Below are 113694 nucleotides of genomic sequence, written 5' to 3'. Positions count from 1 at the left end.
AGGGTTCGGGACCGCTGAGCGTGGTGGCCCCGATCACCGAGGCATCTGCCGAATACCAGGCCATCTCGTACGCGCTGGAGACCCCGGGCGTCGAGCTGGTGCTGGTCGACCGCTCGTCGGACCACGTCTTCCAGTGGCTGCCGCAGGAGCGGGAGGAGCCGGCGAAACCGGGGGAGGAGGCCGGCCTGCACGGCGACGCCGTCGGCGTGGAGATCGGCGACCTGCGCCCCCGCTTCGCGGAGCTGGAGGAGCACCTGCTCCACCACGGCAAGGTGCGTCACTGGTCGGAATGGTGGGACCAGTACGTCGAGCAGCCGCTCTCCGGCGCCGACTACGACACCTACCGCCAGGTCATGGTCCTCATCGGCAGCCTGTTCCGCCGGTTGCGCCCCGACGACGACCGGCTGGCCGGCGACGAGGAGCGCGAGCGCTACATGTGGACCAGGATGCGCGAGCACCTGTCCACCTCGGGCGCCGACCCGGCCGACTGCCTGTACGTCTGCGGAGCCTTCCACGCCGCCAGCCGCGTCGAGCAGTTCGGCCTGGCCGCCACGGCCCCGTACGAGATCGGCCCGCGTACCGCGACCCGCTGGCTGTACGGGCTGATCCCCTCCAGCCACTCGGCCATCGAGGCGCAGTTCGGGCTGGCCTCGGGGTCGGTCTCGATCGCCGCCGCGACCTGGGCCAAGGCGGTGACGCGGAGCAAGCTGACCCCGTTCCAGCTCAGCGGGCAGAAGGGGGCCAGGAAACGGCCGGTCAAGCTGCCCGCGCCCACCGCGCCGGCGCAGGTCACCGACCGGCTGACCGGGTTCCTGTCCAGGCCGCCCGCGCTCGACGCGCTCGACGAGGCCGAGCTGCTGGGCTGGAGCGTGGACATCGTCCGGCTGGCCCGGCGCAACGGCTACCTCGCCAGCACCGCCGACGCCATCGCGGTGTTCGAGACGTCGATCCTGCTCGCCGGCATGCGCAACCGGGCCAGGCCGACGCCGTACGACTTCCAGGACGCGGCGGTCACCTGCATCGAGAAGGACGTCGTGCCGGGTCGGCGCGACGTGCGGCGCCTGTGCGAGATCCTGCTCGGCGGCGACCGCATCGGCTCGGTCGGCTACGACGCGCTGCCGCCGCTGGCCCAGAACGTCTACGACCGGCTGCGGCCGCTCGGCGTCGACTTCGACAAGCGCACGATCCAGCGGGCGCTGCTCGACCTGCACTCCGATCCGGAGCTGCGGCCCTGCTCCGACCTGCTGTGGATGCTGCGCTTCCTGCTGCCGGGCGACGCGGCACGGCCGATCATGGGCGAGCGCCGGCTCGGCGAGCGGTCGATCCAGGAGAGCTGGGACCTCGCGCTCGGGCGCAACCAGCGGGCCATCATCGAGCTCGGCTACGAGGGCGTCACCATCGAGCAGGTGGTCGAACAGCGGCTGCGGCGCATGGTCTGGGAGCCGGACGCCACCGCCGCCGTGGCGCTGGCCGCCGTCGAGGACGCCATCCTCTACCTGGGCGGCGGGCGCATCGCCGACGAGCTGGGCGCGCGGGCGGTCGAGCTGCTCGCCGCCGAGCGCGGCGTCGACGACGCGCCCGACGTGCTGCGGCGCATCCGCCGCCTGCTGGCCTACTACCGCACCGCCGAGCCCACGCTGCCGGCGTGGTGCGAGGCGTTCGTGACCGAGGGGTACGCGCACTACTGCACCCTGCTCCCGACCGCGTTCGTCGAGGACGACACCGGCGTGCGGCAGGTGTCGGCGATGCTCGGGTTCCTGTTCACGATGGAGGGGCTGGCGCTGGCGCTGGGCTGCGACCGGGCGCAGCTGGAGATCGCGGTGCGGCAGTCGCATCCGGAGGCGCCGGCCAAGGTGGCGCTGCTGTGGGCCGCCCAGCACCTGCTGGGGCTGCTGCCGCTGGCCGAGCTGCGGTCGCGGTGCGACGAACTGCTGGGCAACCCGCTGGTCATCCCGTCGTTCCCGCAGTACATCACCGGGTTCGTCCAGGCGATGGAGCCCGCACCGGCGCTGTCCGGGTTCGTGGTGGAGGTGATCTCCAAGGCGTTCGGACGGCTGCCCGACCACGTGTTGCTGCCGTGGCTGCCCAAGTTGATCACGACGCTGCGGGATCAGGCGGGGGAGCTGATGCCGGTCCTCGTCCGGGAGGCCGGGCGCACGTTCCCGGGCAGCCTGACGGCGGTGGACGCCTGGACGCCGCCCTGGGCCCGTACGGCGGCGCCCGCGCCGAAGGCGGTCCCGGCGGTCGCGTCGGGGCCGGTCGCGGAGCTGCTGGCGGGGCACCCGGTGGCCTGCGACGCGGTGGCCGGGCTGCTGGGCTGCGAGGGCGGCTGGCAGGCTGCCACCCCCGCCACCGGCTCCCAGCACCGAGAGGTGGAAACCCTGCTCACCGACCACCCCACCACGGTCACCGCCCTGGCAGCACTGCTGGTGTGAGCGAGCCACCCTGCCCCGAGCCGCTGCCGCTCCGGGCAGGTCACCCCCGCCCTGGGCGCGACCGCGCCCGCGGACGCTCAGGGCGGGGTGGGTGTTCTTCGGTCGGGATCAGTGGTTGAAGGGGATGGTGCGGCCGGGGTGGACGGCGTCGGGTTTGTAGGTGGCCCGGTCGATGGTGAGGCCCTTCGGGTCCACCAGGAGGATCGTGTCGCCCTGGTTCCGAAGCTGCCCGCGCCCGCCCACCACGACCTGCACCACGCCCCCGCCCGCGACCGTCCCCGTCAGCTCCTCGCGCCCGCCCCCCGAGTCCGCCAGCGCCCATCCGGCCAGGTCCACGGCCCGGCTGGTGACGTTGAGCAGGGTGACGGTCTCGTGCCCCCGGTCGCCGCCCAGCGGGTCGGGCAGCGCGGCCACGATGAGCACGTCCCCGGTGGACGGCGGGTGCGGTTCGACGGTGGCGCCGGGCGGCGCCGGGTCGGGGCTGATGACGAAGTCCTCCGGCCAGGCCGTGAGCTGGATCCGGGTGCCCGAGGCCCGGATCACGTCGTGCAGGTTGCCGTGTTCGAGCCGGTCCAGCAGGAAGACCGCGTCGTCCCGGTTGACGGGGTCGGCCCGGAGCCAGGCGTCGAAGCCGTCGAGATCGGCCGCCCCGGTCGCGAGGTAGGGCACCAGCCTGCGGAACAGCTTGGGCCACATGACCAGTCCGGTGAGCGCGTCCAGGGAGCCGACCTCGGCGGGCCCGTCGGGGTCGGCGGCCGAGCGCGGCCAGATGCCGGTGGGCGACGCCTGCGCCCTGGCCGCACGCGACACCCCGGCCAGGTGCGCGCGCAGCGTCGCGGGCAGCGTGGCGTAGAAGGCCGGGTACGTCAGCCCGGCGGCCAGCAGCCTGGCGTTCGCGGACGTGTCCACCAGCGCCTCGTCGAGGAACACGGCCAGCCCGTCGGGCCCTGGGTGCTCGCCGGGGAACGCGAAGCCGATCAACCGTCCGTTGGCGTCGATGCCGTTGCTGAGGACGTGCCCGCGCAGCTCGTCCTGGTCGGCGGAGCGGACCTTGTTGGGCAGGTCGTCGAAGAAGCGCACGTTCGTGAAGCCGAGCAGGCGCAGCAGCTCGTCGCGGGCGGCGTTCGCGCCGGTCAGCTCCTGGTGGGTGTCCTGGAAGTGGGTCTCCAGCGCGTCGATGGCCTCCAGACGGACGGAGATGCCGCGCGCGCTGAGCCCCGGCGGCCGTCCGGACGGCCGGGCCAGCCCTTCGACCAGGGCGGGCGTGTCCGGCCTGAACTTGATCGTGTCGCCGTCGGGCTCGGGGCCCTGCCGGGGAAGGTCCGGGTAACGAATCACGAAGCTGCCGCGCAAAAGTGTGTAGCTCATTGGGTTCCCCCCAAAGATGGCCATCACCGCCGTATCGGCCACCGGGAGCGTAACTCCGCGCACTTCTCGGCGTCCACGTCCCACGCCGGGCCGGGATCGGCCCGGCGGGAACGTGCCGGATCAGGCGGCGCCGAACCGGGGGATCGGCAGGTCCTCGGTGGCGACGTGCACGATGTGCGACTCGGTGTAGACGTCGATGCTGTGCCTGCCGCCCTCACGGCCCACGCCGCTGGCCTTCACCCCGCCGAACGGCGTACGCAGGTCGCGCACGTTCTGGGAGTTGACCCAGACCATGCCCGCCTCGATCGACTGGGCCAGCCGGTGCGTCCGGCGCAGGTCGTTGGTCCACAGGTACGCCGCCAGGCCGTACCGGGTCGCGTTGGCCAGCTCCACCGCCTCCGTCTCGGTGGAGAAGGGCGTCACGCAGACGACCGGTCCGAAGATCTCCTCCTGGAAGATCCGCATGTGCGGGGCCACGTCGGCGAACACCGTCGCGGACAGGAAGTTGCCCGACGTCAGGTGCTCGGGCCGGGAACCGCCGGCCACCAGGCGGGCGCCCTCGCCCGAGCCGATCGCGACGTACTCCATGACGCGCTCGTAGTGCTCGGGGTGGATGAGCGCGCCCAGCTCGGTGGCCGGGTCGTCGGGCGCGCCCACGCGCACCCGCGCGGCCCGCTCGGCCAGCCGCGTCACGAACTCCTCGTAGACGGTGTCCTGGACGAGCACCCGCGAGCTGGCCGTGCAACGCTCGCCGTTCAGCGAGAACACGCCGAAAACGGCCGCGTCGAGCGCCCGCTCCAGGTCGGCGTCCTCGAAGACGAGCAGCGGCGACTTGCCGCCCAGCTCCATCGACAACGTCTTCAGCGACGACGCGGCGTTGCGCATGATGGTCTGCCCGGTGCCGCTCTCGCCGGTGAAGGAGATCACCGGGACGTCGGGGTGGGCGACCAGCGCCGCGCCGGCGTCCTCGCCGATGCCGTGGACCAGGTTGAACACGCCCTCGGGCAGCCCGGCCTCCTCCATGATCTGCGGCAGCAGGCTCGCCGAGGCCGGGGACCATTCGGCGGGCTTGAGCACGACCGGGCATCCGGCGGCCAGCGCGGGGGCCAGCTTCCAGGTCTCCAGCATGAACGGCGTGTTCCACGGCGTGATCAGCCCGGCCACGCCGACCGGCTTGCGCACGACGTAGTTGAGCTGCGCGGAGCCGACGCGGTAGACGTCCTCGCCCATCGTGGTGATCACGTCGGCGAAGAAGCGGAAGTTGTGCGCGGCGCGCCGGGCCTGGCCGCGGGCCTGGGTGATCGGCAGGCCGGTGTCCCGGCACTCCAGGGCGGCGATCTCGTCGTCCCTGGACTCGATGGCCGCCGCGACCGCGCGCAGGGTCCCGGCCCGCTGCTCGGCGGGCATCGTGCTCCACGGGCCGTCGGTGAACGCCTTCTGGGCGGCGGCCACGGCCGCGTCCACGTCGGCCGCGCCGCCCGCGGACACCTCCAGGTACGGCTCGTTCGTGGTCGGGTCGAGCGCGGTGAAGGTCGCACCGGACTGGCTCGGGACGTGCCGGCCGCCGATGTAGTGCTCCAGTTTCATCAGGCGACTCCCTCGCTCTGTGCCAGTAGTTCGTTGATCCGGGCGATGCCGGGTTCGGTGGGGGTGATCAGGGGCGCCCGTACGTGACCGGAGGCGATCAGGCCGCGCTGCTCCAGCACCCACTTGGCGGGGGCCGGGTTCGTCTCCACGAACAGCAGCTCGACCAGCGGGTGCAGCGAGTAGTGCAGGTCCAGCGCGGTCGCGTGGTCGCCGGACGTGTACGCCTCGTACATGCGGGCCACGGTCTTCGGCGCGAGGTTGGCCGCCGCGCTGACGAAGCCGACGCCGCCGATGGCCAGCAGCGGCAGGCAGAGCAGCTCGATGCCGGACCACATGAGGAAGTCGCGCCCGCACAGGTTGAGCACGTGCGAGAAGTGCTCGAAGTCCTTGGTGGTCTCCTTGATGCCGACGATGTTGTCGTGGTCGCGGCGCAGCCTGGCCACGGTGGCGGGGGCGATGTCGACGGCGGTGCGGGAGGGCACGTTGTAGATGACGATCGGCAGCGCGGGGAACTCGGCGGCGACCGTGGCGTACCAGCGGTAGAGGGCTTCCTGGGTGGGACGGGCGTAGTAGGGCGTGATGACCAGGGCGGCGTCGGCGCCCAGGCGCTCGGCCTCGGCGGTCAGCCGCAGGGTCTCGTCGAGCTTGGCCGACCCGGTGCCGGGCAGGAACGGCACCCGGTCGGCGGTCTCCTCGGCCACCACGGCCATCGCCGCGACGCGCTCCTCGACGGACTGGGCGCCGGGCTCGCCGGTGGACCCGCCGGTCGAGATGCCGTGCGAGCCCTGGTCGAGCTGCCAGCGCACCAGCGAGCGCAGCGAGTCGAGATCCAGCGACCCGTCGGCGGCGAACGGCGTCACCACGGGTGCGATGGATCCGCGGACGGTCGACGGATCGGAGCGGAACTTCATGGGGTTCTCCTTCTCGGGGGGTCAGCGCTGCTGCTCGTACGCCTCGCGCCAGGCGCCCTTCAGCGGGTAGAGGCCGTCGACCGAGGCTCCCTCGGAGACGCGATCGAGGATGAAGCGCTCCTCGTCCTCCTGCCGGGCGGCGTCCCCGGCGACCTCGGCGACCAGCGCGGGCGGAATGACGACGACGCCCTCGGCGTCGCCCACCAGCACGTCGCCGGGGCACACCAGCACGCCGCCGCAGTCCACCGGCACCTGGGAGTCCATCGGGACGTGGCGGCGGCCGAGCACGGCGGCGTGCGCGGCGCCGTAGTAGGAGGGCAGGTCGAGGGAGGCGAAGGAGGGGCTGTCGCGCAGCCCGCCGTCGGTGACGACGCCGGCGGCGCCGCGGCGCAGGGCGCGCATGGCCAGGATGTCGCCCAGCGTGCCGGCGCCGTGCTCGCCCCGTGCGGAGATGACCAGCACCTCGCCGGGCTGGAGCTCCTCGACGGTGCGCTTCTGGGCGTTCATGCCGCCGCCGCGCTCGGCGAAGACGTCCTCGCGCAGCGGCAGGTAGCGCAGGGTGCGTGCGACGCCGACCATGCGCAGGTCGGGGCGGGCGGGGCGGACGCCCTCGATGAAGTGGTGGTCGATGCCGCGTGAACGGAGCTGGGAGGAGAGTGTCGCGGTCGAGACCGACCGCAGCGCGGCGACGATCTCCGGGGTCAGGGGGCCGGGCGCGGGGTGCGCGGCGCCGTACGCGGCGGCCCGGGTCGCGTCGGTGACCTTGGGCTGGACGCCGTACGCCGCCGGTGGTCCCTGGCCCGCGACGACCTCGTTGCGCAGCCGGGCCGTGCCCTCCAGCTCGACCTCCACCACGTCCCCGGGTTGCACGACGGTCGAGCCCGCCGGGGTGCCGGCCAGGATCAGGTCGCCGGGTTCCAGCGTCATGTACCGGGACAGGTCGGCGATCAGCAGGTCGAAGCCGAACAGCAGCTCGTCGGTGCACGCCTCCTGGGCCGGCTCGCCGTTGACGTACGTGCGCAGCCACAACCGCCCCGGGTCGGCGCCGGTGAGCAGTTCCGAGCCGACCGGGGTGAACCCGTCCTGGCCCTTGGCCCGCAGGTTGGAGCCGAGGTCAGCGTGCTTGAAGTCGTAGACGCCGAAGTCGTTCGCCGCCACGTACCCGGCCACGTGCTCCAGCGCGTGCTCGGGGGAGACGCGGTGGGCGCGGCTGCCGATCAGCACGCCGATCTCGCCCTCGAACGCCAGCAGCTCGCACCCGTCCGGACGCACCACGGGCCGGCCGGACCAGGACAGGGACGTCGGCGGCTTGAGGAAGTAGGAGGGGACGGCAGGGACGCGACCGCGCTCGGCGGCCCGGCCGCGGTAGTTCAGATGGACCGCGATGATCTTCCCCGGTGACAGGCCAAGAGGGTGTCCCACCTCGTCTCCTTCCAAATCATATACGACATCGTTTATGTTATGACATGTGGAACAATATCGACAAACCCCCTCAGATGCCTACATGATGCTCATCACGTCATCAGTGGAGAGGAGAGTGCGGATGATGGTTCAGACCGCCCAAGCGGGCCGGCGGGTGGCGTGATGGGCGAGATCGTGCTCGCCGCGAAGATCACGCACGTGCCGTCGATCTGGCTGTCGATCCAGCCCGGCAAACACTTCGGCATCCGCAGGCCCGCCGAGCTCGCCCTCGCCGAGGTCGGCAGGCGGGCACGCGAGCGCGGCGCGGACACGTTCCTGATCGCCGACACCCACTGGATGAACAGCATCGGCTTCCACCTCAACGGCAAGCCGCGCCACCGGGCCACGTACGTCAGCCATGAGTTGCCGCACTTCATCCACGACCTCGCCTACGACTACGCGGGCGACCCGGAGCTGGCCGAGCTGATCCGCGAGGAGATCGTCGCGGGCGGCCAGAAGGCCCGCGTGCACACCTACCAGGACCTGGGCCTGGAGTACGCCACGCTGGTGCCGATGTACTTCATGAACCAGGACGCCGGCATCCGGGTCCTGCCCATCGGCTGCAACATCTACTCGACCGTCGAGGAGAACCGGCGGATCGGCGAGGCCCTGCTGCGCGCCGTGCGGCGCAGTGACCGGAAGGTCGCCTTCCTGGCCAGCGGGTCGCTCTCGCACGCCTTCCCGCCCAACGAGATCGCCGAGTCGCTGCTCGACGACGTGAGCAGCGAGCTGAACCGCAACGTCGACCACGCTGTGCTGGAGATGTGGGGCGAAGGGCGCATCCCGGAGTTCCTCGACATGCTGCCCGACTACAACGAGCGTTGCACCGGCGAAGGGGCCATGGCCGACACCGCCATGCTGTTCGGGCTGCTGGGCTGGCGCGAGTACACCGGGCGGGGCGAGCAGCTCTGCCCGTACTTCGGCAGCAGCGGCACCGGCCAGGTGGTCGTCGACTTCCCCGTGCCCGCCCACCACACGACATGAAGGAATCAGCGCAGATGACGGCCGTACAGACGTTCACGCCCGACAGGCCCGGCGGGGCGCCGCCCGTGCTGCTGCTGCACGGGTTCGCCTCCAGCGGGCGGCAGGACTGGGTGGAGACCGGGATCGCGGCGGAACTGGCCGCGGCCGGGCGCGTGGTCGTCGTGCCCGACCTGCCCGGTCACGGCGAGAGCCGGGTTCCGGCCGGGCCGGTGGGCGCGTCAGAGGTCGCGGCGGCGCTGCTCGCCCTGACCGGCGACGGGCCGCTCGACGTGGTGGGCTACTCCCTCGGCGCCCGGCTCGCCTGGGAGCTGCCGGAGCTGGCCCCCGACCGGGTGCGCGCGGTCGTGCTGGGCGGGCTCAGCCCGTTCGAGCCGTTCGCCGCGCTCGACGTGGCGGCGCTGCGCTCGGCCGTCGCGGGCGGCGAGCCGGGCGACCCGATGACCGGCATGATCGCGTCGATGATCGCGGGCGCCTCGGGCGGCGACCCCGAGCGCGCCGCCGGGCTGGTACGGCTGGTCGAGGGGCTGCGCGGCACGCCGTTCGAGCCCAAGGGCTGGGCCGGGCGCACGCCGCCGGTGTTCGTGGCGGGCTCGCAGGACATGATGACCTCGGGCATCGAGAACGTCGTCGCGCTGGTCCCCGGCGCCCGGCTGGTCACCGTCCCCGGCGACCACCGCGCCGCGCTGGCCGGCCCCGAGTTCCGCGCCGCGATCGCCGCAGCGCTCGGTACGGCGTCCGATACGGCGTCCGATACGGTGCTCGGCACGTGACCAGCACCGACGGAGTCGCGTCGAAGGCGGAGCTCAGCTACGAGATCCTGCGTTCGCGCATCCTGGACGGCACGTACGGCCCCGGCTACCAGCTCGTCATGGACCGCCTCGCGCGGGAGATCGGCGTGAGCACGATCCCCCTGCGCGAGGCGCTGCGCCGCCTGCAGTCCGACGGGCTGGTGGAGGTCGTGCGCAACGTCGGCGCCCGCGTCGCGGTCTTCGACGCGGCGCAGGTGCGTCACACGCTGGAGGTGCTGGCCCGTCTGGAGGGGTACGCCACCGCCGTCGCCGCCCCGCGCATGGGCCCGGCGGACGTGGCCCGTTCCCGCGACATCAACGCCCGGCTGTTCCAGGCACTCGACTCCTTCGACCCCGCCGCGTTCACCGCGCTCAACCGGGCCTTCCACTTCTCGGTCTACGAGCACTGCGACGACGAGCACCTGAACTTCCTGCTGGAGGCCGAATGGACCAGGCTGGACCACATGCGGCGCTCGGTGTTCGGCTACCTGCCGGGCCGGGCCCGCCGTTCGGTCGAGGAGCACGAGCACCTGCTCGACCTCATCGCCGGGGGAGCCGACCCCGCGGAGATCGAACGGCTCGCCTGCGCGCACAAGACGAACACCGCCGGCGCCCTCTATGACGTCCGGGTCACCCGCGGCTAACGATCGGGTCATACCCTCCTGGCAGTTTGTCCTACACTGGTAGACGAAACGCCGTACGGAGGGGTGCCGCATGCCCAAGATCATTGACCACGACCAGCGTCGTAGCGACATCATCGACGTCACGTGGGAGCTGATCACGAAAGGGGGCATCGAGGCGGCCACCATGCGCGAGATCGCGAACGCGGCCGGCTTCGCCAACGGCGCGCTCAAGCACTACTTCCCCGGCAAGGAAGACATCATCGAGGCGACGTACGAGCGCGCCCTGGCCATCGTGACCAGCTACGTCAAGCTCGACGGCCGTCGCGGGCTGGGCGCGCTGCGGGAGATGTGCGAGGCGGCGATGCCGATCGACGAGGAGCGCATCACGGCCGGCCGGGTGCTGCTGATCTTCTGGCAGACCTCGCTGACCAACCCCAAGATGTACGACAAGTACCTGGAGCACCTGCGCGCCTGGCGCGGGATGCTCCACCGGCTCATCGGGGAGGGCCGCGCCGACGGCGACATCCGCACCTCGATCCCCGACGAGCAACTCGTGGACGAGCTCGTGCTGCTCAACGCGGGGGCCAACGTGATGAGCCTGGTCGGTCCGCAGTTCTCCACGGTCGAGCTGCAGAAGCGGCACCTGGAGTCGTTCTTCGACCGCATCTCCCAGCCCTGACCGGCCCTGGCCCGGCTCTGACCCGGCCCTGATCCCGCCCGTTCCGGCCCGCGTCGCGCGTCCGCGGCGCGGGCCGGCGCGTGCTCAGACCGCTTCGGCCACGATGACCCGCGGGCTGCCCGGCAGGGCCAGCTTGTCCACCGGCTTCCAGGCCGCCTCGTCGAGCCAGCCGCGCACCTCCGACTCCTCGTAGACGACGGTCCCGTCGATCACCAGGTACTCCCCGGCGTGCAGCGCGTCGATGGCGCGCTGCTCGGCGTCGTCGTCGAGGAAGAAGTCGAGCAGCAGCAGCCGCGCCCCGGGCGCCGCCGCCGCGCGGGCGTTGCGCAGGATGGCCCGGTTCTGCTCGACGCCGAACCGGTGGATGACGTGGTTGACCATGACCAGGTCGTACGGGCCGGACGGCGTGGCCGTGTCGGTCGGGACGCCGGTCACCTCGGCCCGGTCGGCGAACCCGGCCTGCGCCACCTGCTCGGCGATCGAGTCGGAGAAGGTCGGGTCGTACACGAAGGACGCCCGCAGCCCCGGGGTGGCGCGCAGGGCCTCGAAGGCGAAGGCGCTGGACAGGCCGCCCAGGTCCAGCAGGCTGCGGAAGCCGGAGAAGTCGAACGCGCCGCCCAGCATCCTGGCGTGCAGGCTGTTGTAGGTCATCACCCCGGCCATGAACGTGCCCCACCGCTCGCCCGAGGTGTCCAGGACGCCCGGCTCGGTGGTGTCCACGGTCTTGTCGAACTGCAGCCAGTGCCCGTAGCTGACCTCGTTGAGGAAGGTCAGGAACGGGCCGAGGTCGAGCTCGGACGACTTCTGCCCGGCCAGGTAGCCGGCCGCGTCGGCGCCGAGGGCGTACCGGCCGCCGGTCCTGGTCAGCAGGCCGAGCCCGGCCATGCTGTCGGCCAGGATGCGGGCCATGCGGGGGGTGACGCCGGTGGCCGCCGCGATCTCCCCGGCGCTGCGCTCGCCGTCCGCGAGCGCAGCGAAGAGCCCGATGCGGCTGGCCGCGAAGAGCTGCTTGGCGCCCATGTAACCGGTGGCGATGGCGACGATCGGATCCGGCGTGGGGGAAGGCGTGGACATGGTCAAGGCCCTGCCCTTTCTGTATTGTCTACGAATGTAGACGTTCACCATAGACCCTCTGTCTACGAACGTGGAATAACCGTTGACAGTAGGGGGACCCTCTGTCAACCTTTGTAGAACTATCTGGCTCGAACATGGCTTTTCGGCAGCTCAGTGTGGGTTTGCGTGCCCCACTTCGAGCACGGGACCGGTGCCTGGAATGGAGCTCTCGCGCATGTCGCTGCTCAACCTGACGGACCTCACCATCGGCGTCACCCGGGAGGACGCCGAGCCCCAGGAACTCGTCCATCGGCTCACCCTCGACGTCGCCTCCGGGCAGACGCTCTGCGTGGTGGGGGAGTCGGGCAGCGGCAAGACCGTGACGGCGTTGTCGATCATCCGCCTGCTGGAGTTCGTGGCGCCGGCCTACACCGAGGGGACGATCGAGATCGGCGGCGTGGACGTCACGCGGCTGAGCGTCGAGCAGATGCGCGCCTACCGGGGCGCCCGGATCGGCATGATCTTCCAGGAGGCCCTGGACTCGCTCAACCCCGCCCAGCGCGTCGGCGCGCAGCTCATCGAGGGCTACCGGCCCGAGGGCGCGCTGCCCCGGCAGGCGCTGCGCCGGGGGAGCCGGTTGCGCCGCGAGGCCGAGGCCAAGGCCAGGAGCCTGCTCACCGAGGTCGGGCTGGACGACACCGACCGGATCATGGCGCTCTATCCGCACCAGATGTCCGGCGGCATGCAGCAGCGCGTGATGATCGCCATGGCGCTGATGTCCGACCCCGACATCCTCATCGCCGACGAGCCCACCACCGCGCTCGACGTGACGACGCAGGCCGAGATCCTGGCGCTGTTCCGCCGCGTGCAGCGTGAGCATCGGACCGCCTGCGTGTTCATCACCCATGACATGGGCGTCGCCGCCGAGATCGCCGACCGGATCGCCGTCATGTACCGGGGCAGGCTGGTGGAGATCGGCGACAAGATGGACATCCTTCTTAAGCCTACGCATCCGTACACCAAGGCGCTGCTGGAATGCGTGCCGCGGCTCGGCGTCAGCCGCCGTACGGGATTCCCGACGATCTCGGAGGCCAAGCTGCGGGCCGCCACGGAAGGCTCCGGTGGGACCGTGACCGAGACGCCGGCGCTCGGCGACGAGCCGACGCCGGTGACCGGCACCCCGCCCCTGGTCGTCGAGAACGTCACCAAGGTCTACCGGACCGGCCGCCGGGCGAGCGTGTGCGCGGTCGACGACGTCTCGCTGGAGATCGCGCCCGGCGAGTTCTTCGGCCTGGTCGGCGAGTCCGGCTCCGGCAAGACGACGCTCGGCCGCATGGTCAGCGCACTGGAACGGCCCACCTCGGGCAGCATCGCCTTCGGCGAGCACCGCATCACCGAGTCGGGGCTGCGCGGCGACGAGCGCGCCTTCCGCCGGGCCACCCAACTGATCTTCCAGGACCCGCAGAGCTCGCTCGACCCCCGGCACACCGTGGCCCGCATCATCACCGAGCCGCTGCGCGAGCTGACCCCGCTGCGCGGTGCCGACCTCGACCGGCGGGTGGCCGAGCTGATCGACGAGGTCGGCCTGCCCGCCGACTGCGCCGGCAAGCTGCCCTCGCAACTGTCCGGCGGCATGCGCCAGCGCGTGTCCATCGCGCGCGCGGTCGCCGCCGAGCCGAAGCTCATCGTCGCCGACGAGCCCACCTCCGCCCTCGACGTCTCCGTCCAGGGCCAGGTCATGAACCTCCTCCTGCAACTGCGCCGCTCGCACGGCATCAGCTTCCTGTTCATCACGCACAACCTCAGCCTGGTGCTGTCGGTGGCCGACCGCGTCGGCGTGATGTACAAGGGCGATCTCATCGAGGTCGGCGCCCCGGAAACCATCGCCTCCTCCTCCACCCACGAGTACACGCGACGGCTCCTCGCCGCGAACCCCGACTTGTCGGCATACGTGGGATAGCCCCGGGCCGACCTTCTCCTTCTGTCCCCCCTTTTAGAGCAAGAGCGAGAACCCACCATGAACGTGCTCAAGAGCCTGAGGGCCGGGCTCGTCTCCGCCGCCGCGGCGAGCGCCCTGCTGCTCTCCGGCTGCGCGGGCGGCGCGACGTCGTCCCCCTCCTCCGCCGACGCCGGCACCCCCGTACGCGGCGGCGACCTCGTGGTCGCGGTGCCGACCGACCCGCAGTCGCTGGACATGGTCGCCAACCCCGGCCAGGTCACCGCCCACATCGGCAACATGCTGTACGAGAAGCTCTTCGAGGTCGACAAGACCTTCACGGCCAGGCCGATGCTGGTCGACACCTACAAGCGCAGCGACGACCGGCTCACCTACACCTTCGAGCTGCGCGCCGGTGTCACGTTCCAGGACGGCGCCCCGCTCACCGCCGCCGACGTGGTCGCCAGCCTGGAGCGCTGGCTGAAGAGCCACGTCACCGGCCAGCAGGTCGCCGCCGACGTCAAGAGCCTCAAGGCCACCGACGACACCACGGTCACGCTGGAGCTGAAGAAGCCGCGGTACCCGCTGATCGACGAGCTGGCCAGCCCCGGCGCGGAGGTCTACGAGGCGAAGAACCTCAAGGGCGTGCCGGCCACCGGCTTCGCCAAGGAGGGCGCGGTCGGCACCGGGCCGTACAAGCTGAAGAGCTGGGACATCGGGCAGCAGGTCGTGCTGGAGCGCTACGACGGCTACAAGTCACGCACCGAGGAGGACTGGGGCGGCCAGGCCGGCGCCAAGCACGCCTACCTCGACACGGTCACCTACAAGGTCGTCGCCGACCAGGACGCCGTGGTCAACGGCCTCCAGACCGGCCAGTGGGCGCACGCCATGCCGGGCGACGACCAGTACACCCCGCTCAAGAACAATCCCGCCGTGGTCGTGTCGAACCTGGCCGGGGCCAACCAGAACGTGCTGATCCCCAACTTCAATCAGGGCTCCAAGTTCTCCGACGTACGGGCCCGGCAGGCGCTCAACCTGCTGATGGACAAGCCCGCGCTGAACGCCGCCACCGGCGGCGGCCCCGACCTCACCGCCGAGGTGGGCGCGCTGGTCTCGCAGGACAACAAGGGCCTGTACTCCACCGCCGGCGACGACGTCTACAAGCAGCACGACCCGAACAAGGCCAAGGAGCTGTTCGCGCAGGCCGGCGTCAACGCCGGTGACACCGTGCGCATCCTGACCTCCAGCAGCTACCCGCAGTTCAGCCAGTGGGCGGTGCTGCTGCAGGACCAGCTCTCCAAGATCGGCATCAAGACGAAGATCGACACCTACGACTTCCCGACGATGCTCGGCACGATCACCAAGGACCCCGGCGGCTGGGACATCACCACCCTGTTCTTCAACGCCGCGCTCACCTCGCCCTCGCAGATGCCCGCGCTGACCCTAGGGGCGTTCAACGGCTCGGGCTCGCCCGAGATGGCCAAGCTCATCGAGGACTACAACGCCGCGACCTCCCCGGAGACGGCCAGGACGCTGATGGACCAGCTCCAGGCGTTCGTGTGGCAGCAGTTCCCGGTCATCACGATCAGCCAGTCGAAGCTGTACGCCGCCTACTCGCCCAAGCTCAAGGGGTACGACACGTTCTACCGCGTGTTCTGGAACTCCTGGCTCCAGAAGTGAGGGGGGAACATGGCGGGACTGCTGCTCCGGCGACTGCGTGACCTGGTCGTCATCCTGCTGATCGTGGGCACGATGATGTTCTTCGTCATCCGCCTGATCCCGGGCGACCCGGCCATCGCGATCCTCGGCCCGACGGCCAGACCCGAGGACGTCGAGGCGCTCAGGCAGAGCATGGGCCTGTCCGGCTCGCTGTGGGAGCAGTACCTGAGCTGGCTCGGCAACGTGGCGGGCGGCGACTTCGGCTCGTCGATCACCTACCACGCGCCGGTGGTGGGGGTCGTGGCCGAGCACTTCGTCCCGACGCTGACCCTGGCGGTGATCAGCACCGTCGTCAGCTTCTTCGTCGCGGTGCTGGTCACCTCGTGGAACGCGGTCTCGCCGCGCAACCCCGTGGCCCGCGCGCTCAACCTGCTGTCCTCGCTCGGCATGGCGATCCCCGACTTCTGGATCGCGCTGATCCTGGTGCTGGTGTTCGCCGTGTCGCTGCGCTGGTTCCCCTCCAGCGGGTACGCCGACCTCTTCACCGATCCGGTCGCCGGGGTGCCGATGCTGGTGCTCCCGGTGGTGTGCCTGGTGATCGGGCAGTCGGCGCTGTTCACGTTGACGCTGCGGGAGAGCGTGCTCGGCGAGCTGCCGCACACGTACCTGCGCACCGCGCGGGTCAAGGGCCTGTCGGAGCGGCAGGTCATGCTCAGGCACGTGCTGCCGAACGCGCTCATGCCGCTGATCACCCAGCTCGGCAGCAACTTCGCGATGATGGTCGGCGGCATCGTGATCATCGAGTCGATCTTCGTCATCCCCGGGCTGGGGTCGCTGCTCATGGGCGCGGTCTCGACCCGGGACTTCCCGCTCGTCCAGGGCGTGACGTTGTTCGTCGCGCTGATGTTCGTGGTCGTCAACCTGATCGTCGACCTGTCCTATGCCCTCCTCGACCCCAAGGTGCGTGTTTCGTGACTACCGAGGCCGTCGCGGGGCGCGTCGGGACGGCCGGGCGGCCCTCCGCCGCCTCCCGTGCCTGGCGCCGCAACCGGGTGCTGATCACCGCCACCGCGCTGCTCGTCCTGGTCGTGCTGGCCGTCGTCCTGCTGCCGGTGTTCCTGCCGGACGCGAACGCGACCGACCCGGTGCACCGGCTGCTGCCGCCCTCGGCCGACCACCTGCTCGGCACCGACTCCTACGGCCGGGACGTGCTGAGCCGCCTGGTCTCCGGCGGCCGGGCCTCGCTCGGCCTGTCGGCGCTCATCACGCTCTGCGCGGCGTTCACCGGCATGGTGATCGGCCTGGTCAGCGGCTTCTACCGGACCGTGGACGCGATCGTCATGCGGATCATGGACGCCTGGATGTCGTTCCCCGCGATCATCCTGGCCATGGCGCTGGCCATCGGGCTCGGCGCCAGCATCTGGACCGAGCTGATCGCGCTGACGGTCATCTTCACGCCGTTCACGGCCCGGGTGATCCGCAGCCGGGTGCTCGGCGTGGCGGCGCGGCAGTACATCGGGGCGGCGCGGGTGTCGGGCATGCGACCGGCGAAGATCCTGTTCGTGCACGTGCTGCCCAACGTGCTGCCGCTGGCGCTGGTGCAGGTCGTGATCCTGTCGGCCTCGGCGATGCTGGTCGACGGGGCGATGAGCTTCCTCGGGCTGGGCATCGCGCCGCCGACGCCGACATGGGGCAACATGATCGCCGAGGGGCGGTCGTACCTGACGCAGGCGCCGTGGCTGATCGTGCTGCCGGGTGCGGCGATCATGTTCTGCGTGCTGCTGCTGAACCTCATCGGGTCGAGCATGCGCAACGTCGTGGACGCGCGCGCCCGGTCGATGAGCGAGCTGCAGAAGCTGCGCACCCGCCGTCCGGCACGGTGACGGCGGGCGCGCGCGGGGACGCCCGGCGATCATCGCCGGGCGCCCCCGCGTCCGCGTCAGGGGGTCCAGACGCCGTCCGGGCTGACCTCGCGGTCCAGCCACAGGTCGGCCAGGGCCGCGCGGACCTGCGGCCCGTGCTCGCGCCAGAGCCGCAGCGCGCCCAGGTTGTCCTCCAGCTGCGCCGGCCTGCTCACCCCGAACAGCACGTTGGCCACCGCCGGATGCTCCAGGCAGAACACGATCGCGACCTGGCCGGGCGTCGCGCCGAACTCGTCCGCCACCCGCGCCACCACGTCCGCGGCCTCCCTGATCGCCTCCCGGATGCCGCCCGGGTCCGCGCCGATCTTCCGCTCGGGGAACTTCCTGCCGACCAGGATGCCGCCCTCGAAGACGTCGCTGGCCTGCAACGCCAGCGCCCCGGACGCGAAGTGCCGGCCGTAGAAGTCGCCCTCGGCCATCGAACGCCGCGCGATGCTGTACTTGAGCTGGGCGAAGCTCGGTGGCGTCAGGCCCTCCTCGGCGGCGAAGCGCAGCGCGAGGTCGACGTCCTCGGCGATCCAGTTGTTGACGCCCCAGCTCGCGAACCGGCCGGCCGCGATCTGCTCGGCGACGTCCGTCACGATCTGCCGGATGTCGGGCCGCTGCATGTAGTCGCCGACCACGACGGTCTCGGCGCTCTCGACGCCGACGCGCTCGAAGCTGACGTCGAGCTGCTCGCGGAAGCCCGTGCGCGGGTACTCCCACAGCCACAGCTTGCCGCAGAGCTGCCAGTCGTCCCGCTTCGCGCCCGCCTCGCGCACCGCCCGGCCGAAGATGAGGTCCGTACGGGCCTGCTCGGCGTGCGGGCCCATGTTGTAGTGGGCGACGTCGAAGAGGGTCACGCCGGCGTCGAGCGCCGCCCTGATCAGGGCCACCGCGTCGCCGAACTCCATGCGGTCCCAGGTGTTCCAGGATCCCAGCCCGAACAGGGACGTCGTGGGGCCGCCCGGTCCGAGGCGTCGTACCGGAACCCGCTCTGTGTCGCTCACGTCGATCCACTCCCTGCCGGACGAGGTCTTTTTTGTCTACGCTTGTATAATAATAAACCCCGGACGCCCCCGCAGCCCCGTCTGTGAAGGGCCCTCACCGAACAGGAACCCCCACATGAGCGAACCTGTCGTTCCCAGGACCGTCCTCGTCACCGGCGGCGCGAGCGGCATCGGCCGCGGCGTCGCCGAGGCCTTCGCCGCGGCGGGCGATCGGGTCGTCGTCGCCGACCTCGACGAGGCGCGGGCGCGGGCCGTCGCCCAGGAGATCGGCGCCCACCACGTCCAGGTGGACGTCGGGGACGCCGCCTCCGTCGAGTCCGCCGTCGCGGCCGTCGTCGCCGAGCACGGCTCCATCGACGTGCTGGTGAACAACGCCGGGCACACCGCGGGCGGCGGCCTCCTCATCGGGCTCGACGTGGACGTCTTCGACGCCTGCGCCCGGGTGAACTTCCGCGGCACGTTCCTGATGACCAGAGCCGTCGGCGCGCACATGGTGGAGCGCGGCGTACGCGGCTGCATGGTCAACATCTCCTCCATCGGCGCCCGCCAGCCCACGCCCGGCCTCGGCCACTACGAGGCCACCAAGGCCGCCATCGACGCCCTGACCCGCTCGGCCGGCATCGAGCTGGCCCCGCACGGCATCCGCGTGAACGGCGTCGCCCCCGGGCCGGTGCTCACCCCGATGACGGCCATGTTCGCCACGGACGACGCGGCCAGGAAGGCGTGGGAGGCCCGGATCCCGCTGGGCTCGATCGCCCAGGTGGCCGACATCGTGCCGGCCGTGCTCTTCCTGGCCTCCGACGGCGCCCGCCACATCACGGGCGTCAGCCTCCAGGTGGACGGCGGCCAACTCCTGGCCTGACCCGCCACCGCCGGGACCGGGCCGCCACCCGGCCCCGGCGGTCACGCGGGCGCGACGATCCCGCCGGTCCGCCAGCGGGTGTAAGTCGTGGTGAACGTCGAGGTGAGCACGCGGTACCGCCAGGTCAGGACGAACGCCTTGGGACGGTTGCGCTGGTCGAGATCGAGGTGCCAGAGGATCGTGGTCTCCTTGAGCCGGCTCTCCTCCCATTGGGCCAGGTCCAGTAACTCGCTCTTGAGGGCGTCGGGGGCGTCGGGCGTCCGGAGAGCGCCGGAGTAGCGGCGGCCCGACCTGCTCACCTGCCCGGTGGCGGACACCAGATTCAGGACGACGCCGACGCCGCCCGTGGCGACGATCATCCTGAGGTAGTCGACGACGACGCGCTTGGAATCGGTGGCCACGCGTTTCCGGCCGACGTAGACCGCGCCGTCGGCGAGGTACGTCACGTCCGGGCTCTGTCCGCCCAGGTCCGCCCCGGTGATCCGGAGGGGCGAACCGCCGGACGCCCCCGGACTCGCCGTCCCCCCATGCGCCGGGCTCGTCGCCCCCTCGGACGCCGGGCTGCCCGTGTCTCCTGGGCCGCCGGCAGGCGGCAGTCGCCACCACAAGACCCCACCGGCCAGCGCGGTTCCCGCCAGCGCCGCCCCCGCACCCAACAACCCACGCCGCGAAATCCCCCCGGCGCCCTCGCCACCGGCGCCGGCGTTCTCGTCACGGGGGCCGGTGCTCTCGTCGCCGGGCTCGGGGCTTCCGGCACCGGAGGGGGGAGCGGTGGTTCCGGCGGCCTTGCCGGTGGCGGGTATGGCGGCGTCTCCGGTGGTGGCGTCCTTGCCGCCGGTGGGAGCGTCGGCTCGGGCGCCCGCGCCGAGGGCTTCCAGCTCGCCGGGCGCCACCTCACCGCCCTCCGCTGCGTCTGTCGCCACGGGCCGGCCTCCCGCTGCGCCCGTCCCCGCGGGCCCGCGATCGGCCGCGTCCGGCGCCACGGGGGCGGGTGGGGAGGGGGTGGGGTCGCCGAGGAGGTGGAGGAGGAGGGAGCGGGCGGTGGGGCGGGCGTCGGGGGGCTTGGCGAGGCAGTGGGCGACGATGGAGCGGAGCGGGTCCGGCAGGTCGCCGAGGTCCGGTTGCTCGTGCAGGATGCGGTACGCCACCGCCGCGAAGGGGGCCGTCCCGAACGGGGGACGCCCGGTGCCCGCGTACGTGATCGTCGCCCCCCACGCGAACACGTCCGAGGCCGGGCCGGCCGTCTCCCCGGAGAACTGCTCGGGCGACATGTACGGCGGCGTGCCCACCGCGCCGCCCCGGGTGGCGGTGGCGTCCGTGAGCCGGGCGATGCCGAAGTCGATCACGCGTGGCCCGTCCGGCCCGAGCAGCACGTTGCCCGGCTTGAAGTCCCGGTGGACGACCCCCGCCCGGTGGATGGCGGCCAGCGCGGTGGCGGTGCCGATGGCCAGCCGGGTCAGCGCGGCCCCGCGCAGCGGCCCGGCCGCTCCCACCGCCCCGTGCAGCGTCGGGCCCTCGATGTACTCGCTCGCCACGTACGGTGGGTCGTGGTCGAGGTCGGCCACCAGCACCCGCGCCGTGCAGAACTCGTCGACCTTGCGCGCGGCGGCCAGCTCCCGGGCGAAGGACCTGTCGATCTCCCCGGTCATGACCTTGACCGCGGCGCGCCCGCCCTCGGCGTCCTCGCCGAGGTAGACCACTCCCTGGCCGCCCTGCCCCAGCCGGCCGGCCAGGTGGAAGGAACCCATCTGCCGGGGATCTCCCGGACGAAGCGGACCGACAGCCACGTAAGCCTCGCAAGATCGGGTGTGAGCCGAGAGTAACCCACGGGCCGGGCCGGTGGTGTGCGGGCCGCGTCACGACCGGGGATCAGTCCAGGGCCACCCCCTCGCGGAGGTGGACGATCCGGCCTCCGGTGACGGTGGCGTCGACCGCGACCTCGGGCAGGTCCGCCGGGGCGACCTCCAGCGGGTCGCGTTCCAGGACGCAGAAGTCGGCGACCTTGCCCGCCTCCAGCGACCCCTTCCACGCCTCCGCGCCGTCCTGCACGGCGGGCGCGGTGGTGTAGCAGCGCAGCAGGCGGCCCATCAGCCGGGGACGGGGGGCCCGTTCGCCCAGCAGCGCGCACGCCGCCGCCACCTGCGCCCGCCAGTCGGGCGTGGTCACCGGCCCGTCGCTGCTCAGGGTGAACGTCACCCCGCTCGCCAGCAGCTCCTGCAGCGGCCAGGCCGCGCCCGCGACCTCAGGGCCGAGCGCGCCCGCCACCCAGTCCGCCGTGGCGACCGCGATCACGGGCTGCGTGGTCAGGCCCATGCCGAGCAGGCCCATGCGGGCGATCTGGGCGGGGTTCACCAGGTCGCCGTGGATGACGTAGTGCCGTCCCGCGGCCCCCTGTTCCAGCTCGGCCACCGTGTCCACGAACGCGTCGATGGACCGGTCGCCCGTGGCGTGCACGCCGACCTGGAGGCCCGCCCGGTGCGCCAGCCGGATCATCGTGCGGAGGTTGTGCTCGCGCCCGGCGTCGTCCGCCCCCGCCACCAGCAGCGATCCGTGGCCGCCCGCAGTGTAGGGGTGGCAGGTCCAGGCCGACCCCATGGGCGGGATGCCGTCGGCGAAGATCTTGAGCCCGGCCACGTTCAGCCAGGCGGGGTCGGACCGGGGGAGCGGCGCGTTCAGGCCGGCGGCCACGTCCTCCAGGGTGCTGGGGCCGTCGAGGGTGCCGAACAGCCGCAACGCGGTCACCCGCGCCCGCAGCTCGCCCTCCTCGGCCAGCCTCGCGTAGGTGTCCAGGACGGCCTGGGAGAAGCAGCCGGTCTCGCCGTCGTCCTCGCCGGGGCCGAGGCCGGGCTCGGTGTAGCTGGTGATGCCGAGCGAGGCGCAGATCCGTCCGGCGCGCAGGATGGCCGCCCGCCTGGACTCCTCGTCGGTCAGCAGCAGACCCTGATGGGCGGACAGGCCGTGCTCGCTGATCAGGGTGTCCGGCCAGACCGCGCCCAGCCAGGCGGCGTGCAGGTGCGAGTCGTTGATGCCCGGCAGGACCGTGCGTCCGGCCAGGGAGAGCACCCGCGTGCCCGGCCCGGCGTGCGCCAGGGCCTCCTCGTCCGTCCCGACCGCCACCAGGCGTCCGGCGCGCACCGCCAGGGCGCTCGCCCGCCCGTCGCGGGCGTCGAAGGTGAGCACGTTGCCGCCGACCGCCACGAGGTCCGCGTACTCGTCCGCTGACACCGGGTTCCTCCTGAGGGGCTGTAATTGTTTGTCAACGAGTGTAGATTAACCACACTTAACGGTCGAAAGCCACGAAGGTGACCATGCCTACGAGAACCGCCGCCGCCGTCCTCACCGAGCACGGCAAGCCCCTCAGCCTTCAGGACGTGCCGCTGCCCGACGCCGTCGAACCCGGCGCCGCCCTGGTCCGCATCACGTGCACCACCTTGTGCGGCACCGACGTGCACCTGTGGGCCGGGCAGATGACGTTCCCCGGGATGCTCCCGATGATCCTCGGTCACGAGATGGTCGGCGAGGTCGTGGAGGCCGGGCCGGGCACCACGGACGCCCTCGGCCGCCCGATCGGCGCGGGCGACCGCATCGGCTGGTCGGAGTCCACCTGCGGCCACTGCTACGGCTGCGCCGTGCTGCGCCAGCCGGTCGCCTGCGCCAACCGCGGGTACGGCTTCACCCAGCGCGCCGACCGCCCCCCGTACGCCACGGGCGGCCTGGTCGAGTACTGCTACGTGACCCCGGGCGCGGCCAAGCTGCTGCTGCCCGCCGACGTCAAGGACACCTGGGCCTCGATGTCGGGCTGCGCGGCCAAGACAGTGCTGCGCGCCGTGGACCGGGCCGGCGGCATCAGGACCGGCTCGACCGTGGTGGTGCAGGGCGCGGGCGCGCTCGGCATCTTCGCCACGGCCGTCGCCAGGATCGCCGGCGCGGGCCGGGTCATCACCGTGGGCGGCCCGGACGACCGGCTGGCCGCCGCTACGCGCTTCGGCGCCGACGCGACCGTCTCGACCGACCTGGGCAAGGACGAGCGCGTCGCCCGGATCAGGGAGCTGGCCGGGGAGCGCGGCGCGGACTACGTGTTCGACCTGGCCGGGGCGCCGACCGTGGCCGAGGAGGCCGTCGCGGTGGCCGCCCAGCGCGGGACCGTGGTGATCGTCGGCTCCACCGGGTTCGAGCTCGCGCCCGTGCCGCTCGGCGCGGTCATGGGCAAGGAGCTGACCGTGGTCGGCTCGCTCAACGGCGACATCGCCGACTACCACCGTTCGATCGAGTTCTTCCAGACGTTCGCCGGCCGCATGCCGTGGGACGAGCTGTTCAGCGAGCCCGTCGGCCTGGCCCGGGCCACCGCCTGCGTCGAGTCGATGTCCAGGCTCGGCCAGATCAAGGCCGTCGTCGACCCCCGCCTGCCCTAGGAGCCCCACCGTGCAGACCATCCCGCGCCGCCGCATCGGGCGCAACGGACCGGAGACGGGCGTGCTCGCGCTCGGCTCCTGGCACACCTACGACCGTATGGACTTCCACGACGCGGTCGCCATGATCCGCGAGGCCGTGGACCGCGGCATCGACCTCTTCGACGTCGGCGTGTACGGCTTCCCCGGCATGCCGCCCGTCTTCACCGACGTGATCTTCTCGGCCCTGGTGCGCGCGGCCGGCCTGCGCCGCGAGGACTACCTGCTCTCCTCCAAGCTGTGGCTGGAGGGCTACCCCGAGCACAGCCTGCGCGACCAGCTCCACAACGCCTTGTTCCGCGCCGGCGCCGACCACGCCGACCTCGTGGTGCTGGGCGACCTGCGGCACGACGGCGTGGACCTGCACCGGCTCGTCCTCGACCTGGACGGCCTGGCCAAGGAGGGGCTGATCCGGAGCTGGGGCGTCAACAACTGGTCGGCGACGAACGTGCAGACGCTCATCGACGCCGCCGCCGGGGAGGGCGTCGAGGGCCCGGCCATCGCGCAGCTCAAGTACAGCGTCTCGCGCCGGTCGATCCCCGACGGGGCGCCGTTCGCCCGGATCTTCGCCCAGGGCGTCACGTTGCAGTCCTCCGACGTGCTGGAGGGCGGCGTGCTGCTGGGCAAGGGCGTGGACCGGCAGGTCGGCCGCGATCCCGGCGGCATCAGGGAGCGCATCGCGGCCTCGGCGGCCGAGCTGGCCCGCCTGGCCGCCGAGCTGGACGCCACCCCGGCGCAGGTGTGCGTGGCCTTCACCCTCACCCACCCGGCCAACACCACCACGCTGTTCGGCGCGACCGGCCTGGAGCAGTTGCGCGACAACCTGGCGGCCGTGGAGCTGGTCGAGCGGGTCGGCGCCGAGGAGCTGCGGGCCCGGGTGGCGCCGCTGTGGGCCGACAAGGACGCCGTCGATCCGGAGGGCCCGTGAGCACCCCGCCGAGCAGGGGTTACGAGGGCTTCGGCGGCACGGTCCGCGAGCTGGCCTCGCAGTCCACGCCCTGGTGGCCGCCGCGACGGCGGGCCCGTCGCGGCGCGCCCAACGTGGTGGTCGTGCTGGTGGACGACCTGGGCTTCAGCGACCTGTCGCCGTTCGGGTCGGAGATCGACACGCCGCACGTGCAGGCGCTGGCCGAGTCGGGCTACCGGTTCACCAACTACCACAGCACGCCGCTCTGCTCGCCCTCCAGGGCCGCCCTGATGACCGGGCTCAACCCTCACCGGGCCGGGTTCGCGATGGTGGCCCACGTGGACCCCGGCTATCCCGGCTACCGGATGGAGATCGCGCCTGAGGTGCCCACGCTGGCCGAGTCGTTCCGGGCCGGCGGGTACGCGACGTTCATGGTCGGCAAGTGGCACCTGACGATCGAGTCCAAGCTGCACGACGGGGCCGACAAGAGCTCCTGGCCGCTCCAGCGCGGCTTCGACCGCTACTACGGCTCCATGGACGGCTTCACGTCCCTGTTCCACCCGCACCGCCTGATCAGCGACAACGGCCCGGTCCCCGACGAAGGCTTCCCGGACGACTTCTACCTGACCGACGCCCTCACCGACCGCGCCATCGGCATGATCGACGGGTTGCGCGCCAACGACGCGGACAAGCCGTTCTTCCTCTACTTCGCCCACCAGGCCGTGCACGGCCCGGTACAGGGCAAGCCGGCCGACGTCGCGAAGTACCGCGGCCGCTACGACGCGGGCTGGGCGCGGACCCGCGAGGAGCGCTTCGCCCGCCAGCTCCGCGACGGCCTCTTCCCCGAGGGCACCAGGCCGTCTGACCCGGACCTGCCGCCGTGGGAGGAGAACACCGAGCTGTACGCCCGCCACATGGAGGTCTACGCCGCCGCCGTGGACGCCGTGGACCAGAGCCTCGGCCGGCTGGTCGAGCACCTGAAGCGCATCGGCGAGTACGACAACACCGTCATCGTCGTCACCAGCGACAACGGCGCGACCGCCGAGGGCGGCCCCGAGGGCACGCGCAGCTACTTCAGCCGCTTCGTGCGCCTGGCCGGCCTGCCCGACGACTGGTGCCCCGACGTGCCGCGCGACCTCGACCTCGTCGGCGGCCCCCAGGTCCACGGCCACTACCCGCGCGGCTGGGCGAACGTCTCCAACACCCCGTTCCGCCTCTACAAGGGCCACGCCCACGCGGGCGGCATCCATGTGCCGTTCGTGCTGTCGTGGCCGGCCGGCCTGCCCAGGGGAGCCGGCGACCCGGGCGTGCGCGACCAGTACGCCTACGTCACCGACGTCGCCCCCACCCTCCTCGCGCTGGCCGGCCTGGACCGCCCGCAGGACGTGGACGGCGTGCCGTTCGACCATTTCCTGCGCGAGCGCGACCGGCCGAGCCTGCACCGCTCGCAGTACGTCGAGTGCGGCGGACAGCGCGGCTACTTCGAGGACGACTACAAGATCATCGCCCCGTCGCTCGGCCACGACTGGGAGCTGTACGACATCGCCCGCGACCCGGCCGAGACCGCCGACCTGGCCGCCGAGCAGCCGGAACGGGTCGCCGACCTGGCCGCGAAGTGGCGGGCGGCGGCCTGGCTGAACACGGTCTTCCCGCTGGCCGACACGCCCGACATGCTGGAGACCCGGCCGCCGACCGAGCTGCCGCTGTCGGAGCCGGTCACCATCCGCCCGGGCACGCCGGTGCTGGAACGGTTCCGGTCGAGCAGGCTCACCTCGATGCGCTCGTTCACGATCGAGGCGTGGCTGGAACGGCGGCCGGGCGACGAGGGCGTGATCGTGGCCCACGGCGACCAGGGCGGCGGCTACGTCCTGTACGTCGAGGACGGCGAGCTGCGGCTGACGTACAACGCCTACGGGGTGCCGGTGCGGGCGGGCGGCCCGCTCCCGGCGGAGGGGCCGGTGACCGTCACGGCCCGCTTCACGGCGCTGCCGGAGATGCGCTGGGACATCGAGGTGCTGGTGGAGGAGAAGCCCGTGCTGGCGGTCGAGGGGGTCCCGCAGCTGCTGGGCATGGCCCCCTTCACCGGCATCAGCGTCGGCTTCGACTACGGCGGCCCGGTGGACTGGGAGCTGCACGAGCGCCGCGGCGTGTTCCGCTACCGGCGCGGCCTGGACCGGGTGCGGTACGTGCCCGGCGAGAAGGCGCCCTACAACCCGGAGATCATCGCGCTGGCCGAGGACCTGGCGCAGCGCGCGATCGAATGACGGGTCACAGATGGTAGGCGTACTCGCCGAACTCCCAGTCGGTGACGTGCCGCTGGAAGCGGGCGACCTCGTCGCGCTTGTAGGCCAGGAAGGCGGCGGTGAAGTCCTTGCCGAGCAGCTCGGTGAGCTCGCCGTCGGCCTCCAGGGCGTCCAGGGCGTCGGGCAGGGTCATCGGCAGCACGGGGGCCTTGGAGGCGTCGTAGCCGTAGCCGACGAGCGGCGCGGGGGGCTCCTCGGCCGCCCGCACGCCCAGCAGCGCGGCGGCCGCCGCCCCGGCGACCAGCAGGTACGGGTTGGCGCTGGCGTCCCCGAGCCGCAGCTCGAACCGGGTGCCCGCGCCGCGCTCCGGCGGGATCCGGAGCATCGCGCTGCGGTTGTCGAGCCCCCAGTCGACGAGCCAGGGGGCCAGCGTGTCGGGGCCGAACCGCTTGTAGGAGTTGACCGTCGGGTTGGCCAGCGCCGCCAGCGCGGGGGCGTGGGCCAGCACGCCCGCGATCGCGTGCCGCGCGGTCGCCGACAGCCCGTACGGCGCGGCCGGGTCGTCGAAGGCGTTGCCGCCGTCCTCGCCCAGGCACGACAGGTGCAGGTGGAACCCCGACCCGCCCTCGTCGTTGAACGGCTTGGCCATGAACGTCGCCAGCCTGCCCTCCACCCGCGCCAGCTCCTTGACCGCCGCCTTGAACCAGAAGGCCCGGTCGGCCGCGTCGAGCGCCTCGGAGTGCCGCAGGTTGATCTCGAACTGGCCGCTGCTGAACTCGTGGTTGCCCGCCGTCACGCCGAGGCCGAGGTCGCGCAGGTGCCGCAGCGTGCGGGTGAGGTGGCCGTCGGGGTCGCCGCGGCGGCCGGCGGTGTAGACGTTGCCGGTGGCCTCGGCGTAGCGCTGCCAGCCGCCCGCGGGGGCCGGGTCGCACAGGAAGTACTCCAGCTCGGGCCCGACGACCGGGCGCAGGCCCTGCTCGGCGCACCGGGCCAGCACGGCGCGCAGCAGGTCGCGGGGCGACTCGGGGGCCGGGGCGCCGGTGGCGGGGTCGACGACGTCGCCGTGGCACCAGGCGACGCCGGGCTCCCACGGCAGCGGGGCGAGCGTCGCCAGATCGGGTATGACGGCGATGTCGGGCAGCCCCGCGTCCAGGCCGCCGCTGATGTCGGCGGTGCCGCCGCGCGGGGTGGAGTGGTAGACCGCCCGGCAGAAGGCGAGACCGTGATCGACGGCGTCGGGCAGCGACTCCAGCAGGACGTCGCGGGCGCGGTCGGTCCCGGTCAGGTCGGGGTAGGTCACGCGGACCACGTCGACGCCCCGCTCGGTCAGGCGGTCGATGTGCTGCTGCACCGGTCTCTCCTAGGGTCGTTTGACGCCAAACGTAACGGGCGCGTATTGGCCGCCGCAAGACCTGTTGACCGATCGGCCCAGATGTTCCTATTTTATTTGGAACCAAACGAGTTTCCAGGAGGACCATCTTGGCCGGCGTCCGCGGCTACTTCCACCCCAAGACGGCCACGGGCCGCTCGTCCCTCGTCCCGGAGCCGCCGTGGCACTACTCCGGCGACCTGCTCACGATCGAGTACCGCACCGACCCCGGCCGGGTGCGCGAGCTGCTGCCCGAACCGCTGGAGCTCGCCGAGGAGGACCCGGGCGCGGTCGCGCTCATCTGGGCCGACTGGCAGTCCTGCGCCGGCTCCCGCGAGGAGCTGCTGGACCCGGTGCGCTCGCAGTACAAGGAGGCGTTCGCGGTCGTCCGCTGCTCCTACCGGGGGCGGACGTACTCCAGGTGCGTCTACATCTGGGTGGACAAGGACTTCGCCGTCGCCAGGGGGCTGCACCAGGGCTACCCGAAGAAGCTGGGGTCGATCCACCAGACCAGGCCGCACCCGTACGGGCCCGCGCCCCGGATCGAGGCGGGCGCCCGGTTCGGCGCGACGCTGGCCGCCGCCGACCGCCGCCTGGCCCAGGCCGTGGTGACCCTGCGCGAGCCGTCACCGCACAACGGGTTCGTCAACGGCCACCCGATGGCCCACCACCGCTGGCTGCCCGCCATCGGCAAGGGCGGCGGGCTGGCGCTCGACGAGCTGGTCGAGTCCGGCGCCGCCGCCTTCGAGGCCGGCCAGGCATGGGCGGGCGACGCCGAGCTGGAGCTGTTCGACGCCCCGACCGAAGAGCTGTCCCGGCTGGCGGTCCGCGAGCCCATCGGCGCCTACTTCCGCCAGGTCGGCGTGGTGTGGGACGGCGGCACACTCCTGGAATCCGGCACGTCCGGCGCGCACTAGCCCCGTGAGAAGGGAAGCACCTGACATGTCCGAACACATCACCGTCGCCGGGGTCACCGTCGACACCCGCCACTGGATCGGCGGCCGGCGCGTCGCCTCCGAGCGCACGTTCACCGACCTCTCGCCCATCGACGGCGCCGCGCTCGGGGAGATCGCCCGCGGCGGCCCCGCCGAGGTGGACGCCGCCGTCACCGCCGCCCAGGACGCCTTCCCCGGCTGGGCCGCCACCCCGCGCGCCGGACGGGCCGCCGTGCTGCGGGCGATCGCCGACGGCGTGGAGAAGCGGCTGGAGGAACTGGCCGCCGTCGAGACCCGCGACAACGGCGCCCTGCTGCGCTCGCACCGCCGCGGCGTCATGCCCCGCGTGGCGCACAACTTCCGCTTCTTCGCCGACTGGCTGGAGGGCCTCGGCCACGACGACTTCGACACCCGCGGCCACGCCAACCACGTCTCCTGGGACCCGGCCGGCCCCTGTGCGCTGATCACGCCGTGGAACGCGCCCCTCATGCTGGCCACCTGGAAGATCGCCCCCGCGCTCGCCGCCGGGAACACGGTGGTGCTCAAGCCCGCCGAGTGGTCGCCGCTCACCGCCTCCCTGCTGGCCGACGTCGCCGCCGCGGCCGGGCTGCCGGACGGCGTGCTCAACGTCGTCCAGGGGTTCGGCGACGAGGCCGGGCAGGCCCTGGTCGAGCACCACGGCGTGCGCCGCGTCAGCTTCACCGGCTCGGTGCCGACCGCGCGGCGCATCGCCCGCTCGGCCGCCGCCAACCTCACCCCGCTCAGCCTGGAGCTGGGCGGCAAGTCGCCGCTGCTCGTCTTCGCCGACGCCGACCTCGACCTGGCCGTCGACCTGGCCGTCGAGCAGTACGACAACGCCGGCCAGGTGTGCCTGGCCGCCACCCGCCTGCTGGTCGAGTCGCCGATCGCCGAGGAGTTCACCCGGCGCTTCACCGAGCGGGCCGCGGCCCTGGTCCAGGGCGACCCGCGCGACGAGGCCACCGACATCGGCCCCAACATCCACCCGCGCCAGGTCGAGAAGATCGACGCATTCGTCCGCCGGGCCCTGGCCGCCGGGGCCCGCGCCGTCCTCGGCGGCGAGCGCGGGGACGGCCTGTACTACCGGCCCACCCTGCTCACCGACGTGGCCCAGGACAGCGAGATCGTCCAGGAGGAGGTCTTCGGCCCGGTGCTCACGTTGCAGACGTTCGACACCGAGGAGGAGGCCGTCCGGCTGGCGAACGACACCCGCTTCGGCCTGGCCGCCACCGTCGCGACCGGCGACCGCGAGCGCGCCCGCCGGGTCACCGAGCGGCTGGTCGCGGGCACGGTCTGGGTCAACTGCTTCTTCGTGCGCGACCTGCGCGCGCCCTTCGGCGGCTCCCGCGAGTCCGGCGTCGGCCGCGAGGGCGGCACCTGGAGCTTCGACTTCTACTGCGACCTGAAGAACACCGTCACCGCGCCGAAGGGCTGGAACGACCATGGGTGAGATCGTCGGGGCGGGCCTGCTCGCGCACGTCCCCACCATCGTGCTGCCCGAGCGGGTCCGGCTGGAGCTGAACGGGGGCAAGGAGATCACCCTGGTCACCGGCCTGCGCGAGCTGCGCCGGGACGTCTTCGAGCGCGACGACTACGACACCGTCGTGGTGCTGGACTCCCACTGGGCCACCACGGTCGAGTTCGTGGTCACCGCCCAGCCGCGCCGCGCCGGGCTGTTCACCTCCGAGGAGCTGCCGCGCGGCATGTGCCGGATGCCGTATGACTTCCCCGGCGACCCCGAGCTGGCCCGCAACGTGGCCTCCTTCGCCGACCGGCACGGCACCTGGATCACCCCGATCGACGACGAGTACCTGCCGATCTACTACGCCACCACCAACCTGTGGAAGTACCTCGGCGAGGGCCTGCCCGGCAAGCGCTGGGTGAGCATCGGCGTGTGCCAGACCGGCGACATGGAGGACCACCTGCGGCTCGGCCGCGCGCTGGCCGACGGCGTCGCGGCCACCGACCGCCGGGTGCTGGTGATCGCCTCCGGCGCGCTGTCGCACACGTTCTGGCCGCTGCGCGAGCTGCGCGACCACGAGGCCAGCGACCCGCGCCACATCTTCACCCCCGAGGCCCGCGCCGCCGACCTCCAGCGCATCGAGTGGTTCAGGCACGGCCGCCACGACGAGGTCCTGCGCACGATGCCGGAGTTCTGGACGTACAAGCCCGAGGCCCGCTTCCACCACTACGCCATGCTGGCCGGCGCCCTCGGCGAGGAACGCTGCACCGCCCCCGCCCGCCAGTACGGCGAGTACGAGAACTCGGTCGGCACCGGCCAGGCGCTGCTCTGGTTCGACCGCCCGTCCGGCGGCTGGACCGCACCCCGACAGGAGAACGCCCATGCCTGAGTACCGCCGCGTCCTGCTCGACGGCGCCGTCACCGAGACCGTCCGCGACGGGGACGACCTCGTCGCCGGGGACGGCCGCCGGATCAGGGCCGAGGAGGCCGCGCACCTGCCGCCGGTCGTCCCCACGAAGATCATCGCGGTGCACCTCAACCACCGCAGCCGGGTCGAGGAGTTCCGGACCCGGCTGCCGGACGCGCCGACCTACTTCCACAAGCCCACCTCCGCGCTCAACTCCCACCGGGGCGCGGTCGTGCGGCCCGAGGGCTGCAAGTGGCTCAACTACGAGGGCGAGATCGCCATCGTCATCGGCCGGACCTGCCGCAACATCGCCCCCTCCGAGGCCGCCGAGCACATCGCGGGCTACACCGTGGCCAACGACTTCGGGCTGCACGACTTCCGCGACACCGACGCCGGCTCGATGCTGCGCGTCAAGGGCTCCGACACGCTCTGCCCGCTCGGCCCCGGCCTGGTGACCGGCTGGGACTTCCGCGGCAAGCGGCTGCGGACGTACGTCAACGGCGAGGTCGTCCAGGACGGCAACACCGACGAGATGACGTGGGACATGCACTACCTGGTCGCCGACATCGCCCGGACGATCACCCTCTTCCCCGGCGACGTGCTGCTGTCGGGCACCCCGGCGGGCTCGCGGCCCGTCCGGCCGGGGGACGTGGTCGAGGTCGAGGCCGAAGGGCTGGGCCGGCTGACCAACCACGTCGTGACCGGGCCGGTGCCGATCCGGTCCGACGTGGGCGCGCAGCCGACGGAGTCGGAGGAGGTGCGCTCGACCGCGCTCGGCGGCGACTGGGAGTTCAGGGGCGTGCGTGCGCCGCGCCGCCCGTGAGGCTCACAGGGGCCGGCTGAGGATGCGGCGGCCCTCGTCGCGGAAGCCGCGCTTGCCGTAGTAGGCGAACAGGTGGCCGACGTCGGCGCCGTTCGGGGCGATCACGATCTCCAGGGTCGTGCAGCCCCGGGCGGCGGCCCAGTGGCGGCTGTCCTCGATCAGCCGCTCCGCCTCGCCGCGCCGCCGCGCCCCCGGCGTGACGAACAGGTCCTCCAGCTCGGCGTAGAGACCCTGCTCCAGCCCGAACGCGGTCGTGGTGATGCCGAACGCGACCAGCGCGCCGTCGCTCTCGCTGACCGCGACCCGGGCCTCCGGCGAGGCGATCAGCCTGGTGAGGTTGGCCTTCAGCGTGTGCGCCGGGGTGGTGAAGCCGTCCTCGGCGTAGAAGGCGACGGCGAGGTCGTGCAGTGCGGGCAGGTCCTCAGGGACGGCGGCGCGGATCATGGCAGCCATGATGCCCCGATTCGCGGACGAGCGCGTAGAACAGGGCCTGCTGGGCCGGGTCGCGACGGGCGGTGTCCTCCGGATGCCACTGGACGGCGGTGAACCAGCCGGGCAGGCCGTCGTGCTCCAGGGCCTCCACCGTGCCGTCGGCGGCGTGGGCGGCGGGGGACAGGCCGTCGCCGAGGCGTTCGACGCGCTGGTGGTGGAAGCAGGACGCCTCGACCTTCCGCGTCCCGGCCGCGCGTTCCAGCAGGGTGCCCGGGAGCAGCGACACCGGGTGCACGACGTGCCGGTGCCCGCCCTCGGGGCCGCCCATGTCCTGCTCCAGGGTGCCGCCGAGGGCCACGTTGACGACCTGGAGCCCGCGGCAGACGGCCAGGGTGGGCAGCCCGGCGGCCAGCGCGTGGCGGGCCAGGGCCAGGTCGAAGGCGTCCTGCTCGTCGTCCACGTCGTAGACGTCCTGGTGGGTGTCGGGGGCGCCGTACCGGTGGGGGGCCACGTCGCCGCCGCCGGGCAGGAGCAGGCCGTCGAACCTGGCCATCCGGCCCGCCACGTCGTGCTCGTCCGCCGGATGGATCGTCGCCGGCTCGCCGCCCGCCCGCCACACGGCCTCCACCAGGGCGCGGGCGCTCACCTCGGCGGCGTACCGCAGGGCCGAGGCGGTGGCGGAGAAGCGGGCGGGGATCGCGATCAGGGGTCTCACAGCTGGATCCAGGTGGTCTTGAGCTCGGTGTACTTCTCCAGCGCGTGCGCCGACTTGTCGCGGCCGTTGCCCGACTGCCGCATGCCGCCGAAGGGCACGGTCAGGTCGCCCTCCTCGTAGCAGTTGACCCAGACGGTGCCCGCCCTCAGCGCGCGAGCGACGCGGTGCGCGGTGCCCAGGTCCGACGTCCACAGGCCGGCCGCGAGGCCGTACTCGGTGTCGTTGGCCAGGCGGACGGCCTCCTCCACGTCGTCGAAGGCCAGCACGGACAGCACCGGCCCGAAGATCTCCTCCCTGGCCAGCCGGGAGCCGGGGTCCACCCGGTCGAAGACGGTCGGTTCGAGGTACGTGCCGCCGCTGCCGGTCAGGATCCGGCCGCCGCCCGTACGCAGCCGCGCGCCGTCGGCGAGCCCGGCCTCGACGTGGCCGCGTACCCGTGCCAGGTGGGCCTCGCCGACCAGCGCGCCCATCTCCGTGGCCGGGTCGAGCGGGTCGCCGACCCGCAGCGTACGGGCGCGGGCGACCACGGCCTCCGTCACCCGGTCGGCGACCGACCGGTGGACCAGCAGGCGGGAGGGCGCGGTGCACATCTCGCCCTGGTTGAAGAAGATGCCCCAGGCGGCGGTGGCGGCGGCGGCCTCCAGGTCGGGGGCGTCGGGAAGGATGATGTTGGGCGATTTGCCGCCCAGCTCCAGCCATACGCGCTTGAGGTTGGAGTCGGCCGAGTAGCGCAGGAAGTGCCGCCCGACGGCGGTGGAGCCGGTGAAGGCCAGCACGTCCACGCCGGGGTGCAGGCCGAGCGCCCGCCCGGCGGTGGGGCCGTCGCCGGCGACGACGTTCAGCACGCCCGGCGGCAGCCCGGCCCGGGTGGCCAGCCGGCCCAGCTCCAGGGCCGACAGCGGCGACAGCTCCGACGGCTTCAGCACGACCGTGCACCCCGCGGCCAGGGCGGGGGCCACCTTCCACGAGGCGAGCGTGAGCGGGAAGTTCCACGGCACGACCGCGCCGACGACCCCGGCGGGCTCGCGGGTGACCAGGGCGAGGGCGTCGGCGGGCACGTGCGGGGCCTCGTCGGCCAGCTTGCCGGCCAGTTCGCCGTACCAGCGGAAGGTGGTGATCGCGGCGCGCAGCTCGATGTCGTGCGCGTCGATGATCGGCTTGCCCATCTCCAGGCTGACGAGCAGCGCCAGGTGCTCGCGCCGCTCCTCGATCAGGGACGCCAGCCGCACCAGCGCCCGCCCGCGCTCGGCGGGCGCCATCCGCGGCCACGGCCCGGAGTCGAACGCCCGTCGCGCCGCCGACACCGCGAGCCCGACCTCCGCCTCGCCCCCGTCGGCCACCTCGGCCAGCACCCGGCCGTCGCGCGGCGAGCGCACCGGGAAGGACGCGCCGCCCGGCTCGTCGGCGCCGTCGATGTGGTGCGCGGACGGCGGCACCAGCGCCGCGGCCCGGCTCAGCCATTCCTCGTGGGTCACCGCTTGTTCGGTGGCGAACGTCTGGCCGTGAGTCCCTGCGTCCGCCGGGTTTTCCATCGTCGGCCCTTCTGTCGTGGACGGGGGTGAAACAAAAATGTATGGGCCCAAACGATCGCCAGTCAATGGCCTGCCACGACTCGCGGGATAGGCTTCCGGCGGAGGGAGGACGAGATGGACGGCAGAAACCCCGCACTCGCCCGCTTCGACGCGCTGACCGGCCGGTGGGCCCTCCAGGCCAAGGTGCCGGGGCTCGGCGCCGCCCGGTCCGAGTTCACCTGGCTGGAGGGTGGCGCCTACCTGCGCCAGCACACCGAGTCCGGCCCGGTCCCCGACACCGCGCCCCTGGAGTGGCGGCGGAACTCGCCGTTCCCCGCCACCTCCCTGATCGGCCTCGACGACGCCACCGGTGAGTGCGCGATGCTCTACGCCGACGTCCGCGGCGTTCACCGCGTCTACCGCACGACCCTCGACGGCGGTGTCTGGCGCGTCTGGCGCGAGGCGCCCGGCTTCAACCAGCGTTTCACCGGCGAGATCTGCGACGGCGGCGACCTGATCGAGGGCCGCTGGGAGATGTCGGAGGACGGCCTGGCCTGGCGCCTCGACTTCGAGCTGACCTACACCCGCGACCTCGCCTGAGCCTGGAACAGGGCTCGCCGGATCGTTGACCGGGCGTCCGGGTTCGTTCTAACATCCGCATGCCTGTATCCGAAAATTTCTCATAATATCCGAAACTTTCGGTCGGCTCCTCGCACGTCCCCGCACCCTCCCGGAGAACGTGACATGAGAAGATCCAGCCCGTTCGCGCGCTTCCTGCTCTCCGTGGCCCTCGCCGCCGCGGCCGTGCTGACCACCGGGCCGATCACAGTGCCACCCGCCCGCGCCGCCGCCGCCGCGCCGGCCGGCAAACCCGGATACATCGCCTTCACTCCGGGCCCCGGCCGGTTCCCGCTGGTCGCCGCGGGGAAGGCCGCGCCGATCGTGGTCAGCGCCGCCGACCACGAAGGCGTCGTCCGCGTCGCCGGCGATCTGCGGGACGACATCGAGCGGGTCACCGGCGTCCGGCCCGCCCTCGCCACCGACCAGGCCCCCCGGCGCGACGACGTCGTCCTCGTCGGGACGATCGGCCGCAGCCCCCTCATCGACGGCCTGATCAAGGCCGGCAAGCTCGACGTCTCCGGCATCGCGGGCAAATGGGAGACCTCGCTGGAGCAGGTGGTGCAGAACCCGCTGCCCGGCGTGCGGCGCGCGTTCGTGATCGCCGGCAGCGACCAGCGGGGCACGATCTACGGCGCGTACGACGTGTCCCGGGAGATCGGCGTCTCGCCCTGGTACTGGTGGGACGACGTGCCCGTCCGCCACCGGGACACGCTGCACGTGCTGCCCGGCCGCCACACCCAGGGCACCCCCAAGGTCCGCTACCGCGGCTTCTTCATCAACGACGAGAACCCGAACCTGGGCACCTGGGCGCCGAGGTTCTTCGGCCCAGGCAAGGCCCAGGGCTACCCGGGCGGCTTCAACGGCCAGTTCTACGCCAAGGTCTTCGAGGTCATGCTCCGGCTCAAGGCCAACTACCTGTGGCCGGCCGTCTGGGGACGCGCCTTCGCCGAGGACGACCCCGACAACCACCGGATCGCCTCCCGCTACGGCGTCGTCATGGGCACCTCGCACGAGGCCCCGATGATGCGGGGCATCGAGGAGTGGAACCGGCACGCCGTCGCCGCCGTACGCGACGCCGCCGGGAACATCGTCACCCCCGGCCACGACCCGTACGGCGGGACCGGCGAGTGGAGCTTCCGCCGCAACGGCGAGGCCATCAAGAAGTACTGGGCCGAGGGCATCCGCCGGATGCGCGAGCAGGACTTCGAGGGCGTCGTCACGCTCGGCATGCGCGGCAACGGCGACGTGAGCCTGCCCGACGGCGACGGCATCGAGCTGATGCGGAGCATCCTGGCCGCCCAGCGCGAGATCCTGGCCGAGGAGAGCGGCGAGGCCCTGGAGAGCATCCCGCAGGTGCAGACCCTCTACAAGGAGGTGCAGCGCTACTGGGACCAGGGGCTGCGCCCGCCCGACGACGTGACCGTGGTCTTCTGCGACGACAACTGGGGCAACATGCGCAAGCTCCCCGACCAGTCGCTGCCGAAGCGCGCCGGCGGCTACGGCATGTACTACCACTTCGACTACGTGGGCGGCGGACGCAACTACAAGTGGGCCGACACGATCAACCTGGCCGGCACGTGGGAGCAGCTCGACCTGACCTACCGCTACGGCGTCGACCGCCTGTGGGTGGTCAACGTCGGCGACCTGAAGAACGAGGAGCTGCCGCTGCAGTTCTTCCTCGACTACGCCTGGGACCCCGACAGCCTGCCGATCGACCGGCTGGGGGACTGGGAGCGCGCGTACGCGGCCCAGAACTTCGGCCCCGAGCACGCCGCCGAGATCGCCGCGATCCTGCACGACTACGGCACCCTCCAGGCCCGCCGCAAGCCCGAACTGCTCAACCGCCGCATCATCGTGGACCCGGCCGACCCTGCGAAGGTCACCTACGACGACCGCGACACGCCGTTCAGCCTGACCAGCTACCAGGAGATGGACCGGGTCACGGCCGAGTGGCGGCGCCTGGCAGACCGGGCCGCCCGCGTCCGGGCCGCGCTGCCGGCGGCGTACGGCGACGCGTACTACGAGCTCGTGGACTACCAGGTGCAGGCCACGGCCAACCTCTACGCCCTGCGCAACGCCCAGTTCACCAACCTGCTGTACGCCAGGCAGGGCCGGGCCGCCGCGAACGACCTGGCCGACCTGGCCCAGCGGCGCTTCGACGACGACCAGGCGCTGAACGCCCGCTACGGCACGATCGCGGGCGGGAAGTGGAAGGACTTCCAGCTCCAGCCCAAGATCGGCTACGGCGACGTCGAGCGGTACGGCCCCAACGCCCCCTGGCAGCAGCCGGAGAAGGACAACGTGGCCCTGCCCGACGCCTTCTACCCGCAGCTCGTGCGCGCCTCCGTGCCGGACGGCGCCGACATGGGCGTGGCGATCGACGGCTCCGACCAGTGGTGGCCGCAGGCGCGGGAGGAGGCGGTGCTGCCGGCGTTCAGCCCGTACCAGACCTACCCGGGGCAGTACATCGAGGTGTTCAACCGGGGCGGCACGCCCTTCGACTGGACGATCAGCGCCGCCGTGCCGTGGATCTCGGTCAGCCCCGAGGCCGGCAGCGTCGGCAAGCAGGTACGGGCCGCCGTACGCGTCGACTTCTCCCGCGCGCCCAAGGGCAGGACCGAGGTGCCCGTCACCGTCACCGGGCCGGGCGGGACGAGCGTGACCGTCAAGGCCGTCGTGGACAATCCGGCAGGGCCGGTCAAGGGGTTCGTCGAGGCGGGCGGCCAGGTCACCATCGACGCCGCCCACTACGGACGGGCTGTAGGCCGCTGGCGGACCATCCCCGACCTCGGCCGCAGCTCCGACGGCGTGACTCCGCTCCCGCAGACCACCCCCGCGTCACGCCCGGCGGGGACAGCCCCCGGCTGGAGTACACGATGACGCTGTTCACGGCCGGTCAGGTCAAGGTCTCGGCGCTGCTGTCACCGCGTAACAACGTGCTGCCGTCCGACGGGCTCCGGTACGCCGTCTCCATCGACGACCAGCCGCCCCAGACGGTCGACATCACGGCCGTGACCGGCGCGAACGACACGACCATGAACCGCCAGTGGGAGCGCAACACCTCCGACAACGTCAACGAGACCACCACCGTGCACACGGTCACGACCCCGGGCACGCACGTGCTGAAGTTCTGGATGGTGGACCCGACCGTCGTCCTGCAACGGCTCGTGGTGGACACCGGCGGGCGCCTGCCCAGCTACTTGGGGCCGCCCGAGAGCCGGCGGGCCGGCGCGTCGTAGACCACCTTCGGCGGCCGGCCGCCGAACAGCTCGCCGACCGTGACGAAGCGGTAGCCGGGGGCGGACAGGCCCTTCAGCACCCGCGGGAGGGCCTTGACCGTGGTCGGATGGATGTCGTGGAACAGGATGACGCTGCCGGGGCGGACCCGCTTGAGCGCGACGCGGGCCACCCTGGCGCTGTCGCGGTGGGCCCAGTCGAGGGTGTCCACGCTCCACAGGACCAGCGGCCGGCGCGCCTGCCGCCGCACGTCGCGGTCCATCGCGCCGTACGGGGGGCGTACCAGGCCGGGCACGACGCCCGTGGCCGACTCCACGGCCCGGTCGGTACGGGCGAGCTGGGACCTGATCGCGGCCGGCGTCAGCCGGGTCAGGTCGGGGTGGGACCAGGTGTGGTTGCCCAGCTCGTGCCCGGCCCCGACCGTGCGCCGGACCACGTCCGAGTAGGCGGCGACGTTCCGGCCGACGACGAAGAACGTGGCGCGGGCCTGGTACTTCGCCAGGTGCCGCAGGAGCGTCCCGGTGTAGGGGCCCGGGCCGTCGTCGAAGGTGAGCGCCACGCACTTGACCTTGCGGCAGTCGACCTTCTCCGCCGGGCCGCCGGACGGCTCGGCGGACGGCTCGGCCTGGTCCGGCTTCTGGTCGGGCTTCGGCTCCGGGGAGGCCGACGGCGTCGGATGCGTGGGGGTCGGATGCGTGGGGGCCGGATGTGTGGGGGCCGGATGTGTGGGGGAGGGCGTGGGGCCGGCGGGGGTGGCCCCCGTGAGCGCGGTCGTGACGGCCAGCATCGCCGTGGCCATTGCGACACCGGACAGACCCGGCCTCATGGCGCTGTTCATGGCGTTCCCCCTCATGCACCGCCCCCGGTGCGTCATCCCCTGAGATCAGCCCACAAGGACCGTTCCAGAGAGTTGGACACCAGATCCGCCCGCAAGGTTCGCAAGAGCGATCATCTGCGGATGAAGGTTTCTCCCATGCCTTACGGGCAGAAGTGTCCGGACGTGACAGCACCGACCGCCTAAGGTGGAAACGACGCCTTGTCAGGCACGGGAGGCATCGGAGATGCGGAACGGCCGGACCAGCACGACCCTCGCCCTCGCGGCGCTCCTGATCGCCGGATGCGCCTCCGGCGGAGGCGGCGCACGGCCGCCGGGCGGCCCAGGACAGGCCCAGGGCCCGGTGGCCAGGCTCGCGATCACCCCCGCCGACGGCACGAAGAAGGTCGCCCCCGACACCGGGATCAGCGTCAAGGTCACCGGCGGCAAGGTCACCAAGGTGACCGTCGCCGACGCCAAGGGACGCCAGGTGACCGGCTCGACGGCGGCCGACGGCACCTGGCGGCCCCGGTGGCCGCTGCGGCCGGCGACGTCGTACACGGTGAGCGCGCAGGTCATGGGCACCGACGGCAAGGCCGTCACCGGGCAGTCGTCCTTCACCACGCTCAAGCCCGGCCGGACCCTGCAGAGCGGCATGTCGCCGCTGGACGGCGAGAAGGTCGGCGTAGGGATGCCGGTCCAGCTCCTGCTGTCCCAGCCGGTCACCTCCAGGCAGGCCCGCGCGGCGGTCGAGCGTTCACTGGTCGTGAAGATGTCCGAGCCGGTCGAGGGCGCGTGGAGCTGGGTGAGCGACCGGGAGGTGCAGTTCAGGCCGCGCGACTACTGGCCGGTCGGCGAGCAGGTCAAGGTCGTCGCCCACCTGGCCGGGCTGCGCGCGGGCCAGGACCTGTGGGGGACCAAGGACCGCAGCCTGTCCTTCACCGTCGGCCCGAAGCACGTCACCAAGGTGGACGCCGACCGCCACCGGGCCGTCGTCACCGCGGACGGCAAGACCGTCCGGACGATCCCCGTGAGCCTCGGCAAACCCGGCGACGACAGCTACTCCGGCACCATGATCGCCCAGGAGAAGGCGGCGGAGACCGTCATGGACTCGGCCACCATCGGGAAGCCGGGCGAGTACAAGATCAAGACCAAGTGGAACGTCCGGATGACCTACAGCGGCACCTTCTTCCACGCCGCGCCCTGGTCCACCGGCGCGCAGGGCAACTCCAACGTCAGCCACGGCTGCGTCAACGCGAGCCCCGCCGACGCCCGCTGGTTCTACGACTTCACCCAGCGCGGCGACGTCATCCAGGTCAAGGGCACCTCGCGCAAACTGCGGTTCGGGAACGGCCCCACGCCGTGGGCGAAGTCGTGGGAGGAGTGGCTCGCCGGCGGTGCCACGGGCAAGCCCGTTACCGGCTAGACCCGCATCTAACGGCAGGACCTGCGAGAACATCAGAATGTCGCCTTGCCCGCGCGGGCCCGTCCCACGATCATGTCGCGAATGGACGCCGACGTACCCCTGGACTACTACCTGATCTACGCCGCCCCCGAAGACCGCGGTCGCGGAACACTTCCCCTGGGCATCCTGGTCGAGGAGTTCGTGCTCTGCGACGACTACACCGCCGCGGGCATCGACTGCGCGGAATGGACCTCCGACTGCGGCGAGTGGCGTGAGTCGCCCGGGTCCAGCCGGGCCATCCGCGCCGAGCCCGCGCTGCGCGAGCGGGTGCTGCCGGTGACCCGGCGCGACGCCCGCGACACCTACTCGATGCTCGGCGGGGGCGCGCTGCCGCAGGAGGCCGAGCTGCGGGCCTTCTTCCAGTACCGCCAGGCGCTGCCCGCCGCGGCCCCGCTCGACCTGGGCGGTTCCCGGTCCACGCAGACCCGGCGCTACCGCATCCTGTTCGCGGGCGAGCTCGGCGAGCGCGGCCTGGCGAACGTGCGCACGGTCCTGCGCCTGGAGCAGCCGGAGGTGAACCCGCGGGCCAGGATCGCGGGCACCGCCACCGGGACCGCCGCGGGACACACCTTCACCTGGGAGCTGCGGCGCATCGGCCCCGGCATCGCCTGGTGCCTGGACGTCACCGTACGCCTGAGCGCCGGTCCGCTCGCCGCCATCGGCGCCCTGCTCCACCACCACCGGCAGGCGATCCGCGGGCAGGGCCTGATCCCGGTGACCATCGAACGCTTCGCCTAATGGGAGACGGGGTCAGGGCACGGCGACCGCGCGGCCGGTCAGCGGGTCAGGGCACCGCGACCGCGTGGAGGGTGACCGGGCCGGGAAGCGGGTTCAGCTCGTCGGCCTGGGACACCCCGGGCGGGGTGAGCACGTCCAGTGCCTTGGGCACCGTGCCGGGGTCGGCCGCGCACAGTGGCGCGCCGCCGCCCTCGGCGCACACCCCGAACCGGTACGGCTCGGGCGTCGCCGCGAACCCTCTGGCCTGGTCGGCGGTGTAGCCGTCCTGGCCGGTCAGCACGACCGCGAACCGCCACCCCGGCCCCGGCGTGCCGAAGGACGCCTTGGGCAGGGCGACGGTGATCGTCCTGGTGGCCTCGGAAGCGCGCACCGCCGCGCCGCCGGGCCCGCGCCCGTCCGCGGTGACCCAGACGGGGGCGGCGAAACCCTGCGCCTCGACGCGCTGCGACCAGGCGTCCTCCTCGGCGATCCGGTGGTTGCGCTGGGGGAAGGCCGCCTGCGCCGACCGTTCGGCGGCGGCCGGATCCTGGACGTAGACGTCGAGGAGCTGCGCGCCGAGCGGGTTGCCGAACGTGGGGGTCAGGTCGCGCAGCCCGGCCCGCAGGTAGACGGTGGTCGCATCGGTGATCACCTGGAACCGCCGCAGGTCGAACGCTCCGGGACGGAAGTCGGCCGCCGTCGGGTAGGCGTAGGTCCCCGGGCCGTCGTCGTCGCCCTCGGGGTCGGTGACGTCGAGCACGGTCGTGCCGCCGGTGATGTCGCCGACGACCGAGCGCCGGGCGTACCCGGTGCGGCCGTCCGAGGTCGCGGCGACGGTGAGCACGACCTCGCCGAACACGATCGGCGCCCGGGCCGTGAACGCGCCGTCGGCCCCGGCCCGCACCGAGACGACCCGCGCGGGCGCCCCGACGTCCACGGGCGCGGCCTCGACGTCCACGAGCGCGCCCGGCGCGGCCGTCCCCTTCACGGTGACCGAGCCGTCAGCAATCGTCCCGCCTTCGGCGGGCGGCGAGGTGAGGGTGAGCGGGCTGGCGGCGGGCAGGCCGTGGGCGGCGTACCGCTCGCGCACCGCCTCGGGCTGCTCGGCCGGACGGCGGGAGCCGAGCGACAGAATGAGCCGCACCTCCTGCGCCTGAGCCCAGGTCAGCGGGGACGCCGACCCCGCCGGCCCGCCGTCGCGGAAGCCGATCGAGGCGGTCGCCGGGTCGCTCCCGTACGGCGACGCGCCCAGGCCGGGGTTCTCCCACGCCTGCTCCGGCACCAGCCCCGTCCCCGACGACATCGCCCGCATGGCCGCCAGCAGCGACGCCGCCGTCGCCTGGTCGCCCGTCTGGAGCGCCTGCTCGGCCCGCTCCCCGGCCAGCACCGGCCACACGTGGCCCGAGCCGGTGTTCCCGGTCGGCCACGGCCTGCCGGACGGCGCGCACGAGGTCGGATCGGGCTCGTGGCAGTCGCCGTAGCCGTCCTCGGTGCCCGGGGTGTCCGAGCCGTACCGGTACCAGCCGGGGCCGCTCGCGGTCGTGCGCCTGATCACCCGGTCCACGACCGCGAGGCCGGCCAGCACGTCGGGGTCGTCCGCGGGCAGGACGCCGAGCCTGGTCAGCTCCAGGAAGCCGGCGTCCACCACCCGGCGCTGGTCCTCGGTGGGGCCGCCGTTGCCCAGGCCGTAGGAGACGGCCGCGTCGGGGTCGCCGCCGCGCGACAGGCGCAGGAAGTAGCGGGGGGCGTACGGGCCGGTGGTGGTCACCGTCCACTCCTTGACCGAGCGGGCGAAGTGGTCGGCGGTGGCCCGGTAGAGCCGGGCGCGGGCCCGGTCGCCCTGCCGGTCGGCGATCTCGCCCGCCGCGACCAGCCCGGCGATCTCGGCCGCGATCGTGGACGGCGAGTGGCCCGGCTGCTCCTCCCACCGTTCCACGCCGTACGCGGGCCCGTGCGCCAGCAGGAAGTCGGCCGCCGCCCGTACGCGCGGCCACAACGTCGTGTCGCCGCCGAGCCCGGACTGGTGGGCCATGAGGATCGGATAGGCCGTCTCGTCGAGCTGGTCGCCGCCGGAGTCGGGCGCGAGCCGGCCGTTGAGCAGCGAGTTGCGCGGCAGCCTGCCGTCGGGGAGCTGCTGGCGTTCCAGCAGGAAGCGGGTGGTGGCGCGGGCCGTGGCCAGGTCGCCGGCGGTGAGGAAGCCGGTGAACGCCTCGTACAGGTCGCGGGCGAACACCTCGCGATAGGAGCCGAAGTAGACCGGTTTGCCGCCGGGCAGCGCGCCCGCGTCGACCGCCTGGCCCCACGGGCTCGCCGGCGAGGCGACGACCGCGCCGGGGAAGGTCTTGTCCTCACTGGCCTTCAGCACGTTCGCCGACAGCCGGTAGGCGTCGGCGAGGGCGGCGGGCGGCCGGCGCAGCCCGGCGTCGTAGGCCGCCCAGCCCGCCTCGAACCGAGGCGAGGGTGGACGCGAACGGCCGCGCCGCCGCCTGGCCCGCCGTCCGCAGCGCGGCCTCGGCGCTGCGCCCGAAGCCCAGCGCGAACGTCACCGCGCCCGAGGCGTCGATCGGCAGCCGGGCGGTGGCCACGACGTTGCCGCGCGGCGCGCTGTCGTAGGCGGTCAGCTCGTGGTCGGCGTCGAGCTGCGCCAGCCCGTCGCCGGACGTTCCCGCGTAGCCGACGCCGGCCCGCGGCAGCCGCCGCTCCGCCCGCAGCGCCAGGTGGGTGGGCACCGCGTAGTCGCGTTCCGGCGCGGAGGTCTCGGTGCCGGTGTCGGAGATCACGGGCGCGCCGGTGGCGGCGTCCACCGTGCCGGTGTCGGCCCCGCCGTCGGCCGGGCCGCCGCCGCCGTTGCCGTTCACGCTCGCGTCCAGCCGGACGTACAGGCGCAGGCCGGGCGGCTGGAGCCGGGTCCGCACGACGACCGCGTCGCTCCCCGGGTCGGTGACGTAGGTGGTGGTCAGCCGGTAGCGGCCGCTCCTGCTGGTGGAGGTGACGGTGCAGCTCAGCCCCGAACGGCCGGTCTCCACCCGGTAGGTGGTGTCGCGGGCCTGCGCCTCGGTGAACGTGGCGCCGTCGGTGACGACGAACTGCATCGTCTCGACGTTCGTGTTGTCGATCGTGGGCTCGTAGACGTCGGACAACACGCCGCCCGCGACCGTGTACCAGACCTTGGACGCCCGGCCGGCCGCCGTCCCCACGCAGTCCTTGCGGGCGAGCCCGAAGTGGGACGCGACCCCGGGCCCGGTGGGCGCGGGCCCGGCGGCGACGGCGGGCCCGGCCGCGACGGCGACCGGCGGCACGCACAGGACCAGGGCGACGACGAACCGCCGGAAATCACGCATGACCAGCTCCCCTCCGCCCTCCGGCGTCTGGTTGCAGCGAAATCCGCCCCACCCGCCCTGTCAACCCAGCACGCCGGTGACCGGGCCGGCCTCGTCACGGGCGGACCGGTGCCGCGGTCAGCGACCGCCGGCTCGACGCGGCGCGGGCGTGCCGGTGTCGAACGCGGCGAACAGGTCGTCCTCCTCCGGAGCCGATGCGAGCAGTTCGAGCAGCTCCATGGCGATGACGGAGTTCCCGAGTCCCTCCAGCCGCGCGGGTGCGAGGACGGACAGGTCGACAAGGTCCTGGGGGCACGTGACGGTCGGCGGTGTCATGGATGCTCCTTCGTCGGCTCCGGCCTGCCCGCGGCGTTCCTCGCACGAGGCGAAGTCGCTCGACGGGCCGGTTTCACCTTGGCGGACTTTCGCCTGCCCGCCAATGGCCTTCCGCTCCGCCGCCGCCACGAACGGGCCGCCCGGCGTGCCAGGAGGGCCCGGCGGTACCGCGCTGACCAGGTCTTTCATCCCTGCCGTTCCCCTTCGGGAGAAGGCATTCCCATCCGGCATGGCCCGCGCCGCGACCGGCCGTAGGGTGATCGTGCCCCCGACGGACGAGAGCAGGAGCGGATCATGCGCATCGTGCGGTTCAACAGCCCGGTGACCCGTCTCGACGCGGTCGGCGTCGACGACGGGGAACAGGTGGCGGAGCTCGACGGGGTGGGCGGGGTGGGCGAGCTGCTCCGGCTGCCCGTCGCCGAGCTGCGGGAACGATGTGCCGCCCCCGGCGGTCCCCGGCACAGGTCGGCGGACGTGCGCCCGCTGGCCCCCGTGGACGGCCGGATGGAGGTGTGGGCCGCCGGGGTCACCTACCGGCGGTCGCGGGAGGCCCGGGTGACCGAGAGCGAGCGGGCGGCCGACGTGTACGAGCTCGTCTACGACGCCGAACGCCCCGAGCTGTTCTTCAAGTCCGTGGCCTGGAAGGTCTCCGGGCACGGCGGCCGGATCGCGGTACGCGCCGACTCGGAGATCGACGTGCCCGAGCCGGAACTGGGCCTGGTGCTCAACGCGGCCGGCGAGGTCGCCGGTTACACGGTCGTCGACGACGTCAGCTCGCGCACGATCGAGGGCGCCAACCCGCTCTACCTGCCCCAGGCCAAGATCTACCTGGGCGCGTGCGCCGTCGGCCCGGCGATCAGGCCCGTGTGGGAGGTGGCCGACCCGTACGCGCTGGGCATCACGATGGCCGTCTCCAGGCGGGGCCGGACGGTGTGGGACGGCGAGGCGTCCACGTCCGGGCTGCACCGGCGCCTGGACGACCTGGTCGCCCACCTCTTCCGCGCCGACGTCTTCCCCGACGGGGCGGTGCTGTCCACCGGCACGAGCCTGGTGCCCGACCTGCCCTTCACGCTGCGGCACGGCGACGTCGTCTCCATCGGGATCTCCGAGGTCGGAACGCTGACCAGCACGGTGGTCGAGGGCCTGGACGCGATGCGCTGAAAGGCTTTTCATGTAAATCCAGTAGGAAATGTTGACTTGGCTGCGGGGGTTCCGTAGCTTCGTACGCATGAGCCAGGGCCTCCACCTGACCCGGCGCCCGCACGTGGACTACGGCCACGTCGCCAGCGCTCAGTGTCGCTGATCACGTACCTCCGGCAGACCTCCCTACCCCCTGCGCAGTTCTCCCCAGAGGAACTCATCGTGATCGACATCAGACGTGCACTCCTCGCCGTGCTGCTCGCGACCGTGACGGTCGGCTGCGGCGCGGCCGAGGGCTCGGCGAAACCCGGCGAACCGGAGGTGAAGGAGCTCCGCTACCAGGGCAGCGCGGGCAACGTCACCTTCCCCGAACTGGCCGCGGAGCTCGGCTACCTCGGCGACGTCAAGCTCAAGTGGGTGGGCAACACCACCTCAGGGCCGCAGGACATCCAGTCCGCGGCCACCGGCCAGACCGACTTCGGCGGCGCCTTCGACGGCGCGGTCATCAAGCTCAAGGCGGCCAAGGCCCCGATCAAGGCGGTGATCGGCTACTACGGCTCCGACGAGAAGTCGTTCAACGGCTACTACGTCAAGGACGACAGCCCCATCAGAACCGCCCGCGACCTCATCGGCAAGAAGATCGGCGTCAACACCCTCGGCGCCCACCACGAGGCCGTCATCAAGGAGTACCTCAAGCGCCAGGGGCTGACCCCGGCCGAGATCGAGCAGGTCCAGCTCGTGGTGATCCCGCCGGTCAACACCGAGCAGGCGCTGCGGCAGGGGCAGCTCGACGTCGGCACGCTCGGCGCCGTGCTCAAGGACAAGGCGCTCGAACGCGGCGGGCTGCGTCCGCTGTTCACCGACGTCGAGCTGTTCGGGCCGTTCACGGCCGGGTCCGTCGTGCTGCGCGAGGACTTCATCGCCAGGAACCCCGGCACCGTCAGGACCTTCGTCGCCGGTTTCGCCAAGGCCATCGCCTGGGCGCAGACCCGGCCGCGCGAGGAGGTCGTCGCCAAGTTCGAGCAGATCATCGCCAAGCGCGGGCGCAACGAGAGCACCGACGTCGTCAAGCTCTGGAAGAGCACCGGCATCGCGGGCAGGGGCGGGGTGATCGACAGCCGGGAGTTCCAGCGGTGGATCGACTGGCTCCAGCGCGAGGGCGAGCTCCGTCCGGGCCAGGTCAAGGCCACCGACCTCTACACCAACGAGTTCAACCCCTACGCGAACGGGAGCGGCTCATGACCGCCACGATCAGCGAGACCGGCGTCCGTACGAAGATCGGCATCCGGAACGTCGGCAAGGAGTTCACGGTCAGGGACGCGGAGGAGCCGTTCACCGCCCTGTCCGGGATCGACCTCGACGTCCGCGAAGGGGAGTTCCTCACGCTCGTCGGGCCGAGCGGCTGCGGCAAGTCCACCCTCCTCGACCTGGTCGCCGGGCTGACCGCGCCGACGACGGGCGAGATCGTGGTCAACGGTGCGCCGGTCACCGGGCCCGGCCTCGACCGGGGGATCGTCTTCCAGCAGTACGCGCTGTTCCCGTGGCGGACCGCGCTGGCCAACGTCGCGTTCGGGCTGGAGGCCAAGGGCGTGCCCAGGGCCGAGCGTACGGAACGGGCGCGGCGGCACCTCGAACTGGTCGGCCTGTCCGGCTTCGAGGACCGCTACCCGCACGAGCTGTCGGGCGGCATGCGCCAGCGCGTCGCCATCGCCCGCAGCCTGGCCTTCGACCCCGACGTCCTGCTGATGGACGAGCCGTTCGCCGCGCTCGACGCCCAGACCCGCGAGTCACTCCAGGAGGAGCTGCTGCGCATCTGGCAGCACACCCGCAAGACCGTCATCTTCATCACGCACGGCATCGACGAGGCCGTCTACCTGGGGCAGCGGGTCGCCGTGATGACCTCGAGGCCCGGCCGGATCAAGAAGATCATCGAGGTGGAGTTCGACTCGCGCGAGGGCGACCTGCGGGCCGACCCGCGCTTCGGCGAGTACCGGCACCACGTGTGGGGGCTGCTGCGCGACGAGGTCGCCGCGGCGCAGGTGCAGGAGCGGACGGCGGCGATCCGGCATGACTGACGCGCGCGCCGACGAGCGGACCCGCCCCGAGGGCGACGTCCACTGGTACGACCTCCCCGACGACGAGCCGGAGCCCGTTCCCACCTCAGGGAAGGAGCCCGCCGTCCCGGTCCGGCCCACCGAGGGGGAGAGCCGGAACCCGGCCCCGGCGAGAGCGAGCCGGAAGGCGGCGCGGAGCCGCGCGGGCGGGCTGGCGCGGCGGGCGGGACGGAACTCCGCCGCGATCCTGCTGCTCCTGGCCGCCTGGGAGGTGCTGCCCCGCCTCGGCGTGGTGGACCCCGTGTTCGTGCCCCCGCTCTCCGAGAGCCTGGCCGCCGGCGCGGACCTGCTGCTCACGGGCCGCCTGCCCGAGCACCTGGAGGCGTCGCTGGCGCGCTCGCTGTCCGGGTTCGGGCTGGCGATCGTGCTGGCCATCCCGCTCGGGCTGCTGATCGGCTGGTACAAGCCGGTCGCCGACTTCCTGACCCCGCTGCTGGAGGTGTTCCGCAACACCTCGGCGGTCGCGCTGCTGCCGGTCTTCACGCTCATCCTCGGCATCGGCGAGACGACGAAGGTGGCGTTCGTCCTGTACGCCTGCTCCTGGCCCATCCTGCTCAACACCATCAGCGGCGTGAAGACCGTCGAGCCCCTGCTGATCAAGTCGGCCCGGTCGATGGGGCTCGGCCCGGTGCGGCTGTTCCAGAAGGTGATCCTGCCGGCCGCCGTCCCCACCATCTTCACGGGCGTACGGCTGGCGGGCGCGTACTCGATCCTCGTCCTGCTGTTCGCCGAGATGGTCGGCGCCAAGGCCGGGCTCGGCTACCTCATCCTCGACGCCCAGTCCAGCTTCCGCATCCCTGACATGTACGCCGGCATCATCACGATCTCCGTGGTCGGCCTGCTGTTCAACCTGCTCCTGATCGGCGTCGAGCGCCGCTTCTCCACCTGGAGGACCACGTGACGAGAAAGCTCCACCTGAACGCCTTCCTCATGGGCGTCGGCCACCACGAGGCGGCCTGGCGGCACCCGCGCACCGAGCCGAGCCGCCTGACCGACGTCCGCCACTACCAGGAGCTGGCCAGGATCGCCGAGCGCGGCAAGCTCGACTCGCTCTTCCTCGCCGACGGCGTGGCCCTGCAGGGCAACGTCCGGCACAACGCGCTCGGCGGGCTCGAACCGCTCACGCTGCTGGCCGCCCTCGCCTCGGTGACCGACCACATCGGCCTGATCGCGACCGTCTCCACGACGTACAACGAGCCCTTCCACGTGGCGCGCAAGTTCGCCTCCCTCGACCACATCAGCGGCGGCCGGGCCGGCTGGAACATCGTCACCTCCGCCAGCGAGGCCGAGGCGCTCAACTTCGGCGTCGAACGCCCCGCGCACTCCGCCCGCTACGCCAGGGCGGACGAGTTCCTGGAAGTCGTCGGCAAGCTCTGGGACAGCTGGGAGGACGACGCCGTCCTGGGCGACCGCGCCGGCGGCCTCTACGCCGACACCGGCAAGATCCATCCCATCGAGCACATCGGCCGCCACTTCGCCGTCAGGGGACCGCTGAACACCTCGCGCTCGCCGCAGGGACGTCCGCTGCTGGTGCAGGCCGGGTCGTCGGAGGACGGCAGGGAGTTCGCCGCCCGGCACGCCGAGGCCGTCTTCACCGCCCAGCAGACCCTGGAGGAGGGCCAGGAGTTCTACAGCGACATCAAGCGGCGGGTGGCCGCCCACGGCAGGCAGCCGGACGACCTGCTCGTCCTGCCCGGCATCTCGCCGATCATCGGCTCGACCGAACGGGAGGCGCTGCACCTGGAGAAGGAGCTCGAAGACCTGATCATCCCCGCCTACGGCCTGGCCCAGCTCTCCCACATGACCGGCATCGACCTGACCGAGGACGACCTCGACCTGCCGCTGCCGGACGTGCCCGTCGAGACCGAGGGCGCGCAGAGCCGGCGCAAGCTCGTCATCGACCTGGCCAGGCGGGAGCGCCTGACGGTCCGGCAACTGCTCAACCGGCTGGCCGGCGGCCGCGGCCACCGCGTGGTCGCCGGGACGCCCGAGCAGATCGCCGACCAGCTCCAGGAATGGTTCTTCACCGGGGCGGCCGACGGCTTCAACATCATGCCGCCGCTGCTCCCGTCGGGCCTGTCCGACTTCGTCGACCACGTCGTGCCGGAGCTGCAGATCAGGGGCCTGTTCCGGTACGAGTACGAGGGCCGCACCCTCCGCGACAACTACGGCCTGACCCGGCCCGCCTCCCGGTACGCCGCCAGGCTGGCAGCGGCGGTGGCCGGATGAGCGTCGTGGCGCTGGTCGGCAACCCCCGCGAAGGCTCCAGGACGAGGACCGTGGCGGTCGAGGCGGCCGAGGCCGTCGCGCGGCGGCTCGGCCTCCCGGGCGCGCACGACGTGGTCGACCTGTCGGCGCTCGGGCCGCACCTGCTCGCCCCCGGGCCCGCGCCCGGCGTCGAGGTGGCGCTGGAGCTGGTGACCGAGGCGAGGGTGCTGGTGGTGGCCAGCCCCACGTACAAGGGGACCTACACCGGGCTGCTGAAGGCGTTCCTCGACCGGTTGCGGCCGGAGGCGCTGGCCGGGGTGGCGGCGCTGCCGCTGCTGGTCATGGGCGACCCGAAGCACACGCTGGCGGTCGAGGTGCACCTGCGGCCCCTGCTGGTGGAGCTCGGCGCGACCGTGCCGACGCCCGGGCTGGCCGTGCTGGAGTCGCGGCTGCCCGAGCTGGAGGAGATCCTGAGCCGCTGGGCGGACCGCGTCGCGCCGCAGGTGGCCGCGGCCCTCGCGGTCGGCCACCCGGCCACCGCCTGAGACCGGGCGGCTCTCCGGGGAGCGGGCCTCCCCGACCGGCCTGCTGACCGGGCCTTCTTCAGCGGGCCTTCTCAGCGGGCCTCACCGAGCGGGCGGGGGCGCGGGGTCAACGCCAGTCGCCGGACTGGAGCGCCCCCGCCGCCTGCGGTCCCATCGTGACCATCCCGCCGTCCACGAACACCGACGAGCCCGTCATGTACGAGGCGGCCGGCGAGGCGAGGAAGGCGATGACCGCGGCCACCTCCCGGGCGTCGCCCGGCCGCGGGATCGGGTACCCCGGACGGCTCCCGGCCCGCGGCACCCGGTCCTCCTGCCCGGTCATCGGCGTGGCGATCTCGCCGGGCGCGACGGTGTTGACCGTGATCCCGTACGCGGCCAGCTCCAGCGCCAGCACCCGGCTGAGCAGCTTCAGCCCGCCCTTGGCCGCGCAGTACGGCCCCGCCCCCACCCTCGGGTACTCCTCGTGCACGCTGGTGACGTTCACGATCCGGCCGCCGCGCCCCTCGGCCGCCATCCGCCGGGCCGCCCGCTGCGCGCACAGGAACGGCCCGTCCAGGTCCACCGACAACACCGAACGCCAGCGCTCGTAGTCCATGCCGAGCAACGGCTCCGACGACCCCGTGCCGGCGTTGTTGACCAGCACGCCGATCCCGCCCAGTTCCCCGGCCAGCTCGTCGACGACGTGCGCGGCCCGTACCGGGTCGGTCAGGTCGTGGCGGCGCACGGCCGCCGCCTTGCCCGCCTCCCGCACCAGCGCGGCGGTCTCCCGCGCACCCTCCTCGTCCTCGTGGTAGGTGATCCCCACGTCGAACCCGTGCTCGGCGAGCAGCACGGCGGTGGCCTTGCCGATACCGGAGTCGGCGCCCGTGACGACGGCGACCCGGTCGTAACTGTCGGTCATGCCATCCCCCTGCCCGACCCCCGCCGCCTGACGCCCCGGGCTCACCAGGGGGAGGGGGCCGGGGGTGTGACCACTGGGGGACGGTCGTCGCAGGTGAGGGTGTTGGGGAGGAGCCAGGGGGCGAGCCAGCCGTCGTTGCCGCCGCCGTCCGTCAGTGAGAACTCCGAGCCGGACGGGGTGAAGTGGAAGGTGCCGCAGTTGTTGACGGGGACCGCGCCCACGTTGCGGGCGTCCACGTTCTCGAAGGTGGCCGAGCCGGCGGCGCGGGCGCTGAGCACCGAGGTGCCGGTGCCGTCCACCCGGACGTCCTTGAAGCGCAGGTTCGTGATGGAATAGAGGTCCTTGACGGGCCAGTCGGCGACCAGCATCACGGCGTTGTAGGTGTTGTCGAGGTAGTGGTCGCCGGTCACCCGGACGTCGGCGTCGATGTTCCGCTCCAGGGCGTAGAACCAGATGGCGCCGAGGCCGATGTTCCAGTTCAGCTCGTACGTGCCCGCCCGCACGGTGGTGTTGCCGGTGATGTCCAGGCGGCCGGTGAACGGCTCGGCGCCGAAGCGGGAGCCGACCTGCAGCGCGCTGCCCTCCCGGACGGGGTCGGCGACCAGGTTGGCCGAGACCGTGTTGTCCGTGCCGCCGTAGATCGCGATGCCGTTGGCCAGCACCGGCGTCTGCACGGTGTTGTGGTCGAACGTGTTGCGCGCGTTCGCCGTCCTCTCCGACCACATGGCCAGGCCGTCGTCGCCGGAGTTGCGGACGAAGTTGTCCGACACGACCGAGCCGGTGACGCCGGTGTGCAGGTTGAGCCCGTCGGCGATCTGGTCGGCGATCACGTTGCCGGTGACGCGGGTGCCGCTCATGGGTCCGTCGAACCAGAGGCCGACCTTGGTGTGGTGGATGTGGAGGCCCTCGATCGTGGAGTCGCTCATCGCGCCGCCGACGCCGTTGACCTGGTCGGTGTCGATCCGCTCGCGGACGTCGCCCTCGATGGCGAACCCGGACAGGTGCACGTTCCGGCTGCCGCCGTCCTTGGCGTCCTTGCCGTAGAAGCCGACGCCGGTGTGGACGGACCCGTCGGGCGCCGGGGTGTCGAGGGCGACCTCGCGGCCCTTGATGATCGTGTACCAGCTTCCCGCGCCGCTGATCGTCACGTCGTCCACGACGATGTGCCGGTTCACCTGGTACGTGCCGGGCGGGACGTACACCTTCAGGTGGGTGCGCCGGGCGAAGGCGACGGCCCGGTCGAAGGCGGACGAGGACTCGCGGCGGCCGGACGGGTCGGCGCCGAAGGCCAGCACGTTGGCCGCGACCGGCTCGATCCGCGGCGGGGCGACGAGCTCGGAGTCCAGCAGGTCGATGACCGTCCAGGCGGCGCCGGAGCCCGCCGTCAGCCGGATCCGGTCGCCCGCCCGGTACGTGCGCCCGAGCAGCAGGCGCTGCTCGTCGTAGAAGTGGCTGGGCCGGAACGGCTTGGTGATCGCCGGGGCCGGGGTGGTGGCGCTGGGCACGCAGGAGCACTCGGTGATCCACCAGTCCGGGTGCAGCAGGTCGGCGCCGGGGTCGTTGGTGAAGGGGTACTGGTTGTACAGCCACGAGTACTGCGAGGTCAGCGTCATGGTCGCCCGGTGGTGGCCGTTGACCGCCACGTCCAGTGGCGCGGTGATGCCGCCGCCCGAGGGCGCGTCGGGGATGCTGTAGCGCAGCGTGATCGCGTTGGCCGCGGCCGGGAGGGTGAACTCGACGTGCCGTCCGGGGGTCAGCCTGACGGCCCGCCGCCCGGACGCCTCGGCGGGCAGCGTGTACGCGCTGCGGTCGGGGCCGATGACCGTGCCGTCCGTCGCGGCGTTCTCGGCCTCCTGCTCGGCGAAGCCGACGCGCGCGCCCCGGCCGGCGACCAGCGCCGGGTCGAGGGCGGCCCGCGTCACGACGGGCCGCTGTGCCGTGGTGGCGGCCTCCGCGGGGACGGCGATCGAGACGAGGGGGAGGCCGAGAGCCGCGGCGAGCACCGCCACGACCCTCCGGGATGTGCTCGTGAGTGACATCCGAAGCTCGATTCTCTCGGGGGTGAGGTGACAGTAGGACCCCACGACCCCGGGACACAAGGCTCCTGCGAAGGAGTTTCGTAACGTTGTTGTCGAGCTTCGAGACACTATCGATTTCTTGCGACAGTTACGCAAACCGCTTGCAAGCGGCCGTCATGGGAGCCAGCTCACCCGGCCGTGCAGCGCCGCGTACCCGATGAAGGCCACCACGTCGATCAGCGTGTGCGCGATCACCAGCGGCATCGCGCGCCCCCACCGCTGGTACAGCCGCCCGAACACCAGCCCCATCACCATGTTCCCGACGAACCCCCCGAACCCCTGATACAGGTGGTACGACCCCCGCAACACCGACGAAACGGCCACCGCCCGCCACGGCCCCCAGCCCGCCTGGTCCAGCCGGTGCAACAGGTAGCCGGCGACCAGCACCTCCTCCAGCACCCCGTTCTGCGCCGCGGCCAGCAGCAGCACCGGCACCCGCCACCACACCTCCGGCAACTGCCCCGGCACCACCGTCAGGTTGACGCCCAGCGCGTAGACCACCAGGTAGAAGGCCAGCCCCGTGCCGCCGATCGCGGCGGCGAGCAGCGCGCCGCGCAGCGTGTCGCGGCCCGGCTCGCGCAGGTCCACCCCGATCGTCCGCAGCGACTCGCCCGATCGGACCAGCAGGTACGCCACCAGCGCGACCGGCGCCACCGAGATCGCGATGTCCACGAGCTGCAACGTCAGGTCCAGCCACGGACGTCCCGGCGCCAGCGAGCCGACGAGCACGGCCTGCTGCCCCTTCAGCTCCCTGGGCGCGGTCAGCGCGCCGATCAGCCGGACCAGCGACAGCAGTCCGCTGGCGCCGAGCGAGACCGACAGCACGACGAGGATCTCGGCCTTGATGAGTCTGGGGCCGAGGGCCGGAGCGGGTGCGAGTGACTGGGTGTGCATGGGCCGCAGAGTAGCCGTCCATCGCTCCGATCCGGATAAAGCACCCCTTGTCGGCGGGTCTCGGGGCTCGATCGGGTCACCGTTCGGGTTCGTGGCCTGATGTCACACTTCCCGCCCCGGGGTTCTCTCAGGGGGCATGAACGACATGATTCTCGTCACCGGTGCCACCGGGGCGTTCGGACGTCCGCTGGTCGAACTGCTCACCGCCCAAGGGGCCAAGGTGCGGGCCGTCACCCGTTCGGCGGGGCCGGTGCGGCTGCCCGCCGGGGTCGAGGTCGTCGAGGGCGACCCCGCCCGCCCCGACACCCTCGCCCATCACCTGGACGGCGTCACCGCCGTCTTCCTGCACCCGCGCGCCATCGGCGACGGCGCGCCCGGCCTGCTCGCCCGCGCCGCCGACCGCGGGGCGCGGCGGGTGGTGGCCCTGTCCGCGATGAACGCCGACGACCCCCTCGACGAGCAGCCCTCCCGCTTCCGCGGCGACCGCAACAAGGAGGCCGAGGCCGCGGCCGTGGACAGCGGCCTGGAGTGGACCAGCCTGCGCGCCGCCTCCTTCGCCGGCAACGCCCTCCAGGCGTGGGCCCCGCAGATCCGGGCCGGGGACGTCGTCCGGTACGTGCACGCCGGCTTCCAGGAGGTGCCGATCGACGAGCGGGACCTGATCGAGGTGGCCGCCAAGGCGCTGCTCGGCGAGCACCCCGGCGAGCACCCCGGTGGCCACTCCGGCGGGCGGCTCGGCGGGCGGCTGGAACTGACCGGGCCCGAGTCGCTGACCCATGCCGCGATGGTGGCGGTGATCGGCGAGGCGATCGGCCGGCCGCTGCGGTTCGAGGAGATCCCGCCGGAGGCCGCCGAACGGCACCTGGTCGCGGGCGGGCTGCCCGAGCCGTTCGTCCACGCCCTGCTGGCCCGGTACGCCCGGTACGCGGCCCGCCCGCAGCACCCGGTCACCGGGGACGCCGCCGCGGCACTCGGCCGCCCACCCCGCACCTTCGCCACCTGGGCCACCACCCACGCCCCGGCCTTCCACCACCCCTGACAAACCCGCCCCACCCTCCGCCCGTCGGCCTGTACGGGCCGCGGCTCGTCGGTTGGCGTTTTTCACCTGGACGGCCGGACGGTCGGCCGGGATCGGAGGTTTTCGTGGTTCACTCCACCGCCTACGTCGTCACCGCGCTGGTGACGATCGGCTTCAACGCCTTCTCCGGGTTCGCCGCCATGACCCGACTCAAGCCGGTCATGCGGACGCTCGGCCCCGCGCTCGACCGGGCCGGGGTGCCGGAGTCGTGGCTGGTCTGGCCGATCGGCGCGCTCAAGGCGGCCGGCGCGGCCGGGCTGGCGCTCGGCCTGCTGGGTGTGCCCCTGGCCGGGACGGCGGCCGCGGCCGGGCTCGTCCTCTACTTCGTCTGCGCCCTCTTCACCCACCTGCGCGTGGACGACCGCTCGCCGCAGTTCTACCTGGCTATCGTGTTCCTGGCGCTCGCGGTCGCCACCCTGGCGCTGGACCCCGCGCTGGTGGTGCGGCTCTGAGCGGTGGTGTCGCTCTGGGCGGTGGTCAGTCCCGTTCGGGGACGGCCAGTTCGCCCAGGAGCGACCAGTCGTCCTGCGGGACGTTCGCGTTGACGATGCGCGGCGTCTCGGCCAGGTAGCCGGGCAGCACCTGCTGGGCCTGCTTGAAGTGCGCCGACGTCACGTGCGCGGCCCCGGCGTCCTCGTCGCGGAAGGCTTCGACGAGGACGTACTCGGCCGGGTCGTCGAGGCTGCGCGACCAGTCGAACCACAGGCAGCCCGGCTCGGCGCGGGTGGCCTCGGTGAACTCGGCCGAGATCTCCGGCCAGCGGCCGGCGTGCTCCGGCAGGACGCGGAACTTGGCGGTGATGAAGATCATGACGAGAACTCTCCGTGGTCGGTGGCGTTACGGCACGAGACTAGCCGCAGACCACCGCCCGTCCGCGTCCGCCACCAGGCGCGCCGGACGCGCCGTGCCACCGACCGCACCACAGGCCACCGCCCGTGCCACCTGGTCACGCCGCTGACCGGCGTCAGGCCGCCTGGTCACGCCACTGACCGGCGTCAGGGCCGCCTGATCACGGCGCAGGCCGGCGCGTGGGTTACTTGATCACGCCGCAGGCCGTTCGGCCGCCTGCGTCGCCGGTTCTGAGGGTGGCCTCGTCGGGGCCGTTCGGGGCGTAGCGGGCGGGGATGTTGGCCAGGTTGTCGGGGAGCGCGTGCACGACGATCGCGCTGCCGTCGGCGTCGGTCAGCTCGCGCAGCCCGAACCGGTCGGTGACGATCGACGCGGTGCCCGACCCGTCCTTGCCGACCAGCAGCGGCGGCAGGTCGCCCGAGTGCCCGGCGTGGCTGCCGCCGCCGGCCAGGTCGAGGTGGCCCCCGGCGGTGAAGAAGGGGGAGACCTGGCCGGTCGCAGGATCGACGGCCTGCGGGTCGCACAGGCCCGTCGTGTGGATGTGGAAGCCGTGGAAGCCGGGCGTCAGACCTTTGACGGAGACCGAGACGCGCGCCGTCCCGAACCCCTCGCGCAGGATGCTGAGCCTGCCGACCGCGACGCCGTGGGTGTCGCGGATGACCACGGGCCGCGGGTCGCCCGGCCGCGAGGCGGTGGCGTCGGCCACCGCTCCCGCGCCGATCGCGGCGACCCCGGCGGCGAGTGCGAGGCAGAGCGCCAGATGTGTCCGGCTGAACGTCCGTGCCTTGGGCATGGAGAGACCGTCCCTCGTGAGGCGGAGATGTGCGGACTCATCGAGGGTATGGGCGGGCCGCGTGCCCTGTCGTATAGCTCTTGAGTCGCCGGTCGGCGTTATGGGGCCGGGGCGGGGATGCGGGAGCGGTGCGTGCCCGTCACCCGAGTTCCTCCGCGTCGAGCTCGCCGAGGCCCTGCTCTCCCGGGTCAGGCTCCCCCAGAGCGGGTTCTCCCGCGTCGGGACGGTCGGCGTCCCCGCGGGGACGGGCGGGCGCGCAGTCGTCGCCGCAGCCGCCGAAGCGTCCGGTGTCGATCGGCGCGAACGGCGTGGCGGGCACGCCCTTCAGGGCCGCCGTCATCGTGTCCTTCCAGATCGGCCCCGGCAGCGAGGCCCCGGCCACCAGGGGGAAGTACCGGCCGCCGATCGTGGTGTTCACCAGCTTGTGCCGCTGCGAGCCGCGCGGGTCGCCGATGCTGACCGCGCCCGCCAGATCCGGGGTGAACCCGGCGAACCAGGCGGAGGCGTACCCGTCGGTCGTGCCGGTCTTGCCCGCCGCCGGACGGCCGATGCCGCCGACGCCGCGCATCGTGCCCTTGGTGAACACGCCCGACAGGATGTGCGCGGTCGCGTCGGCTATGCCCGGGTCGAGCGCCTGCCGGCACGACGGCCGGTACGAGGTCGTCCGGCCGGGGCCGGTGCCGGAGGCGGTGATCTTGGTGATCGCCATCGGCGTGCAGTACTTCCCCTGGGCGGCGATGGCGGCGTACGCGTTGGCCACCGTCACCGGGTCCATCTCGTTGATGCCGAGCGTGAACGTCTCGTACTCCTGGAGCTTGCGCCCGTCGGCCCGGAGGGCGCCGAGCGACTTGGCCGTCTCCACCGTCCGGCACAGGCCCACCCGCTGCTCCAGCGCCATGAAGAACGTGTTCACCGACCCCCACGTGCCGGTGCGCAGCGTCTTGAACCCGGGGGTGCCCTCGTCGTTGGTGACCGTCCAGGACGGGTCGCCGACGCCGCCGCCGGCGCAGTTCTTGAAGGCCGCGGCGGAGGGGGCGTTGTAGCCGTTGCCGACGGTGATGCCGTCGTCCACCTTCATGCCCTGCTGGAGCGCCGCGATCAGGGTGAACGTCTTGAACGTCGAGCCCGCCTGGAAGCCGATCAGCCCGCCGTGCCGGGCGTCGGCCACCGCGTTGTAGGAGATCTGCTTCTTCTTGGCCGAGGAGCCGTAGCCGCGGCTGGCGGCCATGGCCCTGATCGCGCCGGTGCCGGGCTGGACCAGCGCCTCGGAGGCCAGGGCGTTGTCGGTGGCGTCGACGTGCTTCTTGATCGCCCGGTCGGCGGCGGCCTGGGCCTTCGGGTCGAGCGTGGTGTAGATCTTCAGGCCGCCCTGCGCGAAGGCGCGTTCCCTGGCCTGGCGCGTGCCGCCGAAGGCCGGGTTGATCAGCAGCTCGCGCCGGACGTACTCGCAGAAGTACGGATAGTCGCTGTCGCCGCAGCCGTTGGGCAGCCGGACGTCCTTGAACCCCAGCTTCTTCGCCTTGGCCGCGGACGCCTGCTCCGGCGTGATCCTGCCGAGCTCGGCCATCCGGTCGAGCACCACGTTCCGCCGGGCGCGCAGCAGCTCGCGGGCCTTCTTGCCGCGGCTCGGGTCGGTCGTGTTCGGGTCCTGCACGGCGCCCGCCAGCGTGGCGGCCTGGGCCAGGTCCAGCCGGGACGCCGGGACGCCGAAGAAGCGCCGGGCCGCGGCCTGCACGCCGTTGGCCCCCGCCCCGAAATAGGCGATGTTGAGGTAGCGGCGCAGGATCTCGTCCTTGCCGTACTTCTTCTCGACGCCCATCGCGTAGCGCAGCTCCTTGAGCTTGCGGGCGTAGCTGGCCTCCAGGGCCTTGTTCTTGTCCTGCTCGGTGTCGGCCGCGTTGAGCAGGACCTGCTTGACGTACTGCTGGGTGATGCTCGAACCGCCCTGGCTGAGCCGGTCGGAGCTGAGGTTCTTGACCAGGGCGCGCACCGTGCCCTCCACGTCGATCGCGCCGTGCTCGTAGAACCGGTCGTCCTCGATGGCGACGACCGCCGTCCGCATCACCTCGGCGATCTGGTCCAGCCGGACGATCTCCCGGTTCTGGTCGTAGAAGCGGGCGATCACGTTGCCGCGGGCGTCGTACACGGTGGAGGTCTGGGAGAGCGGCGGCTCCACGAGCGCCATCGGCTTGAGGTTCAGCTCCTCGGTGGCGGAGACGACCAGGCTGCCGGTGCCGCCGACGGCGGGGAGCGTGATCGCCGCCGTCAGCAGCCCGGCCGACACCGCCGCGACCGTGAGCCGGGCGACGTTCGACAGGCGAGTGGGCATGCGGGAGCACCTCCGGGCGGGAACATGGGTGAGCCCGGACATGACAACACAGGACAAAAGACGCTGTCCAAGACCGATATCAACTTTGCGGTGATATCGATTTCGATATCACCGCAGCGTGCGGGCCACGCGCGAGCACCCGTCGCGCGTGGCCGCCTGGCGTCAGATCATCGTCGGCGCAACCGGCTGCACCTGGTTCTCGACGTGCTCCTTCAGCCGCATCAGATCCTGCCGCAGCTTGCGCGCGGGATGCGCGCCGAGCAGTCCGGCGATGGCGTGCCCGGCCGCCCCTGCGATGGGGTTGTAGCACAGATGGACCTGGACGCGCGTCCTGCCGTCGGCCTGGGCGTCCACGCGCAGCACGCCGCTGTGGGCGATGAGCTCGCCCTCGGTGGACTTCCAGGCGATCTCCGCGCCCTCCTCGCGCCTGGTCTCCGTGGCCGTGAAGCGGATGCGCGTCCCGGCCGGGCCCCTGATCACCCAGTGGGAGCGCAGTTCGTCGGCCGACAGCCGCACCTCCTCCACGTCCGGCATGAAGCGCGGGAACAGCGAATAGTCGCTCACCAGCGGCCACACGGCCTCCAGCGGCGCCGCGATCGAGACGGCCGCGTTGACGTGGATCGCCTCGCGGCCGGCGTTGACGCCGGTGAGGCGGCGCAGCGGCAGGTTCGTCGCCGCCCGGACGGCCAGCGCGGATGCGGCGCAGCGGGTCAGCCAGGACAGCGGCCCCGGCAGCTTGCCGGTCATCGCCCAGATCGACGCCGCGGCCCCGCTCGCGAGCAGCCTGGTCGTGGGCGACCAGCGCTGCTGCATCAGCTCGGGCACCGCCTTGCGCCGCCTGCCCTGGCCCTGCAGCCGGGGCGAGTCGGTGCCGTCCCTGTGCACGTGCCAGTTGGTCTCGACGTGTTTGACGCCCGGGATGCGGCGCACCTTCTGGCGGGCGCGCTCGTCCTCGCCCGCGAGCACGTCGCCGGTGAGCGTCACGACGCGCTCGTGCACGTCGACCTCGACGGCGTGCGGGTGGCTGATGTGGCGGCCCAGTTCGGCGCGTACCCGCTCGTGCAGGACGCGGTCGTCGGCGGTGCCGCCGGTCAGGCGGTACCTGGCCGCCGCGGCCGATCCGCGGCCCCGGTTGGACAGGTCGCGGCCGAGCACGCCCAGGCCGTCGCGCATCTCGTGCGTGGCGTGCGAGCCCTTGTCCCGTACGCGGGCGCGGCGCGTACGGCCGCGGTCCGGATCCAGCAGGTACGTCACCGCGGCCCCGGCGCACGCGCCGAGCACGGCCGCGGCGATCGGATGGGACCGCCTTCGCGACTCCGTGTGGACGATCTGAATGCGCCGCGGAGCCTGTTGCCGCGATTCTCCGCCGGTTTTCCGCAGTTCCCCGCGGATTTTCCGCGGTTCCCCGTTGTTGGAGCTCATGCCCCGAAAAGCAGTCGTGCGCATGACCACAATCCCCCTCGCTCGCACTACCCGCTGGCCGTGGCCTACCCCGCAGGTCACAGCGCTAACGAGGGGGCCTTCGGGAGGCGTTGGTCGCCCTCGATATCGGGCATAAAGGTATAAGCAGTGATTTAAGGGGAGTTTTTACGATGAATAGTACGGTTCGCACCGCGACGCAGGCGTTCTGGATCGACGCCGGGCACGGCGGTGGGCAGGAGCACTACGGCGAGCAGCTGCGCAGGTGGCGGCACGCGTTCGCGGCCACGGGCGGGGAGCCGGGCGCGAGCGGCGTCACGCTGGATCCGCTGCACTTCGCGCTGGCCGCCTGGGAGGTGGCCACCCGGCCGGTCGCCGATCTGCCGTACGTGCGCACCCATCCCCGCGTCCTGGACGCGACCTGCCACCGCGCCGAGGACGCCCGCGACCCGCTGGCCGTGGTCGAACTCGCCGCGCCGCCGCCCGTCCCGCTGCCGGACGGCTGGTCGAGCTGGCGGCACGTGGGAGAGCAGGCGTACGCGGCGGGCACCGAGGGCGCGCCGACCGTGCTGAGCACGCTGGAGCTGCGCATTCCGCTGTCCGGGGACCGGCTGCCGACGCCCACCCGGCCGCGCGCCGAGGGCCTGCCCAACCTGGACGACGCCCAGGCGTCCCTGGAGGCGTTCGTGGCCGAGCTGAACGCGGCGGTCACCCCGTTCCTGCGCGAGCTGGACGGCGCCGAGGGCGTCCTCGACACCGGCGGAGCGTCGCTGGCGCAGTGGCTGCGTACGCAGATCGAGGCCGACAAGGCCACCGCGGAGGCGGCCGGCGCCGGGGCCTGGCGCTACCTCACCGCCTCCGGCCCCGTCGCGGCCCCGGTACGCCAGGGTCCGGGCGGCGCGCGGCGGCTGGAGTTCGGCGGCGGACGGGCGGTCACCCGCATCGGCTTCCACGACGACGACCTGCTCCACCCGGTCGAGGCGATCCACATCGCCCTGCACGACCCGGCCGACGCCATCGCCCGCTGCGGCGCGGAGCTGGCGCTGCTGAACGAGCACACCCCGCCCCTGACCGCCGGGAACGCCGGGGAAGCCGGGGGCGCCAGGGAGCCCAGGGAGGCGGCCTGTCCGCTGTGCGGCGAGGCCGCCGGATCGCCCTGCCAGACGCTGCGCCACCTCGCCTACGGCTACCGCCTCCGCCCCGGCTGGCGCCCCGAATGGAGCCCCTCCCGCTGACGGCCCGAGCCCATGGACGGCCCTCACGGGCGGTCCGAGCCCATGGACCGCCCGAGTCCTGGCCGTCCTGGCCCTGACCGTGCAGAGCCTGACCGTTCAGAGGTAGTTGCCCTCGCCCTGGACGCTGGCGCCCTCGGGGAGGGGCAGGGCGCGGCCGGCGTGCAGGCCGAGCTGCTGCTGGCGGGCGGCGGCCTGCTGGAGCTGGAGCCCCGCCTGGATGCCCTGGAACACGCCCTCCAGCCAGCCCACGAGCTGGCCCTGCATGACCCGGATCTCCATCTCCGTCGGCGTCGCGCCGTCCGGGGTGGGCCGCAGGCGCTCCAGCTCGTCGCGCAGCTCCGGCGCGACCGCCCCCGCGACCTCCTTGATGGCCTGCTCGTAGATGCGGTGCATGCGCTCCCGGGCGCGCTCCTCCAGGTGCACGCCCTTGGCCTCCTCCAGCAGGCTGCGGGCCATCGCGCTCACGCGGAGCAGGCGCGCGGGCTCCTCGACGCGTTCGATGTCCGCCTTCACGGCATCGCGCAGGTCGTGCTCCCGCTGCTCGTCCCCAGAAGCTGGATGCGGCGTCGTCGTCATGTCCTCAGTCCTCGTTCACGCAGGTGGGCGGCTCGTTACCGCCAGCAACAGCCCTTCCCGGTGCCTCGCCGTTCACTCGTGGGAGCGGCCGGAATCCTGGGTAGGGGTCACCCTCATGAACCGGCAGAATGACGATCCCGAGGACGAGTTCTTCGCCCCCGTGCTGCGTGAGCCGCCGCCCCCGGACGAGATCAGCCGTTCCGGCGTGGTGAGCGACACCGGCGTGCCCGGCGTGCACGGCGGCGGCGAGGGGCACTGGTCCCCGCACCCGCCGCCGTCGAACGCGCTCGGCCTGCGCCTGCTGGCCGCCGCGCTGCTGCTGCTCGCCGGGATCGTGCTGGCGGTGCTCGCGGTGCTGGCCGGACGGCTTCCGCTGGCGCTGCCGCCCGCGATCCTGGCCGTGGCCGCCGCCGTCTACCTGGTGGTGTTCGCGCGGCGCCGCGCCCGCGACGACGGCGGCCCGCCCACCTTCGGCTAGCGTGCGGACGCTGGCGGGGTCGCTGCCTGGGGTTTCGGGTCGCTTGTGGGGGTACACGCCCGCTGAGGAAAGAGGAGCCGTGATGTCTCTCATCGACAGTGACTGTGTGCGCAAGCTGCTGGAGTCCGAGCACGCCGACGCGACGCTCGTGTTCGTCCGGGGCGACTGCGTCGTGCTGCGGGCCGCGGAGATCGACGACGCCCACCGGGGGCTCGTGATCGCCAGCCGCGAGGACGTCGTGTCCCAGCTCCCCGACGGCGCCGCGACGAGCGGGCAGGCCCTCGACGACCTCGCCGTACGGCTGGACAACGTGGTGCGCGACCTGGGCGCCTGAGCCGCGGCGAGCCCGCCCGCATGTCCTGAATATGCAAGCCGTCACGTCCACCAGGCGAAAGACGGCGTCGGCCCCACCGGGATTCACTTCCGGGAACACGACACGAAAGGGGCCGTTCACATGCCTGACAACCCTGCCGGCGAGTTCTGGAAGGACCTGCGGCCGATCGAGAACTCCTTCCGGCCGGACGCGCTGCCCGAGGTGTACCTGTCCAAAGTGGCCACCGACGACGACCGGTACTACGTGCCGTTCACCGAGACCGTCGGCTCCCGGCCGCTGTGGATCAACGTCAAGGACAACAGCTGGGCCGACATCCTGCGGGCCAAGGAGGCCGGGCTGGTCAACCGGCACTACCACCCGCACGAGGTGTTCGCGTACACGATCTCCGGCAAGTGGGGCTACCTGGAACGCCCCTGGACGGCGACCGCCGGCGACTTCGTCTACGAGGCCCCGGGCGAGGGCCACACGCTGGTCGCCTACGACAGCGGCGAGCCGATGAAGACGTTCTTCATCGTCAAGGGCCCCCTGGTCTGGCTGGACGAGAACGGCGACCCCGACGGCTTCTTCGACGTGCACGACTACATCAAGATGTGCCGCGAGCACTACGAGAAGGTCGGCATCGGCGCCGACTACGTCAACTCCCTGTTCCGCTGACCGCCGCCCCGCCGCATCCCCCGAAATGAGAACGTCATGACCGACATCGCGGCCGCGCCGGAAACCAGGGCCGCCGACCGGTACGAGAACCGCCTCCTCGTCATCCTCTTCCTGTCCTTCGGCTTCGTCTTCTTCGACCGGCAGGCGCTGTCGTTCCTGGCGCCGTACATGGACCAGGACTTCGGCCTGTCCAACGCCGAGCTGGGCACGCTGTCCGGCGTGCTCGCGCTCACCTGGGCGCTGGCCGGGATGTTCGCCGGCCGCCTGTCCGACGTGCTCGGCAGGCGCAAGCCCATCCTGGTCGCGGCCGTGGTGCTGTTCTCTCTGTTCTCGGCCTCGTCGGGGCTGATGGGCGGGTTCGCCGGGCTGCTGGCCGCCCGCGCGCTGATGGGCACGGCCGAGGGCGCCGTGCTGCCGATGGCGCAGTCGCTCATGGTCGAGGCCAGCCGGGAGCGCCGCAGGGGCTTCAACATGGGCCTGTTGCAGGGCTCGTCGGCCGGGCTGCTCGGCGGCATCGTCGCGCCGCTGGTCGTGGTGTGGATCGCCGAGACCTACGACTGGCGGATCGCCTTCTACGTCACGATCGTGCCGGGGCTGGTGATGGCCGCGCTGATCGCGAAGTTCGTCCGCGAGCGGTCGCCGCGGACGGCGGCCGAGGCGCCCGCCAAGGAGCCCAGGGTGCCGCTGGGCGAGGTGCTGAAGCTGCGCAACATCGTCGTGTGCATGCTCATCGCCTGTTGCTACCTCACCTGGTTCGTCACCATCATCACCTTCACGCCGACGTACCTGACCCAGGTGAAGGGCTTCGGGCCCGGCACGATGAGCGGCGTCATGACCTGCCTGGGCGTGGCCTGGGTGCTCTGGGGCTTCGCCACCCCGGCCATCTCCGACCGGCTGGGACGCAAGCCCGCGCTGATCGGCTTCACCGCGCTCGCCGTGTTCTGCCCGCTCGCCGTGGTCTACGTCGAGAGCCCGGTGCTGCTCGGCGCGATCATGATCGTGACCTACACCGGGCTCGGCTGCTTCACCCTGTTCATGGCGACGATCCCGGCCGAGACCGTGCCGCGCGGCGCGCTGGCCACCGCGCTCGGCGTGATCATGGGCGTGGGCGAGCTGGCGGGCGGCTTCCTGGGCCCGATGGTCGCCGGCTGGGCCTCCGACCAGTGGGGGCTCCAGGCCGCGATGTTCATCGCCGCCGGTGGCGCGCTGGTCGTGGTGGGGCTCGCCTTCGCGCTGAAGGAGACGGCCCCCGCCGTGCTGCGCAGGGCGGCCGCGTGAGGGCCGCGGTCTGGCACGGGGCCAAGGACGTGCGGGTCGAGGACGTCCCCGTGCGCGAGCCCGGCCCGGGGCAGGTGACGATCGCGGTGGCGTACTGCGGGATCTGCGGCAGCGACCTGCACGAGTACGCCGACGGCCCGCACGCGATCCCCGTGGGCGAGCCGCACCCGGAGTCGGGCGTCCGCGCGCCGGTCGTGCTCGGCCACGAGTTCTGCGGCACGGTCACCGGGCTGGGCGCCGAGGTCACCGGCCTGGCCGTGGGCGACCGGGTCGCGGTGGAACCGCACTACCGGTGCGGGAGCTGCCCGCGCTGCCTGGCGGGGGAGTACAACATCTGCCGACATTTCGGTTTCGCCGGGTTGATGGGCCACGGCGGGCTCGCCGAACGGGCGACGGTGCCCGCGTACATGCTGCACCGGCTGCCCGAGGCGGTGCCGCTGGAGCAGGCGGCGGTGTTCGAGCCCGCGGCCGTGGCCCTGCACGCGGTGCGGCGGGCCGGCATCCGCGACGGCGACACCGTCGCGGTCCTCGGGCTCGGCCCGATCGGGCTGCTCGTGGCCCGCTTCGCGGCGCGGGCCGGCGCGGGCCGCGTCGTGGCCGCCGACCGCTCGCCCGCCCGCCTGGACCTGGCCCGCCGCCTCGGCGCGGAGGCGGTGCCGGGCGACGGCCTGGCCGAGGCGGTCGGCGGGGAGGGCGCGGACGTCGTCTTCGAGGCCGTCGGCTCGGAGGGCACGCTGCGCGCCTGCCTGGCCGCCACCAGGCGCGGCGGACGGGTGGTGTTCCTCGGGCTGACCGGCACGGTCTCCCTCGACGCCTTCGCCCTGGTCAACAACGAGCAGACGATCGTGACCAGCGTCGGCTACCGCGACGTCTACCCGGAGCTGATCCGCATGGTCGCCGAGGAGGGCGTGGACCTGGCCGCGATCGTCACCGCGACCATCCCGCTCGAACACGTGGTCCGCGACGGGTTCGAGGCGCTGCTGCGCGGCGAGGACCAGGTCAAGGTGCTGGTACGACCCCCTCACGACGAGGGGCGGCTCTCATGACCGACGGATTCGCCCCCGGGCTGTTCGCCGGACGGCACGCGTTCGTGACCGGCGGCACCTCCGGCATCGGCGCGGCGACCGCCGTGCTCCTCGCCGAGCTGGGCGCCGCCGTGACCGCGCTCGGCCTGCCGCCCGCCGACCCCGCCGAGCTGCCCGTCCACCCGCTGGTCCGGGTCGTGGAGCACGACGTGCTCGACCGGGGCGGCCTGGCCCGCCTGCTGTCGGCCGGCGACCCGCTGGACGCGCTGGTCAACTGCGCGGGCGTCAGCCACGACCGCGAGGAGTACGACCTGGCCCGCTGGCAGCGCGTCATCGAGGTCAACCTGACCGCCACCATGGTCGCCTGCCAGGCCGCCCGCCCCGCGCTGGCCGAGCACGGCGGCGCGATCGTGAACGTCTCCTCCATGTTCGCCTTCTCCGGCAGCAGGGACCGGCCCGCCTACAGCGCGAGCAAGGGCGGCGTCTCGCAGCTCACGAAGTCGCTGGCGGCCGAGTACGCCGCCGACGGCATCAGGGTCAACGCCGTCGCCCCCGGCTTCGTGGTCACCCCGCTGGCCCGCGGCGTGCTCGACGACCCACCGGCCCTGGCCCAGGTGCTGGCCCGCATCCCCGGCGGACGGCTCGGCAGGCCGCGCGAGGTGGCCACGGTGGTGGCGTTCCTGTGCTCGCCGGCCGCGTCGTACGTCACCGGGGCGGTCCTCCCCGTGGACGGAGGCTATCTGGCTGTGTGACATGTCACCTAAGCTGAGGGTCCCCCTGACAGGCACGAACGCGAGGAGGGTCGCCTTGTCCGCCGTCTCCGTGATCTCCCAGGCCACGACCGAGCACGTCGAACCCGCCGAGCGCATCCACTTCTGGGAGGACTACAACCGCAGGGCGCTCGTGGGCCTGTCGTGCACGTCGTACTCCGAGCACGGCCTGCTGGCCAGGCAGACCAACATCGAGCTGGCCGGGCTGCGGCTGGCCGAGATCGCCGGGAACGCCCACGCGATCGAGCGCAGCCCGCAGACCGTCAGGTCCACGCCGAAGGACTCGGTGTTCGCGACGCTGCTGCTCAAGGGCGAGGCGGTGTTCCTGCACGAGAACGGCTGCCTGGCGGCCACGGCGGGCGAGCTGGTCGTCTACGACACCCGCCGGCCGTACCTGTTCGGGTTCTCCTCCTCGATGCGGCAGATCCTGGTGGACGTCCCGCGCGACCTGTTCGCGCAGGCGTGCGTGGCGGGCGGGCTGCCGGGGCCGATGGTGTTCGGCAGGGGGACGGCGCGCGAGGGCGCGCTCGTGGCCGCGCTGCGCTCGATGATCGGCGGCCTGGCCGCCCTGCGGTCCGCGCCCGACCCGGCCGAGGCCGAGCGGGCCGTGCTCGACCTGCTCAGGCAGCTCGCCGAGGAGCGTACGGGCGGGCGTCCCGGGCCCGACGCCTACCGGTCGCAGCTCATCGTGGCCGAGGACTACATCGACCGGCACCTGCACGACCCGTGCCTGGGGGCGGCGCAGGTGGCCGGGGTCATGGGCATCTCCGTACGGCACCTGGCGCGCATCTTCGAGTCCACCGGCCGCTCGCCCGCCCGGCACATCGTGGAACGCCGGCTGGTCCGGGCGCACGCCGAGCTGACCGGCCCCGGCGCCCGGGAGACCACGATCGCCGACGTGGCGCACCGGTGGGGCTTCTCCAGCCAGGCCCACTTCGCCCGGCTCTTCCGCACCCGGTACGGGCTGACCCCGAGCGAGGCCCGCGCCGAGGCCACCCGCTAGCCGGAGGGCCGTCCTCAGGGAAGGCGGCCGGTGTGCGCGAGATCGGCCTCCATGCGCGCGGCCGTCGCCCTGAGCTCGGGCAGCACGTCGCGCAGCAGGTGGTCGCGGCTGGCCCTGCTGGCGTGCGTGGCCACGTTGACCGCCGCCACCACGCGCCCGTCCGGCCCGCGCACCGGGACGGCGATCGACCGCACACCCTCCTCCAGCTCCTGGTCCACCAGCGCGTAGCCGTCGGCGGCGGCCTGCCGTACGGCCGCGGCCAGCCCTTCGGGCGAGGTGACCGTGCGCCGGGACAGCGGCTTCGGCTCGATGGCGGCCACCCGCTCGGCGGGCAGCCCGGCCAGCAGCACCCGGCCCATGGAGGTGGCGTACGCGGGGAAGCGGGTGCCGACCGTGATGTCGACGCTCATGATGCTGACCGTGGGCACCCGGGCCACGTAGACCACGTCGTCGCCGGACAGCACCGCGACCGACGCCGACTCGCGTACGCGGGCCACCAGGTCGGCCAGGTGCGGCTGTACCACCTCGCCGAACGTGAGCCCGGACAGGTGGGCGTAGCCCAGTTCGAGCACCTTGGGCAGCAGCACGTGGCGGTCGCCCTCGGCGGCGGCGTAGCCGAGGCCCTCCAGGGCCTGCACCGCGCGCCGGACCGTGGCGCGGGGCAGCCCGGTCGCCCGCGCGGAGTCGGCCAGGGTGCCGCCCCCGCGCACCGACCCGAGCGAGACCAGCACGGCCAGGCCGCGGGCGAGCGACCGGAGGTACCCCATGCCCAGCTCCTCCTTGACGGCCCGCGAGCCGTCGACGCCGGCGGGCGCGCGACGCGGCTCCCGGGCCCGGACGGCCAGGGCGGCCTCCATGTCCGCGACCGTGGCGCGCAGGCGGGGCAGGGCGTGCTCGCGCAGCCCCGCCATCGTGTGCCTGCTGGTGTGGCTGACCACGCTGACCGCGCAGACCGCCTTGCCGTCCGGGTCGCGGACGGGCAGCGCGACCGCGATCAGCCCCGGCTCGATGAGCTGGTCGTCCTCGGCCCAGGGCGCGCCGGGGTCGAGCAGCGCCAGCCCCGCCGCGCACCGCCCGGCGGGCAGCAGGTCGCCCACCCGGAAGGCCACCGACATCGTGCGCCGCCGGGTGAACTGGCCGACGAAGCGCACGCCGTCGCCGTCGCGCACGGCCAGCGAGACGGACTCGTCCAGCTCGGCGGCCAGCCGCTCGGCCAGGGGCGACAGGGTCTCCTGGAGGCCGTCGCAGGCCAGGTAGGCCGCGCCCAGCTCCATCAGCGGCGGCGCGAGCAGCACGTCGCGGCCCTCGGCCCGCAGGTGACCCAGGTGCACGAGCGTGGCCAGCACGCGGTCGACCGTGGACCTGGCCAGCCCGGTGGCGCGTACGAGGTCGGTCGCGCGCATGCGCCGCCCGGGGTCGTCCGCCAGCACGCGCAGCACGGCGAGGCCGCGCTCCAGGGTCCCGGCCGGTTCCATCGGCGGCTCCTCGTCCAGATCGGGGGGCTTTGACAGGAACGCTCCCGTTACAGATACTCGAACCATAATAGTGAACTAAAGTTCGCAGAGCGAACACCTCGGCGAACTTGCTCGGCTGAACGGAGCGTCGTGCGGAGAGACAAGGTGGTCGCGACGGCCGCGGAGGCGCTGGCCGGCGTGCATGACGGCGCGTCGTTCGCGGTCGGCGGCTTCGGGCTCAGCGGCATCCCCAACGTGCTGATCCAGGCCCTCTACGACACCGGCGTGACCGGCATCGGCGTCGTGTCCAACAACTGCGGCGTCGACGGCGGCGGCCTCGGCATCCTGCTGGCAGCCGGGCGCATCGCCCGCGTGACCGCCTCCTACATCGGCGACAACAAGGAGTTCGCCCGGCAGTACCTGGGCGGCGACATCGAGGTCGAGCTGACCCCGCAGGGCAGCCTGGCCGAGCGGCTGCGGGCCGGCGGCAGCGGCATCCCCGCCTTCTACACCCCGGCCGGGGTCGGCACCCCCGTCGCCGACGGCGGCCTGCCGCTGCGCCACCACCCCGACGGCACGGTCGCCGTCGCCTCGCCGCCGAAGGAGGTGCGCGAGTTCGACGGCCGGGAGTACGTCCTGGAGCACGGCATCCGCACCGACTTCGCGCTGGTCCGGGCGGCCAGGGGCGACCGGTCGGGCAACCTGGTCTTCCACCGCTCCGCCAGGAACTTCAACCCGCTGGCCGCCATGGCCGGGCGGATCACCGTCGCCGAGGTCGAGGAACTGGCCGAGCACATCGACCCCGACGAGGTCCACCTGCCGGGCGTGTTCGTGCAGCGCGTACTCCCCCTCACCCCCGAGCAGGCCGCGGACAAGGGCATAGAGAAGAGGACAGTCACCGAATGAGCTGGACCCGGGACCAGATGGTCGCGCGGGCGGCGGCCGAGCTGCGCGACGGCGACTACGTCAACCTCGGCATCGGCCTGCCCACCCGCATCCCCACGTTCCTGCCCCCGGGCGTGGACGTGGTCCTCCACTCCGAGAACGGCGTCCTCGGCGTCGGCCCGTACCCCGCGCCCGCCGACGTCGACCCCGACCTGATCAACGCGGGCAAGGAGACGGTCACCGTGCTCCCCGGCGCGTCGTTCTTCGACTCCTCGTTGTCGTTCGGCATGATCCGAGGGGGTCACGTCGACGTGGCCGTGCTCGGCGCGATGCAGGTCTCGGCCCGCGGCGACCTGGCCAACTGGATGGTCCCCGGCAAGCTGGTCAAGGGCATGGGCGGGGCCATGGACATGGTGCACGGCGCGCGCAAGGTCATCGTGATCATGGAGCACAACGCCAAGGACGGCTCCCCGAAGATCGTCGAGGAGTGCTCGCTGCCCCTGACCGGCCGGCGGTGCGTGCACCGGATCGTCACCGACCTCGGCGTCCTCGACGTCACCGAACAGGGGCCGGCCCTGGTCGAACTCGCGCCAGGGGTGAGCCTGGAAGAGCTGCGCAACCGTACCGACGCGGAGGTCATCGCATGAAGGACGTCTACATCCTCGACGCCGTCCGCACGCCGTTCGGCCGGTACGGCGGCGCGCTGGCCGGGGTACGCCCCGACGACCTGGCCGCGCACGTCGTCGCGGCGCTGGTCGAGCGCACCGGCCAGGAGAGCGCCGACGAGGTGCTCCTCGGCAACGCCAACGGCGCGGGCGAGGAGAACCGCAACGTCGCCCGCATGGCCGCGCTGCTGGCCGGGCTGCCGGTCACCACGCCCGGCGCGACCGTCAACCGGCTGTGCGGCTCCGGCATGGAGGCCGTCATCCAGGCGTACCGGGCCATCGCGGTCGGCGACGCCTCGGCGGTGATCGCGGGCGGCGTGGAGTCGATGACCCGCGCGCCGTGGGTGCTGCCCAAGCCCGACCGCGCCTTCCCGGCGGGCGGCCAGGAGCTGGTCTCCACGACGCTCGGCTGGCGGCTGGTCAACCCGAGGATGCCCGCCGAGCACACGGTCGCGCTCGGCGAGGGCGCGGAGCTGATCGCCGACAAGCACGGCATCACCCGCGAGGAACAGGACGCGTACGCGCTGGGCAGCCACCGGAAGGCGGCCAAGGCGGCCCTCGACCGCGAGGTCGTCCCCATCGCCGGCCTGACCAGGGACGAGGGCATCCGCGACGACACCTCCGCCGAGGCGCTGGCCCGGCTCAAGCCGGTGTTCAGGAGGGACGGCGGCACGGTCACGGCCGGCAACTCCTCCCCGCTCAACGACGGCGCGGCGGCGCTGCTGCTGACCGACGAGGAGGGGCTGCGCGGCCGCGAGCCGCTGGCCCGCATCACCACGAGCGCCGCGAGCGCGCTGGAGCCGCGCTACTTCGGGCTCGGGCCGGTCGAGGCCGTACGCAAGGCGCTGGCCAAGGCGGGCAAGGGCTTCGGCGACCTGTCGACCGTGGAGCTGAACGAGGCGTTCGCCGCGCAGGTGCTCGGCTGCCTGGCCGAGCTGCCCGAGCTCGACCCCGCCCTCGTCAACCCCGACGGCGGCGCGATCGCGATCGGCCACCCGCTCGGCGCCTCCGGGGCCCGCGTCACCGGCGCCGTGGCCCACCGGCTGGCCGCGGCCGGGACGGGCGTCGGGCTCGCCTCCCTCTGCATCGGCGTCGGCCAGGGGCTGGCCGTCGTACTCGAAAGGTAGCGTCCATGTCCGAACCACTCACGCAGGCCGACATCGACCGCGAGATCGCCGCGCTGAGCGAGGCCCGCGGCGACCGGCCGGCCGACCACCCCGCGCGCGACTACGCCCCGTACCGCAGCACCCTGCTGCGTCACCCCAAGCAGCCGCTGGTCGCGCTGAAGGACCCGGAGGCGAGCGAGCTGTCCGGCCCGGTGTTCGGCGTCACGGACGTGACCGCGCTCGACTCCGACCTGACCCGGCAGCACCTCGGCGAACCGCTGGGCGAGCGGATCACCGTGACCGGCCGCGTGCTCGACCGCCAGGGCCGTCCGGTACGCGGTCAGCTCGTGGAGATCTGGCAGGCCAACTCCGCGGGCCGCTACCTGCACCAGCGTGACGACCACCCGGCGCCGCTCGACCCCAACTTCACCGGCGTGGGACGCTGCCTGACCGGCGACGACGGCGAGTACCACTTCACCACGATCAAGCCCGGCCCCTACCCCTGGCGCAACCACCTCAATGCCTGGCGGCCCGCACACATCCACTTCTCGCTGTTCGGCACGGCCTTCGCCCAGCGGCTGGTGACCCAGATGTACTTCCCCGGCGACCCGCTGTTCCCCTACGACCCGATCCTGCAGTCGGTCACCGACGACGGCGCCCGCCGGCGGCTGGTCTCCACCTACGCGCACGACCTGTCCAAGCCCGAGTGGTCGCTCGGCTACCGGTGGGACATCGTGCTCGACGGGCCCGCCGCGACCTGGATGGAGGAAGGCCGATGAACCCCACGCCCTCGCAGACGGTCGGCCCGTTCTACGGCTACGCGCTGCCCTTCCCCGGCGGCGGCGACCTCGCCACCGGCGGCATCACCGTGCACGGCCGCGTCTACGACGGCGCCGGCGACCCGATCCCCGACGCGCTGCTGGAGTTCTGGCAGGCCGACCCCACGGGCGACCTGTCCGGCGCGCCCGGCTCGCTGCGCCGCGACCCGGTCGACGGCGCGGTCATCGGCCGGCACGGCGTCGACTTCACCGGGTTCGGCCGCGTCCCCACCGACGCCGACGGCCACTGGACCCTGCGCACGGTCGAGCCGGGCAACGGGTACATCAGCGTGTGCGTGTTCGCCCGCGGCCTGCTCCACCACCTGTTCACCCGCATCTACCTGCGGTCCGACGCCTTCCTCGACTCGTTGCCGCCCGAGCGGGCACGCACGCTGGTCGCGGTGGAGGAGCGGGAGGGCGTCCACCGCTTCGACATCCATCTGCAGGGCGAGAAGGAGACGGTCTTCCTTGACTTCGGCTGACCCCGCCGCGGGTGGTTCGGGGGATCTCGGGTTGCTCTCGCCCATGCGTGGCGGGGTCGAGGCGACCGGCGACGTGGCGGTCCTCCAGGCCATGCTGGACGCCGAGGCCGCGCTGACCCGGGTCCTGGCCGGGCTCGGGCGCGCGCCCCTGGAGGCGGCCGACGCCGTGACCGCCGCGGCCCGCGCCGAGCTGTACGACCCGGCCGGGCTGGCCGCGCGGGCCCGTTCGGGCGGCAACCCGGTCATCCCGCTGGTGGCCGACCTGCGCGCCGCCGCCGGGCCGTACGGGGAGCACGTGCACGCGGGCGCGACCAGCCAGGACATTCTCGACACCGCGCTCATGCTGGTCGCGTACCGGGCGCTCGGGCCGGTCCTGGGCGACCTCGACCGGGTGGTCGCCGGGCTCGCCACGCTGGCGCGGGCCCACCGCGACACCCTCATGGCCGCCCGTACGCTCACCCAGCAGGCCGTGCCGACCACGTTCGGGCTCAAGGCGGCGGGCTGGCGGAAGCTGGCCATCGACGCCAGAGACCGCCTGCGCGTCGCCCGCGGAGCCCTCCCGGCCCAGCTCGGCGGCCCGGCCGGCACCCTCGACCGCTTCACCGCCCCTGCCGACCCCGACGCCGACTCCGCCACCCCCGGTGGTGGCGGAGGGGAGGAGGCGCTGGAGGTGGTCCGGCGGTTCGCCGGCGAGCTGGGGCTGGCGGCGCCCACGTTGCCCTGGCACGTGCTGCGCACCCCCGTCGCCGACCTGGCCGGGGCGCTGGCGTTCACGGCCGGGGCGCTGGGCAAGCTGGCCGCCGACGTGCTGGTGTTGTCGCGCACCGAGATCGGCGAGGTGTCCGAGGGCGTCGGCGGCGGCTCGTCGTCGATGCCGCACAAGCACAATCCCGTACGGGCCACCATGATCGCCGCGGCGGCCCGCCAGGTGCCCGCCCAGGCCGCCGTCCTGTACGCCTCCATGGCCGCCGAGGACGAGCGCCCGCCCGGCGCCTGGCACGCCGAATGGCAGCCGCTGCGCGAGGCGCTGCGCCTGGTCGCCGGCTCCGCCCGCGACGCCGCGGAACTGGTCGCCGACCTGCGGGTGCATCCCGGGCGCATGCGCGCCGCCCTGACCGTCGCCGGACCGCCCGGCGCCGCCGCCGCCCTGGTCAAGCGGGCGCTGGAGGAGGAGTGACGTTGTTGCAGCACCGGGTGGACGGCCCGGAACACGGTGAGCCGATCGTCCTCGGCCCGTCGGTCGGCACCTCGGCCCGGGTGTGGGAGCCGCAGGTCGCCGCGCTGGCCCGCCGGTTCCGCGTGGTCCGCTTCGACCTGCCGGGACACGGCGGCTCGCCGTCCCTCGGCGTGTCCACGATCGACGGCCTGGCCGGGCTCGTCCTGGAACTGGCCGACGACCTGGGCCTGGACGCCTTCCACTACGCCGGCATCTCGATCAGCGGCGCGATCGGCGCCACACTCGCCCTGCGCCACCCCGGACGCCTGCTGTCCCTGGCGATGATCTGCTCCTCGGCCCGCTTCGGCGAGCCCGGCGGCTGGCGCGAGCGGGCGGCGCTGGTCCGCGAGCGGGGCACCGCGCCGCTGCTGGAGCCCACGGCCGGACGCTGGTTCGCCGGACCCCCCGACCAGGCGCTCCTGGACGACCTCGCCGCCGCCGACCCCGCCGGCTACGCCGCCTGCTGCGACGCCCTGGCCGGTTACGACCTGCGCGCCGAGCTGCCCGGCATCGCCGTCCCGACGCTGGTCCTGGGCGGCCGCGACGACCCCGCCACCCCGCCCGCGCACGCCAGGGAGCTGGCCGACGGCATCCCCGGCGCGACGCTCGTCGAGGTCCCGGGCGCGGCCCACCTGGCCGGCGTCGACCAGCCGGAACGGGTCACCGCCGCGCTGCTCGCGCACCTGCCCGCCACCCCCGGCATGCGGGTGCGCCGGGAAGTGCTCGGGGACGCCCACGTCGACCGGGCCGTCACCCGTACCACCGCCTTCACCAGGGACTTCCAGGACCTCATCACCCGCTACGCCTGGGGAGAGATCTGGACCAGGCCCGGCCTCGACCGGCGCACCAGAAGCTGCGTCACCCTCACCGCGCTGGTCGCGCACGGGCACCTCGACGAGCTGGCCATGCACGTCCGCGCCGCCGTGCGCAACGGACTGACGGCCGACGAGATCGGCGAGGTGCTGCTGCAGAGCGCGATCTACTGCGGGGTGCCCGCCGCCAACGCCGCGTTCGGCGTCGCCCAGCGCGTCCTGACCGAGATAGTAGGGGAGACCACATGACCATCACCCGTGACCTGCTGATCGGCGGCAAGAACGTCCCCGCGCAGGGCGGCCGTACGACCTCCGACCTGGCCCCGTACACCGGCGATGTGTACGCGACCGTGGCCGCCGCGGGCGTCGAGGACGTCACGTCGGCCGTGGACGCGGCGCAGGCCGCCTTCGACGGCTGGGCCGCCACCAGCCCGTTCGCCCGCCGGGCGATCTTCCTCAGGGCCGCCGACCTGCTCCAGGAACGCGGCGAGCAGGCCGTGGCGCTGATGGCCGCCGAGGTCGGCGGCACCCGCCCGTGGGCCCTGTTCAACGTCGGGCTGGCCGCGAACATGCTGCGCGAGGCCGCCGCCGCCATCACCGCGCCGCGCGGCGACGTGCTCACCGCGCAGGAGGAGGGCGTGCTCGGCCTGGCCGTACGCGAGCCGCTCGGCGTGGTCGCCGCCTTCTCCCCGTGGAACGCGCCGATCATCCTCGGCGTGCGCTCGGTGGCCGCCGCCCTTGCCGCGGGCAACACCGTCGTCATGAAGCCCAGCGAGGACGCGCCGATCGCCTGCGGCCTGTTCGTCGCCGACCTGCTGCACGAGGCCGGGCTGCCCGCGGGCGTGCTCAACGTGGTCACCAACGACCCGGCCGACGCCGCCGTGATCGCCGAGGCGCTCATCGCCGACCCCCGCGTACGCGCCGTCAACTTCACCGGCTCCACCGAGGTCGGCCGGATCATCGGCACCCACGCCGCCCGCCACCTCAAGCCCGCCCTGCTCGAACTGGGCGGCAAGAACGCCATCATCGTCCTGGACGACGCCGACCTCGACCACGCCGTGGACGCCGCCGCCTTCGGCGTCTTCATGAACGCGGGCCAGATCTGCATGTCGGGCGACCGCGTGCTGGTGCACGAGTCGCTGGCCGGGGAGTTCGGTCGCAGGTTCGCGGACAAGGTGCGCGCGCTGCCCGCCGGCGACCCGTCCCGGCCGGAGACGGTGATCGGGCCCCTGGTCAGCGCGGACGCCGCGGCGCGGGTGGCCGGCCTGGTCGCCGACGCGGTCGACAAGGGCGCGACCGTGCTGGCCGGAGGCGGCGAGCCCGAGGGCGCGGTGCACCCGGCCACGGTGCTGACCGGCGTGTCCAAGCACGCCAGGTTGTACTACGGCGAGGCATTCGGCCCGGTGTGCGTGGTCGACACCTTCGCCACCGACGACGAGGCCGTGTCCCTGGCCAACGACACCGAGCACGGCCTGACCGCCGGGATCATCACCGAGAACGGCACCCACGGCCTGCGCGTGGCCCGCCGCCTGCGGACCGGCATCGTGCACGTCAACGACCAGTCCGTGGGCGACGAGCCGCAGGCGCCCTTCGGCGGGGCCGGTTCCTCCGGGTACGGCCGCTTCGGCGGCCGGTGGGGCCTGGAGGCGTTCAGCAACACCCGCTGGATCACCCTGGCGACCGAACAGGCCCACTACCCGTTCTGACCGCCCGGCCCGTTCCCACGTTCTGACCGCCCGGCCCGTTCCCACGTTCTGACCGCCCGGCCCGTTCCCACGAGCTGACCGCCCGGCCCGCTCCTGGGAGCGGCGGGCCGGTCGGTCAGCCGGACCGCCGCCGGGTCAGTGGGCGTACGCCTGGAACTCGGCGGCCCGCACCTGCTCGCGCGCCGGGCTCGCCGTGGCGCAGTCGGTCGCGGAGCCGGGGTCGGCGTCCTGCTCGCCCGCGTAACGCGGGTTGCCGGTGCACTGGCTGCTGACCACCCGCAACATCAGGTGGGTGGCGCTGGTCGGCGGCATCCGGAAGGAGCGCACCAGCAGGTCCGCGCCACGCGGCCGGGGCAGCGTGGCGTCGAACGCGTCCGCCGGGCTGGTGTAGACCTTCCGGAAGCTCGCCGGGTCGGCGCAGTCGGCGGCGCAGGCCAGCACCTCGAACGCGCGCAGCGCCGAGAACCTGTTCTGCCCGCCCGGGTCGGCGGCGTCGCCGACATCGGGCCTGAGCATCGCGCTCACCTGGACCCTGCGCACCGTGACCGGGCGGTCGCCCGCCAGGTCCACGACGACCGACCGGCCGGCCGGCGCGCCGGTGCGCGAGGCCCAGTTCGTGGCCTCGGTGTCGTCGATCAGCCGGGCCTGGTTGACGCCGTCGCCGGTGGCCGTCGCGCCCGCCGCGGCCGAGGCGAGGTTGCGCGGCGGCGACAGCGGGAGCGGCAGCTTCACCCCGGCCACCACCGGGAACGTCAGCCGCGTGTGCCCGAACCCGGCCCCCGCCACCACGAACCGGTACGTGCCCGGCGTCATCTCCACGGTGTCGCCCAGCGGCGTGGCCGGGTCGGTGTCGGCGACCGGCACCGCGCGGCCCTCGTAGTCGCCCACGTAGAGCCGCAGGGCCGCGTCCTTGGCCTCGCCGAGCGGCTTGAGCTGGAGGAGGCCGTTGCGGCCGGCCGGGTCGGCGAAGCTCGGCGTCGGGTCGGGGTCGTTCGGGCCGTTGCTGGCCGCGCCCTTGCCTAGGCCGTGCTCGGCGAACGCCCGCCACAGGATGTCCTGGTTCGCCCCGTCGAAGCGGATGGCGTCGGCGGCCAGGATCGCGTCCCGGTGATCGACGTAACTGACCGCGCCGGAGGCCATTAGCAGCAGGGCGTCGTACGAGAGCTGCGCCCACCGCCGGTTGCCCGGGCACCGGTCCACCGCCACCTTGCCGTCGGCGCAGTCGCGCTGCCGGGCGGGCGTGCCCTTGCCGTACCGCTTGACGAACGCCTCGCGGACGTCGAACTGGGTGGCGGTCCAGATCTCGCCGTCGGCGTGCACCTGCGCGCCGACCAGGTCGTAGGCGATGTCGCTGTAGTTCAGCGGCGACCTGGACATGTCGTAGTTGCGGATGCCGCGGGCGCGGTCGCCCGTGACGTACGGGCCGATCACGTACGGGGTCGCGCCGGAGGAGCGGAAGCCATACTCGTTCAGGTACTCCATGGCGAACAGGTCGGAGGTGCTCTCGTTCATGGCGCCCGCCTGCGCGCCGCTCCAGCCGGCGTTCGGGCCGCCGATCATGCGGCCGGAGATGGCGTGGGTGTACTCGTGGCCGATGACCGACATGTCGTAGTCGCCGTCCACACAGGGGGAGTAGAACGAACCGGCGATCGGCTGCCACAGGTACATGTTGGTGATCGGGGCGACGCCGTCGGGGCCGGTGATCTGGTTGGCGTTGTCGCGTACCGACGACACGCGCGCCCCGGCCTGGGCGTTGCCCTGCTCGGGGTCGTTGCCGAGCCCGCCGCGGTCGCCGTTGTCCACCTGCATGTTCCAGGCGGACTCGGTGAAGCCGAGCCGGTAGGACCAGTCGTGCATGCGGTTGTGCATGACGTTGAGGTTGGCGATCGCCGCCTCCAGGTCCGCCTCGCCCGGCTGGTCGAACGTCGCCGGGTCGCACTTGGCCCGGTACCAGGTGTTGCGCCACGGGTAGACGTAGCGGCGGTCCGGGGAGGGCGCGTTCGCGCGGGTGCCGACGGTGAACGGGTCGCCGTTCGCGCGGTTCTCGTACGTCCGGGTGGCGTTGCCCGCGCTGGTCAGGGTCGGCGTGCCGGTGGCGTGGTCGACGTCCCAGGGGCGGCCGGTCGCCGGGTCGCCGCCGGTGGCGAGGTCGCAGCCGTGGCCGGCCGCCTGGCACCAGGTCCGCCGGGTGTCGGTGGAGGAGTAGTCGCCGGGCGGGTTGGCCGGGAAGGCGGCCCAGCGCGGGTTCTCGGGGTCGAACTGGTCGACCAGGTTCTCGCGGGTGAGGATGCCGCCGCTGACCGCGTCCACGTGGGTGGTGTAGGCCGCGGCCTCGCCCTCCCCGCCGCCGATCAGGACCACCTGGTACGCGCTGTGCACGCCGTCCGGCGCGGGCACGGCCACCTTCGTGACCTGCTTCGTCGTCGCCGTGGCCACGTCGATGCCGCCGTCGCGGGCCGCGATCTCCAGGGCGCGCGCCTCGCTGATCGCGGCGGCCGGGGGCGCGGCCTGCTCGCGGGCGAGCGAGGAGGTCACGTGGCGCACCTTCCCGTGCACGACGCCGACCGCGACGAGCCCGTCCACCCCCGCGGGCAGCCCGCCGAACTTCTGGCGCAGGAGCACGGCGTGACCGGCGCCGAGCGGGTTGACCGCGACCTTCTCCAGCCCGGCGACCTCCTCCGCCGACAGGCCGAACAGCGGCTCGTTGGCGGCAAGGTAGGCGCGGGCGGCCTTCTCGGGGTCCTCGCCCAGGCCCTCGGCGAGCGGCGCCGCGCCGGTGACGACGGCGGGGGTGCCGAGGGCGTTCCAGCGGATCTCGGCGCCCGCGGCCCGCGCGGCGACCCCGGCGGGCGGCGGGACCCGGCCCTGCCGATTGTCCAGGTCCGGCCTGCCGTGCTGCTCGGCCTGGAAGTCGTGGACGATCGGGGCCTGTCCGCCGGGTTCGCCCCGCGCGGCGCCGGTCATGGGGAGGGCAGCAGCGGTGACCGCGAGGGCGATCACGGCGCTGCGTAACCAGGGTCCATTCGACACAGTTCCTCCTGGGTACAGAAGACGCGCGATTGACGCCCGTCCCGCAAGAGGTAACACCGCTCCGGGGTCCTGACAAGATCGGGTAGAGCCTCCAGAAGTGTCCAGTTCTTGACATCGCCCCGTAATCAACCTATAGGTTGATAAACCAAAAGGTTGAACAAGGAGGTGGAGATGCTTCTTCAGGACAAGGTCGCGGTGATCTACGGCGGAGGCGGCTCGATCGGCGGCGCGGTGGCCCGCGCCTTCGCCCGTGAGGGCGCCCGCGTCTTCCTGGCCGGCCGCACCCGGGCCCCGCTCGACAAGGTCGCCGACGACGTCCGCGCGGCCGGCGGCACGGCGGAGACCGCCCTCGTGGACGCGCTGGACGAGCAGGCCGTGGACGCGTTCACCGGCTCGGTGGCCGCCCGCGAGGGCCGCATCGACGTCTCGTTCAACGCCGTCTCCGTCCAGGACGTGCAGCGTCCGCTGGCCGAGATCTCCGTCGAGGACTTCCTGCGGCCGATCCAGGTCGCCGCGCGCACCCAGTTCCTCACCATCAGGGCGGCCGTGCGGTACATGACCGGGTCGGGCGTCGTCCTGCTGTTCGGCGGCGGCGGACCGCAGACGCAGCCGGGGCTGGGCGGGTTCAAGGTGTCGCTGGACACCATGGAGGGCATCCGCCGCCAGTGGGCGTGCGAGGCCGGGCGGCAGGGCGTGCGCGTGGTCACCCTGATCACCGGCGGCGTGCCGGAGAGCATCCCCGCCTCGTACCCGGGCAAGGACGCGCTGGAGGCGGAGCTGCGCGAGCCCACCCTCCTCGGACGGCTCGCCACCCTCGCCGACGTGGGCGACGTGGCGGCGTTCGTCGCCTCCGACCGGGCCAGGACCATGACGTCGGCGACCGTGAACGTCTCCTGCGGCGCGATCGTGGACCATTAGGGTCAGCGCCGCCCTGGAAGGAACGTACGCACCGATGCCCGACGACCGGCTCAGCCTCACCTTCGCCGCCCTGGCCGACCCCACCCGGCGGGCCATCCTCGCCCGGCTGGCCGACGGCGAGGCCACGGTCAACGAGCTGGCCGAGCCCTTCGACATGAGCCTGCAGGCCGTGTCCAAGCACCTGAAGGTGCTGGAACGGGCCGGGCTGATCAGCCGCGGACGCGACGCGCAGTGGCGGCCGTGCCGCCTGGAGACGGCGCCGCTGGAGGGCGCCTCCGCGTGGATCGACCGCTATCGCGACCGCTGGACCGGCAGCTTCGACCGGCTCGACCAGGAGATCAGGAACCTCCGGCGCAGCCAGGAAGGACGTGACCATGGGTGAGACCGAATTCGTCATCGAACCCGGCCGCCAGGACATCATCATGATCCGGGCCTTCGACGCCCCCAGGGACGTCGTGTTCCGGGCCGTCACCGACCCGGCGCTGATCCCGCGCTGGTGGGGCCCCCACTGGCTGGACACCCGGGTGGAGGCCATGGAGGTCGCGCCGGGCGGCCGGTGGCGATTCGTCAACATCGACGCCCGTGGCAGGGAGTACGCCTTCAGCGGCGTCTACCACGCCGTCGTGCCGCCGGAGCGGTACGTGCGCACGTGGGAGTTCGAGGGCACGCCGGGCGAGGTGGCCCTGGAGACCGTCCGGCTGGAGGAGAGCGGCGGCGGCACCCGGTACGTGGCCCGGTCGGTGCACCCGTCCGTCGAGGCCCGGGACGCGATCGTGCGCGCCGACGGCCCCAAGGGCGGCGCCCACTCCATGAACCGCCTGGCCGAACTCCTCGCCCGCTGACCGCGGGCCTCCTACTTCGGGCAGGCGAGGCGGCAGCCGCCGAAGCGGGCCGTGTCCGGTTCCGGGAACCGGGTCTCCGGGACCCCGCGCAGCGCCTCGGTCATCGAGGCCCGCCAGATCGGGCCGGGGATCGTGGTGCCGTCCACGACGTCGTGCCGGCGTCCGCCGATGGGGACGTCGGTCAGCGCGGGCGTCGGCGGCACGCCGGTGAAGCCGAGGCTGACGGCGGCGGCCAGGTCGGGGGTGTAACCGGCGTACCAGGTCGACTTGTAGTCGGGGATCCTGCTCGCCAGGCCCGCCGCGTCCCGGCCGAGGCCGTCGGTGCGCAGCAGGCCGGTCACCGCGTCGGCGACGGCGGCGTCCAGCGCCTGCTCACAACGGGGGCCGAGGGCGTGCAGCACCTTGCCGGAGTCGTCGCGGACCTCCTTGACCGCGCGCGGCGCGCAGCGCAGGCCGTGGGCGGCCAGCGTGGCGTAGGTCGCGGCGACGGTGACGGTGTCCGTCTCGTTGGCGCCGAGCGTGAACGCCTCGTACTCCACCAGAGGCATCCCGTCGAAGCGGGAGAGGCCGAGCCGCTGCGCGGCGCGCACGGTCGCGCAGAGGCCGATCCGCTCCTCCAGCCGCATGAAGAAGGTGTTCTGGGTGGCGCGGGCGCCCGAGCGCAGGGTGGTGAACGCGCCGCCGCTCCCGCCGACGGGGTCGGTGAAGGTGAAGGCGGGATCGCCCACGTTCTGGCCCTTGCAGTTGGTGAAGGACTCTTGGCCGGAGGCCTGGTAGGAGCGGGATCGGGGGAAGCCGTCGTCGTAGCGGAAGCCGCCGGACAGCGCCGCGGCCAGCGTGTACGCCATCGCCGTCGAGCCTTGCGACAACCCGTGCGCCCCGTCGCCCTTGCTGGCGGCCAGCGCCCTGATCTCGCCGCTGCCCGGCGCCACCATGGCCTCGACGGCGACAGGGGTGTCACCGGGCCGGACGCGGGCCTCGACGGCCCGCTGCGCCGCCTGCTGAGCCCGCGGGTCGAGGGTCGTCGCGACCACCAGGCCGCCCCGGGTGAGCAGGCGCGGGTCGAGCGCGGTCAGCTCGGCGCGCACCCGATGGCAGAAGGCCGGGAACCGGCCGGTCGCGCAGTCGGCGTCCAGCTTCCCGACGACCTGACCGCCGCCGTCGACGATCACGCTCTCGCGCACGACCGAGGGCGCCACCGCCAGCCGCTGCCTGCCCTGCCCCTCGTCGGCCGTGGCCGACAGCAGCAGGACGCCGCCCCAGACGGCCGCCGCCACCACGACGACGGTGAGGACGAGGAGAAGTCGTTTCATCGGTGCCTTCCAGAAGAGAAGGTGCGGTCGGCCCGATTCTGGCCGACCGCACCCCTTTCGTGCACCGGAGTCAGACGATCACACCCGCTGCCACAGGGCGGGCACGTTCGGCGGCTCCCAGCCGGGCAGCGCCGTGTGCGGCTGCACGCAGCGGTAGGTGACGTTGTTGTAGACCACCTGGTCACCCGACTTGTACGCGGTCCCCGCGGTCCAGTTGCCGGCCGGACCCTGCGTCGGGGTCACCGTGGGCGTGGGGGTCGGGGTCGGGGTGGGCGTGGCAGTGGGCGTCGGAGTGGGCGTCGGGGTGGGCGTCGGCGTGGGGCCGCCGGGGCCGACCTGGAGGTCGACGCAGTTGTAGAAGGCGTTCTCGGTGTCGGCGATGTTCCAGATGGCCAGCAGCTTGATGCGCCCGGTACGGCCGCCCAGGCTGACCGAGTGCGTCACCGTCGCGCCCGGCTCCCTGCCGTGGTCGTTGAACAGGGCGATCCGGGTGCCGCCGACGTAGTACTCCCACGTGCTGGTCGCGTGCCGGGCCTCGATGAGCCACTTGAAGTTGACCGTGTCACCCACGGTCGCGGCGGGCCAGGCCTTGCTGTCGTCGTCCAGTGGCGCCCACCGGGCGTCGCCGCCGCTGCAGTTGCGCAGGCCCTTGGGGCCCTCGACGCTCTGCGGCTCCCAGATGATCTGGCCGCAGTTCTTGACCTTGCCGGCCGCGCAGTTGGCCTGACGGCTCGGCGGGTCGGAGATGTAACCGTGCGCCGAGGCCGGCGGGGAGAGCGCGACGACGGTGGCGACGGAGACCGCCGCCATGGCTAAGAAGGTCCATACTCTGCGCATGTCACCGTTCCTTCATGCTGGGGGATGCTCCCAAATATAAAGGAAAGTTTCCTAACGGTAAATGGCACAGTCAGCGCTTTTCCGACCCCGAGTCAGGGTGGCGGCCGGTGACCGTCCCGTCTCCCTCCGGGCAGGGGCCACCCGGCCCTGCGTGGGCCCGCGCGGATCGCGGGAGCCAACAGGTGGTGACATGTCGTGACATCGCCTAGGCTGAGGTGGCCGAGGGGAGTACTTCGCAAGCGCCGGCCCGGTCAGTACGGACGTCCCTGACGTCCCCGGGCGGCCGCCCGCGCGATCGGCGCACGGGCGAAGGAGACCTCGAACGATGACGCGCGTTCGAGGAGGACCCATGCCCACGGGCATATCCCAGGCTGCCCCCGCCCTGACCACCATCGCCACGCCCACCCTGTGGCTGGTCGCGATCGCCGGGCTCGTGCTGCTGCTGGGCCTGGATCTGCTGCTGACCAGGCGCCCGCACGAGGTCCGCATGCGCGAGGCGGCCGGTTGGTCGGTCTTCTACCTGATCCTGCCGGTGATCTTCGGTTTCTACCTGTGGGCGGCCCACGGCGGCGGCGTCGCCGTGGAGTTCTTCACCGGCTTCGTGGTGGAGAAGTCGTTGTCGGTGGACAACCTGTTCGTGTTCATGTTGCTGCTGGCGGCCTTCGCGGTCCCGCCCGCGCTGGCCCGGCAGGTCCTGCTGTACGGCATCGTCGGCGCGCTCGTCCTGCGCGGGATCTTCATCTGGCTCGGCGCCGCCGCGCTGCAGAGCGGCACGTGGGCGTTCCTGCTGTTCGGCGCGATCCTCATCGTCACCGCCGGCAAGATCTTCAAGGACGTGCTCGGCGGCCACGAGCAGCAGGTGGACATCTCCTCCATGCGCAGCGTCCGGCTGGTGCGCCGCTTCGTGCCGGTCACCGACGACTACCGCGGCTCCCGGCTGGCCGTGCGCGAGGGCGGCCGGCTGGCCCTGACGCCGCTGGCCCTGGCCGCGATCGCCGTCCTCGGCACGGACATCGTCTTCGCCGTGGACTCGGTGCCGGCCGTGTACGGCGTGACCGAGGACCCGTTCCTGGTCTTCGCCACCAACGCGTTCGCGCTGATGGGCCTGCGGGCGCTGTACTTCGTGCTCCAGGGCGTCCTGGCCAAGCTGCGCCACCTCAACCACGGGCTGAGCGTCATCCTGGCCTTCATCGGGGTCAAGCTCATCCTGCACTGGGCGCACGGCGTCTGGGACTGGATGCCGCAGATCCCGACGCTCGCCTCGCTCGGCGTGATCGTCGTCGTCCTGACCACGGTGACCCTGACCAGCCTGTACGCCAACCGCCGCGACCGCGAGAGGGAGGCCGCGAGCTAGTTCACCGCTCCGACGCCTGGGTGCCCCCGCCGAGAGAGCCGGCCGTCATGTCGGCATGACGACATGGTCGCGAGACGCTTTCAGGGAAGGACTCGCGCCCATGACGATCTCTCTTGACACGAGCCGGTACACGGTCGGGATGGCCACGAGCCCCGCCGACCTCCGGGCCGCCCAGCGGCTGCGGTACGAGGTCTTCGCCGAGGAGATGGGGGCGCGGCTCGACAGCCCGGTCTCCGGCCTCGACGTGGACAGGTTCGACGCCTACTGCGACCACCTCCTGGTACGGGAGGGGCGGCGGGTGGTGGGCACGTACCGGCTGCTGCCGCCGGGACGGGCCGACCGGCTCTACTCCGACACCGAGTTCGACCTGCGCGCCCTCGCCCCCATCAGGAAAAACCTGGTCGAAGCCGGACGTACCACCGTTCATCCGGACCACCGGGACGGCGCGGTGGTCGCGCTGATGTGGGCGGGGATCGCTCGGTACATGGTGAGCGGCGGCCACCAGTGGCTGGCCGGCTGCTGCTCGGTGCCGCTCGACGACGGCGGCGCGCTGGCGGCCGGCGTGGCCGCGCGGGTGCCGCTCGGTCCCGAGGAGTACCGGGTCACACCGCTCGTGCCCTGGCCGGGCGACGGCGCGCCGCGCTCCGACCGGTTCGTGGCGCCCGCCCTGCTCCGCGGCTACCTGCGGCTGGGCGCGTGGGTGTGCGGGCCGCCCGCGCACGACCGGGACTTCGGCACGGCCGACTTCTTCGTGCTGCTGTCGATGGCCCAGGTGAACACCCGCTACCTGCGCCACTTCCTGGGCGGGACGCCGTGACCGGCCCGTGGCTGCGTACGGGCCCGTGCACGCCGGACATGTGCGTGCGGGCCGCGGTCCTGGGCGCGGGGATGGCGCGCCGGGCGCTGCGGCTGCTCGCCGCGGTCCTGGTGGTGCTGGCGGGGGTGCCGGTCGCGCTGACGGCCCGCCACGTGCGCGCCGACGTACGGGCGCGCGCCACCGGGACGTGGGCCCGGCTCATGCTGCGCGCCCTCGGCGTCCGCCTGGAACTCGTCGCCGAGGAACCACGGGACACGGCCGGGGGTTCGGAGGCAGGTGGGGAGGCCGGGGCGCTGGTGGTGGCCAATCATGTGTCGTGCCTGTCCGCCCTGCCCTCGGCGGTCGCCGCGGTCGCCGGGGCGCTGCGGGCGGGCGACACCGTCGTGGCCTTCCCCGAGGGCACCACGTGGTGCGGGCAGGGGATGGGCGACTTCCGTCCGGCGGTGTTCCAGGCGGCGGTCGACGCCGGCGCCGTCGTACGGCCCGCGACCCTGCGCTACCGCGAGGGCGACCGGCCGGGCGCGCGCCGTCCTGGCCAGGGACGCCGAGGCGCTGGTGCGCGCGGCGATGGACGGTCCTCCCGCGCGGGGGAGGACCGTCGCTCACTTGCCGAAGCCCGCGGTCAGCCCGCTGAGCAGCTGACGGCGGCCCACCACATACAGGATCAGGATGGGCAGCGTGGTCAGGACGACCGAGGCGAGCACGGCGGGCACGTTCACGCTGTACTGGCCCTGGAACGTCCACAATGCCAGCGGCAGCGTGCGCTTGTCCGGGCTCTGGGTCAGGATCAGCGGCAGCAGGAAGCCGTTCCAGATCGTCAGCGCGTTGTAGATCGTCACCGTGACCACGGCCGGGCGGGTCAGCGGGAACGTCAGCCGCCAGAGCAGGCCCCAGTCGGTGGCGCCGTCCAGCCGCATCGACTCGAACAGCTCCTTGGGCACGTCCCTGATGAAGTTGGACAGCACCAGCACCGACAGCGGGATCGCGAACGCGATGGAGGGCAGGATCATGCCCAGCAGCGAGTCGTACAGGTGCAGCCGGATGATGATCAGGTAGATCGGGATGATCGTGGCCTGGAGCGGGATCGCCAGCCCCATGAGGAACAGCGAGTTCACCCCGCGCAGGAACCGCCCGCCGCCCCGCACGATCGCGTACGCCGCCATGAACGACACCCCGACGGCCGGGACCACCGCGCCGAGGGTGACGACGAGGCTGTTGAGGAAGTACAGCGGGAAGTCCGACTCCAGCACCACCTTGTACGCCCCGAGCGTCGGCTCCGACGGCGGCGCCAGCGGGTTGGAGGCGTAGTAGGAGCGCTGCTCCTTGAAGCTGGTGATGACGATCCAGTAGATCGGCACCACCACGATCGCCAGCCAGATCCACCCGGCCACCCCGGCCACCCAGTTGCGCCGGGCCGCGGCCGGCCCGCCCGTCCGCGGGGACGCGCCGGCGGCCCGCCGTGCCGGCTCGGTCAGCGTCGTCGCCATGTCAGGCCCCTTCCAGCTGGCTCGCCGAGGCGTCGCGGCCGCCCAGACGGCGCAGCAGCAGCGCCAGCGCCAGGCCCACGAGGACGAGGATGACCGCGATCGCGCTGGCCGGGCCCATCAGGTTGGCCTGGAACCCCCGCTTGTACATGTCGAGGGCCAGCACCCGCGTGGCGTCGCCGGGCCCGCCCACGGTCAGCACGAAGATCAGGTCGAAGAAGGTCAGCGACCCGACCACCATCAGCGTCGAGGACGTGATGATCGTGTACTTGAGCTGCGGCAGCGTGATGCTGAAGAACGTGCGGACCCGGCCCGCGCCGTCGAGCTGGGCGGCCTCGTACATCGAGCGCGGGATCTGCCGCACGCCGCCCTGGTAGATCAGCGAGTGGAACGGGATGAACTGCCACGACACCACGAAGATCACCACGCTGAAGGCGAGGACGGGCTCGCCCAGCCAGTCCTGGGCCAGCAGGTCGAGGCCGAGCCCGGCGCCGAGCCCGAAGTTCGGGTCGAGCAGCGACTTGTAGGCGATGGCGATGGCGGCCGAGCTGAGCAGCAGCGGGATGAAGTAGAACACCGACAACAAGGCGCGGTAGCGCTGCTGACCGGCCAGGAACACCCCGAGCAGGATGCTGGCCGGCGTCTGCAGCGCCCAGGACGCGGCCATCACCAGGAACGTCACCCACAGGGCGTGCGGCAGCCCGGGGTCGGAGAGCACGGCCTGCCAGCTGGACAGGCCGGCGAAGCCGATGTCGCCGAGCCCGTCCCAGGAGGTGAAGCTGAGGACGAGGACGCCGATCAGCGGGATCACGCCGAAGGCGACGAAGAACAGCAACGCCGGGACGGCCAGCCAGGCCAGGGAGCCGCGGCCCCCTCGCCCGGCGGCCGCCGGCGTCCCCCGCCCGGCGGGGGTCGGGATCACGCTCACTTGCCGATGACCGCGTTCATGTTCGTCTGGAACTGCTGCGGCGAGATGGACAGCTGGAAGAGCTTGGCGATGTTGTCCAGCAGCACCTCGGCCGCGGTCGGGCTGAGCGCCTGGTCCCACGACTGGGCGAAGGTCTGGGCGTTGCTGGCGATGCCGTAGACGAACTTCAGGAAGTCGGCGTCGGGGGAGGAGGCGAAGGCCGCGTCGGCGCCCTTGACGATCGGGACGGCGCCGGTGTCCGCCCACTCCTTGACCTCGGTCTGGTCGAGCACGCCGCTGGTGAAGAACTTCTTGGCGAGCTCCTTCTGCTCGGGGGTGGCCTTGGCGGAGATCGACAGGTACTGGCCGGGGTTGCCGACGGTGTTGCTCGGGTCGCCCTTGCCGCCGTCCACGGGCGGGAAGTTCATGTAGCCGAGGTGGCCGCCGGGGACGAAGTCGCCGCCGTCGTTCTTCATGCCGCCGTACGTCCAGCCGCCGTGCAGCATCATGGCGGCCTTGCCGGTGTAGAGCAGCGCCTGGTCGGCGTTGGAGTCGGCGGTGATGGAGGAGAAGCCCTTGATGAAGCCGTTCGCCTTGATCAGGTCCTGCATCTTGGTCAGGGCGTCGAGGGCGGCGGGGTTGGACCAGGCGTCCTTCTGGCCCTCGAACACCGCCTGGAACACCTCGGGGCCGCCGATCCGGTCGAACAGGAACTCCAGCCACATCATGTTCGTCCAGCGCGACTGGCCGCCGAGCGAGAACGGCGCGATGCCCTTGGCGTTGATCTTGGGCACGATGTCCATGATCTCGCCCCAGGTCGTCGGTGGCTGCACGCCGACCTTCTCCAGGACCTCCTTGTTGTAGTACAGGACGATCGGCTGCACGGTCTCGCACGGCATGGCGTAGATCTTGCCGTCGACCGTGGCCGCGCCGAAGGAGGAGGGGAACAGCCGGTCCTTGACGGCGGCGTTCTCCGCGAACCACGACGTCAGGTCCTCGACCTGGCCGGCCTGCACGTAGCTGCGCAGCGTGCCGCCGCCCCAGCCCCAGATCAGCGTGGGGGCCTGGCCGGCGCCGATGGCGGTCTTGATCTTGGTCTTGTAGGCGTCGTTCTGGAACGGCGTGCCCTCGATCGGGGTGCCGGGGTTCGCCTTGTTGAAGCGCTCGATCGCCCGGCGGCGCACGCCTTCCTGCGGCTCGACCGACAGGTACCAGTAGGTGGCCTTGGCGCCGCCGCCGCCACCTCCGGTCGGGCTGCCGCCACCCGCGCGGGTGGGGCCGGACGTGCCGCAGGCGGCGAGCGCGGCTCCCAGGGGCAGCCCCATGGAGAGGCTGAGGAAGGTGCGGCGAGAGGTTGACCTGGTCTCCACGCTGATCTCCGTACTCGAATGCCGTGGCCTGGCCGCGGCTCGGTTGTCCTTGGGACGCGTTGGCCCCGCGGTCGGATCGGCAACCCCCCAATGCCGCTCGTCCACTCGCCCTTGAGTGAACTCGTCGAAACATTTGCGACATGACCGCGCGGCACGTCAATCTAGATTTCGACCATTACCGTGTCAAGACCCTTACCGGGGAAACCGGCTCTGGGCGGGCGCCGGGCCCGTGTAGTACTGTCGCGCGGGCAACTAGCTGGCCATTCCATCAGCTTTGCGGCATTGTGCAGGTGGCGGGCATGGCCCCGAAACATTTCGAAAATTTGCGGCAGAAACTCTTGAAGGAGTGCAGTTCATGACGGCTCTAGATCGGACCCCGGCGGATCGGGTCCTCGGTCCGTGGCTGGACCCGGCGCTTCCCGTGGCCGAGCGGGTCGAGGCCCTCCTTCAGGAGCTGACGCTGGAGGAGAAGGTCGCCCAGCTCGGCAGCCGGTGGGTGGGCAACGACATGGCGCACGGGGAGGAGCCCCCCGTCCCCGACCCGGACGCCACCGGCACCCACAACGTGGCCCCGATGCAGGACGTTTTCGCCGCCTCGGGCACCGTCCCCTTGGGAGAGGCCGCGCGGCACGGGCTCGGCCACCTGACCCGCGTGTTCGGCAGCGTCCCGGTGACGGTGGCCGAGGGCGCCGCCGAGGTGGTGCGCCTGCAACGCGAGGTCGTCGGCCTGTCCAGGCTCGGCATCCCGGCCGTCGTGCACGAGGAATGCCTGACCGGTTTCACCACCTATGGCGCCACCGTCTACCCGGCGGCCATCGCGTGGGCCGCCACCTTCGACCCGGACCTGGTCGAGCGCATGGCCGCGGCCATCGGGCGGGACATGCGCGCCGTGGGCGTGCACCAGGGCCTGTCCCCGGTGCTCGACGTGGTGCGCGACTACCGGTGGGGCCGGGTCGAGGAGACGATGGGCGAGGACCCGTACCTCGTCTCGATGCTCGGCGCGGCGTACGTGCGCGGCCTGGAGAAGGCCGGCGTGATCGCCACGCTCAAGCACTTCGCCGGGTACTCGGCCTCACGGGCCGCCCGCAACCACGGCCCGGTGCCGATGGGCCGCCGCGAGCTGATGGACATGATCCTGCCGCCGTTCGAGGCGGCCGTCACCCTGGGCGGCGCCCGTTCGGTGATGAACTCCTACTCCGACGTGGACGGCGTGCCCGCCGCCGTCGACTCCTGGCTGCTGACCGAGCTGCTGCGCGAGGAGTGGGGCTTCACCGGCACCGTCGTGTCCGACTACTGGGCGGTCCCGTTCCTGGCGACCATGCACCAGGTGGCCGCCGACCCCGGCGACGCGGGGGCGCAGGCGCTCGCCGCGGGCGTGGACGTCGAGCTGCCCGACACCCTCGGCTTCGGCGCCGGCCTGGTCGAGCGGGTGCGCCGGGGCGAGCTTCCCGAGTCGCTGGTCGACCGCGCAGCGCGCCGGCTGCTCACCCAGAAGGTGCAGCTCGGCCTGCTCGACCCCGGCTGGACGCCGGAGGGCTCGGTCGCCGGCGCGGAGAACGCCGAACTGGACTCGGCCGCCAACCGCGCCCTGGCCCGCGAGCTGGCCGAACGCTCGATCGTGCTGCTCGACGCCGGGACCGCGCTGCCGCTGCGGGCCGGCCTCGGCCGGGTCGCCGTCGTCGGCCCGTGCGCCGACGACCCGCGCACGTTCATGGGCTGCTACGCCTTCCCCAACCACGTGCTGCCCCGCCACCCCGGGCTCGGGCTCGGCGTCGAGGCCCCGACCGTGCTCGACGCGCTGCGCGCCGAGCTGCCCGGCGCCGAGATCACCTACGAGCCGGGGTGCGCGGTGCAGGGCGGCGACCGGTCCGGCTTCGCCGCGGCGACGGCCGCCGCCCGCGAGGCCGACCTGTGCGTGGCCGTCGTGGGCGACCTGGCCGGCCTGTTCGGCCAGGGCACGTCGGGCGAGGGCTGCGACGCCGAGGACCTGCGGCTGCCCGGCCTCCAGGCCGACCTGCTGGCCGAGCTGTTCGCGACCGGCACGCCGGTCGTCGTGGTGGTCGTCTCCGGCCGTCCGTACGCGCTGGGCGAGGTGCACGCCGGAGCCGCCGGGCTGGTCCAGGCGTTCATGCCCGGGGAGGAGGGCGGCGGGGCGATCGCCGGTATACTGACCGGTCGTGTCCAGCCTGGAGGCAAGCTTCCCGTGCAGATACCCCGCCATCCTGGCGGGCAGCCGGGCACCTACCTGCAGCCCCCGCTCGGAGCCGACAGCAAGGGCATCAGCAACCTCGATCCCACCCCGCTGTTCCCCTTCGGGCACGGCCGCTCCTACACCTCCTTCGAGGTGGGCGACCTGCGCCTCAGCGCCGACGAGGTGCCGGCCGACGGCGAGTTCACCGTCTCGGTCACCGTCGCCAACACCGGCGACCGGGCCGGCGACGAGGTCGTGCAGCTCTACCTGCACGACGTCATCGCCCAGGTCACCAGGCCGGTGAAGCAGCTCACCGGCTTCGCCAGGGTCCGCCTCGAACCGGGCGCGAGCAGCCGGGTCTCCTTCCTCGTGCACACCGACAGGACCGCCTTCACCGGGCGTGACCTGCGGCGCGTCGTGGAGCCTGGAGACGTCGAGGTGCTCGTCGGCACGTCCGCCGCCGACCTGCCGTGCCGCGGCGTGGTCCGGCTGACCGGGCCGGCGCGGCCGGTCGGCGCCGGCAGGCGGCTGGTCACCCCCGTGGAGATCCGAGGAGGAACAGATGCCGGCTCCTAGGCGCGCCACGCTGGCCACCGTCGCGGCCTCGGCCGGCGTGTCCGTCGCCACCGTCTCCAAGGTGCTCAACGGCCGCAGCGACGTGGCCCCGGCGACCCGTTCGCTGGTGGAGTCGCTGCTCCAGCAGCACGACTACGTGCCCGCCACGCCGCGCCGCGGCGAGGCGGGCGGCCCCGCCACGGTCGAGGTGCAGTTCGACGACGACCTCAACGCCTACTCCACCGAGATCATCCACGGCGCGATCGAGGCCGGCGACGAGCTGGAGACGTCGGTCGTCGTCAGCATCAGGAAGAGCCACCAGCGCACCGGCGGCTGGGCGCGCGACCTGGTCGCCGCCGGGCGGCGGGCGCTCATCGTGGTGACCAGCGAGCTGACCGGCGCGCAGCTCGGGGCGCTGTCGCGGGCCCGGCTGCCGCTGGTCGTGATCGACCCGCTCAACCTGCCGACCACCAGCGTGACCAGCGTCGGCTCGACGAACTTCGCCGGCGGCCTGACCGCGACCCAGCACCTGCTCTCCCTCGGCCACCGCCGCATCGCCTACATCGGCGGCCCGCCGACCTCGGCCTGCAACCAGGCCCGCCTGCACGGCTACCGCGCGGCGCTGGAGGCGGCCGGCGCGCCCGAGCCCCCCGGCTACGTCCGCACCGCCCACTTCCACTACCAGGACGGCCTGGTCAACGGCGCGAGCGTGCTCGACCTGCCGCGGCCCCCGACCGCGATCTTCGCCGGCTGCGACGAGATCGCGCTCGGGGTCATGGAGGCCGCCAGGTCGCGCGGCCTGCGCATCCCGGAGGACCTGAGCATCGTCGGCTTCGACGACACCCAGATCGCGCGGATGGCCTCGCCGCAGCTGACCACCGTGCGCCAGCCGCTGCGCGAGATGGGCCGGGCGGCCCTGCGCACCGCGCTGCGGCTGGCGGCCGGCGAGCGGATCGACTCCCACCACGTGGAGCTGGCGACCGAGCTGGTGGTACGCGGCTCGACCGCCCCGGCGGGCCCTACGGAAGGCTGCCCTACGGAAGGCTGAAGGCCAGGAACACCGACCCGTACGGGTTCGGGTACGGCGTGAAGGAGTACCCGGACTGGACGTACAGCATGCCGTGCGACACCACGGCCCCGCCGCCGCCCGAGACGGCCCCGCCGCGCCCGGTCAGCCCGTTGACGCCCTGCACCTCCTGCATGGTGTCGTAGGCCCACACCACCTCGCCGGTGCGCGCCGAGTAGGCCCGCATCTTGCCGTCCATGCTGCCCTCCCACACCAGGCCGGGCGTGCTGGAGACGGCCGGGGTGTGGCCGAGCTGGCAGACCTGCGGATACTGGGCCGCGCCGCCGGTGGCGCAGCCGTCGGCCGGGTTGGGCGTCTCCCACAGCAGATGCCCGGTCGCCGGGTCGAGGGCGAACAGGGTGCCGGGCCGGGCCATGTACGTGGCGACGTACAGGCGTTCCCCGTCGAAGGAGGTGCCCCACTGGACGCCGGACAGGCCGCCGCCGGGCATCGGCTTCGACAGTTGCCGCTGCCAGACGACCTTCCCGGTACGGGCGTCGAGCACGTGGTAGACGCCCGCCTTCTGCCCGATCCCGACCAGGGTGCGCCCGCCGGTCCTGAAGACGTTGGGCGCGGATCCGAGGTCGAAGTCGAGCGCGGTGCCGTCGGGGAAGTTGGGGCAGTACTCGCGGTCCTCGGGGGTGGGCAGCGAGCACTCCAGCCGCCAGGTGTCCACGTCGGTCATCCGCCGGGTCCAGCGCGGCCGGCCGGTGTCGATGTCCAGCGCCAGCACCGAGTCGTAGTGGCCGGCGCTGCCGGTGTAGTTCTGGCCGGTGCCGACGTACAGGGTGCGGGTGAGCGGGTCGAGGGCGGGGGAGCCCCACACGCCGCCGCCCGAGGGGGCGTACCGGGGGACGCCGTTGGGCCAGGTGCCGTCCTGGCGCGCCTTCGGCACGGTGTTGAAGCGCCAGATCGGGCGGCCGGTGTCGGCGTCCATGGCGTCGAGGTGGCCGCGGAAGGTGCAGCAGGCGTGCTCCTTGCCGATGATGTTCTCGCCGCTGGAGACGCCGACGTAGACCCGGTCGCCGAAGACCAGGGGCGAGCTGGTCACGATCGCCGTGACGGTGTCGTCGAGCCTGCGGGCCCAGGCCAGGCGGCCGGTGCGCTGGTCGACGGCGTAGAACCAGCCGCGCACGTCGCCGAAGTACACCTTGCCCCTGGCCACGGCCGGGCCGTCCTGGACCTGGGTGCGGCCGGTGCCGACGGTCGTCAGGTCGAACTCCCAGCGGGCGGCGCCGGTGGCGGCGTCCCTGGCGTACAGCTTGCCTTCGGGGGAGCCGAAGTACACGGTGTCGCCCACGACGGCGGGCTGGCTGCGCGGCGTGCCGGCCTCCTTGGGGTAGGCGAAGGCCCACTTCAGCGCGAGGCCGCCGACCGTGCGCGGGTTGATCGCCCGCTCGGCCGCGTTGTGCCGCCAGCCCAGCGGGCTCTGCTGCCACATGGGCCAGTCGCCCCCGGCCGCCGCCTGCGCGGGGGCGGGCCCCTGCAACAGCGCGAGGCAGAGCGCGGTCAACAGCCGGATCATGACGTCGCCTCCTTGTTCCAGAACGCGCACTGGTGCTGCCTGGCGATCTCCCGCGTCAGCTGGCTGTCACCGGCCGGGGCCAGGGACATGACGGCGGGGTCGGCGCGGGTGTAACGGGGCCAGAGCGGGGTCCCCTCCGCGGTCGGGTCGCCGGTGCGGGCGAAGCCCGTCCACTGGGCGACGAGCTGGGCGCCGAAGGAGCGCTGGTTGGCGTCCAGGTCTTTGACGTCGGAGTACAGGAAGGGCATCTCGCTGATGTGGAAGGCGCCGTTCGGCTTGGTCTGGTCGAGGAAGAACAGCGGGGGCGCGTCGGTGTTGTCCACCTGGAAGGCGTACACCGGGAGGTGCGCGGCCAGCCGTTCGTCGTTCAGCAGCGCCGGGCAGACCGAGTTGCTGTCGGCCACGATCGTCCGGTACGCGATGAACGCCGCGGGCGCGGGGAACCTGGCCAGCGGGTAGCGGGCGAGAACCTCGGGAGCGAGGGCGCCGTACTGCCGGCGGACCAGGGTCTCGTACTCGGCCGGGGTGTCGGCGGACGGGAGCTGGACCTCGTCGCGGCCCACGCCGTGCATGAGCGAGACGCTGTTCACCCTGCCCTTGGCGAACGCCCGCGACGGCGACATGGTCAGGATGCGGCCGTCCACGATGGGCGCGATCGTCCCGCGGTCCGGGCCGAGCCCGTCGGAGGACTGGTCGAGCAGCGCCTTGACCGGCTCGGCCCGCAGGCACGCGCCCGGGTCGGCGGCCTGCTCGCAGCCGAGCGCGGTGGCGAACCTGGCGCCCTGGGCCTGCGCCTCGGCCTGCGTGGGCAGCTCGGCCTTGCAGTCCTGCGGCTGCCAGAAGGTGTTCGCGCCGAGCAGCGAGTTGTACTCACCGCTCTGCACGATCCCCTTCTCGAACAGGCCCTTGGCGGTCGGCGACGCCGTGTGCGCGCAGACGCTGGACCCGCCGGCGCTGGCCCCGAAGATCGTCACGTTGGCGGGGTCGCCGCCGAAGCGGGCGATGTTGCGCCGGACCCAGCGCAGTGCCTCCTGCTGGTCGGACAGGGCGTAGTTGCCGGCGTTCGGGCCGAACGCCCGGTGTGACAGGAATCCGAAAATGCCCAGCCGGTAGCCCACGCCGACGTGCACCACGTTCCCGGCCCTGGCCAGGTAGGAGCCGTCGGACGGGGAGCCGTACCGGAAGCCGCCGCCGTGGAACTCCACCATGACGGGCAGCTTCCGCGCCCCGGCGGGGGCGGCGACGTTGAGCTTGAGGCAGTCCTCGTCCTCGGAGGGGGAGCCGAGCAGCTCCGCCTGCGGGCACGGGCTGCCCCGCCCGGTGCCGGAGAGCACGCCGGGCCACGGTGTGGGCCGGCGCGCGGGCGTCCAGCGCAGGTCGCCGACGGGCGGCGCGGCGTACGGGATGCCGAGCCAGGAGCGCAGGCCCTCGCCCGCGATCCCGCACACCTGGCCCGAGTCGGTGGTGACGGTCGTGTCGGGCGCGCAGGCCGGCGCGCCGAGCGGGGCCGCCGTCGAGGGCGGGGTGGTCAGGCCGAGCGTCGCGATCACGACGAGCGCGCTCAGCCCTGGCCGGAGCTTCAACATGCGCAAGTTCCCTCAGCAGATTTACTCGGAATCTTGCGCATCGTGTCAAGGCGAGTCAGCCGGATCAATGGCGGCCGTCATACCGGACCGCCATCACGCCCGTATGATCACCGCACGGGGCAGAACAGCTAGCGGTCGCTCCACTTGATCTCGTACGGCTTGAGCGTCAGCTCCTTGCCGTCCACCGTCGTGGTGACCTGCTTGTCGACCGTGTTGACCGCGAGCAGCCGCTGCGGCTGGGCCAGCACCCGCACCCGCGGGTCGGAGGAGGTGACCGGGTCGATCTGCGCGCCCGCCGGGAACCACCGGGTGAAGTCGCTCACCAGCTTGCCCGTCGGCATCAGCGCGCCCGTGCGCGGCTCCCACATGCAGGCCCTGCACTCGCCGTCCTTGGCCTGCGGGTTCCAGTACAGGGCCGTGCTGGCGCCGCTCTTGGCGAACTCCATCATCGAGGCGGCCTGCACGGCCAGCCGCATGGGCTCGTCCCAGACGGTGCCGTCCTCGGGCACGAAGTACCACTCCGACCACCACACCGGCAGGTCGCCGGTCTTCTCGCGCAGCCACTTGGTGATCGCGCTGAACTTGGCCAGAGCGCCGAACGCGTCCGGCAGCAGTTCGTGGGTCTCGGTGGGGGAGGCGCCGTCCACGACGACGAAGTCGGCGCCCTTCTTGTTCTTGAACCAGTACTCGAAGGCGTCGAGGGCGTGCTGGTTGACCGCCCCCCACGGGCCGCGCAGCTCGGTGTCGCCCTTGCTGTCGCTGTCGAAGCCCAGGTACGGGCCGCCGACCTTGGCGTCGGGACGGACCGCCTTCACCGCGTCGTACACCTTGTTGTACAGCTGGGTGTAGCCCTTGTAGTCCGCGGGCTTCTTGTGGTCACGCCAGAAGCCCTTGAACTCGTTCCAGACCATGAAGTACTTCACGTCCCGGTACCGCTCGGCCACGGTCGCCGCCAGCTTGGCGAACTCGTCGAAGTACTCCGGGTACGGCGCGTCCTCCAGGTGCTCCTGCCAGGCCGACTCCTCGGTCGGGCCCTCGGGGCCGCCCTTCATCCAGTCGGGGGCGCAGCACAGCGTGATGATCCCGGTGCCGCCGGACTCCCGCATGAAGTTCGTCCGGCTGTCGAGGTCCTCCCAGAAGTAGTCGCCCCGGCGCGGCTCGGGGTTGAGCGCGCCGAAGCCCATGATGTGCTGGTTCTGCAGCATCGGCGTCTCGGACAGCGCGCGGGCGACGTCCTGTTCCAGGCGCGGGGTGATGTTGTTGGCGCTGACGCCGGTGTGGGTCAGCCCCCAGCGCGGCCAGTCGGCTTCCACGGGCGGCGGCTTCTGGGCCTTCGCGGTGGCGGCGGGCGTGGACGCCTGCGGCGGCTGGGCGCCGGTGGTCTCCTGGCCGGCGGTGGCGCCGAGGGAGCATCCGGCGGCCAGCACGGCCAGGGCGGCGAACCCCATCACGCAGGCGGTCAACCGGCCGGAACGCCGCGACACCGTCCCCCCGCTAACTCTTGACACCTGAATCCCCACCTGGTCCTCGGCGCTTTTTGCCTAGAGGCTTCCATGCACCCGCAAACGCGGCAAACCAGTGGGACGGATTCACAGCCAAGCGTTACCTGGCGTTACCTTGCGGACGCGGCGGCGCTCCCGGCGCCCCTGGCGCGCCGGGAGGCCGCCGCGTCCTGTCCCTAGCGACCCTGCAGACCTCTGACGTTGTCCCCGAACGTCCAGCCCTTCGAGCCGTCCCAGTTGATCGACCAGGTCATCAGGCCCTTGAGCTGGCCGTTGAAGGCGTTCCAGCCCTGCGACACCAGCGAGGGCGCCATGTACCCGCCGCCGGCTCCCGGCTGCGCGGGCAGGCCGGGAACCTGCTTGTCGTAGGGGACGGTGATCGTCGTGCCCTGGATGGTCAGGCCGTTGTTCAGGCAGGTGGTCTGCACGGTGAAGCCCTGCACGGTGCCGGCGGAGTAGGAGTCGCCGGAGCAGCCGTACATGCTGCCGTTGTAGTACTGCATGTTCAGCCACCACAGGCGGCCGTTGTCGGCGTACTTCTTGATGATCGGCAGGTACGCGCCCCAGATGGACCCGTACGTCACGCTGCCGCCCGTCACGTACGCCGTCTCCGGCGCCATGGTCAGGCCGAACCCGGCCGGCATCTGGGCGAGCACGCCGTCGATGATCCGGATGAGGTTCGACTGCGAGGCCGAGAGCTGGGTGATGCTCCCGCCGCCGGTCAGGCCGGTCTCGATGTCGATGTCGATACCGTCGAAGTTGTACTTCTTCAGGATCGGCACGACGGTCGCCACGAAGCGGTCGGCGACGGCGCTGGAGCCGAGGTCGATGCCGGCCGCCGCGCCGCCGATGGACATGAGGATCGTCGCGCCCGCGGCCTTGGCCTGGCACATCTCGGCCGGGGTGGCGACCTTGACGGTGGCGTCCATGCCGTCCTCCCACAGCACGGTGCCGTCGGAGCGGATGACGGGGAACGCGGCGTTGATCACGTTGTAGCCGTGCTGCTTGATGCGCGGGTCGGTGATCGGGATCCAGCCGAGCGGCGGGTGCACGCCGTTGATGGCGCCGTCCCAGTTCTCCCAGTAGCCCTGGATCACCTTGCCGGCCGGGCGCGGCTTGGTCGGGCAGGTGGTGTCGGTGGGCGTCACGGTGGGGGTCACGGTCGGGGTGACCGTGGGCGTGACGGTCGGCGTCACGGTCGGGGTGACTGTGGGGGTGACTGTGGGGGTGGCGGTGCCGCCGGGGCCGTCGAAGTTGACGTCGTCGGCGTAGTAGGTGCCCTGCCCGTACCAGCCGTGCAGGAAGATGACGGCGGTGCTCTGGTTCGCCGTCGTCGTGAACGACACGCTGAGCTGCGTGTACGCCGTCGCCGACGAGGTCCACGAGGAGGAGCCGCCGGTGACGCCGAGGTAGACGTAGCTGCCGCGCACCCAGGCGCTCAGCGTGTACGTCGTGCTCGGCCGCACCGACACCGACTGGGTGCACTGCGCGGTGTCGGACCCGCTGGCCGCCGCGGCCAGCGCCTTGGTGCCGGAGTGGACCGGGGTGGAGACCACGGACCCCAGCCCGCCGGTGCACGACCACGGCGACAGGGACCCGGTCTCGAAGTCCGGGTTGGTGAGGAGGTTGGCTGCCTGGGCAGAGGTCTGGACGACGAGGACGCCCAGTGCCGCCAGGACGGAGGCCAGCAGCACGACGAGGAGACGGCGCGTTCGCTTCATGGTGGACAACCCTTTCGTCGCCCGAGCGCGGGCCCGCGACCAGCGGGTTCATCGGATTATGTAAAGAAACTTTAAAGTTGTCCACGCGGCTTCCATACCACTTTGGTCATATCGCGGACGTGTCGTCCGGGCCCCCGCGGACCCGGACGACACGTCGGGACGGGCTCAGTTCACGTTGAGCGTGAACGTGCTCGTCGTGTTGCGGATGTCGGTGGCGTTGCCGCTCAGCCGCAGACCGTTGAACGTGGCCGACCCGATCGCCGGGCCCTGGCCGGGCTCGGGCAGCTCGTTCACCCAGATGCCGAAGCCGGACTTGGCGTCGAAGGCGTCACCGCTCCTGCGCGCCCCCGAGATCGACACGTTCGTGAACACCGTGTCGGTGACCGGGTTCAGCGGCGTGCTCGGGCTGGAGTAGCCGGTCTGGAACATGATCCCGCTGTAGGTCGGGTCCACGATGTCCACGTCGGTCACCCGGATCGCGGTGAACTTCTTGGACGAGGAGAAGATCCACAGCGCCGGGAACGTCTGCTGTCCCCAGAAGTGCCCGCCGGAGCGCACGAGCGAGATGTTCTCGAACTTCGTCTGGCCCGGCCCGAAGTCCCGCATCGGGATGCCGAAGTCGAGCGAGCTGATCGTGATGCCCGAGTAGACCAGGGTGTCGGCGATGTAGGCGTTGCGCACGACGTTGTTCTGGCCGCCGTACACCGCGACGCCCGCGGCCCGCCAGGTCAGCAGCGAGCTGATGTTCTCGAAGACGTTGCCCGACTGGTCGGCGTTGACGTTGTCGATCGCCGCGAACAGCGCGAAGCTGTCGTCGCCGGTGGCGCGGGTCTCGACGTTGGTGATCAGGTTGTTCGTGCTGCCGTTGGTGAAGTTCGCGCCGTCGGCGAAGGTGTTCCTGATCCGCGAGTTCCTGATCGTGACGTGGTCGACGTTCGTGCCCCAGAACATGCAGATCTGGTGCTCGACCCAGATGTTGTCGATCGTCATGTTCGAGACCTTCGACAGGTCGAAGATCTTGCCGGGGCCGTCGATGCGCGAGGTGTAGTTGCCGAAGTGGGCGAACCCGGCGAACGTCGAGCCGTTCGACGACGCCTCGGTGCGCCAGCCGACGTCGGTGCCGTCCTGGCCGGACGGCGAGACGAACCTGGTGTACCAGGGGCCCGCGCCGACCACCTTGACGGCCTTGCCGTACACCTGGAACTTGCCCGTCGTCTGGTACGTGCCGGCGGGCAGGTAGACGCCGGTCAGGTTGCTGTCCTGGCGCGCCTTGTCCAGGGCGTTCTGCACGTCCTGCTGGGAGAACCCGGCCGGTACGGCGTAGTGCGCGGGGTCGGGGTTCGCGGCCGGGGAGACCTGCTCCAGGCTGACGAAGTCGATGGCGTAGGTCGTGGTGTTGGCCGGGTCCTTCTGCAGCCTGATCCTGCTGCCCTTGGGGACGGTGGTGTTCAGCATGACGTTGGCCTCGTCGTAGATGTGCCGGGCCGGGCCGGCGCCGGGCGAGTTGCCGGGGCTCGCCTCCGCGCCGTACAGCCAGGCGTACTTCGAGGTCAGGTCGATGGCCTTGTGGAAGGCGCCGTCGACGTAGATGTTCAGGGTCGAGTTCGTCCCGCCGCCGCCCGGGGCGTCCGGGATGGAGAAGCGGGTGACCAGGGTGTTGGTGTCGGCCTTGGTGGTCCACTCGACGTAGGAGCCGTTCTGGTTCAGCGTCACCGCGCGGCGGCCCGACGCCTCGCCGGCCACCGTGCCGACGTCCCTGCTCGGGCCGACGACCTGCGCGCCGCCGCCGGTCACGCCGTCCTCGGCCTCGTAGGTGTCGTACGGCATGTTCGCGCCGCGGCCCACGAAGAGCTGCTGGGTGCTGGTGTTGTTGGCCTGCTTGACCGGCAGCTCGTTGGCGTCGTTCGCGATGACGGTCTTCACCGTGTACCTGCCGTTGGCGGCCGTCCAGGTGCCCAGGGTGACGGGCGCGGTGGTGGCGCCGGCGGCGATCGCGCCGCTGTGGGAGCCGGTGAGGGTCCTGACGACCGTGCCCGCCTCGTTCGCGACGGTCAGCGTGACGCCGTGCGCGCCCGCCGCCGAGGCGACCGTGCCCTGGTTCTTGATCGCGACCGAGAACGTGACCGTGCTGCCGCCGGCCGGGTTGCCCGGCGTCCAGGAGACCGGCGAGGCGACCAGGTCGGAGGTGTCCACCGGTTTGACCACCAGCGGGGACGGGCCGGTGAGGGAGTTGTTGGACTCGTTCTGCTCGATGACGGTCCCGGCGTCGTCGGCCTTGGCGGTGACCGGGTAGTTGCCGGCGTCCCGGGCGCCGATGTTCGCGGTCACGGTCGCGGAGGCGCCGGCGGCCAGCGCGCCCACGTTCGCGGTGGCGACCTTGGCGGCGCCGAGGGAGAAGGCGACGTCGGTCGCGGCCGACGGCGCGTTGCCGGCGTTCCTCACCACGGCCGACAGCGTGACGGCGTCGGTCTCCACCGGCGCCTGCGGCGTCCAGGACAGCGAGGTCACGGTCAGGTCAGGGTTCGGCGCGGGCACGCCGATCACCTGGAGCTCGGCCACCTGCCCCGCCGGGGCCCCGGTGTTGGCCGTGAACGACAGCCGCACGTCGGCCACCCGCGCGCTGACCGGGACCGTCACCGTGTTCCCCGAGGCCGGGTCGAACGTGTACGACGCCGAGGAGACCAGGTTCGTGAACCCCGAGGCCCCCTGCTCCCGGCCGAGCACCTGGAAGGTCTGGGTACGGGTGCTCCACACGGCCGCCGGGTCGAGCCTGACCACGACCGAGGACACGTCGGCGTTCGCGCCGAGCTGCACGGTGAGCGTGTTCGGGTAGCTGCCGCCCGCGCCCTCCCAGTACGTCGTCACGCTGTTGTCGTCGGCGTTGGCGGCGACGTAGGTGTGCACGTAGGAGGAGGCGGTGATCGGCTTGCCGGCGGCCAGGTTGGAGCCGCCCCCGCCGCTGCCGGTCCGGGTGACGGTGTTGCTCGGCGGCGACTGGTTGCCCGCCGCGTCCCTGGCCCTGACGTGGTAGGAGACGGTGAGCGTGCCGGGCTGGTTGTCGGTGTAGGTCAGCACGTTCCCGGCGACGCTGGCGCGCAGCGCGTTGTTGGCGTAGACGTCGTAGCCGGTCACGCCCACGTCGTCGGTGGCGGCGGTCCAGGTCAGCTTGATCTGGCCACTGGAGGGCTCGGTGTAGGCCAGGTTGCCGGGCGCGGCCGGGGCCTGGGTGTCGCCCGAGCCGGGGCCGTACACCTCGAATTCCGAGACCTGGGCGGCGGGCCAGCCGGTGTTGGCGGTGACCGTCACCCGGACGTACCGGACGGTCGCCGCGGTGAAGGTGATCGTCGCCGCCGGGGCGAACGTGCGGACGGCCGAGGCCGAGAGGGTGGTGGTCGGCGGGTTGTCGGTGCCGCCCTGCACCGTCAGCGTCTGCGTCCTGGACTCCCACGTGGAGGGCAGCTTCAGGACCAGCTGGTTCACGCTGACGGCCGAGCCGAGGTCCACCTGGATCCACTGGGGGAAGGCGTTGTTGGCGCTCTCCCAGTAGGTGGCCTGGTTGCCGTCGGTGGCGTTGCCGCCGCCGTACACGTCGGTGCTGCTGCTGACCGTGACGGGCTTCCCGGCCGCCAGGTTCGGGCCCGCGGCCGCGGCCGGAAGGGCCGTCCAGCCGATCATCGCCAGGGCGACCGCCACGGCCGCCGCGAGCGGTCGTAAGAGGGAAGGCTTGCGCTTCATGGGGGGTGTCACCTCTCGTCAGGCTGGGAGGGTTGCCCGCACCTTAAGTTGACCAATAGAAATACGCAATGTTTCTACTTCATTTCGCAAATAATCGACTGTGGGTTGGCATCCCGCCTGTCTTGAAGGAGCCAGCTCAAGAGCCCTGCACGACTCGCGGTTCTCGTGGACAGTGGCTGCAAGGCAGGGCGCAAGCTGTTGCAAGTGTTTGCGGATTTGGTCGTATAGTTTGCGCATGACCCGACGACTCGGAGACGTGGCCAAGAAGGTCGGCATGAGTGAGGCGACCGTGAGCCGGGTGCTCAACGGCAAGCCCGGCGTGTCGGAGGCCACCAGGGAGGCCGTGCTCACGGCGCTCGACGTCCTCGGGTACGAGCGCCCGACCCGCCTGCGCGGCGACCGCGCCCGGCTGGTCGGCCTGGTGCTCCCCGAGCTGCAGAACCCGATCTTCCCCGCGTTCGCCGAGGTCGTCGGCGGCGCCCTGGCCCAGCAGGGCTTCACCTCCGTGTTGTGCACGCGCACGGTCGGCGGGGTCAGCGAGGCCGACTACGTGAGCCTCCTGCTCTCGCAGCAGGTCTCCGGCGTCGTCTTCGCCGGCGGGCACTACGCCCAGGCCGACGCCTCCCACGGGCACTACGAGCTGCTCTCCGAGCGCGGGTTGCCCACCGTCCTGGTCAACGCCGCGGTCGAGCACCTGGGGTTCCCGCAGGTGTCGGCCGACGACGTGGTGGCCGCCGAGATCGCCCTCGGCCATCTGCGCAGCCTGGGCCACGAGCGGGTGGGCCTGGTGCTCGGGCCGCGCGACCACATGCCGTCCCGGCGCAAGCTCGCCGCCGTGGCCGACCAGGTCGATCCCGCGCTGGTCGAGCACAGCATGTACTCGCTGGAGGGCGGCCACGCGGCCGCCGCCCGGCTGGTCGCCAAGGGCGTGACCGGCATCGTGTGCGCCAGCGACGTGCTCGCGCTCGGCGCGGTGCGGGCCGTGCGCCGGGCCGGCCTGTCGGTGCCGGAGCACGTCTCGGTGGTCGGGTTCGACGACTCGGCCCTGATGAACTGCACCGACCCGCCGCTGACCACCGTCCGCCAGCCGATCGACGCCATGGGCCGGGCGGCCGTCGACCTGCTCATCGCGCAGATCGACAAGCACGTGGTGCCCGCCGACGAGCTGCTGTTCGACCCGGAGCTGGTGGTCAGAGCCTCGACGGGACGGGTGCGCGACCCCCTCTGAAGGCGGCTTCCAGTGACCTAGTCGTTATCTTGCAATCCCATGTCGAAACATTGCGGACATCTGAGCGATCTGCCATTGTGAGCGCACAGCGGGGCGCCTCACCGTCCCCCGGCTTCGTCAAGCTTCGGAAGGGTCAGATCGATGAAGAGATCGGACTATCGCAGGACTGTGGGGCTGCTCCTGGCGGCAGGCCTGAGCATGAGCGCCGCGGCCTGCGGCAGTGACGACGACACCAAGCCCCAGGCACAGAACAGCGCCTCAGGTGCCGCGCAGGTGAACATCACCGTCGCCTGCCAGCCCGCGAAGTCCGCGCCCAAGGAGCGTCAGGCCTGGGACGACGACGTGGCCGCGTTCCAGCAGGCCCACCCCGGCGTGACGGTCAAGAGCACCGACCAGCAGCCCTGCTTCGATCCCAAGACCTTCGGGCCGAAGATGGCCGGCGGCCAGATGGAGACCGTGTTCGTGGTGCCGGTCACCAACTACGCCGACGTGATCGGCAAGGGCCAGGGCCTCGACATCACGCAGTACACCGGTGAGATCAAGAACTGGAACGACCTGCGCCAGGACGTCCGCGACCTGGTCACCAAGGACGGCAAGGTCTACGGCGTCCCCAATGTGCACTACAGCGTCGGCCTGGTCTACAACCGGGCGCTGTTCACGAAGGCCGGGCTCGACCCCAACACCCCGCCCAAGACCTGGGACGAGGTCCGCGAGGCGGCCAAGAAGATCGCCGCGCTCGGCGGCGGCGTCATCGGCTACGGCGAGTACTCCGGCGGCAACACCGGCGGCTGGCACTTCAACCAGGCCCTGTACGGCCGCGGCGGCGACATGGTCTCGGCCGACGGCAAGACCGCCGCGTTCAACTCGCCCGAGGGCAAGGCCGTGCTGCAGTTCCTGAAGGACCTGCGCTGGGTGGACAAGAGCACCGGCGCCAAGCTGTTCAACGCCTGGGAGCCCCTCATGCAGGCCATGGGCTCGGGCAAGGTCGGCATGATGCTCGGCGCCCCCGACGTCGTCACCGACGTGGTCAACAAGTTCAAGGGCGCCTCCACCGACTACGGCATCACCGGCTTCCCCGAGGCCAAGGCGTCACTGAGCGGCGGCGAGGCGTTCTTCGTCAACCCCAAGGCCACGCCCGAGCAGGTCAAGGCCGGTCTGGCCTGGGTGGACTTCCGGTTCAACACCGTCGACAAGGGCCGCTTCGACTTCGCCCGCGGCAAGGCGCTCGGCAACCCGGTCGGCGTGCCGGACAACGACGTCTACGGCGCCTCGCCCACCGGCAAGGCCATCCAGGACGGCCGCAAGGCCAGCGCCACCCTGCCGGTGGAGAACTACCAGCCGTACGTGGACGCCTCGGCCACCATCCCGCCCAAGATGGAGCCGCCGCACGCCCAGGAGCTCTACGCCATCCTCGACGTGGCCATGTCGGCCGTGCTGAGCCGCGAGGACGCCGACGTCGACCAGCTCCTCGCGGACGCCGAGACCAAGGCGAACGCCATGCTGGCCAGCAAGGGCTGAGCGGAACGTGAGACCGGGGCGCCGCGTCCGCCGGCGCCCCGGTACGTCGAGTCGGTGATCGGAGACACCCCATGAGCATTGCCACCGCCGGAACCGCGCGACGGCCGAGGCCGCCCTCGCCGCTGCGCCGGGCGTTGCGGAGGAACCTGACGGCCTACGGGTTCATGGTCGGGGCGCTGTTCTGCTTCGTACTGTTCTCCTGGTATCCCATCGTCCAGGAGTTCATCCTCGGCTTCCAGAAGACCGACCTGGTCAACGAGCCCGAGTGGGTCGGCCTGGAGAACTTCAGGACCGCCTTCGCCGACCCCGCCTTCGGGCCCGCGTGGCTGAACACGCTCACCTTCACCGTCCTCGCGCTGGTGCTCGGCTACGGGCTGCCGTTCGCGGTGGCGATCCTGCTCAACGAGCTCCGCCACTGCCGGGCCTACCTGCGGTTCGTGGTGTACCTGCCGGTCATGCTGCCCCCGGCCGTCGCGGTGCTGCTCTTCCGCTGGTTCTACGACCCCGACGTCGGCCTGTTCAACCAGATCCTCGGATTCTTCTCGCTGCCCGGCCTCAACTGGATCTACTCCACCGACACCGCGCTGCTCTGCCTGGTGCTCGTCTCGACCTGGATGAACATGGGCTCGGCGACCCTGATCTACCTCGCCGCGCTGCAGAACATCTCGCCCGACCTCTACGAGGCCGCCGAGCTCGACGGCGCCGGCGTGTGGAAGCGGATCAGGCACATCACGATCCCGCAGACCCGGCTGATCCTGCTGCTCATGCTGATGTTGCAGATCGTCGCGACCATGCAGGTCTTCATCGAGCCGTACCTGCTGACGGGCGGCGGCCCCGAGAACGCCACCGCCACCGTCGCCTTCCTGATGTTCCAGCAGGCGTTCACCTACAGCAACTACGGCGCGGGCGGCGCGCTGGGGATGATGCTCATGGTCGTCCTGCTCGCCTTCGCCGCCGTGCAGCTCCGGCTGACCCGCGAGGAGAAGAGCTGACCATGTCGAACGCCACCCTGCAACGCCCCGCCGCGCCGTCCTCGGCAGGACGCCGGGCACGGCGGCGGCCGCCCCGGCGCATCGAGGTGCAGTTCCGCACGATCATCTCCCCGCACCAGCTCAACAGCCGGTGGGGGCGGCGCGTCTACTGGACGGTCCTGGTCGCGACGGTCGTGACGTTCACGGTCGTCTTCCTGCTGCCGATGTACTGGATGATCACCGGCGCGCTGAAGTCGGCCGAGGAATTCGCCCAGGTGCCGCCCACGCTCTTCCCCGAGAAGCTGAACTTCGGGAAGTTCCTGGAGGCCTGGGAGCTGTTCGACATCGGCACGCTGCTGCGGAACACCGTCGTGTACGCCGGCGGCGGCTGGCTGGTCACCATGGCGGTCGACGTCACCGCCGCGTACGCGCTGTCCAAGCTGCGCCCGGCGCTCGGCAACGTCATCCTCGGCGCGATGCTGGCCACCCTGATGATCCCGCCGATGGTCGTGCTCATCCCCACCTATCTCGCCATCCACGACGTGCCGATCTTCGGCTGGGACCTGCTGAACAACCCGTGGGGCCTGTGGCTGCCCGCCGCGGCCAACGGCTTCAACATCTTCCTGCTCAAGAGGTTCTTCGACTCCATCCCCCGCGAGCTGCTCGAAGCCGCCCAGATCGACGGCGGCGGCCCGTTCCGCATCCTGTGGTCGGTGGTGCTGCCGGTCTCCCGCCCGATCCTCGGCGTGACGTCGATCTTCACGATCGTCACCTCGTTCAAGGACTTCATCTGGCCGCTGCTCGTCATGAGCGACAGCGAGAAGATGACGCTCAGCGTGGGCCTGGCCCAGACCGCCGGGGCCGTGTCGCAGGACCAGGTCATGGGCGGCCTGGTGATCGCCAGCATCCCGACGATCATCGTCTTCTTCATCTTCCAGCGGCACATCATGGCGGGACTCACCGCCGGCAGCCTCAAGGGCTGAGTGCCTCCACCTATGGCAAGGAGTTGTCTTCAGCATGTCCGAAACGTGGTGGCGGGGAGCCGCGATCTATCAGGTCTACCTGCGCAGCTTCGCCGACGGCAACGGTGACGGCGTGGGCGACCTGGCGGGGCTGCGGGCACGTTTGCCGTACCTGTCGACGCTCGGGGTGAACGCGATCTGGCTCAACCCCTGGTACCCGTCGCCGCTGGCCGACGGCGGGTACGACGTGGCCGACTACCGGGACATCGATCCCGTGTTCGGCACCCTGGCCGAGGCGGAGGAGTTCATCGCCGAGGCGCACGAGCTGAACATCAGGATCATCATCGACGTGGTGCCGAACCACAGCTCGACCGCGAGCGAGTGGTTCCGGGAGGCGCTGCGCGACCCGTCCGTGCGCGACCGGTTCTGGTTCCGGGACGAGCCCGGCGAGTGGCAGTCGATCTTCGGCGGCCCCGCCTGGACCCAGGTGCCCGACGGCCAGTGGTACCTGCACCTGTTCGACCCCGGGCAGCCCGACCTCAACTGGACCAACCCGGACGTCCACCGCGAGTTCCACGACGTGCTGCGCTTCTGGTACGACCGCGGCGTGGACGGCATCCGCATCGACTCCGCCGCCCTGCTCACCAAGCCCGACGGCCTGACCGGCTCGTACGAGGACCTGGACGAGGTCCACGACGTCTACCGGAGCTGGCGCCTGATCAACGACGAGTACGACGACCGCGTCCTGGTCGGCGAGGTGTGGCTGCCCGACCAGGAGCGCCTGGCCCGCTACCTGCGCCACGACGAGCTGCACACCGTCTTCAACTTCCCGTTCCTGGCCTGCCCCTGGGAGCCCGCCGGCCTGCGCCAGGTGATCGAGCAGACCCTCGCCACCCACACCCCGCTCGGCGCCCCGCCCACCTGGGTGCTGTCCAACCACGACGTCGCCCGCGTCGTCACCCGGTACGGCCGCGCCGACACCTCCTGGGACCACGGCGACCGCAGGGACGGCGCCCCCTCCGACCTGGAGCTCGGCTACCGCCGGGCACGTGCGGCGGCGCTGCTGGCCATGGCGCTGCCCGGCGGCATCTACATCTACCAGGGCGAGGAGCTGGGCCTGCCGGAGGTGGACGACATCCCCGACGAGCTGCGCCAGGACCCGATGTGGCGGCGCTCGAACCACACGGTGAAGGGGCGCGACGGGTGCCGGGTGCCGCTGCCGTGGTCGGGCGACGAGCCGCCGTTCGGGTTCGGCACGGCCACGCCGTGGCTGCCGCAGCCGGACGCCTGGAACAAGCTCACCGTCGAGGCCCAGACCGCCGATCTGGGCTCGATGCTCAACCTCTACAGGAACGGGCTGCGCATCCGCGCCGAGCGGCTCGGCGACGGCACGCTCACCTGGCTCGACCTTGGGCCCGACGTGCTCGCCTTCACCCGGGACTCCGGCCTGACCTGCGTGGTCAACCTGGGCCCCGGCCCGGTGCCGCTGCCCGCCCACGACACGGTCCTGCTGGCCAGCGGCGCCCTGGACGGCGACCGCCTCCCCGCCGACACGGCGGCCTGGCTCGCCTGACCGCCCCGGCCCCCTGCCTCCGCCTGCGGCCGGGGTCGGGGGCCGGAGTTCGGCCGGGTCAGCTCTGGACGCGCAGGTCGGCGAAGAGGGCGCGGTGGTCCGAGCCCGGCAGGTCGAGGATCCGCGCGTCCACCGCCCGCGTGCGCCCGTCCGTGAGCACGTGGTCGATGGCGACCAGCGGCGGGATCCGGCGCATCGGCCAGGTGGGCACCAGCCCGTTGCCGGTGGCCGCCGCCGCGTCGGTGTAGCCGGTGCCCAGCAGCCGCCGGAACACGGCGTGGTCCAGCGTGGCGTTGAAGTCCCCGGCCAGGATCCGCGGCGCGCCCGTGGACGACGCGGGCGGCAGCGTCCCGACCCCCGCCTCCCACTCCGGTACGGTCGAGGGCACCGGCGCCACCGGATGCACGACCACCACCTCCACCGAACCGCCGGGCAACGCCGCCTCCACGACCGGCATGTGGTGCCCGACCGGCTGGAACACGCCCGTACGCTCGGTCAGCGGGTGGCGCGCGTACACGCCGCTGCCCACCGGCCCCCACGTCTCCGGCTTGGTGACCTGGTACGGCAGCAGCGTCTCCAGCCCGGCCGCCGTCAGCCGGTCGCGTTCCGACCAGGTCAGCTCCTGGAGGCTCAGCACGTCCACGTCCAGCGTGCGCACCAGGTCGACGATCGTGCGGGCGTCGCCGCGGCCGCCGTTGAGGTTGGCGGTCAGCACGCGCAGCGGACGGCCGGTCGCGGCGTCCGCCCCGCCGGGCAGGGCGCGCGGGAGCACCAGCCAGGCCAGGCACACGCACACCGCCAGCATGACCGCGACCGCCGCCCTGCTGCGGGCCAGCGCCGCCACCCCCAGCATCAGCAGCGCCGCGATCCCGAAGTACGGCGTGAAGGACACCAGCGGGACCAGCGGGAAGCCCGACTCCAGGCCGCCGAGCCGGACCGCCGTCCCCGCCACGAAGAGCACCGCGACCGCCGTCGCCAGCCGCCGCCACCACACCCGGCGCGGACGCGTCCGCACGGGTTCCATCGCTTCGTCCGTCAGCACAGCCCGAACCCTAGGCCGCGATTCTTAAACGCAGATGAGCGTCAGGCAGGACCGAGGCTCCACGCGCTGAGGAGAGCGTCGCCGCCGGCGCCCACGACGACGGGACGGCCCTCCAGCTCGGCCAGCGCCAAGGCCCGGATCTCGGCGCCCGGCCCCGGGCCCAGCTCCCCGATGACCTTGCCGTCGGCCAGGTTCCAGACGCGGACGACCGTCTCGCCGCCGCCCGGCGCGTGCGCGACGACCGCGACGGGCCTGCCGCCGAGCGCGCCCACGACCAGGGAGGACGTCCCCCGGTCGTCGGGGCTGCGGCGGCTGAACGTCCACTTCTTCCTGCGCCTGCCGGTGGCCAGGTCGTAGACGCGCAGGGTGGCGTCCAGGTGGGTGGAGACCAGGACGGGACGGCCGTCCAGCTCGCCGCAGGCGAGCAGCTCGATGCCGCCGATCTCGCCGGTCTTGTAGGTGTGTGTCACCTTTCCGTCAGACAGGCGGCGTACCCGGACGCGGTTGCCGCCGTCGCCGGTGACGAGCACGTCGTCGCCGCCGAGCCGGCCGAAGGCCAGGCCGTTGACGCCCTGGAAGTGGTCGGTGACGGCGGGGCCGATCTGGCGGCCGGTGGCGATGTCCCACAGGCGTACGACGCTGTGCAGGTCCTTGAGGCTGTCGTACTTCTGGGTGACCGCGACGCCGCGTCCGGCGGTGGTGACGGCGATGACGGGGTCGGCCGCGCTCACCCTGCCGAGGACGCCGCCCGCCGGGTTCCACAGCCGCGTCCCGCCGTCGCGGTGCCCGGTGGCGGCCCTGCCGTCGCCGCAGGCCACGGCGGTCGCGGCGGCGCCTCCGTCGCCGAGTCTGAGGACGGTCGCGGGCGCCGCGGCCAGGTCCCAGACGAGCGCCACGCCCTTGGACGTGCCGCAGACGACGGTGGAGCCGGCGGCGGCCAGGACGGCCGGCTCGCCACTGCCGGCGGGCAACGGCACGGGCTCCCTGACCGGCGCGCCGAACGGCTCGACCGCGGGGGTCGGGCCGGTGGACCCCGTGGGAGATCCGGTGGGGTCCGCAGTCGGGTCCGCTGTCGGGGACGTGCCGGGCGCGGGGCTCGTCGCGGCCGTCGCGGGGGTCGTCGGCGTGCCCGACGCCGGGGGGCCGGTCGGGTCGCCGGGGGGGCCGGGGTGCGGGTCGTCGGCGAGGCTGTTCGCGGGGCGCAGGTGGAGGAACGCGGACGTGGCCGCGGCGGCCCCGGCCGCCGCCCCGCCGCCCCTCACGGC

At 72.5% G+C, this 113694-nt stretch carries 94 protein-coding genes and 3 pseudogenes (1 of these 97 only partly in view); 58 read left to right on the top strand and 39 right to left on the bottom strand.

All coding sequences use genetic code 11. The annotated features are described in order from the left end of the window. On the top strand, window positions 1–2435 hold the 3' portion of the coding sequence (locus ABZ815_RS04115; RefSeq protein WP_357693736.1) for a DUF5682 family protein. 319 nt of this gene lie to the left of the window's left edge; only the last 2435 of its 2754 coding nucleotides appear in the window; its start codon lies beyond the left edge, outside the window; the stop codon is at window positions 2433–2435. A gap of 108 nt (window positions 2436–2543) precedes the next feature. Here ABZ815_RS04115 and ABZ815_RS04110 read toward each other — a convergent pair whose 3' ends face one another. From ABZ815_RS04110 to ABZ815_RS04095, 4 genes are all read right to left on the bottom strand, one after another. Next, window positions 2544–3803 (bottom strand): lamin tail domain-containing protein, encoded by a 1260-nt coding sequence (locus tag ABZ815_RS04110; RefSeq protein ID WP_357693734.1) that lies wholly within the window; start codon window positions 3801–3803, stop codon window positions 2544–2546. A 120-nt stretch (window positions 3804–3923) separates the two neighbouring features. Beyond that, window positions 3924–5390, bottom strand: a complete 1467-nt coding sequence (gene hpaE, locus ABZ815_RS04105) for a 5-carboxymethyl-2-hydroxymuconate semialdehyde dehydrogenase (protein WP_357693732.1) — start codon at window positions 5388–5390, stop codon at window positions 3924–3926. Further along, window positions 5390–6301 (bottom strand): 4-hydroxy-tetrahydrodipicolinate synthase, encoded by a 912-nt coding sequence (dapA, locus tag ABZ815_RS04100; protein ID WP_357693730.1) that lies wholly within the window; start codon window positions 6299–6301, stop codon window positions 5390–5392. Before dapA ends, hpaE begins: the two co-directional genes overlap by 1 nt. A gap of 21 nt (window positions 6302–6322) precedes the next feature. Next, window positions 6323–7723, bottom strand: a complete 1401-nt coding sequence (locus tag ABZ815_RS04095) for a fumarylacetoacetate hydrolase family protein (RefSeq protein WP_357693728.1) — start codon at window positions 7721–7723, stop codon at window positions 6323–6325. A gap of 162 nt (window positions 7724–7885) precedes the next feature. Here ABZ815_RS04095 and hpaD point away from each other — a divergent pair, with 162 nt between their 5' ends. The 4 genes from hpaD (at window position 7886) to ABZ815_RS04075 (ending at window position 10836) form a co-directional block, all read left to right on the top strand. Next, the gene (gene hpaD / locus ABZ815_RS04090) at window positions 7886–8746 is read left to right on the top strand and encodes a 3,4-dihydroxyphenylacetate 2,3-dioxygenase (protein WP_357693726.1); all 861 of its coding nucleotides are present in this window, start codon (window positions 7886–7888) and stop codon (window positions 8744–8746) included. A gap of 14 nt (window positions 8747–8760) precedes the next feature. Next, complete coding sequence (locus ABZ815_RS04085; RefSeq protein WP_357693724.1) at window positions 8761–9516, top strand: alpha/beta fold hydrolase; 756 nt, start codon at window positions 8761–8763, stop codon at window positions 9514–9516. Beyond that, complete coding sequence (locus tag ABZ815_RS04080) at window positions 9513–10178, top strand: GntR family transcriptional regulator (RefSeq protein ID WP_357693723.1); 666 nt, start codon at window positions 9513–9515, stop codon at window positions 10176–10178. Before ABZ815_RS04085 ends, ABZ815_RS04080 begins: the two co-directional genes overlap by 4 nt. A 70-nt stretch (window positions 10179–10248) precedes the next feature. Then, a complete protein-coding gene (locus tag ABZ815_RS04075) occupies window positions 10249–10836 on the top strand; it encodes a TetR/AcrR family transcriptional regulator (RefSeq protein WP_357693721.1) in 588 nt (195 codons plus the stop codon). Between the two features lie 84 nt (window positions 10837–10920). On the opposite strand, the gene ABZ815_RS04070 is transcribed toward ABZ815_RS04075, so the two are convergent. Next, window positions 10921–11910 carry a methyltransferase gene (locus tag ABZ815_RS04070; RefSeq protein WP_357693719.1) on the bottom strand — a complete coding sequence of 330 codons (990 nt, stop codon included), beginning with the start codon at window positions 11908–11910 and terminating at the stop codon, window positions 10921–10923. 214 nt (window positions 11911–12124) lie between these two features. Between ABZ815_RS04070 and ABZ815_RS04065 the strand changes: the two genes are divergently transcribed. Genes ABZ815_RS04065 through ABZ815_RS04050 form a run of 4 tightly spaced genes read left to right on the top strand, consistent with a single transcriptional unit; the run spans window position 12125 to window position 17367 of the window. Further along, window positions 12125–13849, top strand: coding sequence for an ABC transporter ATP-binding protein (locus ABZ815_RS04065; protein WP_357693717.1), 1725 nt, complete (start codon window positions 12125–12127; stop codon window positions 13847–13849). A gap of 57 nt (window positions 13850–13906) precedes the next feature. Further along, complete coding sequence (locus ABZ815_RS04060) at window positions 13907–15505, top strand: ABC transporter substrate-binding protein (RefSeq protein WP_357693715.1); 1599 nt, start codon at window positions 13907–13909, stop codon at window positions 15503–15505. A 9-nt stretch (window positions 15506–15514) separates the two neighbouring features. Then, window positions 15515–16459, top strand: coding sequence for an ABC transporter permease (locus ABZ815_RS04055; RefSeq protein ID WP_357693713.1), 945 nt, complete (start codon window positions 15515–15517; stop codon window positions 16457–16459). Next, window positions 16456–17367 carry an ABC transporter permease gene (locus tag ABZ815_RS04050; protein WP_357693711.1) on the top strand — a complete coding sequence of 304 codons (912 nt, stop codon included), beginning with the start codon at window positions 16456–16458 and terminating at the stop codon, window positions 17365–17367. Before ABZ815_RS04055 ends, ABZ815_RS04050 begins: the two co-directional genes overlap by 4 nt. A 56-nt stretch (window positions 17368–17423) precedes the next feature. Here ABZ815_RS04050 and ABZ815_RS04045 read toward each other — a convergent pair whose 3' ends face one another. Further along, window positions 17424–18395 (bottom strand): aldo/keto reductase, encoded by a 972-nt coding sequence (locus tag ABZ815_RS04045; RefSeq protein WP_357693709.1) that lies wholly within the window; start codon window positions 18393–18395, stop codon window positions 17424–17426. Between the two features lie 115 nt (window positions 18396–18510). Between ABZ815_RS04045 and ABZ815_RS04040 the strand changes: the two genes are divergently transcribed. Then, entirely contained in the window at window positions 18511–19257 is a 747-nt protein-coding gene (locus tag ABZ815_RS04040) for an SDR family NAD(P)-dependent oxidoreductase (RefSeq protein ID WP_357693707.1), read from the top strand. A gap of 41 nt (window positions 19258–19298) precedes the next feature. On the opposite strand, the gene ABZ815_RS04035 is transcribed toward ABZ815_RS04040, so the two are convergent. Beyond that, entirely contained in the window at window positions 19299–21005 is a 1707-nt protein-coding gene (locus tag ABZ815_RS04035) for a serine/threonine-protein kinase (protein WP_357693705.1), read from the bottom strand. Window positions 21006–21126: 121 nt separating this feature from the next. Next, window positions 21127–22482, bottom strand: coding sequence for an amidohydrolase family protein (locus ABZ815_RS04030; RefSeq protein WP_357693703.1), 1356 nt, complete (start codon window positions 22480–22482; stop codon window positions 21127–21129). A gap of 83 nt (window positions 22483–22565) precedes the next feature. Between ABZ815_RS04030 and ABZ815_RS04025 the strand changes: the two genes are divergently transcribed. The 3 genes from ABZ815_RS04025 to ABZ815_RS04015 are packed head-to-tail and all read left to right on the top strand — an operon-like array spanning window position 22566 to window position 26876. Further along, window positions 22566–23669, top strand: coding sequence for a zinc-binding dehydrogenase (locus ABZ815_RS04025; RefSeq protein WP_357693701.1), 1104 nt, complete (start codon window positions 22566–22568; stop codon window positions 23667–23669). 10 nt (window positions 23670–23679) lie between these two features. Continuing rightward, the gene (locus tag ABZ815_RS04020) at window positions 23680–24633 is read left to right on the top strand and encodes an aldo/keto reductase (protein ID WP_357693699.1); all 954 of its coding nucleotides are present in this window, start codon (window positions 23680–23682) and stop codon (window positions 24631–24633) included. Next, on the top strand, window positions 24630–26876 hold the full coding sequence (locus tag ABZ815_RS04015; protein WP_357693697.1) for an arylsulfatase: 2247 nt from the start codon (window positions 24630–24632) through the stop codon (window positions 26874–26876). The genes ABZ815_RS04020 and ABZ815_RS04015 overlap by 4 nt, the downstream gene beginning before the upstream one ends. A gap of 4 nt (window positions 26877–26880) precedes the next feature. On the opposite strand, the gene ABZ815_RS04010 is transcribed toward ABZ815_RS04015, so the two are convergent. Then, the gene (locus tag ABZ815_RS04010) at window positions 26881–28206 is read right to left on the bottom strand and encodes a glutamine synthetase family protein (protein ID WP_357693695.1); all 1326 of its coding nucleotides are present in this window, start codon (window positions 28204–28206) and stop codon (window positions 26881–26883) included. 128 nt (window positions 28207–28334) lie between these two features. On the opposite strand from ABZ815_RS04010, the gene ABZ815_RS04005 reads away from it, so the two are divergent. The 4 genes from ABZ815_RS04005 to ABZ815_RS03990 are packed head-to-tail and all read left to right on the top strand — an operon-like array spanning window position 28335 to window position 32369. Beyond that, complete coding sequence (locus ABZ815_RS04005) at window positions 28335–29141, top strand: acetoacetate decarboxylase family protein (RefSeq protein ID WP_357693693.1); 807 nt, start codon at window positions 28335–28337, stop codon at window positions 29139–29141. Window positions 29142–29166: 25 nt separating this feature from the next. Then, the gene (locus ABZ815_RS04000) at window positions 29167–30627 is read left to right on the top strand and encodes an aldehyde dehydrogenase (protein ID WP_357693691.1); all 1461 of its coding nucleotides are present in this window, start codon (window positions 29167–29169) and stop codon (window positions 30625–30627) included. Next, window positions 30620–31528 (top strand): 3,4-dihydroxyphenylacetate 2,3-dioxygenase, encoded by a 909-nt coding sequence (locus ABZ815_RS03995; protein ID WP_357693689.1) that lies wholly within the window; start codon window positions 30620–30622, stop codon window positions 31526–31528. Before ABZ815_RS04000 ends, ABZ815_RS03995 begins: the two co-directional genes overlap by 8 nt. After that, window positions 31521–32369 carry a fumarylacetoacetate hydrolase family protein gene (locus ABZ815_RS03990; protein ID WP_357693687.1) on the top strand — a complete coding sequence of 283 codons (849 nt, stop codon included), beginning with the start codon at window positions 31521–31523 and terminating at the stop codon, window positions 32367–32369. Before ABZ815_RS03995 ends, ABZ815_RS03990 begins: the two co-directional genes overlap by 8 nt. 3 nt (window positions 32370–32372) lie before the next feature. On the opposite strand, the gene ABZ815_RS03985 is transcribed toward ABZ815_RS03990, so the two are convergent. The 3 genes from ABZ815_RS03985 to ABZ815_RS03975 are packed head-to-tail and all read right to left on the bottom strand — an operon-like array spanning window position 32373 to window position 34991. Then, complete coding sequence (locus tag ABZ815_RS03985; RefSeq protein ID WP_357693685.1) at window positions 32373–32813, bottom strand: GNAT family N-acetyltransferase; 441 nt, start codon at window positions 32811–32813, stop codon at window positions 32373–32375. Beyond that, window positions 32791–33516, bottom strand: a complete 726-nt coding sequence (locus ABZ815_RS03980; protein WP_357693683.1) for a gamma-glutamyl-gamma-aminobutyrate hydrolase family protein — start codon at window positions 33514–33516, stop codon at window positions 32791–32793. Before ABZ815_RS03980 ends, ABZ815_RS03985 begins: the two co-directional genes overlap by 23 nt. Then, window positions 33513–34991, bottom strand: coding sequence for an aldehyde dehydrogenase (locus ABZ815_RS03975; protein ID WP_357693681.1), 1479 nt, complete (start codon window positions 34989–34991; stop codon window positions 33513–33515). The genes ABZ815_RS03980 and ABZ815_RS03975 overlap by 4 nt, the downstream gene beginning before the upstream one ends. A gap of 171 nt (window positions 34992–35162) precedes the next feature. Between ABZ815_RS03975 and ABZ815_RS03970 the strand changes: the two genes are divergently transcribed. Together ABZ815_RS03970 and ABZ815_RS03965 are read left to right on the top strand one after the other, a co-directional pair. Continuing rightward, window positions 35163–35627 (top strand): hypothetical protein, encoded by a 465-nt coding sequence (locus ABZ815_RS03970; protein ID WP_357693679.1) that lies wholly within the window; start codon window positions 35163–35165, stop codon window positions 35625–35627. A 144-nt stretch (window positions 35628–35771) separates the two neighbouring features. Next, a pseudogene (locus tag ABZ815_RS03965) lies at window positions 35772–38887 on the top strand (glycosyl hydrolase 115 family protein). Here the strand turns inward: ABZ815_RS03965 and ABZ815_RS03960 are convergent. Beyond that, complete coding sequence (locus ABZ815_RS03960) at window positions 38845–39723, bottom strand: polysaccharide deacetylase family protein (protein ID WP_357693677.1); 879 nt, start codon at window positions 39721–39723, stop codon at window positions 38845–38847. The pseudogene ABZ815_RS03965 and the gene ABZ815_RS03960 sit on opposite strands and share 43 nt — an antisense overlap. Window positions 39724–39946: 223 nt before the next feature. On the opposite strand from ABZ815_RS03960, the gene ABZ815_RS03955 reads away from it, so the two are divergent. Both ABZ815_RS03955 and ABZ815_RS03950 read left to right on the top strand, forming a co-directional pair. Then, on the top strand, window positions 39947–41125 hold the full coding sequence (locus ABZ815_RS03955; protein WP_357693675.1) for an Ig-like domain-containing protein: 1179 nt from the start codon (window positions 39947–39949) through the stop codon (window positions 41123–41125). Between the two features lie 81 nt (window positions 41126–41206). Next, on the top strand, window positions 41207–41902 hold the full coding sequence (locus tag ABZ815_RS03950; RefSeq protein ID WP_357693673.1) for a hypothetical protein: 696 nt from the start codon (window positions 41207–41209) through the stop codon (window positions 41900–41902). Between the two features lie 46 nt (window positions 41903–41948). Here the strand turns inward: ABZ815_RS03950 and ABZ815_RS03945 are convergent, their stop codons facing one another. The 3 genes from ABZ815_RS03945 to ABZ815_RS03935 form a co-directional block, all read right to left on the bottom strand. Next, window positions 41949–44246 carry a glucodextranase DOMON-like domain-containing protein gene (locus ABZ815_RS03945; protein WP_357693671.1) on the bottom strand — a complete coding sequence of 766 codons (2298 nt, stop codon included), beginning with the start codon at window positions 44244–44246 and terminating at the stop codon, window positions 41949–41951. Continuing rightward, window positions 44230–45222: a hypothetical protein gene (locus ABZ815_RS03940; protein WP_357693669.1), complete on the bottom strand. Its 993-nt coding sequence runs from the start codon at window positions 45220–45222 to the stop codon at window positions 44230–44232. Before ABZ815_RS03940 ends, ABZ815_RS03945 begins: the two co-directional genes overlap by 17 nt. A 117-nt stretch (window positions 45223–45339) precedes the next feature. Further along, entirely contained in the window at window positions 45340–45537 is a 198-nt protein-coding gene (locus tag ABZ815_RS03935; RefSeq protein WP_357693668.1) for a hypothetical protein, read from the bottom strand. Between the two features lie 294 nt (window positions 45538–45831). Between ABZ815_RS03935 and ABZ815_RS03930 the strand changes: the two genes are divergently transcribed. From ABZ815_RS03930 to ABZ815_RS03905, 6 genes are all read left to right on the top strand, one after another. Continuing rightward, on the top strand, window positions 45832–46698 hold the full coding sequence (locus ABZ815_RS03930; protein WP_357693666.1) for a fumarylacetoacetate hydrolase family protein: 867 nt from the start codon (window positions 45832–45834) through the stop codon (window positions 46696–46698). A gap of 201 nt (window positions 46699–46899) precedes the next feature. Further along, window positions 46900–47919, top strand: a complete 1020-nt coding sequence (locus tag ABZ815_RS03925) for an ABC transporter substrate-binding protein (RefSeq protein WP_357693664.1) — start codon at window positions 46900–46902, stop codon at window positions 47917–47919. Continuing rightward, window positions 47916–48752: an ABC transporter ATP-binding protein gene (locus ABZ815_RS03920; RefSeq protein WP_357693662.1), complete on the top strand. Its 837-nt coding sequence runs from the start codon at window positions 47916–47918 to the stop codon at window positions 48750–48752. The genes ABZ815_RS03925 and ABZ815_RS03920 overlap by 4 nt, the downstream gene beginning before the upstream one ends. After that, the gene (locus ABZ815_RS03915) at window positions 48745–49692 is read left to right on the top strand and encodes an ABC transporter permease (RefSeq protein ID WP_357693661.1); all 948 of its coding nucleotides are present in this window, start codon (window positions 48745–48747) and stop codon (window positions 49690–49692) included. The genes ABZ815_RS03920 and ABZ815_RS03915 overlap by 8 nt, the downstream gene beginning before the upstream one ends. After that, window positions 49689–51020: an LLM class flavin-dependent oxidoreductase gene (locus ABZ815_RS03910; RefSeq protein WP_357693660.1), complete on the top strand. Its 1332-nt coding sequence runs from the start codon at window positions 49689–49691 to the stop codon at window positions 51018–51020. Before ABZ815_RS03915 ends, ABZ815_RS03910 begins: the two co-directional genes overlap by 4 nt. Further along, on the top strand, window positions 51017–51544 hold the full coding sequence (locus ABZ815_RS03905) for an NAD(P)H-dependent oxidoreductase (protein WP_357693658.1): 528 nt from the start codon (window positions 51017–51019) through the stop codon (window positions 51542–51544). Before ABZ815_RS03910 ends, ABZ815_RS03905 begins: the two co-directional genes overlap by 4 nt. 106 nt (window positions 51545–51650) lie before the next feature. On the opposite strand, the gene ABZ815_RS03900 is transcribed toward ABZ815_RS03905, so the two are convergent. From ABZ815_RS03900 to ABZ815_RS03890, 3 genes are all read right to left on the bottom strand, one after another. Then, on the bottom strand, window positions 51651–52445 hold the full coding sequence (locus tag ABZ815_RS03900) for an SDR family oxidoreductase (RefSeq protein ID WP_357693656.1): 795 nt from the start codon (window positions 52443–52445) through the stop codon (window positions 51651–51653). A gap of 41 nt (window positions 52446–52486) precedes the next feature. Beyond that, a complete protein-coding gene (locus tag ABZ815_RS03895) occupies window positions 52487–54454 on the bottom strand; it encodes a glycosyl hydrolase family 28-related protein (protein ID WP_357693654.1) in 1968 nt (655 codons plus the stop codon). A 183-nt stretch (window positions 54455–54637) separates the two neighbouring features. After that, on the bottom strand, window positions 54638–55417 hold the full coding sequence (locus ABZ815_RS03890) for a CPBP family intramembrane glutamic endopeptidase (protein ID WP_357693652.1): 780 nt from the start codon (window positions 55415–55417) through the stop codon (window positions 54638–54640). Between the two features lie 136 nt (window positions 55418–55553). Between ABZ815_RS03890 and ABZ815_RS03885 the strand changes: the two genes are divergently transcribed. Continuing rightward, a complete protein-coding gene (locus ABZ815_RS03885; protein ID WP_357693650.1) occupies window positions 55554–56456 on the top strand; it encodes an NAD(P)H-binding protein in 903 nt (300 codons plus the stop codon). A 104-nt stretch (window positions 56457–56560) separates the two neighbouring features. Further along, entirely contained in the window at window positions 56561–56947 is a 387-nt protein-coding gene (locus ABZ815_RS03880; RefSeq protein ID WP_357693648.1) for a DoxX family protein, read from the top strand. Between the two features lie 25 nt (window positions 56948–56972). Here ABZ815_RS03880 and ABZ815_RS03875 read toward each other — a convergent pair whose 3' ends face one another. The 4 genes from ABZ815_RS03875 to ABZ815_RS03860 all read right to left on the bottom strand — a co-directional run bounded on the left by ABZ815_RS03875 (window position 56973) and on the right by ABZ815_RS03860 (window position 61747). Continuing rightward, window positions 56973–57305, bottom strand: coding sequence for a putative quinol monooxygenase (locus ABZ815_RS03875; protein WP_357693646.1), 333 nt, complete (start codon window positions 57303–57305; stop codon window positions 56973–56975). Window positions 57306–57528: 223 nt separating this feature from the next. Further along, on the bottom strand, window positions 57529–58137 hold the full coding sequence (locus ABZ815_RS03870) for a superoxide dismutase family protein (protein WP_357693644.1): 609 nt from the start codon (window positions 58135–58137) through the stop codon (window positions 57529–57531). 139 nt (window positions 58138–58276) lie between these two features. Beyond that, window positions 58277–60466, bottom strand: a complete 2190-nt coding sequence (locus tag ABZ815_RS03865; RefSeq protein WP_357693642.1) for a transglycosylase domain-containing protein — start codon at window positions 60464–60466, stop codon at window positions 58277–58279. A gap of 162 nt (window positions 60467–60628) precedes the next feature. Continuing rightward, the gene (locus tag ABZ815_RS03860) at window positions 60629–61747 is read right to left on the bottom strand and encodes an SRPBCC family protein (protein WP_357693640.1); all 1119 of its coding nucleotides are present in this window, start codon (window positions 61745–61747) and stop codon (window positions 60629–60631) included. Between the two features lie 311 nt (window positions 61748–62058). Between ABZ815_RS03860 and ABZ815_RS03855 the strand changes: the two genes are divergently transcribed. Next, the gene (locus ABZ815_RS03855; RefSeq protein WP_357693638.1) at window positions 62059–63120 is read left to right on the top strand and encodes a DUF6221 family protein; all 1062 of its coding nucleotides are present in this window, start codon (window positions 62059–62061) and stop codon (window positions 63118–63120) included. Between the two features lie 96 nt (window positions 63121–63216). Here ABZ815_RS03855 and ABZ815_RS03850 read toward each other — a convergent pair whose 3' ends face one another. After that, window positions 63217–63696, bottom strand: a complete 480-nt coding sequence (locus ABZ815_RS03850; RefSeq protein ID WP_357693636.1) for a proteasome activator — start codon at window positions 63694–63696, stop codon at window positions 63217–63219. A gap of 115 nt (window positions 63697–63811) precedes the next feature. Here ABZ815_RS03850 and ABZ815_RS03845 point away from each other — a divergent pair, with 115 nt between their 5' ends. The 7 genes from ABZ815_RS03845 to ABZ815_RS03815 all read left to right on the top strand — a co-directional run bounded on the left by ABZ815_RS03845 (window position 63812) and on the right by ABZ815_RS03815 (window position 69238). Next, a complete protein-coding gene (locus tag ABZ815_RS03845; protein WP_357693634.1) occupies window positions 63812–64174 on the top strand; it encodes a hypothetical protein in 363 nt (120 codons plus the stop codon). Window positions 64175–64256: 82 nt separating this feature from the next. Further along, window positions 64257–64508, top strand: coding sequence for a hypothetical protein (locus ABZ815_RS03840; RefSeq protein ID WP_357693632.1), 252 nt, complete (start codon window positions 64257–64259; stop codon window positions 64506–64508). A gap of 120 nt (window positions 64509–64628) precedes the next feature. Continuing rightward, window positions 64629–65162 carry a 2,4'-dihydroxyacetophenone dioxygenase family protein gene (locus tag ABZ815_RS03835; RefSeq protein ID WP_357693630.1) on the top strand — a complete coding sequence of 178 codons (534 nt, stop codon included), beginning with the start codon at window positions 64629–64631 and terminating at the stop codon, window positions 65160–65162. A 36-nt stretch (window positions 65163–65198) separates the two neighbouring features. Further along, complete coding sequence (locus tag ABZ815_RS03830; RefSeq protein ID WP_357693628.1) at window positions 65199–66440, top strand: MFS transporter; 1242 nt, start codon at window positions 65199–65201, stop codon at window positions 66438–66440. Next, entirely contained in the window at window positions 66437–67486 is a 1050-nt protein-coding gene (locus tag ABZ815_RS03825) for a 2,3-butanediol dehydrogenase (protein ID WP_357693626.1), read from the top strand. The genes ABZ815_RS03830 and ABZ815_RS03825 overlap by 4 nt, the downstream gene beginning before the upstream one ends. Then, window positions 67483–68217 (top strand): SDR family NAD(P)-dependent oxidoreductase, encoded by a 735-nt coding sequence (locus tag ABZ815_RS03820; RefSeq protein WP_357693624.1) that lies wholly within the window; start codon window positions 67483–67485, stop codon window positions 68215–68217. Before ABZ815_RS03825 ends, ABZ815_RS03820 begins: the two co-directional genes overlap by 4 nt. 55 nt (window positions 68218–68272) lie before the next feature. Then, window positions 68273–69238 (top strand): helix-turn-helix domain-containing protein, encoded by a 966-nt coding sequence (locus tag ABZ815_RS03815; protein ID WP_357693622.1) that lies wholly within the window; start codon window positions 68273–68275, stop codon window positions 69236–69238. A gap of 14 nt (window positions 69239–69252) precedes the next feature. Here the strand turns inward: ABZ815_RS03815 and ABZ815_RS03810 are convergent, their stop codons facing one another. Next, entirely contained in the window at window positions 69253–70713 is a 1461-nt protein-coding gene (locus ABZ815_RS03810; RefSeq protein WP_357693620.1) for an IclR family transcriptional regulator C-terminal domain-containing protein, read from the bottom strand. A gap of 129 nt (window positions 70714–70842) precedes the next feature. Here ABZ815_RS03810 and ABZ815_RS03805 point away from each other — a divergent pair, with 129 nt between their 5' ends. From ABZ815_RS03805 to ABZ815_RS03770, 8 genes are read left to right on the top strand one after another with little or no spacing between them, the layout of a single operon-like run. Beyond that, window positions 70843–71598: a CoA transferase subunit A gene (locus tag ABZ815_RS03805; RefSeq protein WP_357693618.1), complete on the top strand. Its 756-nt coding sequence runs from the start codon at window positions 70843–70845 to the stop codon at window positions 71596–71598. Continuing rightward, window positions 71595–72224 (top strand): CoA transferase subunit B, encoded by a 630-nt coding sequence (locus ABZ815_RS03800; RefSeq protein ID WP_357693616.1) that lies wholly within the window; start codon window positions 71595–71597, stop codon window positions 72222–72224. Before ABZ815_RS03805 ends, ABZ815_RS03800 begins: the two co-directional genes overlap by 4 nt. After that, window positions 72221–73369 (top strand): thiolase family protein, encoded by a 1149-nt coding sequence (locus ABZ815_RS03795; RefSeq protein ID WP_357693614.1) that lies wholly within the window; start codon window positions 72221–72223, stop codon window positions 73367–73369. Before ABZ815_RS03800 ends, ABZ815_RS03795 begins: the two co-directional genes overlap by 4 nt. Window positions 73370–73374: 5 nt before the next feature. Further along, entirely contained in the window at window positions 73375–74127 is a 753-nt protein-coding gene (gene pcaH, locus ABZ815_RS03790) for a protocatechuate 3,4-dioxygenase subunit beta (RefSeq protein ID WP_357693612.1), read from the top strand. Next, on the top strand, window positions 74124–74648 hold the full coding sequence (pcaG, locus tag ABZ815_RS03785; protein ID WP_357693610.1) for a protocatechuate 3,4-dioxygenase subunit alpha: 525 nt from the start codon (window positions 74124–74126) through the stop codon (window positions 74646–74648). Before pcaH ends, pcaG begins: the two co-directional genes overlap by 4 nt. Next, entirely contained in the window at window positions 74635–75825 is a 1191-nt protein-coding gene (gene pcaB / locus ABZ815_RS03780; RefSeq protein WP_357693608.1) for a 3-carboxy-cis,cis-muconate cycloisomerase, read from the top strand. Before pcaG ends, pcaB begins: the two co-directional genes overlap by 14 nt. 2 nt (window positions 75826–75827) lie before the next feature. Continuing rightward, window positions 75828–76925, top strand: coding sequence for a 4-carboxymuconolactone decarboxylase (gene pcaC / locus ABZ815_RS03775; protein WP_357694639.1), 1098 nt, complete (start codon window positions 75828–75830; stop codon window positions 76923–76925). Beyond that, window positions 76922–78382, top strand: a complete 1461-nt coding sequence (locus ABZ815_RS03770) for an aldehyde dehydrogenase family protein (RefSeq protein WP_357693606.1) — start codon at window positions 76922–76924, stop codon at window positions 78380–78382. The genes pcaC and ABZ815_RS03770 overlap by 4 nt, the downstream gene beginning before the upstream one ends. Window positions 78383–78517: 135 nt before the next feature. Here ABZ815_RS03770 and ABZ815_RS03765 read toward each other — a convergent pair whose 3' ends face one another. After that, a complete protein-coding gene (locus ABZ815_RS03765; protein WP_357693604.1) occupies window positions 78518–81412 on the bottom strand; it encodes a M36 family metallopeptidase in 2895 nt (964 codons plus the stop codon). A 171-nt stretch (window positions 81413–81583) separates the two neighbouring features. Here ABZ815_RS03765 and ABZ815_RS03760 point away from each other — a divergent pair, with 171 nt between their 5' ends. From ABZ815_RS03760 to ABZ815_RS03750, 3 genes are read left to right on the top strand one after another with little or no spacing between them, the layout of a single operon-like run. After that, the gene (locus tag ABZ815_RS03760; protein WP_357693602.1) at window positions 81584–82330 is read left to right on the top strand and encodes an SDR family oxidoreductase; all 747 of its coding nucleotides are present in this window, start codon (window positions 81584–81586) and stop codon (window positions 82328–82330) included. Window positions 82331–82364: 34 nt separating this feature from the next. Further along, the gene (locus ABZ815_RS03755) at window positions 82365–82712 is read left to right on the top strand and encodes a metalloregulator ArsR/SmtB family transcription factor (RefSeq protein WP_357693600.1); all 348 of its coding nucleotides are present in this window, start codon (window positions 82365–82367) and stop codon (window positions 82710–82712) included. Further along, window positions 82705–83172, top strand: a complete 468-nt coding sequence (locus ABZ815_RS03750; protein ID WP_357693598.1) for an SRPBCC family protein — start codon at window positions 82705–82707, stop codon at window positions 83170–83172. The genes ABZ815_RS03755 and ABZ815_RS03750 overlap by 8 nt, the downstream gene beginning before the upstream one ends. An 11-nt stretch (window positions 83173–83183) precedes the next feature. Here ABZ815_RS03750 and ABZ815_RS03745 read toward each other — a convergent pair whose 3' ends face one another. Together ABZ815_RS03745 and ABZ815_RS03740 are read right to left on the bottom strand one after the other, a co-directional pair. Continuing rightward, window positions 83184–84485 (bottom strand): hypothetical protein, encoded by a 1302-nt coding sequence (locus ABZ815_RS03745; protein WP_357693596.1) that lies wholly within the window; start codon window positions 84483–84485, stop codon window positions 83184–83186. A gap of 78 nt (window positions 84486–84563) precedes the next feature. Continuing rightward, entirely contained in the window at window positions 84564–85322 is a 759-nt protein-coding gene (locus tag ABZ815_RS03740) for a lytic polysaccharide monooxygenase (RefSeq protein ID WP_357693594.1), read from the bottom strand. A gap of 349 nt (window positions 85323–85671) precedes the next feature. Between ABZ815_RS03740 and ABZ815_RS03735 the strand changes: the two genes are divergently transcribed. Then, window positions 85672–86676 carry a TerC/Alx family metal homeostasis membrane protein gene (locus ABZ815_RS03735; RefSeq protein WP_357693592.1) on the top strand — a complete coding sequence of 335 codons (1005 nt, stop codon included), beginning with the start codon at window positions 85672–85674 and terminating at the stop codon, window positions 86674–86676. A gap of 100 nt (window positions 86677–86776) precedes the next feature. Continuing rightward, the gene (locus ABZ815_RS03730) at window positions 86777–87493 is read left to right on the top strand and encodes a GNAT family N-acyltransferase (RefSeq protein WP_357693590.1); all 717 of its coding nucleotides are present in this window, start codon (window positions 86777–86779) and stop codon (window positions 87491–87493) included. Here ABZ815_RS03730 and ABZ815_RS03725 read toward each other — a convergent pair. Then, window positions 87460–87804, bottom strand: a complete 345-nt coding sequence (locus ABZ815_RS03725) for a hypothetical protein (RefSeq protein ID WP_357693588.1) — start codon at window positions 87802–87804, stop codon at window positions 87460–87462. The genes ABZ815_RS03730 and ABZ815_RS03725 overlap by 34 nt on opposite strands. Between ABZ815_RS03725 and ABZ815_RS03720 the strand changes: the two are divergent. After that, window positions 87694–87972, top strand: a pseudogene (locus ABZ815_RS03720) (1-acyl-sn-glycerol-3-phosphate acyltransferase); the annotation flags it as partial. The gene ABZ815_RS03725 and the pseudogene ABZ815_RS03720 overlap by 111 nt on opposite strands. A gap of 123 nt (window positions 87973–88095) precedes the next feature. Here ABZ815_RS03720 and ABZ815_RS03715 read toward each other — a convergent pair. From ABZ815_RS03715 to ABZ815_RS03705, 3 genes are read right to left on the bottom strand one after another with little or no spacing between them, the layout of a single operon-like run. Further along, window positions 88096–88980, bottom strand: a complete 885-nt coding sequence (locus ABZ815_RS03715) for a carbohydrate ABC transporter permease (RefSeq protein WP_357693586.1) — start codon at window positions 88978–88980, stop codon at window positions 88096–88098. 1 nt (window position 88981) lies between these two features. Continuing rightward, the gene (locus ABZ815_RS03710) at window positions 88982–89905 is read right to left on the bottom strand and encodes a sugar ABC transporter permease (protein WP_357693584.1); all 924 of its coding nucleotides are present in this window, start codon (window positions 89903–89905) and stop codon (window positions 88982–88984) included. Further along, entirely contained in the window at window positions 89902–91254 is a 1353-nt protein-coding gene (locus tag ABZ815_RS03705; RefSeq protein ID WP_357693582.1) for an extracellular solute-binding protein, read from the bottom strand. The genes ABZ815_RS03710 and ABZ815_RS03705 overlap by 4 nt, the downstream gene beginning before the upstream one ends. A gap of 355 nt (window positions 91255–91609) precedes the next feature. Between ABZ815_RS03705 and ABZ815_RS03700 the strand changes: the two genes are divergently transcribed. Further along, entirely contained in the window at window positions 91610–94021 is a 2412-nt protein-coding gene (locus ABZ815_RS03700; protein ID WP_357693580.1) for a glycoside hydrolase family 3 N-terminal domain-containing protein, read from the top strand. Next, complete coding sequence (locus tag ABZ815_RS03695; protein WP_357693578.1) at window positions 94008–95048, top strand: substrate-binding domain-containing protein; 1041 nt, start codon at window positions 94008–94010, stop codon at window positions 95046–95048. The genes ABZ815_RS03700 and ABZ815_RS03695 overlap by 14 nt, the downstream gene beginning before the upstream one ends. On the opposite strand, the gene ABZ815_RS03690 is transcribed toward ABZ815_RS03695, so the two are convergent. The 5 genes from ABZ815_RS03690 to ABZ815_RS03670 form a co-directional block, all read right to left on the bottom strand. After that, window positions 95035–96591, bottom strand: coding sequence for a PQQ-binding-like beta-propeller repeat protein (locus ABZ815_RS03690; RefSeq protein WP_357693576.1), 1557 nt, complete (start codon window positions 96589–96591; stop codon window positions 95035–95037). The two genes, ABZ815_RS03695 and ABZ815_RS03690, sit on opposite strands and share 14 nt — an antisense overlap. Further along, a complete protein-coding gene (locus ABZ815_RS03685) occupies window positions 96588–98177 on the bottom strand; it encodes a carboxylesterase family protein (protein ID WP_357693574.1) in 1590 nt (529 codons plus the stop codon). The genes ABZ815_RS03690 and ABZ815_RS03685 overlap by 4 nt, the downstream gene beginning before the upstream one ends. A gap of 128 nt (window positions 98178–98305) precedes the next feature. Continuing rightward, window positions 98306–99661, bottom strand: coding sequence for a xylan 1,4-beta-xylosidase (locus tag ABZ815_RS03680; protein ID WP_357693572.1), 1356 nt, complete (start codon window positions 99659–99661; stop codon window positions 98306–98308). Window positions 99662–99855: 194 nt separating this feature from the next. Continuing rightward, a complete protein-coding gene (locus ABZ815_RS03675) occupies window positions 99856–101400 on the bottom strand; it encodes a glycosyl hydrolase family 18 protein (RefSeq protein ID WP_357693570.1) in 1545 nt (514 codons plus the stop codon). Between the two features lie 165 nt (window positions 101401–101565). Then, window positions 101566–105135, bottom strand: coding sequence for a discoidin domain-containing protein (locus ABZ815_RS03670; protein WP_357693568.1), 3570 nt, complete (start codon window positions 105133–105135; stop codon window positions 101566–101568). Between the two features lie 235 nt (window positions 105136–105370). On the opposite strand from ABZ815_RS03670, the gene ABZ815_RS03665 reads away from it, so the two are divergent. The 5 genes from ABZ815_RS03665 to ABZ815_RS03645 all read left to right on the top strand — a co-directional run bounded on the left by ABZ815_RS03665 (window position 105371) and on the right by ABZ815_RS03645 (window position 111387). Next, entirely contained in the window at window positions 105371–106363 is a 993-nt protein-coding gene (locus ABZ815_RS03665; protein WP_357693566.1) for a LacI family DNA-binding transcriptional regulator, read from the top strand. A gap of 141 nt (window positions 106364–106504) precedes the next feature. Further along, window positions 106505–107881, top strand: coding sequence for an extracellular solute-binding protein (locus tag ABZ815_RS03660; RefSeq protein ID WP_357693564.1), 1377 nt, complete (start codon window positions 106505–106507; stop codon window positions 107879–107881). A gap of 71 nt (window positions 107882–107952) precedes the next feature. Then, window positions 107953–108873, top strand: a complete 921-nt coding sequence (locus ABZ815_RS03655; RefSeq protein ID WP_357693562.1) for a sugar ABC transporter permease — start codon at window positions 107953–107955, stop codon at window positions 108871–108873. Between the two features lie 2 nt (window positions 108874–108875). After that, window positions 108876–109835, top strand: coding sequence for a carbohydrate ABC transporter permease (locus tag ABZ815_RS03650; RefSeq protein WP_357693560.1), 960 nt, complete (start codon window positions 108876–108878; stop codon window positions 109833–109835). Between the two features lie 34 nt (window positions 109836–109869). Beyond that, window positions 109870–111387: a glycoside hydrolase family 13 protein gene (locus ABZ815_RS03645; protein ID WP_357693558.1), complete on the top strand. Its 1518-nt coding sequence runs from the start codon at window positions 109870–109872 to the stop codon at window positions 111385–111387. A 58-nt stretch (window positions 111388–111445) separates the two neighbouring features. Here ABZ815_RS03645 and ABZ815_RS03640 read toward each other — a convergent pair whose 3' ends face one another. Both ABZ815_RS03640 and ABZ815_RS03635 read right to left on the bottom strand, forming a co-directional pair. Further along, a complete protein-coding gene (locus tag ABZ815_RS03640; protein ID WP_357693556.1) occupies window positions 111446–112429 on the bottom strand; it encodes an endonuclease/exonuclease/phosphatase family protein in 984 nt (327 codons plus the stop codon). A 41-nt stretch (window positions 112430–112470) separates the two neighbouring features. Beyond that, window positions 112471–113694 (bottom strand): annotated as a pseudogene (locus ABZ815_RS03635) (hypothetical protein); the annotation flags it as partial.

This window comes from Nonomuraea sp. NPDC047529 (assembly GCF_040642995.1).
Taxonomy (GTDB): Bacteria; Actinomycetota; Actinomycetes; order Streptosporangiales; family Streptosporangiaceae; genus Nonomuraea.
The sequence above is the reverse complement of the archived record's forward strand: the minus strand, read 5'-3'. Positions and strand labels throughout refer to the sequence as shown.

Excerpts from the sequence above, each read along its gene's own strand:
- ABZ815_RS03770 (WP_357693606.1), top strand. The coding sequence starts at position 76,922 with ATGACCATCACCCGTGACCTGCTGATCGGCGGCAAGAACGTCCCCGCG.
- ABZ815_RS03795 (WP_357693614.1), top strand. The coding sequence starts at position 72,221 with ATGAAGGACGTCTACATCCTCGACGCCGTCCGCACGCCGTTCGGCCGG.
- ABZ815_RS03685 (WP_357693574.1), bottom strand. The coding sequence starts at position 98,177 with ATGTTGAAGCTCCGGCCAGGGCTGAGCGCGCTCGTCGTGATCGCGACG.
- ABZ815_RS03750 (WP_357693598.1), top strand. The coding sequence starts at position 82,705 with ATGGGTGAGACCGAATTCGTCATCGAACCCGGCCGCCAGGACATCATC.
- dapA (WP_357693730.1), bottom strand. The coding sequence starts at position 6,301 with ATGAAGTTCCGCTCCGATCCGTCGACCGTCCGCGGATCCATCGCACCC.
- ABZ815_RS03690 (WP_357693576.1), bottom strand. The coding sequence starts at position 96,591 with ATGATCCGGCTGTTGACCGCGCTCTGCCTCGCGCTGTTGCAGGGGCCC.
- ABZ815_RS03755 (WP_357693600.1), top strand. The coding sequence starts at position 82,365 with ATGCCCGACGACCGGCTCAGCCTCACCTTCGCCGCCCTGGCCGACCCC.
- ABZ815_RS04035 (WP_357693705.1), bottom strand. The coding sequence starts at position 21,005 with ATGGGTTCCTTCCACCTGGCCGGCCGGCTGGGGCAGGGCGGCCAGGGA.
- ABZ815_RS03665 (WP_357693566.1), top strand. The coding sequence starts at position 105,371 with ATGACCCGACGACTCGGAGACGTGGCCAAGAAGGTCGGCATGAGTGAG.
- pcaG (WP_357693610.1), top strand. The coding sequence starts at position 74,124 with ATGAACCCCACGCCCTCGCAGACGGTCGGCCCGTTCTACGGCTACGCG.
- ABZ815_RS03955 (WP_357693675.1), top strand. The coding sequence starts at position 39,947 with ATGCGGAACGGCCGGACCAGCACGACCCTCGCCCTCGCGGCGCTCCTG.
- ABZ815_RS03830 (WP_357693628.1), top strand. The coding sequence starts at position 65,199 with ATGACCGACATCGCGGCCGCGCCGGAAACCAGGGCCGCCGACCGGTAC.
- ABZ815_RS03940 (WP_357693669.1), bottom strand. The coding sequence starts at position 45,222 with ATGCGTGATTTCCGGCGGTTCGTCGTCGCCCTGGTCCTGTGCGTGCCG.
- ABZ815_RS03960 (WP_357693677.1), bottom strand. The coding sequence starts at position 39,723 with ATGAACAGCGCCATGAGGCCGGGTCTGTCCGGTGTCGCAATGGCCACG.
- ABZ815_RS04055 (WP_357693713.1), top strand. The coding sequence starts at position 15,515 with ATGGCGGGACTGCTGCTCCGGCGACTGCGTGACCTGGTCGTCATCCTG.
- ABZ815_RS04060 (WP_357693715.1), top strand. The coding sequence starts at position 13,907 with ATGAACGTGCTCAAGAGCCTGAGGGCCGGGCTCGTCTCCGCCGCCGCG.
- ABZ815_RS04065 (WP_357693717.1), top strand. The coding sequence starts at position 12,125 with ATGTCGCTGCTCAACCTGACGGACCTCACCATCGGCGTCACCCGGGAG.
- pcaH (WP_357693612.1), top strand. The coding sequence starts at position 73,375 with ATGTCCGAACCACTCACGCAGGCCGACATCGACCGCGAGATCGCCGCG.
- ABZ815_RS03850 (WP_357693636.1), bottom strand. The coding sequence starts at position 63,696 with ATGACGACGACGCCGCATCCAGCTTCTGGGGACGAGCAGCGGGAGCAC.
- ABZ815_RS03875 (WP_357693646.1), bottom strand. The coding sequence starts at position 57,305 with ATGATCTTCATCACCGCCAAGTTCCGCGTCCTGCCGGAGCACGCCGGC.
- hpaD (WP_357693726.1), top strand. The coding sequence starts at position 7,886 with ATGGGCGAGATCGTGCTCGCCGCGAAGATCACGCACGTGCCGTCGATC.
- ABZ815_RS03670 (WP_357693568.1), bottom strand. The coding sequence starts at position 105,135 with ATGAAGCGCAAGCCTTCCCTCTTACGACCGCTCGCGGCGGCCGTGGCG.
- ABZ815_RS03900 (WP_357693656.1), bottom strand. The coding sequence starts at position 52,445 with ATGACCGACAGTTACGACCGGGTCGCCGTCGTCACGGGCGCCGACTCC.
- ABZ815_RS03700 (WP_357693580.1), top strand. The coding sequence starts at position 91,610 with ATGACGGCTCTAGATCGGACCCCGGCGGATCGGGTCCTCGGTCCGTGG.
- ABZ815_RS03935 (WP_357693668.1), bottom strand. The coding sequence starts at position 45,537 with ATGACACCGCCGACCGTCACGTGCCCCCAGGACCTTGTCGACCTGTCC.
- ABZ815_RS03800 (WP_357693616.1), top strand. The coding sequence starts at position 71,595 with ATGAGCTGGACCCGGGACCAGATGGTCGCGCGGGCGGCGGCCGAGCTG.
- ABZ815_RS03995 (WP_357693689.1), top strand. The coding sequence starts at position 30,620 with ATGGGTGAGATCGTCGGGGCGGGCCTGCTCGCGCACGTCCCCACCATC.
- ABZ815_RS03985 (WP_357693685.1), bottom strand. The coding sequence starts at position 32,813 with ATGATCCGCGCCGCCGTCCCTGAGGACCTGCCCGCACTGCACGACCTC.
- ABZ815_RS03865 (WP_357693642.1), bottom strand. The coding sequence starts at position 60,466 with ATGCCCACTCGCCTGTCGAACGTCGCCCGGCTCACGGTCGCGGCGGTG.
- ABZ815_RS03745 (WP_357693596.1), bottom strand. The coding sequence starts at position 84,485 with ATGAAACGACTTCTCCTCGTCCTCACCGTCGTCGTGGTGGCGGCGGCC.
- ABZ815_RS03930 (WP_357693666.1), top strand. The coding sequence starts at position 45,832 with ATGCGCATCGTGCGGTTCAACAGCCCGGTGACCCGTCTCGACGCGGTC.
- ABZ815_RS04070 (WP_357693719.1), bottom strand. The coding sequence starts at position 11,910 with ATGTCCACGCCTTCCCCCACGCCGGATCCGATCGTCGCCATCGCCACC.
- ABZ815_RS03855 (WP_357693638.1), top strand. The coding sequence starts at position 62,059 with ATGAATAGTACGGTTCGCACCGCGACGCAGGCGTTCTGGATCGACGCC.
- ABZ815_RS03730 (WP_357693590.1), top strand. The coding sequence starts at position 86,777 with ATGACGATCTCTCTTGACACGAGCCGGTACACGGTCGGGATGGCCACG.
- ABZ815_RS03820 (WP_357693624.1), top strand. The coding sequence starts at position 67,483 with ATGACCGACGGATTCGCCCCCGGGCTGTTCGCCGGACGGCACGCGTTC.
- ABZ815_RS03675 (WP_357693570.1), bottom strand. The coding sequence starts at position 101,400 with ATGAAGCGAACGCGCCGTCTCCTCGTCGTGCTGCTGGCCTCCGTCCTG.
- ABZ815_RS03990 (WP_357693687.1), top strand. The coding sequence starts at position 31,521 with ATGCCTGAGTACCGCCGCGTCCTGCTCGACGGCGCCGTCACCGAGACC.
- ABZ815_RS03915 (WP_357693661.1), top strand. The coding sequence starts at position 48,745 with ATGACTGACGCGCGCGCCGACGAGCGGACCCGCCCCGAGGGCGACGTC.
- ABZ815_RS04085 (WP_357693724.1), top strand. The coding sequence starts at position 8,761 with ATGACGGCCGTACAGACGTTCACGCCCGACAGGCCCGGCGGGGCGCCG.
- ABZ815_RS03905 (WP_357693658.1), top strand. The coding sequence starts at position 51,017 with ATGAGCGTCGTGGCGCTGGTCGGCAACCCCCGCGAAGGCTCCAGGACG.
- ABZ815_RS03655 (WP_357693562.1), top strand. The coding sequence starts at position 107,953 with ATGAGCATTGCCACCGCCGGAACCGCGCGACGGCCGAGGCCGCCCTCG.
- ABZ815_RS03950 (WP_357693673.1), top strand. The coding sequence starts at position 41,207 with ATGGACGCCGACGTACCCCTGGACTACTACCTGATCTACGCCGCCCCC.
- ABZ815_RS03660 (WP_357693564.1), top strand. The coding sequence starts at position 106,505 with ATGAAGAGATCGGACTATCGCAGGACTGTGGGGCTGCTCCTGGCGGCA.
- ABZ815_RS03645 (WP_357693558.1), top strand. The coding sequence starts at position 109,870 with ATGTCCGAAACGTGGTGGCGGGGAGCCGCGATCTATCAGGTCTACCTG.
- ABZ815_RS03760 (WP_357693602.1), top strand. The coding sequence starts at position 81,584 with ATGCTTCTTCAGGACAAGGTCGCGGTGATCTACGGCGGAGGCGGCTCG.
- ABZ815_RS04075 (WP_357693721.1), top strand. The coding sequence starts at position 10,249 with ATGCCCAAGATCATTGACCACGACCAGCGTCGTAGCGACATCATCGAC.
- ABZ815_RS03835 (WP_357693630.1), top strand. The coding sequence starts at position 64,629 with ATGCCTGACAACCCTGCCGGCGAGTTCTGGAAGGACCTGCGGCCGATC.
- ABZ815_RS03810 (WP_357693620.1), bottom strand. The coding sequence starts at position 70,713 with ATGGAACCGGCCGGGACCCTGGAGCGCGGCCTCGCCGTGCTGCGCGTG.
- ABZ815_RS03735 (WP_357693592.1), top strand. The coding sequence starts at position 85,672 with ATGCCCACGGGCATATCCCAGGCTGCCCCCGCCCTGACCACCATCGCC.
- ABZ815_RS03870 (WP_357693644.1), bottom strand. The coding sequence starts at position 58,137 with ATGCCCAAGGCACGGACGTTCAGCCGGACACATCTGGCGCTCTGCCTC.
- ABZ815_RS03715 (WP_357693586.1), bottom strand. The coding sequence starts at position 88,980 with ATGGCGACGACGCTGACCGAGCCGGCACGGCGGGCCGCCGGCGCGTCC.
- ABZ815_RS03695 (WP_357693578.1), top strand. The coding sequence starts at position 94,008 with ATGCCGGCTCCTAGGCGCGCCACGCTGGCCACCGTCGCGGCCTCGGCC.
- ABZ815_RS03885 (WP_357693650.1), top strand. The coding sequence starts at position 55,554 with ATGAACGACATGATTCTCGTCACCGGTGCCACCGGGGCGTTCGGACGT.
- ABZ815_RS04110 (WP_357693734.1), bottom strand. The coding sequence starts at position 3,803 with ATGAGCTACACACTTTTGCGCGGCAGCTTCGTGATTCGTTACCCGGAC.
- ABZ815_RS03650 (WP_357693560.1), top strand. The coding sequence starts at position 108,876 with ATGTCGAACGCCACCCTGCAACGCCCCGCCGCGCCGTCCTCGGCAGGA.
- ABZ815_RS03890 (WP_357693652.1), bottom strand. The coding sequence starts at position 55,417 with ATGCACACCCAGTCACTCGCACCCGCTCCGGCCCTCGGCCCCAGACTC.
- hpaE (WP_357693732.1), bottom strand. The coding sequence starts at position 5,390 with ATGAAACTGGAGCACTACATCGGCGGCCGGCACGTCCCGAGCCAGTCC.
- ABZ815_RS03740 (WP_357693594.1), bottom strand. The coding sequence starts at position 85,322 with ATGCGCAGAGTATGGACCTTCTTAGCCATGGCGGCGGTCTCCGTCGCC.
- ABZ815_RS03725 (WP_357693588.1), bottom strand. The coding sequence starts at position 87,804 with ATGATTGGCCACCACCAGCGCCCCGGCCTCCCCACCTGCCTCCGAACC.
- ABZ815_RS04000 (WP_357693691.1), top strand. The coding sequence starts at position 29,167 with ATGTCCGAACACATCACCGTCGCCGGGGTCACCGTCGACACCCGCCAC.
- ABZ815_RS04025 (WP_357693701.1), top strand. The coding sequence starts at position 22,566 with ATGCCTACGAGAACCGCCGCCGCCGTCCTCACCGAGCACGGCAAGCCC.
- ABZ815_RS03840 (WP_357693632.1), top strand. The coding sequence starts at position 64,257 with ATGTCTCTCATCGACAGTGACTGTGTGCGCAAGCTGCTGGAGTCCGAG.
- ABZ815_RS03845 (WP_357693634.1), top strand. The coding sequence starts at position 63,812 with ATGAACCGGCAGAATGACGATCCCGAGGACGAGTTCTTCGCCCCCGTG.
- ABZ815_RS04040 (WP_357693707.1), top strand. The coding sequence starts at position 18,511 with ATGAGCGAACCTGTCGTTCCCAGGACCGTCCTCGTCACCGGCGGCGCG.
- ABZ815_RS03920 (WP_357693662.1), top strand. The coding sequence starts at position 47,916 with ATGACCGCCACGATCAGCGAGACCGGCGTCCGTACGAAGATCGGCATC.
- ABZ815_RS03970 (WP_357693679.1), top strand. The coding sequence starts at position 35,163 with ATGGACGGCAGAAACCCCGCACTCGCCCGCTTCGACGCGCTGACCGGC.